The following is a 113,170-nucleotide window of genomic DNA, read 5'->3' on the forward strand; positions in this document are numbered from 1 at the left end:
GCGGGCGCCCAGCAAAAAGAAAAAAACAAAAACGCGGGCCCGCCGCGGCGCCCCCCCGCTCGGTCGTTTCTGTTTCTGGCGTCGATCAGGCGCCGGTGAAAGCCTGCAGGCCGGTCTGGGCACGGCCGAGGATCAGGGCATGCACATCGTGCGTGCCTTCATAAGTGTTCACCGCCTCCAGATTCACGACGTGGCGGATGACGTGATACTCGTCCGAAACACCGTTGCCGCCATGCATGTCGCGGGCGACGCGGGCGATGTCGAGAGACTTGCCGCAATTGTTCCGCTTCATCAGGGAAATGGATTCCGGCGCGCAGGTACCTTCGTCCATCATCCGGCCGAGACGCAGGCTGCCATGCAGGCCGAGGGTGATCTCGGTCTGCATGTCGGCCAGCTTCTTCTGGATCAGCTGATTGGCGGCGAGCGGCCGGCCGAACTGCTTGCGGTCGAGGGTATACTGACGCGCCTGGTGCCAGCAGAATTCGGCGGCACCGATCGCGCCCCAGGAAATGCCGAAGCGGGCCTTGTTGAGACAACCGAAGGGACCCTTCAGTCCGGCGACGTTCGGCAGCATGTTCTCTTCCGGGATTTCGACATTGTCCATGACGATTTCGCCGGTGATGGAGGCGCGGAGGGAGAATTTACCCTCGATCTTCGGCGCGCTCAGACCCTTCATGCCCTTCTCGAGGATGAAGCCGCGGATCTGGCCGTCATCGGTCTTCGCCCAGACGACGAAGACGTCGGCGATCGGCGAATTGGTGATCCACATCTTCGCGCCATTGACCAGGTAGCCGCCCTGGACGCTTTTCGCGCGGGTGACCATGCTTCCCGGGTCGGAGCCGTGGTCCGGCTCGGTCAGGCCGAAACAGCCGACCCATTCGCCGGTCGCGAGCTTCGGTAGGTACTTCTGCTTCTGCTCTTCGCTGCCATAGGCATAGATCGGATGCATCACAAGACTGGACTGCACGCTCATGGCGGAGCGGTAGCCGCTGTCGACGCGCTCGACCTCACGGGCGATCAGGCCGTAGCAAACATGGTTCACGCCGGCGCAGCCATAGCCATCGATGGTGCAGCCGAGGAAGCCGAGCTCGCCCATCTCGTTCATGATCTCGCGATGGAAGACTTCGTCACGGAAGGCTTCCTGTACCCGCGGCATGAGTTTGTCCTGACAATAGGCGCGTGCCGCATCGCGGATCATGCGCTCTTCCTCTGTCAGTTCCTGTTCGATGAGAAGGGGATCCTCCCAGTCGAATTGAGGCCGCGACGAACTTGCCGCTTTGGCGGAACTGACGGCAGGTTGGACAGACATTGGGTGGCTCCCGAAGTTGCTGTATTCGATGGATGAGGTATATACGCCGAAGCAATATAGCTTCAAATTTCCGTTGGAGCATTGATGCCGTTCTGCCCTGTCGCTCCGGATGGCCGAACAGCGGGATCTAAACGATGGCGCGCAAACTAGACGAACGCGGCGTGATAATCGAGTTTCTGCCGTCGGGCAGCTACGTGAAGGTCAGCGCCTTCGATCCGGTCACGATGACGGAGGTTTCGATCGTCGGCAATCCGGCGAGCGGCGAAACTGTGTTGCGGCACACCGTGTTGCGAAAGCTCAGATACGTGCTCGAAAAGAACAACCCGTCCAAACCGGCGGCGAGACGCGGAAGACTGGTTTGACATGCAATAAAAAACGCCGGGACAGATTTCCGTCCCGGCGTTTTTTGTTGTTCGGCCGATTAGCTCGCTTTGCGCTTGCGTCCGCCGCGCTTCACTGCGTTGCGGCCAAGGCCAATCTTCTTCGCGAACTCCGAGCGCTGCGCGGCATAGTTCGGCGCAACCATCGGATAATCCGCCGGGAGCCCCCATTTCGCGCGATACTCTTCCGGGGTCATGTTGTAGGTGGTCCGGAGGTGCCGCTTGAGCATCTTGAGGCGCTTGCCGTCCTCGAGACACACAATGTATTCGGGCGTAATCGAACGCCGGATCGGGACAGCCGGTTTCGCCGGCTCCGCTTCCGGTTCGCTTACTTCAGTATTGAGACGCGACAGGGCCTCATGAACGGTGCTGATGATCTCTGAAATCTGGGAAGCGGCCACGGTGTTATTTCCGAGATAGGCCGACACGACGTCCGTCGTCATGCGCAGTAGTTCAGAGGAGCCCAGATTTTCTTCGCGGGATTCTTCGGTCATTTTGCGATCCGATAATGAACTTTAAAGTGATGATCTCGTGTGCGGAACATTGTCCCGACCGAAGTAGTTGTCAAGAAATAAACTTCATTCCGTTTTCCATATGCTGAACATGGATCTCATATTTTCGGCTGATTTCTGGGAAGCTTCATTATCTGGAATTTACGGTCAAAATACGGCCGCGAATATATTGTGGCGTGAATGTCAGTCTATGCGAGCGATGCAGAGGACTTAGGCGCGGAAATAGTGGTGCGCAGGAGTCCGGGTGGCGTATATAGTGGGCTCGCCGCAACGAGGAGCGTTTGGTCGGACGGAAAATGGCAGATAACGCAATCGTGATCGGATCGGATCACGCCGGATATTCTTTGAAGCAAGTATTGATTGCTCATCTCAAAGATAAGGGGTGGGACGTGGTCGATGTCGGCACTCATGGTCCGGATTCCGTCGATTATCCCGATTTCGGCAGCGCTGTGGCCAGGGCCTTGAAAGACGGCAAGGGCGACCGCGGCATCGTGGTTTGCGGTACCGGGATCGGGATTAGCATTGCCGCCAACCGCCACGCGTGGGTGCGTGCGGCACTTTGTCACGATATCACCTCAGCCCGACTTTGCCGGGAGCATAACGATGCGAATGTTCTCGCGCTTGGCGCACGGCTGATTGGGGAAGAAGTCGCGAAAGACTGCGTTGACGTCTTTCTCGGCACAGAATTTGGAGGCGGCAGGCATCAGCGTCGCGTAGACAAACTTGGTTTGACCGAGAGCACATAACCCTTGCGCTTGCGCGACGGCGGAGGACCGGTTAGGCCCATCGCACCGCCGGACCCGAACTGGAGCTGACATGTCCGCTTTTGAGACCACCACGACCGACAATCCGTTCTTCGCCACGCCGCTCGCCGAGAGCGATCCGGAGCTGTTCGGCGCGATCACCGAGGAACTGCACCGTCAGAAGGATCAGATCGAGCTGATCGCTTCGGAAAACATCGTCTCGCGCGCCGTTCTCGAGGCGCAGGGATCGGTCCTGACGAACAAGTATGCCGAAGGGTATCCGGGGCGCCGCTACTATGGCGGCTGCGAATTCGTCGACAAGGCGGAAGCGCTGGCGATTGAGCGGGCGTGCAAGCTTTTCAATTGTGCCTTTGCCAATGTGCAGCCGCATTCAGGCGCGCAGGCAAATCAGGCGGTGATGCTGGCGCTGGTGCAGCCGGGCGATACCGTCATGGGAATGTCGCTCGCGGCCGGCGGGCACCTGACTCACGGGGCGCCGCCGAACCTGTCAGGCAAGTGGTTCAAGGCGGTGCAATATGGTGTGCGGAAAGAGGACGCGCAGATCGATTTCGATCAGGTCCGGGCGCTGGCCGAGGAACACAAGCCGAAGCTGATCATCGCGGGCGGTTCCGCCTATCCGCGTGAGATCGATTTCGCGAAGTTCCGTGAGATCGCTGATTCCGTCGGGGCCTATTTCCATGTCGACATGGCGCATTTCGCGGGATTGGTCGCCGGCGGCGCGCATCCGAGCCCGCTCCAGCATGCCCATGTGGTCACCACGACGACGCACAAGACCCTCCGCGGCCCGCGCGGCGGCATGATCCTCTCGAACGATCCGGAACTCGGCAAGAAGATCAATTCGGCCGTCTTCCCGGGCCTACAGGGCGGTCCGCTGATGCATGTGATCGCCGCGAAGGCGGTCTCGTTCGGCGAGGCGCTGACACCGGAATTCAAGACCTATTCCCGCCGGGTGGTGGAAAACGCGCGCGCGCTTTGCGACGTCCTGAAAGAACGCGGGCTCGATATCGTTTCCGGCGGTACGGACACTCATGTCGTGCTTGTCGACCTTCGCCCGAAAGGGCTGACCGGGAATGTTGCGGAGCAGGCGCTGGAGCGCGCCGGTATAACCTGCAACAAGAACGGTGTTCCGTTCGATCCGGAAAAGCCGATGGTAACCTCCGGGGTTCGGCTCGGCACCCCAGCCGGCACGACCCGCGGTTTCGGGGTCGCCGAATTCAAGCAGATCGGAAATCTGATCGGCGATGTCCTGGACGCCGTCGCACAGAATCCGGACTCTAGTTCACTGACCGAGGATAAGGTGCGCGCTGAGGTCGGCGTGCTTTGCGATCGGTTCCCGATCTACTGAGCGGGACGGCGGTCCGGGGAGACCGCGCTTACAGGATCGATTGAAGGGGGAAAGAGATGCGCTGTCCGTTCTGCGGTCACACCGATACCCAGGTGAAGGATTCCCGTCCGACCGAAGACAGTGCCGCCATCCGGCGGCGCCGGTTCTGCCCGGCATGCGGTGCCCGGTTCACGACGTTTGAGCGGGTTCAGCTCCGTGAACTGACCGTGGTGAAGAAGACCGGCAAGCGTGCCCCCTTCGATCGCGACAAGCTGGTGCGGTCGATCCAGATCGCCATGCGCAAGCGCCCGGTCGATCCGGAGCGCGTGGAACGGATGGTGACCAGTATCGTGCGTCGGCTCGAAAGCATGGGCGAGGCGGAGATCCCGTCCGAGGTGATCGGGCAGATGGTTATGGAATCTCTGGCAAACCTAGATCAGGTTGCCTATGTCCGCTTCGCGTCGGTCTACAAGAACTTCCGCGAAGCCAAGGATTTTGAGGAATTCGTCGAGGAAATCAGTCACGACGGAGACGACTGAGCGGCCCTCGCATCCAAGGATCCACGGCCGGCGGCAAACTGAGGCCGCGTCGCGCGCGGGGACGCGGCAAGGCGGGGACGGAGGCCAATGCAGTCTGACACCACTTTCATGCGGCACGCCCTCGCGCTCGCGCGCAGGGGGCTCGGCAGGGTAGCCCCCAATCCATCTGTCGGCTGCGTCATCGTCAGGAACGGCGAGATCGTCGGGCGCGGGTGGACGCAGGAGGGCGGACGCCCCCATGCCGAAGTGGTCGCACTCGCGGATGCCGGCGCCGACGCGGCGGGCGCGACGGTCTATGTGTCGCTCGAACCATGCGCCCATCATGGGGCTTCCCCGCCGTGCAGTGATGCACTCATCGCCGCCGGAGTCGCCCGCGTCGTCTATGCGCTGAGGGACCCCGACCCCCGTGTCGACGGTGCGGGCCACGGCAAACTCGCGGCGGCCGGCATCGAGATCGTCGCCGGTGTGCTGGAGAAGGAAGCCGAGGAGCTCAATATCGGTTTCCTCACCCGGATCCGGAAGAACCGTCCCGCCGTAACCCTGAAACTGGCGACATCCCTCGACGGCAAGGTAGCGCTCGCGAACGGACGCAGCCAGTGGATCACAGGGACCGGCGCGCGCGCCGTTTCGCATCAGATCCGGGCGACGCACGACGCGATCCTCACCGGTATCGGCACGGTCCTCGCGGATGATCCGGCGCTGACCTGCCGTCTGCCGGGATTGACCGCACGCTCACCGCTGCGGGTCGTTCTTGACGGAGGATTGAGACTGACACCGGATCGCGAGGTCGCGGAAACTGCGCATGAGGTGCCGACCCTGGCAATCACGGCGGTCTCGGAGGATGATCCTCGAGCGACAACTCTGAAGGCCGTCGGAGTCGAGGTCGCCGGAGACATGCCTGTCGTGGACGGCCGGCTTGACCTCGAAGCAGTGCTTAAGCTTCTCGCGGAACGCGGGATCACCCGGCTGATGGTCGAGTCCGGCGGCGAACTCGCGACGGCTTTTCTGCGCCGGGAACTGGTCGACGAACTCGTCTGGTTCCGGGCGCCGGCCATCATCGGAGAGGACGGGGTCGGCGCAGTGCGCGATCTCGGTCTCGAACTGCTCGAATTCATGCCGCGTTTCGAACGGCGTGATGTCAGAAGCGTGGGCGAAGATCTGGTGGAAACCTACCGCCCGCGAAACTAGGTTACGGCCATGTTCACAGGAATTATCACGCATATCGGTACGGTCTCCCGTATCGAGAAGACTGGGGATACGCGTATGACGGTATCGGCCGGTTTCGATATGGACAGCGTCGCGATCGGCGCCTCGATCGCCTGTTCCGGATGCTGCCTGACCGTGGTCGACAAGGGACCCGGCTGGTTTGCCGTCGATGTCTCCGCCGAGACGCTCTCCAAGACCAATCTGTCGTCCTGGAAAGAAGGGACGAAAATCAATCTGGAGCGGGCCCTGAAGGTCGGTGACGAGCTCGGCGGCCATATCGTCAGTGGACATGTCGACGGCCTCGCCGAGCTCGTTTCGATCGCTCCGGAAGGCGACAGCCACCGTCTGACCCTGCGTCCGTCGCCGGAGCTCGTCGCTTTCGTCGCTCAGAAAGGATCCGTCACGCTCGACGGTATCTCGTTGACGGTAAACGAGGTTTCCGCAGAGACCTTCGGCGTGAACATCATCGAGCACACCTGGAACGAGACCACTCTCAGCGACCGCGGGCCGGGCGACCAATTGAACATGGAAGTCGACATGCTTGCCCGCTATGTTGCGCGCCTGATTGATGTCCGGGATCTACGGAATGTCTGAAACCGCTGAATCGCTCGGCGAAGTCTTTCGCACTGCTCTCTCCTCCATCGAGGAGGTGGTCGAGGAGGCGCGTCAGGGCCGCATGTTCATCCTTGTCGATGACGAGGACCGTGAGAACGAGGGCGACCTCTGCATTCCGGCGCAGATGGCGACGCCCGAAGTGATCAACTTCATGGCCAAGCACGGCCGCGGGCTGATCTGCCTCTCGATGGAACGCGAGCGGATCGAGAAGCTCGGTCTGCCGCTTATGTCGGCCAACAACGGCACGCGGCACGAAACCGCCTTCACCGTCTCTATCGAGGCGCGGGAAGGAGTGACGACCGGAATTTCGGCACATGACCGGGCGCGCACGATCCAGGTCGCGATCGACCCGCGCGCGGCACGTGACGATATCGTCACGCCGGGTCACGTCTTCCCGCTTATGGCGCGAGATGGCGGCACGCTGGTCCGCGCCGGGCATACCGAGGCGGTCGTTGATATCGCCCGCATGGCGGGGCTCAACCCGTCGGGCGTGATCTGCGAGATCATGAACGACGACGGCACCATGGCGCGACTGCCGGATCTGGTGCAGTTCGCGCAGTTTCACGGCCTCAAGGTCGCGACCATCGCCGATCTGATCGAATATCGCCGGCGCACCGAGTCGGTCGTCCAGCGCTCCGTCGAGACCACGCTGGACAGCGCCCATGGCGGCGACTGGCGCATGATCGTCTACGTCAACAAGATCACCTATGCCGAGCACGTCGCTCTGGTGAAGGGCGATATCACCACGGCGGACCCGGTTCTGGTGCGTATGCACGCGCTCAGCATCATGGAAGACGTGCTCGGCGACCGGACCGGCGCCCGCGCCGGCGGCGAGCTGCAGAACGCCATGCGTCAGATCGGTGAGGAGGGGCGAGGCGTCGTCGTCCTCATCCGTGAACCCTCCGCGACCGCACTCTCGGACCGGGTGCGCCGGAAGTTGCGCGCCGAGGCCGAGGGCAAGGGCAGCGAGAACGAACTCAGGGATTACGGTGTCGGCGCCCAGATTTTGGTCGATCTCGGGGTCAGCGACATGATTCTTCTCAGCAATCACGACCGGAATATTGTCGGGCTCGAGGGCTACGGACTGACCGTGGCGGAGCGTCGCGGCGTAAAGACAGGAACCGAAGGAGCGGGCGAATGAGCCGCATTCTGATCGTCGAGGCACGCTTCTACGAAGATATCGCCGACGAATTGGTGAAAGGCGCCTCGGCGGCGCTCGAGGCGGCGGGCGCAGAATTCGAGCGGCTCGAGGTGCCCGGAGCGCTCGAGATCCCGGCGGCGATCTCATTCGCCGCGCAGCGGAACGACGGTCCGGCCTTTGACGGCTATGTCGCGCTCGGCTGCGTCATCCGGGGCGAGACGACGCATTACGATTATGTCTGCGGTGAGAGCGCACGTGGCCTGCAGGATCTGGCGCTCTGGGAGGGCCTTGCCATCGGCAACGGGATCCTGACCGTCGAGAACGGAGAGCAGGCCTGGGCGAGGGCCTCGGTCGGGCAGAAGAACAAGGGGCGGGACGCTGCGGAGGCGGCTCTTGCGATGGCTGCCATCAAGCGCCGTTTCGGAATCGAGTGAGTCCAGGATGAGCAAATCGAGCCAGAAGGCATTGGACCGCAAGCGCCGCACCGCGGCGCGTCTTGCCGCGGTGCAGACGCTTTACCAGATGGCGATTACAGGCACGCCGGCACCGCGTGTGATTGCGGAGTTCAAGGAACTGCGGCTCGAGGGCGGCGCCGACGACGAGAGCTTCGGTCCGGCGGATCCGGTATTCTACGAGAAGCTCGCGGCCGGCGTGGCCTCCAATCTCGACGCGGTTGATCAGCTCATTGCCGGGGCGCTCTCCGAGGATTGGGCGCTCGACCGGCTCGAGACCATTGTCCGCAACATCCTGCAATGCGGCGCGCACGAATTGCTGGCCCATGGCGACATTCCGGCGCCGGTCGTGATCTCGGAATATGTCGATGTGGCCCACGCTTTCTTTGCGGAGAAGGAGCCGGGTTTCATCAATGGGGTGCTAGACCGGATCGCGCGCACCGTTCGTGAAGATGAGCCCGGAGCTGCGGCTCTCGGTTCCGAAAGTGCCTGAGTGGTGAAACGCCTTGGCGAGTTCGAACGGATCGCGCGGTACTTCGCGCCGCTCGTGAAAGGGCAAAGCGAGGCCCTCGGGCTTGCCGATGATGCGGCGATCGTTACGCCGCCGGCAGGAATGCGGATGGCGGTGACCGCGGACGCGCTGGTCGCCGGGGTACATTTCCTCGAGAGCGATCCGCCGGACCGGATCGCGCGCAAGGCGCTCCGCGTCAATATTTCCGATCTCGCGGCGATGGGCGCCGAGCCTTACGGCTATACCGTCACACTCGCCCTGCCGTCAGGAATGGCGGATCCGGAGGGGTGGCTGGAGCGGTTCGTCACGGGCCAGCGCAGCGACCACATCACCTTCGGGCTGAAGCTGCTCGGCGGCGATACCGTATCCACACCCGGACCGCTCACCATCTCCGTGACGGCGTTCGGCTGGTTACCGGAAGACCGGGCCCTGCTGCGCAGCGGTGCCCGTCCCGGAGACGATATCTATGTCTCTGGGACAATTGGAGATTCGGGGCTCGGACTGGCCGTGCTCAGGGGCCGGATCTCTGGCCTCGATGACGATGCGGAGCAATTCCTGATCGACCGCTATCAGGTTCCGGAGCCGCGTCCGATGTTGGGACGGGCCTTGCTGCGGGTGGCAAGCTCGGCGCTCGACATCTCGGACGGCCTGGCCCAGGACCTCGGACATATCGCCAAGTGTTCTTCCGTCGCCGCGGAAGTCTCCTTGTTTGCAATCCCGGTTTCTCAAGCTGCTGCGGCCGTGATGCGGAGTGGCCAGGCCAAAGCTGCGGATCTGGTTTCGTCCGGCGACGACTACGAATTACTCTTCACCGCCCCGAAGGAGGGTAGGGAAGAGGTCATGTTGCGAGCCGAGGAAGCCAGCGTACCGGTGACCCGGATCGGGACGGTCCGCGCCGGTTCCGGCGTCGATTTGCTCGACGCCGACGGAAAGCCTCTCATACTTGAGCGCCGGGGCTATACCCACGCCTAGCGCGTGAGTTAAATAAGTGCATGAAGATTATTGTCATCCTCGTCGTCCTGCTCGCGCTTGTCGGCGGAGGCGTCTACGGCGTCTCGATGTTTGCGCCGGGGCTGCTTCCGCCGCAGGTCCTCTCCTTGCTCGGTCAGGAGGTGCCGCCGGAAGACGAGAACAAGGTCGAGGAGCGGCCGGCGGTGACCCAGCTCATCGATCTGGAGCCGCTCAGTATCCCGATCTTCCGCGACGGGCAGGTCGAGCGCTTTCTGGTCCTGCACATCTTCATCGAGGTCGAACCAGGGCCGGATTTCGAGCTGGTGAACCGGGAAAAGGTCCGCATCATTGATGCCTATCTCGCGTATGTGCATGCGCTTTCCTCGCTCGATATCAAACCCGGCATCAATGACCGGGCCTTTCTGAAACAGCGTCTGATGGCGAAAACCGAGGAAATCGTTGGCAAGGGCGTCGTCGTCGATCTTCTGTTCCAGAACGTTTTCGAACGGCCGTTGCAGGGCTAGACACGTGCTCAGGTGCTTGCGGAACTGGCGGGTTCCCGGCAGCCGTGCTACCAGACGGTCCTCATTTCGAATGACCCGCGATTATCCATGACCACTTCCACGATCGAAGACCGCGATCCGACGGTTCGCAATGTCGTTCTTCTGGCGATCTGTCAGGCGCTCGCCATGACCGGCATGTCAGTTAACATGACCGTGACTGCGCTGGTCGGGCAGCAGCTTGCCTCGGATCCGGCCTGGTCGACGGTCCCGCTCGCGCTTCAGTTCACGGCGACGATGGCGACGACCTTGCCGGCGTCCTTTCTGATGCGGAAGGTCGGACGGCGCGCCGGTTTCGCGGTCGGGATCACGATCGGGATCCTGGGGGCCCTGCTTGCCTATCACGGCATCTTCGAGCGCAGCTTCGCGATCTTCGCCTCTGGCTCGATGATGATCGGATGTTTCCAGGGCTTCGCCGTGTTCTACCGCCATGCGGCGGCCGACACGGCCAGCGCGACCTTCCGCAGCAAGGCGATCTCTCTGGTCCTTGCCGGCGGTGTCTTCGCCGCGATCGTCGGTCCGGAACTCTCGAAATGGTCGTACGATCTCTTTACGCCTGTGCTCTATGCTGGCTGCTTCATTGTTGTCGCTTGCGTCCAGGCGCTTTCCTTCGCTTTCCTCTATTTCGTTCATATTCCGCCGGCGCGCCATGCTCCGGACAGCCCGAACATCCGCCCGCTGTCGGTGATCGTTCGGCAGCCGACCTTCATCGTCGCGGCCATTGGGGCGATGATCGGATACGGGGTGATGAGCTTCGTAATGACTGCAACGCCGCTGGCAATCGTGGGGTGTGGCTACGAGTTCCGGGACGCCGCCTTCGTCATCCAGTGGCACGTGCTGGCAATGTACGCACCGTCCTTCTTCACCGGCTCTCTGATCCAGCGATTCGGGGTCCGGCAGGTCATGATGACCGGTGCAGTGATCCTTGTCGGCGCCGCCTCGGTAAACATCAGCGGGCTCGAAATAGAACGCTTCTGGCTGGGTCTCGTCATGCTCGGGATTGGCTGGAATTTCATGTTCGTCGGCGGAACCTCTCTGCTCGCCGAATGCCACAGTCCGGAAGAGCGTGCGAAGGTGCAGGGCCTGAACGATTTCCTAGTCTTTGGAACGGTTACGGTCTCTTCCTTCGCCTCCGGTGCGCTGCTCAACGCGTTCGGCTGGAACGCGGTCAATTATGGAGTTTTACCGCTCCTTGCCATCGCGGGCTCAGTCATTGCCGTTGCTTTGTGGCGCCAGCGTTCGCCCGTATAAAGACCGTAAATGTAATTGCGGATTCAGTTAGATACGCTTTACAGGACCCAAATTTTTGCTAGGTTTTCCCCCACTTGGAGTGGTGGGGCGGAGACCGGCAAAAATCTTTTCGCTGTCTGCTAATTTCACCCTTCGATTTGAAATGCCAGTCGGAGTCCGGCGCAAAGACCGGACCCGGCGGCGAGGAAACGTGTTCAGAAGATAGAAGGGTTTCGGATATGAGCGGAACTTTGGCTTTCGTCCTCCTTTGCGGAGTGGCGGCCTTGCTCTACGGACTATGGGCGATCCGGTCGGTTCTTGCAGCCGACGCGGGATCTGCGCGGATGCAGGAAATCGCGGGCGCCATCCAGGAAGGCGCAGCGGCGTATCTCAATCGCCAATATACGACGATCGGCATCGTCGGCGTCGTGGTTGCGATCATCCTAGCGGTTACGTTGGGGATGACGGTCGCGATCGGCTTCGTCATTGGGGCCGTTCTGTCCGGCGTCGCGGGCTATATCGGCATGCACGTCTCCGTGCGGGCCAATGTCCGTACCACCCAGGCGGCGACTGTCGGCATGGTCCCGGCGCTCGACATCGCCTTCAAGTCCGGTGCGATCACCGGCATGCTCGTCGTCGGTCTCGGCCTGCTTGGGGTGGCCGGATATTACGGCATCCTGCTGGGCATGTATGACGCCTCTACCGACGCGGGCCTGCGTCACATCCTCGAGGCGCTCGTTGCCCTCAGCTTCGGCGCGTCTCTGATTTCGATCTTTGCCCGTCTCGGCGGCGGCATCTTTACCAAGGGCGCCGACGTCGGCGCCGACCTCGTCGGTAAGGTCGAGGCCGGGATTCCCGAGGACGATCCCCGCAACCCGGCGGTGATCGCGGACAATGTCGGCGACAATGTCGGCGACTGCGCGGGCATGGCGGCGGATCTCTTCGAGACCTACGCGGTGACCGTGGTCGCGACCATGCTCCTCGCGGCGATCTTCTTTACCGGCGAGAGCATGACCTTGATGCTGACCTTCCCGCTGCTCATCGGCGCGGTCTGCATCCTTGCCTCCGTCGTCGGCGCCTTCTTCGTGCGGCTCGGTCCGGACAAGAAGATCATGAAGGCGCTCTACAAGGGCTTCATCGTAAGTGCGGTACTTTCCGCCATTCTCATCGGCGGTGTCGTCAGCCAGGTCATCGGCTGGGATACGGTGATGGCGATGAAGAACGGTATTGAGGTCACCGGCACGACGCTCTTCGGCTGCGCGCTGGTCGGTCTGGTTGTGACCGGCCTGATCGTCTGGGTGACCGAATATTACACCTCGACTGAATTCCGTCCGGTGCGATCCATCGCGAAATCCTCCGAAACCGGCCACGGCACCAACGTGATCCAGGGGCTCGCCGTTTCGATGGAGGCGACCGCGCTGCCGGCGCTGATCATCTCCGGCGGCATCATCGCGGCTCACCTGCTTGCGGGCGTGTTCGGCATCGGCATCGCGGCAACCACGATGCTGGCGCTTGCCGGCATGGTCGTCGCGCTCGACGCCTACGGACCGGTCACGGACAATGCGGGCGGTATCGCCGAGATGGCGGAACTGCCGGAATCGGTGCGTGAGACCACCGACGCGCTGGACGCGGTCGGCAACACCACCAAGGCGGTGACCAAGGGCTATGCCATCGGATCCGCCGGCCTGGCGGCGCTGGTGCTGTTCGCGGCCTTCACCGAGGACCTCAACCACTACTTCCCGGAGCTCAACGTCAAGTTCGAGCTGCAGAACCCGTATGTCGTGGTCGGTCTCTTCATCGGCGGTCTTCTGCCCTATCTCTTCGGCGCTCTCGGCATGCAGGCCGTGGGCCGTGCCGGTGGCGCGGTCGTCGAGGAGGTGCGGCGGCAGTTCCGTGAGCATCCTGGCATCATGCAGGGGACCGAGAAGCCGGAATACGGCCGTGCGGTCGATATGCTGACCAAGGCGGCGATCAAGGAAATGATCGTGCCGTCGATGCTGCCCGTGCTGGCCCCGATCGTGGTCTATTTCGTGATCAGCCTGATCGGCGGACAGGGCGCTGGCTTCACCGCGCTCGGCGCGATGCTGCTCGGCACCATCGTGACCGGTATCTTCGTTGCGATTTCCATGACCGCCGGCGGCGGCGCGTGGGATAACGCGAAGAAATACATCGAGGATGGTCATCACGGCGGCAAGGGCTCGGAAGCCCACAAGGCCGCGGTGACCGGCGATACGGTCGGCGATCCCTACAAGGACACGGCCGGCCCGGCGGTGAACCCGATGATCAAGATCGCCAACATCGTGGCGCTCCTGCTTCTGGCGGCGCTCGCCGCCTGATCGGGCACAAAGATCAAAGAGGAAAGGCCCCGCGAATGCGGGGCCTTTTCGTTCTGACGATGAAATCTACTGGCTGCTGAAGGCGCCGTCCTGGTTGAAGCGGCCGATATTCCCGAACAGCTGCTGCAGGAACGAAATCCGCTGGCCCGCGGTCTGGGTCTCGCGGCCGACATACTCGATCCGCTTGCCGTCTTCCTTGTTCAGGCGGCCAATGCTATCGACGATCCCGTTCTGGTCGAAAGCGATATAGATCACCCGCTGGTCGAGCACGTCCTCCGCGAAGAAGGCGGTCTGCTCCGTGCGGCGCGCGATATACATCCAGGTTTCCTGGCCAAACTGGCTTTCCGTCGAGGGGGAGCCGAGCAGGGCGAGCACGCGTCCCTTGTCGCTTTCGCCAGGTTCGATGGCTGCGAGGGTCTCGATATCGACCATGTTGCCGTGGATCGCGACCCGCGGTGAGCAGGCGGCCAGTCCGAGGGCGATGATCGCGATTGCGAGGCCGGTACGCTGGAACCGTTTGCGGCTCACTCGTTCTCTCCGTGACGTCCTGTCAATAATTGATAGCCACCTTGCCCGGGGGGCAGGCGGGTTGCCGCCAATTTGGGGACCGACCGGCCCGAGGTCAACAATCCTGTTGCCGGTCGTTGACGCGGGGCGGCCCCGACGCCATTTTGCGCGCAACTCAAACCGGAAGCGGGATCGCGCGGTGTTCAGCAAGTTCTTCAGGCGCAATGCGTCCGCCGATGCGGCGGCGAAGGCCTATCAGGAAATCGTCAGGCAGTCCCGCCTGCCTGTCTTCTATACCCGCTTTGGAGTGCCGGACACGCTCGATGGCCGCTTCGACCTTCTGGTGCTGCACACGGCGCTGGTGCTTATCCGGCTGAAGGGGGAGAAAGGCGAATCGGAAGCCTTCTCGCAGGCCCTTTTCGATACGCTCTTCACCGATATGGACCAGTCGCTCCGGGAAATCGGCGTGAGCGATATCTCCATCGGCAAGAAGGTCAAGGAGATGGGGAGGGCTTTCTACGGCCGCCTCGAAGCGTATGAAGCGGCCCTGCAGGCTCCGGAGACGGACCGCGGGGAGGAACTGGGCGGAGCGTTGTTGCGCAATCTCTATCGCGGAGAAAGCGCGGCCGAGGCGCATTCGGGAGCAATGGCCGCATACGTGATTGCCCTGGCCGCTCACCTGGGCGAGCAGACGCAAGAGCGGATCACTGGCGGCGACATCGGTTTTCTCGCTCCATGAGCCCGTTTCCCACGCTTGCCGCTTGAGAGCGGGGCACGCTGCGCATATTGTGCGCTTCCCATGGAAACGACAGCCAAGACCGAATTCTCGCGCCCGTTGCGGATCAAGGATCTGAAGAAGCGGGTCACCCATCTGGAGGTGGAAGCCACGCCCGCAGAGTGCCGCGCGCTCGCGGAACGCTTCGGGCTTCCGGCCCTTGCTTCCCTTAAGGCGACCGTCTCGATCGAGCGTCTCGCCAAGGACAGGGCGGTGCGGATCGCGGGTACCATCGTGGCGCACCTGAATTACCTGTCGGTGGTTTCGCTCGAGCCGTTCGAGGCGGATATCGCCGAGGAATTCAGCGAGGTTCTGACAGGCGCGGCGGATAGCGGTCATCAGGTCGAGGTGGACCTGCCGCCGGATGATGAAAATATGGGGCTGATAGAGGATGGCGGGTTTGACCTCGGTGAGGTCATATCCCAGAATCTGTCGCTGCTGCTCGACGAGCATCCGCGCAAGCCGGGAGAAGAGGAAGCTCCGGACGGAATCGTCTGGACGGACAGTGACGCAGAAGACGAAGACGAGAACCCGTTTTCGGTTCTGGCAGAGATGCGGGACCGACTTCGAAATGGGGACTAAATTTATTGAACTTTTGTGAAGCTTTGCCTATGACCCTCGTGCATCCTCCTTCCTGCATTCCGTATCTGTGGAAGGTTAACTGTCGAGGGTTTTCGAAACGCGCCGCTGTGGCCGCGTCTTCAACCTGGATGATGTCGAACACATGGTAGACGGTCCAACACTGGCCCTGGACGCTATGGGCGGCGATCACGCGCCCGATATCGTGATTCGCGGGGCGGATATCGCGCTTGCGCGGATGCCCGATCTCAAGCTGATTCTGGTCGGTGACGAGGCGCAGTTGCGCCCGCTGATCGAAAAGACGAAACGGCTCGCGACCAGCAACTTCACGCTGATTCACACGGACAAGGCGGTCGGGGCAGCTGAAAAGCCGTCCGTGGCGCTGCGCTCCGGACGCAATTCCAGCATGCGACTTGCCATCAATCAGGTGGCGGAAGGCGCGGCGGACGGTGTCGTATCGGCCGGCAATACCGGCGCCCTGATGGCGATGTCGAAGTTCGTACTGCGGATGTGTCCGGGGATCGAGCGCCCGGCGATCGCCAGTTTCTTCCCGACCCGTCGTGGCGAGACCTGCATGCTGGATCTCGGCGCGAACGTGGACTGCGACTCCCAGAATCTTGTCCAGTTCGCGCTGATGGGGGAAATCTTCTCTCGCCTGGTGCTCGGCCTCAGCCGCCCGACGGTCGGTCTGCTGAATGTCGGCAGCGAGGAGCAGAAAGGCAGCGACGCGGTGCGCGGCGCCGCCGCCATCCTGCGCGAGATCAAGTCGGAGAGTTTCGAATATATCGGTTTCGTCGAGGGCGACGACATCACCGCCGGGACGGTCGACGTGATCGTCACCGACGGGTTTTCCGGCAATATCGCCCTCAAGACCGCCGAAGGCACCTCGCGGATGATCACTCAGTTCCTGCGCGATGCCTTCAAATCGTCCTGGGCGGCCCGCATCGGCTATCTACTGTGCCGCGGCGCGCTGGAACAGATGCGCAAGCGCCTCGACCCGCGCCGCTACAACGGCGCCGTCTTCCTCGGCCTCAACGGTATCAGCGTGAAGAGCCATGGCGGAACCGACGCGCTCGGGTTCGCCAATGCTGTTTGCGTCGCCGCCGATATGTGTCGTTACGGTTTCCTGAACAAAGTCAAAGAAGAGATCGCACTCTACGGTGATTACGAGGGTGCGGCCCTGACACGCCAGACATCGGTAGCTTCATGACCCTGAAGAAGTCTCTGCTGGTCGGCTGCGGCTCCTACTTGCCGCAGCGGATCGTCACGAATGACGAGTTGGCGAAGAAAGTCGACACGTCGGACGAATGGATCTCGAAGCGGACCGGTATCCGGCAGCGCCATGTCGCCGCAGACGGCGAGATGACGTCGGACCTCGCCGTCGCTGCGGCACAGGCCGCGCTCGAAAATGCCGGGATGGAGATCGCCGATATCGATCTCATTGTCGTCGCAACCACGACGCCGGACGATACCTTTCCGTCCACCGCGACCAAGGTGCAGGCGAAGCTCGCAATGGATCACGGCGCGGCGTTCGATATCCAGGCGGTTTGTGCCGGGTTCATCTATGCGCTGGCGACAGCCGATAATTTCATCAAGGCCGGGCAGGCGCGCGCGGCGCTGGTGATCGGCGCCGAAACCTTCAGCCGCATTCTCGACTGGGAAGACCGATCTACCTGCGTGCTGTTCGGCGACGGAGCCGGTGCGGTCGTGCTGCGCGCGGCGCGTGACGACGAGGATGCCGACGATTTCGGCGTGCTCTCGACCCATCTCCATTCGGATGGCAGGCACAGGGATATTCTCTATGTCGACGGCGGTCCGTCCTCGACCAAGACCGTCGGTCATGTGCGCATGGCCGGGCAGGAGGTGTTCCGCCACGCCGTCTCCAAACTATCCGGCGTGATCGACGAGGCGCTGGCCGCCAACGGACTTGAATCCACCGCCATCGACTGGCTGATCCCGCACCAGGCAAACGCACGGATCATCAAGAGCATGGCGCAGAAGATGAAGCTGCCGGACGAAAAGGTTGTTTCGACCATCGCCCGGCATGCCAATACCTCGGCTGCGTCGGTGCCGCTCGCGCTCTCCGAGGCGATGGCGGACGGCCGGGTCAAGAGAGGCGATCTGGTGCTCTTCGAAGCGATCGGCGGCGGTCTCGTCTGGGGTGCGGGACTGGTCCGAATCGGCGCTCCCTGAATAGGATCTGGCGCGTGCCTTTTTTCCGCCATATTGTGGCTTAGATTCCGGCGCAATCGCGCTAATTTCCCTCTGTTTCAGTAGGTTAAGTGCTGTGCCCGAAAGCCGCAGAAATCTCCCGTCAATTGGCGCCGGGCGGTCCGATATTAGGTCAGAAAACGCCTCCAAATTCCTGTAATAAGTCGATTAATTGACGGTGCCGATTTTCCGCGATACTTTAGGCTCCTAAGGATGGGGGTGGCTATGACTGGTAAGACGGTTACACGGGCTCAATTGAGCGAGGCAGTGTACCAAGAAGTCGGTCTTTCTCGTAACGAGTCCGCCGAATTGGTTGAAGCTGTTCTCGAAGAAATTGCGCAATCCTTGTCTCGCGACGAGGTGGTCAAGATCTCTTCTTTCGGAAGTTTCCTGGTACGCCAGAAGGGGGAGCGCATCGGTCGCAATCCCAAGACCGGCGAGGAAGTTCCGATTTTGCCGCGTAAAGTGCTGGTCTTCAGGCCTTCCCATGTCCTCAAGAACCGGATCAACGAAGGGCTTGGCGGCGACGCCGGGTGAGTACGGAGGCATGACGCCTAATGGCTATGCAAACCGACCATCAGAGCACTGGGACGCGTAGGAACGGCAAGTCCGCGTCGGCTTTCCGCACGATCAGCGAAGTTGCAGACGATCTTGAGGTTCCGCCGCACGTTCTCCGTTTCTGGGAAACCAAGTTCTCTCAGGTGCGGCCGCTGAAACGCGGCGGCGGGCGGCGTTATTACCGTCCGGAGGATGTGGCGCTGCTGCGCCGGATCCGGACGCTGCTCTATCAGGATGGCTACACCATCAAGGGCGTGCAGAAGCTGTTGAAAGACGGCGGCGCGCGCGCGGCCATGCGCAATGACGGCGGCGAGTACGATCCGGAAATTCCGGGGCCGAACAGCGCCGCGAAGTCCGACGACGCGCAGCCGGGCCTTCCGTTCGAGGCTGACGGGTCCCAGGCATCGGTTGACGGCAATGGCCAGGACGGTCTTGCCACCGACGCGATGGAAGAGGTCAGGACCGCGCTCGGCGAGCTGGAATCCCTGAAAAAAGCTCTGGACCGGGTCCGGCGCTGAGCGGATTTCCGATTACAATCAAGAAAATGAACGATGCAGGCGCTTCAAGGCGCTTGCTTCGGCATTGGTGACGGGCTAGAGAGACCGTCTCAATCGGTCGGAGCGTAGCGCAGCCTGGTAGCGCACTTCACTGGGGGTGAAGGGGTCGTGGGTTCGAATCCCGCCGCTCCGACCATTGATTTCCCTCGTATATCTCGAAGTTTCTCAGGGCCATGGCACCTTTGCCGGGACCATGCCGAGACGCTTGAAATAGGCGCCGAAGCTGGAATCCGGGCCGACCAGACCGTGCACCAGGCGGGCGATCTGCATGCGCCGTTCCTGCACCCGGAAGGGAGCATTTTCGGTATTCATCGGTTGTGGCAGGATGCAGCGCCAGTTATCCACGGCGATGAGCACGTCGCGGTAGACGAGGGCGCCGTTAAAAAGGAAATCGAGGATCACCGCGTCGCCGCGCTTGTTCGGCAGCTTCTCCAGCCAGGGTTCGGCATAGTTCCGGTCGGCGACCAGGCCCCAGGCCATGGAGAAGCGGATGTCCGGCATGTAGTTCATCAGGACATTGTGCTCTTGCAGCTCGAAATCCGAGCCGGGCGTGCGCGAGGGGACGATCCTGTGCATGAAGGTGGGAACGTTGGAGGTACGCCAGTCGTCGGCTTTGCTGTCGACGATGACGCTCAGATACTCTTCAAGAGTCATTCAACGCTTCCAATGTCATGAAATCGGACCGGGCCCGACTGACGGCAGGCCTCGTCATTGCGATCCGCCGATTGCCGCACGGCCGCGCTCGGTGAGCTTGCAGACCAGCCAGTTCGGCTTCAGAGGGTTTTCAAACCAGGGCTCCGCCCACCCGTGATCGAGGCAGGATTGGACCATGCGGTCGTTCACGCGCTGTCCCTGTTCGTTGAAGAGCGGCAGCTTGCCGCCAGGTTCGCCAAGGCCGCGCCGCAGCCATGCGGCCTGCGTCTTCGTCGGGCGCTTCGCCGCCTTCATATCGGTTGCAGGTGTTTCGGACATCCTGGCTTTCCCGGAACCCCCGTGGCGAAAAGCAGTTCGTAAGGTATGGTAATGGCGCGCGGGAATGAGTCAAATGCACAAAGGCGAGTTGTGAGCACGTGCAAGTGCTGCGACGATTACTGGAACCTCTTCTGACGGAAATTCGGCAATGAATCCTTTGTCCGACCGCCTTTCGCTCGGGTTTTCCAGCATCGGGCATTTCTATTCGCATTTCTTCATGCTGCTCTATCCGACGGCGGTGATCGCGCTCGAATCCGTCTTTTCCGCGCCCTATCACGAGCTGATCGGGCTCATGTTCCTCGGCAACCTGATGTTCGGCCTCTGCGCCATTCCGGCGGGCTATCTCGGCGACCGCTGGAGCGCGACCGGCATGATGGTGGTGTTCTTTCTCGGCACGGGTGCGATGTCGATCCTCACCGGCTTCGCGAACTCGCTGTTCCAGATCGCGGCCGGGCTGACGGCGATCGGCTTCTTCGCCGCGATCTATCACCCGGTCGGTATCGCGTGGGTGGTTCGGCATGTGGCGAACCGCGGCAAGGCGCTCGGCATCAATGGTGTGTTCGGCAGCCTCGGCGTCGGCTCGGCGCCGCTGATCGCGGCTCTGCTGGCCGATTTCGGCTCGTGGCGGCTGGCCTTCATTCTTCCGGGCATCATCTGCGTCGCAACCGGCCTCCTGCTGGCGTTCGGTGTCTGGCGGGGCTGGATCGAGAAGGACACGAAAAAGGCCGCGGCCGCGCCTGCGGAGACCTCGCGAAAGGACATGCAACGCGGCGCTCTGGCGCTTGCCATCACGGTTTGTTGTTCCGGACTGATCTACCAGGCAACGTCCTTCGCGCTGCCGAAGCTCTTCGAAAACCGTCTCGGTAGCGGCGATGCGCTGTTCGGCGTCGGGCTGCTGGTCTCGGCGATCTATTTCTGCTCCGGCGGCGCTCAGATCGCCGGCGGGTGGCTGGCCGACCGGTTCAACAAGAAGCGGGTCTACGTGACCGCTTGGATCATTCAGATCCCGTTCCTGATCATCGTCGCCTCGATCGACAGCTGGCTGCTGTTCCCGGTCTCCGTCGTGATGGTGCTCTCGAACACCATCGCCGTGCCGACCGAGAACGCGCTCTTCGCGCGCTTCACGCCGCCGGCCTGGCGGGGCACCGCTTTCGGGGTGAAGTTCCTGCTGACCCTCGGCGTCTCGGCGGGCGCGGTTCCGCTGCTCGCCTGGGTCTATAGCGCGACGGGGGACTTCACCTGGCTGTTCCTGATCCTCGGCGGCCTTGCGGCAACCGCGTTCGCAGCTGCCCTTCTGCTGCCGGCAGGAGAGGGAGAGCCGGCGCCGGAGCTTGCGCCGGAGCCGGCCGAATAAAAAAAAGTGCGCGACTGTAACCGAGTCGCGCACTTCCTTGTTTCACGTATCTATTTTCAGTGTTTCACGGCCAGCGTTCCGGCCGGTCAGCTGCTCCGCGCGGAGAATTTTACCGCTTCCTCGGCCGCCCGGAAGAGAGCGCGGGCCTTGTTGACCGACTCCTGATATTCGCCTTCCGGATCGCTGTCGGCGACCACGCCGCCGCCGGCCTGGACATACATCGTTCCGTCCTTCACCACGGCGGTGCGGAGCGCGATACAGGTATCCATCGATCCGTTGGCGCTGAAATAGCCGACCGCGCCGGCATAGACGCCGCGCCGGGACTTCTCCAGCTCGTCGATGATCTCCATCGCCCGGACCTTCGGTGCGCCCGAAACGGTTCCCGCCGGGAAGCCGCCCCAGAGTGCGTCGAGTGCGTCCAACTCGTCGCGCAGCTTGCCTTCGACATGGGAGGCGATGTGCATGACGTGGGAGTAATACTCGATCACGAACTGCTCGATCACCTTCACGGTGCCGATCTTCGCCACCCGCCCGACATCGTTACGGCCAAGGTCGAGCAACATCAGGTGCTCCGCCCGTTCCTTCGGATCGGAGAGCAGATCCTCGGCCAGCGCCCTGTCTTCCTCGGCATTGGCGCCGCGCTTGCGGGTGCCGGCGAGCGGACGGAGCGTGACGTCGCCGTCGCGCACGCGCACCAGGATTTCCGGGCTCGAGCCGACGATCGAGAAATCGCCGAAATCGAAATAGAACAGGAACGGCGAGGGGTTCAGGCGGCGCAGCGAGCGGTAGAGCGCGAGCGGCGGCAGCTTGAACGGGACCGAGAAACGCTGCGAGGGCACGACCTGGAAGGCGTCGCCGGCCGCGATATAGTCCTTCGCCTTCTCCACCATACGGTGGAACTCTTCGCGTGTGGTGTTCGAGCTCGGATCCGGCAGTTTGGTCGGCTCTCCGACGCCTTGGCGAGTCAGCGGCAGGTTGCGGTCGAAATCCTGCAGCACGTCCGAGAGCAGGGCCCTTGCGGCGTCATAGGCCGCATCGGCGGACATGCCGGGATCGGGCCGGACCGGCGTGACGATGGTCACGACGTCTTCCAGACGGTCGAAGATGCAGATCACCGTCGGCCTCAGGAAGAGGCCGTCCGGGATCTGCAGATCGTCCGGATTGCTGTCCGGGATCGTTTCGGCCAGCCGGACCGCGTCGTAGCCCATATAGCCAAAGAGACCCGAGGCCATTGGCGGCAGGCCGTCCGGCAGCTCGATCTCGGATTCCGCGAGCAGCTTGCGGAACGAGGCGAGGGGGGCATCCGCGCAGGTCTCGAAAGCATGCGGATCGATCCGTGCCTGCCTGTTGATTTCCGCCTTTTCCTTCTTGAAGCGCCAGATCACGTCCGGGCGAAGGCCGATGATCGAGAAGCGGCCACGCACGCTGCCGCCTTCGACCGATTCAAGCAGAAAGGCATTCGCCTTGCGCTCGGCCAGTTTCATCATCGCGGAAACCGGCGTCTCCAGATCGGCGACCAGCGTGGTCCACACGACCTGGGCCTTCCCGTCGGCATAGGCGGCTGCAAACGGGGCGCGTTCGGGAGAGACCAGCATCAGAACAGACCGCCGCTCTGCTGCGGGACCCCGCCGCCGGTATTGCCGCCTTGAATGACGGAAAGCGGCAGGCCCGCATTGATCGAGACATTGTGGGTGTCGCGCAGGGCCGCGACCAGCAGCTCGACGGCGTCCGCCGCCATTCCGCCCTGAACCTGGCGCGCGAGGGTGTCGACAGCGTCTTTCACAGCGGCCGGGTCGGCCTGCTTGATTGCCGTGAGCTCGGCGATGTGGATCTGTGTCAGGTCCTCCGACATGCCGATATCGCCGATCTTCAGGTCGAAGGCGATTTCCGCGACGTCCGCCGGCAGACCGTCGGGCAGGCCGTCACCGGTACGGGTGAAGGGCGCGAGGTCGCGGATCTCATAGCCGGCTTTTTCCGCCGCGGCGGTAAGGCCGCCGGAGGCGGCTTCCTGCACGAGAATTTGCGCGCGCTTCAGGTTCGCGTCCGCACGGCGCTCCGCGATCATGTCGGCGACAACCTGATCCTTCACGTCGGCCAGCGGGCGGACCGTCGCTTCGGTGATGCCGTCGACGCGCAGGATGAAGTAACCGCCGCCGCGGGTCTCCTCGAGATGGCTCTGTTCCTTCAAGGGGGTCGCGAAGAGGGTCGTGCGGAAGCCCGCGTCGGCAGCGATGCCGCCCGCTTCCGCACCGTCGATACGCTTGCCCTGCCGGTCGATGTCCTGAAGCTTGACGACCTCCAGCTCGACCGCCTTGGCGGCTTCCTCGATCGTATCGCCGGCGGCGAGCGAGTCCTCGATCTGGTTGGCGATCTCGAAGATCCGGTCCAGCGCATCGTTATGGGCGACGTCGCGCTTGAGCGTGTCCTTCACCTCATCGAACGACTTGGTGGTCTCGGGGACGATTTCGGTCACGCGGAAGATATGCCAGCCGAGATCGCTCTCGACGGGGGCGGTCGGCACGTTGAGTTCCGCATTGAAAACGGCATCGGCTAGGGCGGTGCCTTCGAGGTCGGCGCGGGTCACGGCGCCGAGCGACAGGGCCTCTGGCGCCATCTCCGCCACGTCTGCGGCGACTTTCTCGAAGGACTGGCCTTCGCCGAGCGCGGCCGCGGCCTTGTCGGCGGTGTCCTTGTCGGCGAGGAAGATCTGGTCGACGGTGCGCCGGCCAGGGGTCTGGAATTCCCCGAGACGCGAGTCATAGGCTTCGCGGAGCTTGAAGTCCGAGACCTCGATATCTTCCGCGAGAGCGTCGGCGGTCAGGGACAGCACGGTCGCGGAGCGGTATTCGGGCGCCCGGTAGCGTTCCTTGTTGTCGTTATAGAAGGCGTCGACCTCGCCGTCGGTCGGCGCGGCCGGCTCCGCCAGCGTGGCGGCATCGAGGGTGACGAGCTTCGCTTCGCGTTCCTCGTTGCGGTAACGGTAGTAGGTATTCGCCTGAACCTCCGGCGCCGAGAGACCTGCAGTGATCGCATTGATGATCTGGTCGCGGCGGATTTCCTCGCGCAGCAGCGTGACGAAGCCGGCCTCGCTCAACTGATTGCGGAACAGGACCTGCCGGAACATGTCCGGATTGAACTTGCCGGTCTGATCGCGGAAGGCGGGCATATCGGCAATGCGCTGCTTCACCTGATCTTCGCCGACGGCGAGCCCGAGATCGCCCGCTTCGGCGACGAAGAGGGCGCGGTTGGCGAGATCGTTCATGACCTGCTCCAGGAGGCCGAACTGGGCGGCCTGCTCGGCAGTCAACTGCGCCCCCATGGTCCGGCGCACGCGCTCGAACTCGTCGAGCACCTCGGCGGTCGTGATCTCGACATCGCCAACCTCGATGGCGGCCTTGCCGGTCGGGGAGCCGAGGAAAATATCGCCGATCCCCCAGACCGCGAAGGAGGCGATCAGCAGAACGAACAGTCCCTTGACGAAGATCGAGGTGACGCGGGAGCGGATCATTTGAAGCATGGGGTACGTCGCGGCTTTCTCGGGTTACGGGGCCCCTCACGGGGAGGCGCATAATAGAAGCGGGCCGATCCGTGCTGCAACTCGCAATTCCGAGTGAAATCCAGCCTCCCCACCTTATGATCCAATGTGCTAAGGCCATGCCGCCTTTTCAATCAGCGCCGAGGGAAGAACCGAGATGACACGCCGCGTCCTGATCGCCGGAAACTGGAAGATGAACCTGCTGCGCGCCGAGGGCGAGGCCCTGGCGGCCGCGCTGGCGGAGAATTTTGCCGCGGATGGCGCTGCGGACATGCTGGTTTGCCCTCCGGCGACCTTGATCGCTCCCGTCGCGGCCGTGCTGCACGGAAGCGCGGTCTCGGTCGGCGGACAGGACTGTCACATGAAGCCGAGCGGCGCCCATACCGGCGACGTCGCGGCGGCGATGATCAAGGATCTCGGCGGGTCCTATGTGATCGTCGGGCATTCGGAGCGCCGTGCGGACCATGACGAGAGTGATGCGACCGTAAAGGCGAAAGCGGAAGCGGCGCTCTCCGCCGGCCTGGTTCCGATCGTCTGTGTCGGCGAAACCGAAGCGGAACGCGATGCGGGCAAGGCGGAAGCCGTGGTCGAATCCCAGATTCGCGGCTCTCTTCCGGACGGCGCGACGGAAACCGGGATCGTGATCGCCTACGAGCCGGTCTGGGCCATCGGAACCGGCCGCACGCCGACGATCGATGACATCGCCTCCATGCATGCCCATATGCGCAAGGTCGCGGCATCGATGCTCGGTGGAGCGGATGCCCTCCGGTTGCTCTACGGCGGCTCCGTTAAGCCCGGAAACGCCGTCGAGATCCTTGGGCTTGCCGACGTCGACGGCGCTCTGGTCGGCGGTGCGAGCCTGAAGGCCGAGGATTTCCTCGCCATTGCCACCGCTGCTGGTTGACGGCAGCGGTATCAATTCGCTCTAGCCAAGTCGCGGCGGGGAAGCTACAACCCCGCGAGATTCATTCTACCGTCCTCGGCGCGATTTCTATTTTGCGCCGGACGAGAGCCGGGAAAGACCGATGATCGAAGTCCTGCTTGCCATTCACCTGATGATCGCGCTCGCGCTTGTCATTGTCGTTCTGCTGCAGCGGAGCGAAGGCGGCGGGCTCGGCATCGGCGGCGGAGGCGGCGGCGGAATGGGCGGCTTCATGTCGGCCCGCGGCACGGCCAACCTGCTCACCCGCAGCACCGCGATTCTCGCAGCGGCTTTCTTCGCCACCAGCATTCTGCTCGCGATTCTCGCCGAGACGAACAAGACCGGCTCGATCGCGGACCAGGTTCAGGAGAGTTCCGAACCGGCCGCTCCGACCGGTCCGCAGGCGCCTCTCTCGCAGTAACTCTAAGGTTTTCGGCGTACCTTGCGCCCCGCTCGAAATCGGGCGGGCGAAGGGGTGCGTTTTGATTAGGTCAGCTTCATCAATTCGGATATAACGCAGGTCCATGTCTCGCTTTATTTTCATCACCGGCGGCGTGGTTTCATCTCTCGGTAAAGGCCTCGCTTCTGCGGCCCTTGGCTCGTTGCTTCAGGCGCGTGGCTACAAGGTGCGTCTTCGTAAACTCGATCCCTATCTGAACGTGGATCCGGGCACCATGAGTCCGTATCAGCACGGCGAGGTCTTCGTGACCGATGATGGGGCGGAGACTGATCTCGACCTCGGCCATTACGAGCGTTTCACGGGCGTCTCGGCGACCAAGAACGACAGTGTGACCACCGGTCAGATTTATATGGACGTGATTTCGAGGGAGCGCCGCGGCGACTATCTCGGCGCCACGATCCAGGTCATTCCGCACGTCACCGACGCGATCAAGGAATTCTGCCGCTCGAATCTCGGGGACGAGGATTTCGTGCTCTGCGAGATCGGCGGCACGGTTGGCGACATCGAAAGCCTGCCGTTCCTGGAAGCGATCCGCCAGCTCGGCAACGAACTCGGCCGCGAACGCTCGCTCTTCGTGCACCTGACGCTGGTCCCGTGGATCGCCTCGGCGGGCGAACTCAAGACCAAGCCGACGCAGCATTCGGTCAAGGAACTGCAGAGTGTCGGTATCCAGCCCGACATCCTGCTATGCCGTTCGGAGCACGAGATTCCTGCCGATCAGAAGCGCAAGATCGCGCTCTTCTGCAACATCCGTCCGGAAGCGGTGATCCCGGCGCTCGACGTGGATTCGATCTATCACGTCCCGGTCGCCTACCATAACGAGGGTTTCGACGTCGAAGTTTGCCGCCATTTCGGGCTGCTGGACGAGACGACGCCCGAACCGGATCTCTCGCGCTGGACCGACATCACCCACACGGTGCGCAACCCGGAAGGCACGGTGAAGATCGCCGTGGTCGGCAAGTACACGAGCCTGCTCGACAGCTACAAGTCGCTCGCGGAATCCCTCGCCCATGGCGGTATCGCCAACAAGGTGAAGGTCGAGCTCGACTGGATCGACAGCGAGATCTTCGAGCGCGACGACACCATTCACCGCCTCGAGGACGTGCATGGCATCCTGGTGCCGGGCGGCTTCGGCGAACGCGGTGCGGAAGGCAAGATCAAGGCCGTCACCTTCGCGCGTGAGCACAAGATTCCCTATTTCGGCATCTGTTTCGGCATGCAGATGGCGGTGATCGAGGCGGCGCGCGCTCTTGCCGGGATGGAAGGCGCGGGCTCGACCGAGTTCGGCCCCTGCGACCTGCCCGTCGTCGGTCTCCTGACCGAGTGGGTGCGCGGCAACGAGATGGAAAAGCGCGCGGCGGACGGCGATCTCGGCGGCACCATGCGGCTCGGCGCTTACGATTGCGACCTGGTTGCGAACACCAAGGTGCGTGAGATTTACGGCAAGGACCGGATCAGCGAACGCCACCGGCACCGCTACGAGGTCAATATCAACCACAAGGCGGCGCTGGAAGCGGCGGGTCTCCACTTCTCCGGCCTCTCGCCGGACGGCGAACTGCCGGAAATCGTCGAGCTGCCGAGCCATCCCTGGTTCATCGGTGTGCAGTTCCACCCGGAACTGAAGTCGAAGCCGTTCGATCCGCATCCGCTTTTCACCAGCTTCATCGAGGCCGCGGTTACCCAGTCGCGCCTCGTCTAACCTTGCCCGGAGCAGCGTGAGATGATCGCGAAGACCGTCACCGTCGGACCCGTTTCCTTCTCCAACGACACGCCCTTCGTGCTGATCGCCGGCCCCTGCGCCATGGAGAGCCGCGAGCACACGATGGAGATGGCCGAGGCGCTTGCCGCGATCACGAAGGATCTCGGCATCGGCTTCGTCTACAAGAGTTCCTACGACAAGGCGAACCGCACCAGCGCCAGTGCTGGGCGCGGCATCGGGATGGAGAAGGGGCTGCCGATCCTCGCCGAGGTGCGCGAGCGTTTCGGCTGTCCGGTTCTGACCGACGTGCACGATGCCTCGCAATGCGCGCCGGCAGCCGAATATGTCGACATCCTGCAGATCCCGGCCTTCCTCTGCCGCCAGACCGACCTGCTGCTCGCTGCCGCCGAGACCGGCAAGGCGGTGAACGTCAAGAAGGGCCAGTTCCTCGCGCCCTGGGACATGGCGCCTGCCGTCGGAAAGATTGCGGGGGCAGGCAACCAGAATATTCTGCTGACCGAGCGCGGCACGAGCTTCGGCTACAATACCCTGGTCACAGATATGCGCGGCCTGCCGACGATGGCGCAGACCGGCTATCCGGTGATCTTCGACGCGACTCATTCCGTGCAGCAGCCGGGCGGGCGCGGCAACAGCTCCGGCGGTCAGCGGGAGTTCGTCCCCGTGCTGGCGCGGGCCGCGGCCTCGGTCGGGGTCGCCGGCCTCTTCATCGAGACCCATCAGGACCCGGATACCGCGCCGAGCGACGGGCCGAACATGGTCCCCCTTGCAGAAATGCGCGCGCTGCTCGAAACTCTCCTCGCCTTCGATCGTCTCGCCAAGGCGAACCCGATCAGTCTCACATAGCGCGCTGCAGGGAGCAGAAATATGCCGGTATTCTCGGACGGTCTTGGACTCGATGTCACTGCAGCCTCCGGAGAGGCCGCGGCATCTTTCGGCTCGACCGTCGAGGGCTATGTGCGTTTCACCCGCGACGTCGGTGACCGCCTGAAGGACACGCTGACCGCGGATCCGGATATGCCGCTGGCGCATGTGACCAAGGGCTACTTCATGAAGCTCTTCGGCACAGGCGCAATGTCCGTGCGGGCGGAAAAGGCGTTGGGGACGGCGACCGAGCTCTTCGCCCGCATGGACACGACCGATCGGGAGAAGGGCCACCTGGCCGCGCTCGGCGCCTGGTGTGCCGGCGACATCGAGGGCGCTGCCGATGCCTGGGAGCGGATTCTGCTCGACGCGCCGCGCGACATGCTCGCGCTTCGGCTGGCGCATTTCGCCCACTTTTATGCCGGTAGCGGCGCCCGCATGCGGGATAGCGTCGCCCGGGTCATGTATGCTTGGGACAAGTCGCATCCGCTCTATGGCAATCTGATCGGGATGTACGGTTTCGGTCTGGAAGAGGCTGGCGATTACCGCAAGGGCGAGCGCTACGCCCGCGAAGCCGTCGAGATCGATCCGAAGGATGCCTGGTCCGTCCATGCCGTCGCCCATGTGATGGAGATGGAAGGCCGGCATCGCGAGGGGATCGACTGGATCAAGGGGCTCGAGCCGCACTGGAACACGGTGCACAACTTCCGCTTTCACGTCTGGTGGCACCGGGCGCTCTTTCATCTCGAGCGCTACGAGCTGGACGAGGTGATGGCGCTCTACGATGCCCAGGTCGCGAGCGATCTGGAGGCGGACCAGTATCTCGACGTGGTGAATGCGGCGGCGCTGCTCTGGCGGCTCGAGCTTTATGGCATGCGGGTCGGTCCGGAGCGCTGGGCGCAGCTCGCCGATCTCGCCAAGAGGCATCTCGACGATCACGAACTGGTCTTCGTCTCCCTACATTACCTGATGGCGCTGCTCGGCGCGGGCCGCATGAGTGAGGCCGCCGAGATGATCGAGAAACTGCGTGCCTATGCCGAGAGCGAGGCGACCCGGGATCAGAATCAGGCGGAAATCACACGCAAGGTTGGCCTCGCGCTTGCTGAGGCGATGTCCGCGATCCGTTCCGGCAATCCGGCACGGGCCGTGAACCTGATCTGGCCGGTGCGCTACGATATACAGTCGATCGGCGGCAGCCACGCCCAGCGGGACGTGTTCGAGGAAATGCTGGTGGATGCCAGCCTGAAAGGCGGCGAGACCGCAAAGGCGCGCGCGCTGCTCTCTGAGCGGACGGCAAAGAAGCCGAACAGCGCCTGGAGCTGGGAGCGCTACGGCGAGGCGCTGACCGGGTCGGGGCTGGATGCGTCCAAGGCCAGCGCCAAAGCGGCAGAACTTCGCGCAGCTCACTGACCTCTCATCGTCACTAGTGGATCCCGATTTTCATCGGGATGACGACGGATAGTTCGTCCGCGCGCACACTCCCCGTCATCCCGACGCACGTCGGGATCCACTGTCGGAGAGCGCTGGGCTCCTCCTCTCAAATCACCCGATGCACCGGCTCCTTGCCTTCCGACACATCGAGGATCGACTGCAGAGCCGTGCGGGCGATGTCGTCGAAGCACTCGTCGGTCCAGCAGAGCGCGTGCGGGGTGATGATCGTGTTGTCCATCGCGAGCAGAGGGCTGTCCGGCGAGATCGGCTCCTGTTCGGTGACGTCGAGGCCCGCCGCCGCGATTTCGCCAGAGGCGAGGGCTTCGGCGAGCGCCGCCTCGTCATGGATCGGACCGCGGGCGACATTGACGAAACAGGCGGTCGGCTTCATCCGGCGGAAGGCGTCGGCATTGATCATGTGCCGGGTCTCGTCATTCAGCGGGCAGGCGACCAGCAGGAAGTCCGCTGCGGCGAGCACATCCTCGAACCCAACCTTGCGCGCGCCGATGCACTGGAAGACATCCGCCTCGACATAGGGGTCGTAGACCTGGATTTCCTTGAAGAAGGGACGGGCGAGCGGAATCAGTTCCTGGCCGATACCGCCGGCGCCGATCATGCCGAGGGTGCGGCCGGTGAGGCCGATCCCCATATGGTCGACCCTTGCGTTCCACCGGCCCTCCCGGACGATCTCGTCCTTTTTGAAGAGCTTGCCCGAAAGCGCGAAGATCAGGGTGAGGGCGGCGACCGCGACCGGACGTCGGATCGCGATCGGCGTGTTGGTGACAGCGATTCCTTTGGCCTTACAGGCCTCGAGATCGACGGTGTCAAAGCCGACCCCGTTCCGGGCGAAGATCTTGACCCTGCAATCGTCCCCGCCGACGGAGGCCGCGGTGACGCGCGGCAGGTTGATGTGAATGGCATCGTAGCGCGCTGCGATGTCCGGCGTGATCTCCGTGACATCCTCCGGCAACCACTCCCATTCGATCTCGGGGTTGGCTTTCAGCAGATCGAAGAGCGCCGGATCGAAAATCGGCTCGCCGGCCGCATTCATCAGATCCCGCGTGGTCGCGACCTTGAAGGTCATCGCATTTCACTCCCTGGCTATTTGTTTGTTCTTATTTTCTGTCCGCCTGGCGCGCAGCATCGATCACGGAGGCGACGCCGCGCATCAGCAGGCCCTGGTCGGTGCCGACAGCGACCATGTTGAAGCCCATTTCGCGGGCCCGCGCCGCCCAGCTCTCGTCGGTCGCGAGGAAACCGAGGCCCTTGCCGTTCTTCCGCGCCGTGGTCACCGTCCACGCCACGGCGTCATGGAAGGCGGGATGATCGAAATCGCCCGGAATGCCGAGGAAGTTGGTGAGGTCGAACTGGCCGACCCAGAGTACGTCGATCCCGTCGACGGCGGCGATCTCCTCGACATTCTCCAGCCCGCGTTCGGTCTCGATCTGAGCGATCACCGTGATCTCGGAATTCGCCGCCGCGATCTTGTCCGCCGGCGCGCCGCCGCTGTAGCCGTCATGGGCGAACCCGAAGGCCGCGCCGCGGCGTCCGACGGGGGGATAGCGTGTCGCCTCGGCGATGGCGCGGGCCTGCTCGCCGCTTTCCACCATCGGCACCATGACGCCGCGCATGCCGATATCGAGGGCGCGGGCGAGAAAATGGTAGGCGCTTGCCGGAACCCGGGCCATCGGCACGATCGGCTGTCCCCGGCAGATCGCGGCCTGGCTCTTCAGGGTCTCGAAGCCGGCGCCGTTATGCTCCATGTCGTAGATCAGGTATTCGCAGCCGGCATTTGCGAAGATCTCCGGAACGCCTGAGCTGAAAAACTCGAACACCATGGCGCCGTAGATTGGCTCGCCCGCCATTGCCCGTTGCCTGATCCCCGACATCGTTCGTCCTCCCGTTTTCGCGGCCTGCGGGACCGCAATCAGTCATGCTCGCTGATTTTACAGCTGAGACGGTAGCGCTGGCGGGTTCCGAGAGTCACTAGAGCGGTCCCCTTGCGCGCCCGCCGACTGTCGTTCCGACGGGGACATAGCAGAGGCTGAACTCAGTCGAGCACGAGGTGCGGCTCCCCGTTCGAGGTCTTCTGTGCCGTCCGGCCGTCCGCGTTCAGTGTGCAGCTGACCCGCTGGCGCAGAGAGGAGAAGCTGGAAAACGTCACGACGTCGACCGGTTCGTCGAAATGGAAGGTCACCCGAAACCGACCGGGCATTTCCAGAAATTGGACATCCTTGACCGTGGCCATGAAGCGTTGGCCGAGATACCGGCCAGAAACCCGATCCCCCTGCGAGACAGGACACGCGGGTTCGGTACGGCGGGCGGAAGCGGAAAGTGCGTTCCAGTCCTTGAAACCCTGGTCGCGGGCAATCCGCTCCAGCGCTTCGCTATGGGAAATCTCTGTGCCCATCGCGCTCAGGTCGTTGCGCAACTCGCGTGCACTGAGTTTCAGGTCGTCAATCGAGGGAGCGGATATAGCGCTGTTCATGGCAAACCTTTCATCGCCACGACATGCGGAATGTGAATGGTGCTCGCCTTGCCATTCCCGCATGCCAGAGGCATCGGTTCTGTCATTTCAACGCAGGAGGCTGTTCACCGTGACAGTGCCGCGAGCGGCGGGTAAGCCCGACCCGGGCCGGACCATAGCCGATGCCGCATTGTTGTCAACAGCCCCTCGAGGCGTGTTCAGTAGGGCGTTCCATTCTTGCTGGTGAAGACATACGTGCCGGTCTTTCCGTCCGCGACGAGATCCACATCCGGGTAGTGACCGACATCGCCCGGCGTCCGGTCGCCGATCTCGAGATAGCTTGCCGGCGCGCCGGAGCGATTCACCAGGCAATGGCCGTCGGGCACGTTCTTCGGGAAGGCGGCGCACATTCCGGCGGTCAGGACCTGCTCGCCGTCATCCGTGATCAGGGTCAGTTCGCCGGACACCACGTAGACGAACTCGTCCTGCATGGTGTGCCAGTGACGGATGGCGGAGCCCTGTCCCGGCGGCAGGGTGGTCAGGTTGACGCCGAAATTAACCAACCCGCCATGATCGCCGAGCCGGCGTTTCTCGCGCGCCTCGCAGCCTTTTTGGAACTGTTCCGGATAGCCGCTGCCGATCCGCGGTTTGACGTCCATCGGATCAAAGGCCGGGCCGGTGAGTTTCGACATTGCTCTCTCCCTCGTCGCGTGTGTCCGGAGCATATGAGACTGGGCACCGGGACACAAAAGTTCCGCGACGGCATTGCAACCTTTCCCCGCCGCGAGTATGCCTGTGCGCGCCGGCTCAACCGCCGTTTCCGAACCGTTTATCGTCTATCTGGAGAGCGAACCCATGAGCGCCATCGTCGATATCACCGGGCGTGAAATTCTCGACAGCCGCGGCAATCCGACCGTGGAAGTCGATGTGACCCTGGAGACCGGCGCGCAGGGCCGTGCCGCGGTTCCGTCCGGCGCCTCCACCGGCGCCTATGAGGCGCTCGAGCTGCGCGACGGCGACAAGAGCCGCTACGGCGGCAAGGGCGTGCTGAAGGCGGTCGAGGCGGTGAACGGCGAGATCTTCGACGCGCTGCTCGACCAGGAGGCTTCTGAGCAGATCGCCATTGACCAGATTCTTCTCGATCTCGACGGGACCGACAAGAAGGAGCGCCTCGGCGCCAATGCCATGCTCGGCGTCAGCCTCGCCGTCGCCCATGCGGCCGCCGCCGATTTCGACATGCCGCTCTACCGCTATATCGGCGGCGCCTTCGCGCACATCCTGCCGACGCCGATGATGAACATCATCAATGGCGGCGCCCATGCTGACAACCCGATCGACTTCCAGGAATTCATGATCATGCCGGTCTCCGCCGAGACCCTGGCGGACGGCGTGCGGGTCGGTGCGGAAGTGTTCCACGCCCTGAAGAAGAAGCTCTCCGAAGCCGGCCACAGCACCAATGTCGGCGACGAAGGCGGCTTCGCGCCGAACCTGAAGAGCGAGGAAGAGGCGCTCGGCTTCGTCATGTCCGCGATCGAGGCCGCTGGCTACCGCCCGGGCGAGGATGTCGCCATCGCGCTGGACCCGGCTTCTACCGAGTTCTTCAAGGATGGCATGTATGTGCTTTCGGGGCAGGGCAAGACCCTGGACAGCGGCGGTATGATCGATCTCTACGAGGATCTCTGCAACCGCTACCCGATCGTCTCCATCGAGGATGCGCTCTCCGAGGACGACTGGGACGGCTTCAAGGCGCTGACCGACCGCATCGGCCGCAAGGTCCAGATCGTCGGCGACGACCTCTTCGTGACCAATCCGAAGCGCCTGCGTGAAGGCATCGCCAAAGGCGCGGCCAATTCCATCCTGGTGAAGGTGAACCAGATCGGCACCCTGACCGAGACGCTGGAGACCTGCGAGACGGCACACAAGGCCGGCTACACCACCGTCATGTCGCACCGTTCCGGCGAGACCGAGGACGCGACCATCGCGGACCTCGCCGTCGCGGTGAATGCGGGCCAGATCAAGACCGGTTCGCTCTCCCGCTCCGACCGTATGGCGAAGTACAACCAGCTTATCCGGATCGAGGAAGATCTCGGCCCGGCGGCGCGCTATGCGGGCCGCGCAGGTCTCGGCGCCCGCGCCTGACACTTTTTACGTGACAAACCCGCCCGGAGGCTTCGTGCAAGCCTCCGGGTGAGTCTTTTTCGCAACATATTGTTCCGATTGGGAACCTTAAATTCAAGGTTCTCATTTCGTTCACGTTGACCGCCCGATTCGCCGGTGATTCACTCCTGCGTAACGGAGGAGCTGATGACTCTCGCATTCGAGATCAAACGTCGCGCAAAGCATATCGTAGGGCCGGTCATCGGCTGCCTGCTCCTCGGCTATTTCGTCTTTCATGCCGTCGAGGGCGACCGGGGCGTTCACGCCTGGCGCGCGCTTGACAGCAAGATCGAGGCCGCCGAGGCCCGTCTCGCGGTCCTGCGGGAGCGCCGTGAGGCACTCGAGAAGAAGGTGGCCATGCTGCATCCGGAAAGCATCGACCGGGATCTCCTGACGGAACAGGCCCGCATCGTCCTGAACTATCAGGGGCGGGACGAGTTCGTGCTCCAGGACCTTGCCGGTTATCAGGATGCCATTTCGCTCGATGGGCTGACCGCGCCGGTCGAAACGCAGGCGATTTCAATAGCTTCACATATGAATTAACCGTAATAAGGTTAATTATCATAATTACCTTATTTTTCAATAAGTTAACTCTGTTGAAAATCAGGTTAATTTGAAGTATTTCTCTTTTGACACCAAGTGAGGCGGAGATCGTTTCGTCAAAGCGACGCCTCGTTCCGGTTGAAAGGGAGAGAGATGGCTCAAGCGAAGTCAGCCGCTGGCGGCAGCCGCGGCGCATCCACGCGGACTCGTAAATCCCGCACCAGCAGCCCGCCGAAAAACAATGTCGCGGAACTTCTTCCGTATTACCGCGACATGCTGCTCATCCGCCGTTTCGAAGAGAAGGCAGGGCAGATGTACGGCATGGGGCTGATCGGCGGGTTCTGCCATCTCTATATCGGCCAGGAAGCGGTCGTGGTCGGCATGCAGGCGGCGATCGGCAAGGGCGACAAGGTCGTGACCAGCTACCGCGATCACGGTCACATGCTGGCCTGCGGGATGGATGCCAAAGGCGTCATGGCGGAGCTGACCGGCCGGATCGGCGGTTACTCCAAGGGCAAGGGCGGCTCGATGCACATGTTCAGCCGCGAGAAGGATTTCTACGGCGGCCACGGTATCGTCGCGGCGCAGGTTCCGATCGGCACCGGCCTGGCCTTCGCGAACAAGTACAACGGCTCGACAGAGGTGAGCCTGACCTATCTCGGAGACGGCGCCCTCAATCAGGGGCAGGTCTACGAGAGTTTCAACATGGCGTCCCTCTGGAAGCTGCCGGTCATCTACATCATCGAGAACAACAAATACGCCATGGGCACCTCCGTGACCCGTGCGGCGGCCGGCACCTCGCTCTTCCAGCGCGGCGCGGCCTATGGCATCCCGGGCGCGGAAGTGGACGGCATGGACGTCGTTGCCGTGCACGAGGCGGCGGAGAAGGCGGTGAAGCACTGCCGCGCCGGCAAGGGCCCCTACATCCTCGAAATGAAAACCTACCGCTATCGTGGCCATTCCATGTCCGATCCGGCGAAGTACCGGACCAAGGAAGAGGTCAATAAGATGCGGCAGGAGCACGATCCGATCGACCATCTGCGCGCGACGCTGTTGGAGATGGGTGTCGACGAGGACGAGCTGAAAGGCATCGACAAGGAGATCAAGGCGATCGTCACCGACGCCGCCGATTTCGCGCAATCGAGCCCGGAGCCGGATCCGTCCGAGCTCTATACGGACATCCTGGTCGAAGCATAAGTCAGCGCGTGGGCGCCGCGCCGCATCGCGCGCGGACCGCGGGAGGGAAAGAGAATGAGCGTACAGATCCTGATGCCGGCCCTGTCGCCGACCATGACGGAAGGCAAGCTGGCGACCTGGATGGTCAAGGAGGGCGACACGGTCTCCGCTGGAGACGTCATCGCTGAGATCGAGACCGACAAGGCGACCATGGAGGTCGAGGCGGTCGACGAGGGCGTCATCGGCAAGATCCTGGTCGAGGCGGGCACTGAGAACGTCGCGGTGAACACGCCGATCGCGGTGCTGCTGGAAGAGGGCGAGGACGCTAGCGCGCCCGAGGCTGCCCCTGCCGCAGCGCCGGCCGCGGAACCGGCGCCGGCTCCGGCTGCAGAGGCCCCTGCCGCGGCACCGTCAGCGCCCGCCGCCAAGGCGCCGGCGAGCGACGAGGACAAATATTTCGACAAGGTCCAGACCCAGACCATCCGCGAGGCCCTGCGCGACGCGATGGCGGAGGAGATGCGCTCCGACGAGCGCGTCTTCGTGATGGGCGAGGAAGTGGCCGAGTACCAGGGCGCCTACAAGGTGACCCAGGGGCTGCTGCAGGAATTCGGCGACAAGCGCGTGATCGACACGCCGATCACCGAGCACGGTTTTGCCGGTCTCGCCGTCGGCGCCGCCTTCGGCGGACTGAAGCCGGTCGTCGAGTTCATGACTTTCAACTTCGCCATGCAGGCGATCGACCACATCATCAACTCGGCGGCCAAGACTCTCTACATGTCCGGCGGCCAGATGGGCTGCCCGATCGTCTTCCGCGGCCCGAACGGTGCCGCCGCCCGCGTCGCGGCGCAGCACTCCCAGTGTTATGCCAGTTGGTACGCCCATTGCCCGGGCCTGAAGGTGGTTGCGCCCTATTCGGCTTCCGACGCCAAGGGCCTGCTCAAATCCGCCATCCGTGACCCGAACCCGGTGATCTTCCTCGAGAACGAGGTGCTCTACGGCCAGTCCTTCGAGGTGCCGGAGAGCGAGGATTTCACCGTGCCGATCGGCAAGGCCAAGGTCGTGCGCGAAGGCACGGACGTCACCATCACCGCCTTCTCGATCATGGTCGGCAAGGCGCTGCAGGCGGCGGAGAAGCTGGCGGAAGAGGGGATCAGCGCCGAGGTCATCGACCTGCGGACGATCCGCCCGCTTGATACCGAGACCATCGTCGATTCGCTGAGGAAGACCAACCGCCTTGTCACCTGCGAGGAGGGCTGGGCGACCTGCGGCATCGGCTCGGAGATCGCGGCGCTCATGATGGAGCAGGCCTTCGACTATCTGGACGCGCCGGTCGCGCGGGTTTCGGGCGCGGACGTGCCGATGCCCTACGCGGCCAATCTCGAGGCGCTTGCCGTACCGCAAGCCGCCAATATCGTCGAGGCGGCGAAATCCGTCTGCTACCGCGCCTGAGGGAGAGAGACGCCATGGCCATTTCCGTTCTGATGCCGGCCCTGTCGCCGACCATGACCGAAGGCAAGCTTGCCACCTGGCTGGTCGCCGAGGGCGATACCATTTCCGCCGGCGACGTGATCGCCGAAATCGAGACCGACAAGGCGACCATGGAGGTCGAGGCCGTCGACGAGGGCGTGCTCGGCAAGATCATCGTGCCCGCCGGGACCGAAAATGTCGCGGTCAACCAGCCGATCGCGGTGATCCTGGAAGAGGGCGAAGATGCCGGCAGCGTCGATATGGACGCTGTTGCCGGCGGTGCGCCGAAAGCCGCGCCTGCGCCTAAGCCTGAAGCTGCTCCGGCTCCGGCCAAACCGGCCGAGCCCGCGAAGGCGGAGCCCGCTCCGGCCCCGGCCCCGGCTCCTGCGGCCTCCACCGGCGACCGCGTCTTCGCCAGTCCGCTCGCCCGCCGCATGGCGGAGCAGGCGGGGCTCGATCTCAGCCAGATCCAGGGCACCGGTCCGAGTGGCCGGATCGTGAAACACGATGTGGAACAGGCCATTGCGGGTGGAACCGGCAAGGCCGCTCCTGCCGCTGCTCCGGCCCCGGCGGCCGCCGCTCCGGCCACCGCGCCGTCCCTCGGCAAGGCGCCGGGCGCCGACGTTCCGGGGCTGCCGGAATACGAGGAAATCCCGAACTCCTCCATGCGCAAGGTCATTGCCAAGCGCCTGACGGAGTCGAAGCAGTTCGCGCCGCATTTCTATCTTACCGTGGATTGCGAGATCGACGCGCTGCTCGAGGTCCGCAAACAGCTCAACGGCAAGCTCGACGGCGAGAAGGTCTCGGTCAACGATCTCGTCATCAAGGCGGCTGCGCAGGCGCTGAAGAAGGTTCCGGCTGCGAACGCGAGCTGGACCGACGCCGCGATCCGCGTCTTCAAGTCGGTCGACATCTCGGTTGCCGTCGCGATCGAGGGCGGTCTCATTACCCCGGTGATCAAGGGCGCGCAGACCAAGGGCGTGCTCGATATCGCCCGGGAGATGAAGGATCTCGCCGCACGTGCCCGGGCCGGCAAGCTGATGCCGGAAGAATTCCAGGGTGGCACCTTCTCGATCTCCAATCTCGGCATGTTCGGGATCAAGGATTTCGCCGCGGTGATCAACCCGCCGCAGGGAGCGATCCTCGCCGTCGGAGCGGGTGAACAGCGCCCGGTCGTGAAGGACGGCGCCCTTGCGGTCGCCACGGTGATGAGCTGCACGCTCTCGGTTGACCACCGGGTGGTGGACGGTGCAGTCGGGGCCGAGTTCCTCGCCGCTTTCAAGAAGCTGATCGAAGATCCGCTGACGATGCTGCTCTAGGGCTGCTGCGAGGGCCGGGCGGCAGTGCCGTGCGGTCCGAATTCGAGCGAATTGACTGGCTCGGCCCCGAGATCCCGCGGGTGAGGGCGCCGGCACCGGAGGAAAAAGATGGCTGATACCCAGTTCGACATCCTTGTCATCGGCGGCGGCCCGGGCGGCTATGTCGCAGCGATCCGCGCGGCCCAGCTCGGCATGAAGACCGCGCTCGTCGAACGCGAGCATCTCGGCGGCATCTGTCTCAACTGGGGCTGCATCCCGACCAAGGCGCTGCTGCGCTCGGCCGAGATCTACGACCACATGAAGCATGCCGAGAGCTTCGGGCTCACGGCCGGCAATTTCGGCTTCGACCTCGACAAGGTGGTGCAGCGCTCCCGCGGCGTCGCAAAGCAGCTGAACCAGGGCGTCGGTCACCTGCTGAAGAAGAACAAGGTCACGGTCTTCATGGCGCATGCCAAGCTTGCCGGGAAGGGCAAGGTGGAGATCGACGAGAAGGGCAAGAAGCAGACCCTCGCCGCCAAACACATCATCCTCGCGACCGGCGCCCGCGCCCGCGACCTGCCGGGCCTCGAGGCCGACGGGAAGCTGGTCTGGAACTACAAGCACGCCATGGTCGCCGACACCATGCCGAAGCGTCTCCTGGTCATCGGATCCGGTGCGATCGGAATCGAATTCGCGAGCTTTTTCAACAGCCTCGGATCCGACGTTACAGTGGTTGAAGTGATGGACCGCGTGCTCCCGGTCGAGGATGCGGAGATCTCCGCCTTCGCCGAGAAGGCATTCACCAAGAAGGGCATGAAAATCATGTCCAAGACGACGGTGAAAGCCCTGAAGCGCGGCGCCAAGGAGGTGACCGCGACCATCGAGAAGGACGGCAAGTCCTCCGAGATGAGTTTCGACCGGGTGATCTCGGCCGTCGGCATCGTCGGCAATGTCGAGGATCTCGGGCTCGAGAACACGAAGGTGAAGGTAGACCGCACCCATATCGAGATCGACGAATGGTGCCGCACCGGCGAGCCGGGCGTCTATGCCATCGGCGATATCGCGGGCGCGCCTTGGCTGGCCCACAAGGCGAGCCATGAAGGTGTCATCTGCGTCGAGAAGATCGCCGGTCTGAAAGACGTGCATCCGCTCGACACCAGCCGCATTCCGGGCTGCACCTACTGCCAGCCGCAGGTCGCCAGCGTCGGCCTGACCGAGGCGAAGGCGAAGGAAGCCGGCTACGAGGTCAAGGTCGGCCGCTTCCCCTTCATCGGCAACGGAAAGGCGATCGCCCTCGGCGAGCCGGAGGGGCTGGTAAAGACCGTGTTCGACGCCAAGACCGGCGAGTTGCTCGGCGCGCACATGATCGGCGCCGAGGTGACCGAGTTGATCCAGGGCTACGGCGTTGCCAAGACGCTGGAGACCACGGAGGCCGAGCTGATGCACACGGTCTTCCCACATCCGACCTTGAGCGAGATGATGCACGAGTCCGTGCTTGACGCTTACGGGCGCGCGATCCACTTCTGACGAACAGCCGCCGGCTTCCGGCGGCGCATGGCGGGTATGAGCGAATGGATCTGGATCTGAAGAAGATCAAGGCGTTGGATGGCGTAACGGCCATTCTGGTCCGGAGTAGCGCGGAGCCTGAAGGCGATGTTTCGCAGGAACTCGTCATCAAGGTGGATTTCCCGCTCGACGGGCCGGATGGTGGCAAGCACCGGAAGAAGGCCGATGCCGTGATCGAGACGGCGGAGGATGTGATCTCCGAAAGCGACTATTTTGACCGCGTTACCATCGAACAGGTACTCTGGACGCGCGAAAGAGAGCTGCAATGAGCATTGAGCAGACCAAGGCGCCGCGCCTCGGCGCCGCCCGGCATCCGGAGAAGGCGCATCGCCCCGATAACGAGGTAAAGCGCAAGCCCGCCTGGATCCGCGTCAAGGCGCCGACCTCGAAGACCTATCTCGAGACCCGCCAGCTAATGCGCGACCACAAGCTGGTCACGGTCTGCGAGGAAGCGGCCTGCCCGAATATCGGCGAATGCTGGTCGAAGAAGCACGCCACGATGATGATCCTCGGCTCGGTCTGCACCCGGGCCTGCGCCTTCTGCAACGTCGCGACCGGGCGGCCGGACAAACTCGATCCGCACGAACCGGACGAGGTCGCCGAGGCCGTCGCCAAGATGGGCCTCCGCCACGTCGTCATCACTTCCGTGGACCGCGACGATCTCGACGATGGCGGGGCAGGGCATTTCGCTCAGGTGATCACCAAGATCCGTGCGATGTCGCCGGATACGACGATTGAGGTGTTGACGCCGGACTTCATGCGCAAGGACGGCGCGCTCGAAATCGTCATCGACGCACGGCCGGACGTCTTCAACCACAATCTGGAAACCGTGCCGCGGCTCTATCCGGGGATCCGTCCCGGTGCGCGCTATTTCCACTCGTTGAAGATCCTCGACCGGGCGAAGGAGCTCGATCCGACGATCTTCACCAAGTCCGGCCTGATGGTTGGGCTCGGGGAGAGCAAGGAAGAGATCTACCAGGTGATGGACGACATGCGCTCCGCCGAGGTCGATTTCATCACCATCGGACAGTATCTGCAGCCGACGGCCAAACACGCGGTGATCGACCGTTTCGTCACTCCCGACGAGTTCGAGGCCTATAAGAAGATCGCCTACGGCAAGGGCTTCCTCATGGTTGCCTCCTCGCCGCTGACCCGCTCCTCCTACCACGCGGACGAGGATTTCGCCCGGATGCGGGCCGAGCGCGACCGCCGGCTCGGCGTCGAGCGCGGGCTGGTGCGCAAGGAACTTTCGCTGACCGATCTGGCGGAAATGGCGGTATCGGCCTCCGACTGACCTGTGCTAAGGCAAATCCATGCCGACCCATGCCGAGAAGCGAGCTGTACCCTTCAGCCCGCAACAGCTTTTCGACCTTGTTGCGGACGTCCAGCGGTACCCGGAGTTCCTGCCGTGGTGCGTCGGTGCGCGCATCCGAAAGCGCGAGGGTAATCTCGTCGTCGCCGATCTGATCATCGGTTACAAGATGATCCGCGAGCGCTTCACCTCGCGCGTCACGCTCAGCCCGGAGAAGAACCGGATCGACGTCGAATATGCCGACGGTCCGTTCAAGTACCTGAATAACCACTGGGTCTTCGAGCCCCATGAGGGCGGCTGCATGATCGACTTCTATGTCGATTTCGAGTTCAAATCCCGTGTGCTGCAGAAGATCATCGAGGTCTTCTTCAATGAAGCCGTCCGCAGGATGGTGACGGCCTTCGAGAGCCGGGCACATGACCTCTATGGAGGTGAGCTCGGAAAATCTCCGCAAATGTCTGCTAAAAATAAGTAAAATAATTTTGAAGTTGCGGAACTGCAAAATGGATTACTCGGTCTGATTTCCGAGCTTCCCGTTACGTATCCGGAACGAATTCCTCTCCGGAACGGTAAAGCGGATGGTACGTCCGCGTCGCATCAAGCTCCTCCTCGAAAGCCGCAATGCAATCCCGGATGATCAGGGAAGGGGGCATCGCCGGCGGCCGTATGAGGAGGGTCCGGAAGGAGGCCGGCGGTGCAAAGGCACGGAGCACCAGTCCCTTACCGAGGAACGGCTCGGCACAGATAGGGTTGATGTAGCCGATTCCCATGCCGGCTTGGACCATCGCGCAGACGGTGTTGGCGAAGGGCGTCTCCAGCACCATGCGCGGCCGGCTCCCGCGTTCCGCCAGCAATCGCTCCAGTTCCTGCCGCGTCGTGTCCTCGGGCGAGAGCGCGATGAAATCCTCTCCGTCGAGATCTTCCGGGCCGAGCTCAGCCTTCGCCGTCAGCGGATGACCGTCCGGCAGCGCGATGGCACCGCGGAAGGTCGAGAAAGGCTGTGCATCGACACCGGTCACGTCTATCTCGTCGGCGGCGAGCCCGAGGTCGAACTGGCGGGCCGCTACCAGATCCTTCACCGTTGCCGAGAGATGCGCCTGGAGTGTGATCGAGACGTCAGGATGGCGCTTGCGGAAACGCACAAGGGCGCGTGGCACGATATTGGTGCTTAAGGCGGAAAGAGTGGCGATGCGGATCTGCCCCGAGCCGAAATCCCGGATCCGCGCACCGGCACTCCGGAGACGCGAGAGCGCGGCGAAGGACTCCTCGACCTCGCGGAAATAGAAATGCGCTTCGGCCGTCGGCACCAGCCGCCGGCGGCTGCGATGAAAGAGGGCGAAACCGAGTTGGCGTTCCAGTTCCTGGATCGCTTTGCTGACGCCGGGCTGGGAGATGTTGAGCATCTCCGCCGCGCGCTGGGTAGTGCCGTGCACCATCACCGCGTGGAAGATCTCGACCTGCCTCAGATTCAGAGGGTTATTCAGCATCTCATAACTAAAATGTATCAATTTGTCAGATATATGTATTTCACATCATAGGTCGATTTTGTCTAGCTTCGTCGCATCAGCTTCAGGAGAACCCGATGAGAGACGAGACGAAATGCGTTCTGACGCCCATGGTGAACGAGGCCGGCTATAAATCCCTTGCCCCGGCTGTGCACCGCGCCTCGACCATTGTGTTCGAGGATGCAAAGGCCTACGCGACCCGCAGCCGGCGTGGTCCGGACGGCTATTCCTACGGTCTCTACGGCACGCCGACGACACGCCAGCTCGAGGCGAAGCTGCAGGCGCTCTCCGGGGCCGCGCGCACGATGCTGGTGCCTTCCGGTCAGGCGTCCAACGCGGTTGCGGCGCTGGCTCTGCTTTCGGCCGGCGACCATGTGCTGATCACGGATAATGCCTATCCGGCGATGCGCTCCCTCGCCGACGATGACCTGAGGCGCTTCGGTATCCTCGTCGACTATTACGACCCGACCTCGCTCGAGGATCTTCGGAGCCGTATCCGGCCGGAGACGAAACTCGTCTGGTGCGAGTCGCCGGGGTCGACGACGCTTGAGGTGCAGGACATTCCGGCCATCGTCGCCATCGCACGTGAGGCCGGTGCCATGGTCGGCTGCGACAATACCTGGGCGACCTCGCTCGCCTTCAAGGCGCATGCGTTCGGCGTCGATATCGTCTCGGAAGCGTTGACGAAATATGCCTCCGGCCATTCCGACCTGCTGATGGGCGCGATGTCCTTCACGGACGAGGGGACCGCGCTGAAGGTTCGCGCCTTCATGGGGCGGACCGGGATCGGCGTCTCGCCGGACGATGCTGCGCTGGTGCTGCGCGGGATGGAAACCATGGCGCTCCGGTTCGCCCATGCCGAAGCGGGGGCGCACCGTTTGACCGCCCGGCTGAAAGCCCATCCGGCGGTCGCGGATATCTATTGGCCGCCGCTCGAGGACAGTCCGGGGTACGATCTCTGGAAGCGAGATTTCACCGGGGCTGCCGGCGTCTTCACCGTGGTGCTTGCGGAGGGGGCCTCGAGCGGGCTGGACGATGCGCTAGGCGCATTGAAGACCTTCGCCATCGGTGCGTCCTGGGGCGGCACCCGCAGTCTCGTCGCGCCGATGTCGATCGGAACGGCGCGGTCAGCCACGGAGGTTAAGGGCGAAGACCTCTTCATCCGCTTCAGTGTCGGCCTCGAGGCGATCGAGGAACTGGAAGCGGATATCGACGCCTTCCTCGCCTGTCTGAAGTAAGGCTCAGCCTTTCGCCAGCGCCCGGAGCATGCCGAGCGCGTGCAGCACTGTTTGATGCCGCACGCTGCCGCGGTCTCCCTCGAAGATGATGTGTTCCGCGACGGTCTTGTCGGCCGTAGATGCAGCGAAATGGACAAGGCCTACCGGTTTCTCGGCGGAGCCGCCGGACGGCCCTGCAACGCCGGTCACGGCGACGCTCACATCTGCACGGGACTTGGAGAGCGCGCCGTCCGCCATCTCGCGCGCCGTCGGCTCGGACACCGCGCCATGGGCGGCGAGGGTCGCCTCGGCGACACCGAGCATCTCCATCTTCGCTTCGTTGGAATAGGTGACGAATCCCCGGTCGACAACGTCGGACGATCCGGCGATCTCCGTCAGCGCGCCCGCGATGAGGCCGCCGGTGCAGCTTTCCGCCGTCGCCGCGAGCCATCCGCGCGCACGGCAGGCCTCAAGAACCTCTATGGCGAGGGCACGGATCCCGGAATCGAAATTGTCCATGATTTCAGATCCTTCAGAAGAAATGCTGATAGGCGAGAACGACCAGCGCCGCATAAATTCCGGCGAAAAGATCGTCGAGCATGATGCCTGCCGCGCCGTCGAGATTCGAGTCCGCCCACCCCGCCGGAAACGGTTTGGTGATGTCGATTACACGGAAGGCGGCAAAGCCGACAGCGAAGCTGACCGGATCGAGGGCGGCGGGGAGAAGGGCGATCCACTGCCCTGCGACCTCGTCGATGACGACCTCGCCCGGATCCTTCCAGCCAAGCGCCCGGGAATAGAGCCCCGATGCCCAGAAACCGATGAGCGTGGCGCATCCCGCAGCGATCGCCAACAAGGGCCAGCCGCCAAATGAAAGCATCAGCCAGGCAAACGGCACAGCGGCAAGCGAGCCCCAGGTGCCGGGCGCCTTCGGAGCGTGGCCGATCCAGAAGAAGGTCGCGGCGATGCGGGCAGGATGGAGGAGCGGCAGCGGGGCGGTCACAGATCGTCCGCCGGCAGTAGGACGGTCGCGGCGGCCTGGGCGGCGATGCCTTCGCCACGGCCGGTGAACCCGAGTTTTTCCGAGGTGGTCGCCTTTACGCTGACCCGGCCTTCGGCGATCTCGAGGATCTCCGCGATCCGTTTGCGCATCGCCGGACGGTGCGGACCGATCTTTGGGCGCTCGCAGATCAGCGTGACATCGACGTGGGAAATGCGTCCGCCGCGCTGCCGCACCAGGTCCGCCGCATGGACAAGGAATTGATCGGAGGCGGCGCCCTTCCACTGCGGGTCGCTCGGTGGAAAATGGCTGCCGATATCTCCGTCGGCAATGGCGCCGAGCAGCGCGTCGGTGATGGCATGCAGGCCGACATCCGCGTCGGAATGACCGATCAGGGTGCGATCATGGGCGATCTCGAGGCCGCAGAGCGTGATCTTTTCCCCTGGCCCCAGACGGTGCACGTCGAAACCCGTGCCGACCCGCGGCTCGAACGCGCCTTCGATGATCTGTTTCGCGCGGATCAAGTCGTCCTCCGTCGTGATCTTAAAAAGCTGTTCTTCGCCCTGGACGAGCCGGACGGCGAGCCCGAGTTCTTCCAGAAGAGCTGCATCGTCGGTCGCAAGCTTTTGAGTCTTTTCATGGGCTTCCAGCAAGGTCTTGAAGTGAAACCCCTGTGGAGTCTGCGCCCGAAAAAGAGTCCTGCGATCCTCCGTTCCGGTGATTTCACCCCCGAGCCCGCCTGCACGCTTTAGCGTATCCGTGACCGGCAGGGCGGGAATGGCGCCCGGTACGTCCTCGATGGCGTCCAGAACCCGGTCGATCACCTGGGGCGAGACGAAGGGTCGGGCGGCATCGTGCACCAGCACTTGATCGGGGGCGTCTTCGGCGAGGGCGCGCAGGCCGTTCAGCACGGATTGGCCGCGTTCGGCGCCGCCGGGGACAGGCAGCGGAAGATCGAGGCCGGAGACGGCCTCCTCATAGAGCGTCCGATGGTCCGGATCGATCACGATACGGACCGGACCGATGGCATCGTGCGCGAGGAACCGGTCCAGCGCATGCCGCAGCACCGGTTTGCCCGCAAGCTTCAGATACTGTTTCGGAATCTCGCTGCCGAGGCGGGTTCCGCGACCGGCGGCGACGATCAGGAGAGCGGTCTTGGACCGGGGCACACATCACCTCAATTTGCTCTGGCACTTCGGAGCGGGCGGCATGATATAGTGACGTCATGCCAATGTCTTTGCTCTTGAACCTCTCGGCTCTCCTGGCGCTGATCCCGGTCGGTCTGTTCTCGCTCCGCGCTCCGGCGCGCGAGGGCGGAGCGTTCTGGGCGCTGCTCGCGGTCGCGACCGCGGGGCCGCTGCTCTATGTCGTCGTGACGCTCGGTGCGAGCTGGCGGTCGGATCTTGCGATGGCGCTCTGGCTGGCGGTCTGCGCGAGCCTGCTGGTATTCCTGCCGCTCTGCTGGTTGCGGCCGGCGGCGCGCGGTTTGACGGCGCTTCTGGTTCCCTACCTCTTCCTGATGGCGCTCGGCGCCACTGTCGCGGGATCGGTCGAGCCCTCGATCCGGCTTGCCGAACAGCTTCCGGGCGGATGGTTCTCCGCCCATATCGCGATCGCGCTTGCGACCTATGCGCTCCTGACCCTGGCGGCGATCACAGCGCTTGCGATCTTCCTCAAAGAGCGGGCACTCAAGCGCAAGCAGATGTCGTCCGGCATCGCTGCGGTCTTGCCGTCGGTTGCGGACAGCGAAAAGCTCCAGGACCAGCTTCTCGGCGGAGCGGTGATCGTACTGCTTGGCGGGCTCGCGACTGGTATCGCGCTGCAGATTTACCGTTCCGGACATGTGCTCGAATTCGACCACAAGACCGTGCTTTCTCTTGTGACCTTCGCGGTTCTCGCGGTCCTCTGGATCGTGCATAGCCGCTTCGGAATGCGCGGTCGGACGGTCTCGCGTTTGGTACTCCTTGCATATCTTTTGCTGACGCTTGCCTATCCGGGCGTCAAGTTTGTCGCCGAAATTCTGGCTTGAGCGGCATAAAGCCCGCACTTTCGGATAAAATCCTATTTTGACAATTTTGCGAGCAGTTGCTTAATTCGTGAGCAACGCTTCACAGGTGCACAGTTAATGACCATCAAGATCGGCGAAATCGCACTGGAGAGTCCGGTTTTCCTCGCCCCTATGTCGGGGGTGACGGATCGTCCGTTCCGCCGGCTCGTGCGCGAGTTCGGATGCGGTCTCGTCGTCTCCGAGATGATCGCGAGCGCCGCCGTGCTCCGCGAAGAACGCGAGGAGATGTTCAAGATCCCGCAGGACATGGATCTGGAGCGTCCGATGGCGGTCCAGCTTGCCGGCTGGGATCCGGAGATCATGGCGGAGGCCGCGAAACTCAATGTCGATCGCGGCGCCGAGATCATCGACATCAACATGGGCTGTCCGGTGAAGAAGGTGGTCAACAAGCTCGCCGGGTCCGCGCTGATGCGCGACGAGGCCCTGGCGGGACGGATCATGGAAGCGGTGGTCGAGGCGGTCCCGGTTCCGGTGACCCTCAAGATGCGGACCGGCTGGGACCAGAGCGACCGCAACGCGCCGCGCCTGGCGAAGATCGCCGAGGAAGCGGGCATCCGGTTGTTGACGGTGCACGGACGTACGCGCTGCCAGATGTACAAGGGCGAAGCCGACTGGAGGTTCATCCGCAAGGTGAAACAGGCGGTATCCCTTCCGGTCGTCGCGAACGGGGATATCGCAACCCTCGAAGATGTCGATGCCTGTCTCGAGCAGTCGGGCGCGGACGGCGTGATGATCGGGCGCGGCGTCTATGGCCGACCCTGGTTCCCGGCGCAGGTTGCCGCCCATCTTGGGGGCGATCCCGTGCCTGCGGACCCGACATTCCGAGAACGCGCCGACATCATGCGGCGCCATGTCGCCGAGATGTTGTCCCACTACGGCAGCAAACTGGGGCTGAAACTGGCGCGCAAGCATATCGGCTGGTATGCGGCCGGTGTCCCGGGCTCGGCCGAGTTCCGGCAGATCGTCAACAACACCATGGATCGTCAGATCGTCGAGGAGGCGATCGAGAGGTTCTTCGGCATGGCACTGGAGAGGCAGGCGGCATGAGCATGGTCATCAATCCCGAGCCGCGCACCGCGCCGGCCGGACTGGACCCGACAGGTGTCCTGCATGCCGTTCCGACGCCGGTCATCGGTCTCGATGAGAAGAACCGGATCGTCTATGTGAACATGGCGGCGGAACATTTCCTGCAGGGCAGCGCCGCGATCCTCGAAGGTTGCGAGCTGTCCGATCTGATCCCGGCCGACAGCCCCGTTCTCAGCATGATCGATCAGTGCCGGCGGCAATCCTCGGTCCTGTTCGACTACGATCTCATTCTCGAGGGCCCCCGGATCGGCTCGCATATCGTCAGCGTCCAGGTCTCGCCGTTGCCCGAAAAGCCGGGTGCCGTCGTGCTGACGCTGCAGATGCGCTCGATCGCGAACCAGCTTTACCGTCAGTTCAACTTCAAGGGCGCCGCCCGCTCCGTCTCCGCGATGGCGGCAATGCTGGCGCACGAGGTGAAGAATCCGCTTTCCGGCATCAAGGGCGCGGCACAGCTCCTGGAACAGAATGCGATCGAGGCCGACCGTCCGCTGACCAAGCTGATCTGCGACGAGACCGACCGGATCTGCAGCCTCGTCGACCGCATGGAAGTGTTCTCGGATGACCGCCCGATAGAACGCAGTCCGGTGAACATCCACGAAGTCCTTGACCATTGCCAGAAGATCGCGGAGTCCGGTTTCGGCAGCCGCATCAAATATTTCGAGCGCTACGATCCCTCTCTGCCGCCTGTGCTCGGCAACCGCGACATTCTGGTGCAGATCTTTCTGAATCTGCTGAAGAACGCGGCCGAGGCCATCGGCGACGAGGACGGAGAGATCCACATGTCGACGGCCTACAGGCACGGCATGCGGGTCTCGGTCCCGGGCTCCGCCCGACGCGTCAACCTGCCGCTGCAGGTCACCATTCGCGACAACGGCCCCGGAATTCCGGACGATATGAAGGCGACGATCTTCGATCCGTTTGTCACCTCCAAGCGGAACGGGTCGGGCCTCGGTCTTGCGTTCGTGGCAAAAGCGGTCGCCGACCATGGCGGTGTGATCGAGGTCGATTCCCAGCCGCGCAGGACCGAGTTCCGGCTCTCGCTGCCGATCGCCGATATTTCCGAGGCCTTTGCACAGGCATGACTATGGACAGCGCTTCGATCCTGATCGCGGATGACGATCAGGCCATCCGTACCGTTTTGACGCAGGCCCTGACCCGGATCGGCATGGATGTCCGTTCGACCGGCAATGCCGCAAATCTCTGGCAGTGGGTCGAGCGCGGGGACGGCGATCTGGTGATCACCGACGTGGTGATGCCGGACGAAAACGGCCTCGACCTGCTCACACGGATCCGCAAGGTCCGGCCCGATCTCCGCGTCATCGTGATGAGTGCTCAGAACACGCTGCTGACCGCTGTAAAGGCGAGCGAGCGCGGAGCCTTCGAGTATCTGCCAAAACCGTTCGATCTCTCGGAACTGGTGAAGGTCGTGCGCAAGGCGCTGACCACGCGCGTCGAGGGGGCCGCACCGGCGGCAAAAGAACCGGAGGTTTCGGACGAAGAGCTGCCGCTCATCGGCAGGTCTCCGGCCATGCAGGAGATCTATCGCGTTCTGGCTCGCCTTATGGCCACGGATCTGACCGTCATGATCGCAGGCGAATCCGGGACCGGCAAGGAACTGGTGGCGCGGGCCCTGCACGACTACGGCAAGCGCCGTGATGGTCCGTTCGTGGCGGTCAACATGGCGGCGATTCCGCGCGAGCTCATCGAAAGCGAGCTTTTCGGGCACGAGAAGGGCGCCTTCACCGGCGCTACGGCACGGTCGAGCGGGCGTTTCGAACAGGCACGGGGAGGGACGCTCTTCCTCGACGAGATTGGTGACATGCCGATCGAGGCCCAGACCCGTTTGCTCCGGGTCCTGCAGGAAGGCGAATACACGACTGTCGGCGGACGTTCCGCCATCCAGGCCGACGTGCGCATCGTGGCGGCGACTCACCGTGATCTCCGGCAGCTGATCCGCCAGGGCATGTTCCGCGAGGATCTGTTCTATCGGCTCAACGTCGTTCCGCTCCGTCTGCCGCCGCTCCGGGAGCGCAAGGAGGATATTCCGGACCTTGCGCGGCATTTCCTTACCCTCGCGCAGAAGGAAGGGTTGCCGGAGAAGACCATAGACGGTGCCGCTCTGCAGCGTCTCAGCGCCTATAACTGGCCAGGCAATATCCGCGAACTCGAGAATCTGGTGAAGCGCTTGGTCGCGCTCTATTCCGAAGAGGTGATCGGCGCAGCGGCCATCGAACAGGAACTGGCGGAAGCGCCGGCGGGCGCGGGAGAGGAAGCCGGTGAGCGGAGCGAGAACCTCTCGGACGCGGTCGAGCGGCATCTGAGGGCTTATTTCGCGGCACATGGTGACAATTTGCCGCCCGCAGGTCTGCACGACCGCATTCTGCGCGAGGTGGAGCGCCCGCTCATTCTGCTCTCGCTCGATGCCACCAAGGGCAACCAGTTGAAAGCGGCATCCATGCTCGGCCTCAACCGCAATACGCTGCGCAAGAAAATCCGCGATCTCGGCATTCCCGTGGTGCGGGGCGCGCGTTAGGCGGCCCGCGGCAGAGCCAGTGCACCGCATAGGCGATTGCGCTAGATTGATCCTCCAATCGAGTCCCAGCAGGTGAGGCATGCCGGCGGAAGCAAGTACCGACGCCCATACTCCTGAAAGCACCCCGTCGGGGTCAGCGCGCCGTTTCGCAAACTTTACCCGCCGGTTCCGCCTCTGGGCGCAGCGTGTAGGTTTCGAGCGCAGGGCGGCCTATGTGCTTGCCGCGGCCGCGATCCTCGCCGGTCTCGGCACCTATGCGGTCTTCACGCGCGCCGGACCGGCCGGGCCCAATCCGGATGTGGTGCTCGGCATCCTTTATCTCGATTTCTCCCTGCTCCTGCTGCTCGGTGTCCTGGTGGCCTGGCGGATGGCCCGGCTCTGGGTCGAACGGCGGCAGGGGCTCGCCGGTTCGCGGCTGCATGTGCGCCTTGTGGTGATGTTCTCGGTGCTGACAGTAGCGCCGACGATCCTGGTCTCGGTCTTTTCCCTGGTGATGTTCGATTTCGGGATACGGTCCTGGTTCAGCGAACGGGTTTCCACGGCGGTCACCGGGTCCGTGGCCGTCGCCGAACGCTATCTGGAAGAGCACCGCCAGGTGATCCGCGGCGATGTGCTGGCGATGGCCAACGACATCAACCGGGAGGCGCCATTCCTGGTAAACAATCCGGCGCGGTTTTCCCAGGTCCTGCGGGCCCAGGCAGCCCTCAGAAATCTCACCGAGGCGGTTGTCTTCGATAATACGGGGCGGGTTCTGGCGCGGACCAGCCTGGCGCTCTCGTTCGACTACGAACCTCTGCCGGAAGCGGCGATGTCCAAGGCGCAGCTCGGCGACGTCGTCGTTCTGACCACGGATTCCGAGGATAGGCTGCGTGCGGTCGTCAGGCTCGACCGATTCGTCGATGCCTATCTTTTCGTCGGCCGCTTCGTCGATGCGGAAATTCTCAGCTACATCGAGCGTACGAAGGAGGCGGTGAACCAGTTCACCGAACTCGAGGGCCGGCGGTTCGATATCCAGGTATCCTTCATCATGATCTTCGCCATGGTGGCGTTGCTGCTGCTGCTTGCGGCGGTCTGGATCGGTCTGAACCTTGCGACCCGTATGGTGCATCCGATCAGTGACCTGATCGGCGCGGCTGAACGGATCAGCGCGGGAGATCTCTCCGCGCGGGTCGCGGGTCCGGTCGAAGCGGATGAAATGGGACTGCTCGCCCGCGCCTTCAACAGAATGACGCGGCAGCTCGAAATGCAGCGCGGCGAGTTGATGAGCGCGAACCGGCAGATCGACGCGCGACGGCGCTTCACCGAAGCGGTTCTGGGCGGTGTTTCCGCAGGCGTGATCGGCCTCGATGCGGAGGCACGGATAAATTTGCCGAACAGGTCGGCGGCCAGCCTGCTCGGAGTTGAGGGCGATTCGCTCGTCGGGCGCACGCTGTCAGAACAAATTCCAGAAATGTCGGAACTTCTGGAAGTGGCACGGCGGAATCCCTACCGGCAGTCGGAGAAACAGATCGAGCTCAATCGCGGAGACCGCAAGATCACCCTTCTCGCCCGGATCAAGGCGGAAATCACGGAAGGTGAGGTCTCGGGATATGTTCTGACCTTCGACGACATTTCGGAGCTTCTGTCGGCGCAGCGGATGGCGGCCTGGGCCGATATTGCGCGCCGTATCGCCCATGAGATCAAGAATCCTCTGACCCCGATCCAGCTATCGGCGGAACGGCTTAAACGTAAATATCTGAAGCAGATAGAGACCGATCCTGAGACTTTTGTTGAGTGCACCGACACAATTGTGAGACAAGTAGGAGATATTGGCCGCATGGTCGATGAGTTCTCCGCCTTTGCGCGAATGCCGGCGCCGGTCATGCGGAAAGAGAATCTCATTGAGCTCATCCGCGGGCAGGTGGTGCTCCAGCGCTCCGCGCAATCGGGGATCGACTTCGTATTCGACGACGCGCAGGAGCCAGTCGAGTTTGAGTGTGACCAAAGGCAGATTAGACAGGTTTTGACGAACTTGCTGCAGAACGCGATCGACGCAATCCAGGCATCGGGCCCAGTCGGGATCGACGGCGAGGGCGGAACAGCCGCGCACCGGGTCTTGGTAACAGTCGGCCGCGAGGATCAGCGGATCATTGTCGATGTCGAGGACACCGGACGCGGGCTGCCGGAGAAGGACCGCGACCGGCTGACGGAACCTTACGTGACGACCCGCGAGAAAGGCACAGGCCTCGGTCTGGCAATTGTCAAAAGAATCATGGAAGATCATGCAGGATCTATTACGCTCATGGATCGCGAAGGCGGGGGCACCAAGGTACGTCTTGCCTTCCGCGATCCGGCCGATGCACGCGGTGAAGATGCATTTTCTGAGTCAGATCAAAGCGTTTCCGGACTGAGTTCTCATGGCGCATGACATTCTGATTGTAGATGACGAAGCCGATATCCGTAACCTGCTCGCCGGGATCCTCGAGGACGAAGGATTCGAGACCCGTCAGGCAGGCAACAGCGACGAGGCGCTCGAGGCGGCAAATACCCGCCGCCCGGGGCTGGTCGTACTGGATATCTGGCTCGAGAACAGTGCGCTCGATGGTTTGCGGATCCTTGAGCGGCTGAGCGTCGAACACCCGGATGTCCCGGTCATCATGATCAGCGGACACGGCACGATCGAAACCGCGGTCTCGGCGATCAAGATGGGGGCCTACGATTTCATCGAGAAACCTTTCGAGACCGAGCGCCTGCTGCTGCAGGTCGGCCGTGCCCTCGAAGCCGCGCGGCTGCGGCGCGAGGTTGCGGATCTGAAAGCCCGGACCGACACGGACGATCGGCTGATCGGAATCTCCTCCGGCATCGCACAGGTCTCGCAGGCGGTCGAAAAGGTCGCGCCGACCAACAGCCGCGTGCTAATCACCGGCCCGGCCGGCGCCGGAAAGGAAGTCGTCGCCCGCATGATTCATGCGCAGTCGAACCGGGCAAACGGCCCGTTCACGGTCCTCAACTGCGCGACGCTGAGCCCGGAACGTCTCGAGATCGAACTGTTCGGTGCCGAGCGCCGCGACAACGAGAGCGAGGATGTCGGACGCAGTGTCGGAATGCTTGAACAGGCGCATAAAGGCACTCTGTTCCTCGATGAAGTCGCCGATATGCCGCGGGAAACCCAGGGCAAGATCGTCCGCGTCCTCCAGGAACAGCGCTTCCGCCGGGTCGGCGGCGAGCGGGAGGTCTCGGTCGATGTCCGGGTGGTCGCCTCGACGAACCGTGACCTACAGCAGGAAATCTCAACCGGCCGCTTCCGCGAGGATCTCTATTACCGGTTGAATGTTGTGCCGATTTCGGTCCCGGCGCTGTCGCAAAGGCGAGAAGACATTCCTTTGCTGAGCCGGCACTTCATCGAGCGCTCGGCCCGCACCTCCGGCATGCCGCACCGTGTCCTGGCCGAGGATGCCATCGCCGCGCTCCAGTCCTATGACTGGCCGGGTAATGTCAGACAGCTTCGCAATGTCATCGACTGGCTGCTGATCATGGCACCAGGTTCGGCGAACGATCCGGTCAAGGCGGACATGCTGCCACCTGAAATCGGCTCTGCGGCGCCTGTCAGCCTCAACTTCGACAAGGGCGTCGAGATCATGGGCATGCCGCTTCGCGAGGCGCGGGAAATGTTCGAACGGGAATATCTGCTTGCCCAGGTGAACCGTTTTGGCGGCAATATCTCCCGCACGGCCAGCTTTGTCGGGATGGAGCGCTCGGCGCTGCACCGCAAGCTGAAATCTCTCGGGGTCAGTGCCGAACGCTCCGCTTAACCCTTCTGGGAACAGGATCGCAGAATGAAAGTCGTTATTTGCGGCGCCGGTCAGGTCGGCACCAGCATTGCGCAGCATCTGGCGGGCGAGAACAACGACGTCACTGTCATCGATCAGGACGCGGCTCTGGTTCGCAAGATCGCCGAGACGCTCGACGTGCGCGGGGTGCACGGCCTCGCGTCGCTGCCCTCTATCCTCGAGGATGCGGGAACCCGAGACGCCGACATGCTGATCGCCGTGACCTATTCCGACGAGGTCAATATGGTGGCCTGTCAGGTTGCGCATTCGCTGTTCAACGTGCCGTCGCGCATCGCGCGGATCCGTCAGCAGGACTATCTGCAGCCGATCTGGGCCGACTTGTTCAGCCGCGAGAACATGCCGATCGACCACATCATCTCGCCGGAACGGGAGGTGGCGAAGGCGATCGGCCGCCGCCTTCAGGTGCCTGGCGCCTTCGATGTTGCGCCGATGGCGGACGGAGCGGTACGGGTGGTCGGCGTGCGCTGCGACGAGGATTGCCCGATCGTCAACACGCCGCTGCGCCAGCTCACCAGCCTGTTTTCGGATCTCAACATCGTCGTCGTTGGGATCATTCGCGACGACCGCGGCATCGTGCCGAAACCGGACGATCACATGCTGCCGGGCGATGATGTCTATTTCGTCTGCGATGCCGACCACCTCACGCGCGCGATGGCGGCCTTCGGGCACGAAGAGGAGGAGGGGCGCAGCGTCATTATCGCCGGCGGGGGAAATATCGGCCTGATGCTGGCCGAAGAGATCGAGTCGAAGCATTCCGGCGTCAGCGTGAAGGTGATCGAGTACGACAGAGAGCGGGCCAAGCTCGTGGCGCAGACTCTGGACCATACTATGGTGCTCAATGGCGATGCGCTCGATGTCGAGATCCTCGAGGAAGCCAACGTTGCCCAGACCGAGACCTTTGTCGCCGTCTCGAACGACGAGGAAGTGAATATCATTGGGTCGCTTCTGGCCAAGCGCGCCGGTGCGGCCCGTACCGTCGCTCTGATCAACAAAGGCACCTATGCGTCGCTGATCTCCACGCTCGGCGTTGATGCCGTGGTGAACCCGAAGGCAATCACGGTTTCGACCATTCTGCAGCACGTCCGGCGCGGACGTATTCGGGGTGTCTATTCCCTGCGCGGCGATTTCGGCGAGGTGATCGAGGCCGAGGCGCTGGAGACCTCGCAACTGGTCGGGAGTCCCCTGCGCGACGCCAAGCTGCCGGCCGGCGTCATAGTCGGCGCGATCTACCGCGACGGCGAGGTTCTCGTGCCGCGCGGCGATACGGTGATCCAGGCGCAGGACCGGGTCATTCTCTTCGCCACCTACGAGGTGGTGAAGAAGGTCGAGAAACTGTTCGCCGTCCGGCTCGATTTCTTCTGATCATGGTCGAGCAACCGCGCGCGATTCTCTTCGATTGGGACAGTACTCTGGTCGACAATTGGCCGGGTGTGACAACGGCCATGAACGCGGCCCTCGGCGCGTTCGATCTTCCGCATTGGAGCGAGCAGGAAATGCGTCTGCGCGCGAAGCGCTCCATGAGGGACAATTTCCCGACGATCTTCGGTGAGCGCTGGGAAGAGGCGCGCGATATTTTCTATACGGCTTTCGAGGAGCGTCACCTGTCCGCATTGCACGCTCTTGCCGGAGCCGAAGAACTGCTGTCGTCCCTGCGGGAGCGTTCTGTCCTGATGGGCGTGGTGAGCAACAAGAATGGGAACTTCCTGCGCGCCGAAGCAGAAACCCTGGGCTGGACAGGCTTTTTCCACAGGATCGTGGGCGCCACCGACGCGGAGAAGGACAAGCCCGCGCGCGAGCCCGTCGATCTGGCGCTCTCGGAATCGGGACATGCGCCGGGCAACGAGGTCTGGTTCGTCGGAGATTCTCTGGTGGATCTGCAGTGCGGAGTGGCGAGCGGATGCGTTCCGGTCCTGATCGGAGACGAGCCGATTGCTGCGGCCGATCTGGAAAAATGGACACCGAGACATCATTTCACCGATTGCGATGCCATGCGGCGTGCGCTGACAGATTGAGTCGGGCGAAGAAATAGTTATATAAAGGGGATACCTATCTCGCATTTGCGAGATGGGGGCGGTGCCAAGCTTGTTCCGGCACGCGCCTGATACACAACGAACAAAAGGTCCGTGCAATGGCCACCGATAAGAACCAGAACGTTCAGGAAGTGTTTCTCAACACGATCCGGAAGAACAAGACTGCGGTTACGATCTTTCTCATCAACGGTGTGAAACTCCAGGGCATTGTGACCTGGTTCGACAATTTCTCGCTGCTCTTGCGGCGTGATGCGCACTCGCAGTTGGTCTACAAGCACGCGATCTCAACCATTATGCCGTCCCAGCCCGTTCAGCTGTTTGAACCGGCGCGGGAAGAAGAGGCCAGTTGAGCCTGAGAAAGCGGGGCGTGCGTGGATAGCGCGTCGGACGTAAAGAGCGGTCGGGCACTCGTTGTCCATCCCTTCGAAAAGAGATCTGTGGCTCAGGAGCCCGCGGGAACGCGGGATCCTGAAGCGCGTTTGGCCGAAGCTGTCGGACTGACGGCTGCGATCGAGCTTGACGTCGTACACAGCGAAGTCGTCTCGCTCAGCCGTGTCCGCCCGGCGACCTATATCGGCGGCGGCGCGGTCGAGCGTCTGGCCGGCATCGTGCAGGCGCTGGAGATCGAGGTCGCCATCGTCGACGCGTCGCTGTCTCCGGTCCAGCAGCGCAACCTCGAGAAAGCGCTCGACTGCAAGGTCATCGATAGGACGGCGCTGATCCTGGAGATCTTCGGCGCCCGGGCGCGCACGCATGAAGGGCGGCTCCAGGTCGAACTTGCGGCCCTGACTTTCCAACGCAGCCGTCTCGTGCGCTCCTGGACCCACCTTGAACGCCAGCGCGGCGGCCTCGGCTTCGTCGGCGGCCCGGGCGAAAGCCAGCTCGAAATCGACCGCCGTCTGATCGGCGAGCGGATCACCCGGATCCGCAAGGAACTCGAGGATGTCAAACGGACGCGCGAACTGCACCGGGAGTCCCGGCGTAAGGTTCCCTATCCGATCGTCGCGCTCGTCGGTTATACGAACGCGGGCAAGTCGACCCTGTTCAACCGGCTGACCGAGTCTGCGGTTTTTGCCCAGGATCTGCTGTTCGCCACGCTCGATCCGACAATGCGCCGGTTGGAGCTGCCGTCGGGCCGGACCATCATTCTCTCAGACACGGTCGGGTTTATTTCCGACCTGCCGACCCACCTCGTTGCGGCTTTCCGGGCAACCCTCGAGGAGGTGAGGGAGGCGGACATCCTGCTCCATGTGCGTGATTTCTCGCATCCGGATACCGAGGCGCAGAGAAACGACGTGATCGCCGTTCTGCGCGATCTCGGCCTGGACGAGCGGAAACTGACGGAACAGACCATCGAGGTGCTCAACAAGATCGATCTGCTCGGTTTGCCGGAGCGCGGGGAAGCACTCGCAAAGGGCATGAGCCGGAAGATCGCGGTGTCAGCCCTCGACGGTACCGGTTGTGAGGATCTGCTCGCGTTGCTGGACGAGATGCTCGGAGTCGGGGATGTCACGCGTACTTTCGAACTGGATGCGGCGAACGGAGCGGCGGTTGCCTGGCTCTATCAGCACGGACAGGTGATGGACCGGGAGGACAGGGACTCCGAAATCCACATGAAAGTTCGCATGACTCCGGTCGACGCCGAACGTTTCGACGCCAGATTTAACGCGTGATTTCAATCGGGTGCGGAAGCTCACTTCCAAAACCGGCTGCTCCGGTTAAATTGTATTTTCCGAAGCTCGGCACTCGCCGGCAAATCATTTACTGGCGCGAATGAACAGATATCCAGATCCCTCTGCCGTCATGGGCATCATGCGGGAAACCGCGAATTCGGTGATACTGCCACGTTACAGGTCGCTGCAGAGGGGAGAAATCCAGGAAAAGACCGGCCCGGACGATCTCGTCACCATTGCCGATATCGAATCCGAGCGGCGGATGACGCCACTTCTCCAGGATCTGCTGCCGGGCTCCGCGGTGGTCGGTGAGGAGGCCGTCGCCGCCGACAAGTTGGTCCTGAACGCTCTGACAGGCGATGACCCGGTCTGGATCGTCGACCCGGTCGACGGAACCCGGAATTTTGCCCGGGGCGACAGCAAGTTCTGCGTGATGGTCTCGCTCGTGCACCGGCGCCAGTCCGTGCTCGGCCTCATCCTCGACCCGCTCGGCGAACGCTGTGCCGTGGCCGCCCGCGGGGAAGGGGCGTGGATGTGCCATTACAATGGACGGGAAGAGCGGCTTTCGGTTCTTGCCGGTCGCCCCAGTACGGAAATGCGCGGCGCGTTGAACTTCCGTTTCTTGTCGTCTCCGCTCAAGGAAGAAATGAAGGAGCGGGCGAAGGACGCGGTCGAGGAGCATTTCCGCTATGGCTGTGCCGGCCACGAATATCTGACGCTGTTGACCGGCAAGGCGCATTTCGCGATGTATCCGAAGAATATGCCGTGGGATCACGTGGCGGGCACGCTGCTGCATCAGGAAGCCGGCGGTTTCCATGCCCGCTTCAACAAGATGCCCTACCTCCCGGACCAGCTGGACGGCGGTTTGCTGATCGCACCGGACGAAGCTGCCTGGGATGATTTGCGGGACAGGCTCTGGCCCTGATGCCCGGGCGTTCCGGAAAACAGAAAAAGCCCCGGTATCCACCGGGGCTTTTCCTTTTTCCGTTCGCTTCAATCAGGCGGCGCGTTCGAGGGTCAGTCCGAGACCTTCCTCGAGGCCGAGCATGAGATTCATGTTCTGCACCGCGGCGCCCGATGCGCCCTTGCCGAGATTGTCGAGGGTCGCCGCCAGCACGCACTGGCCGTTCTTCTCGTTCGCGAAGACGTAGAAGCGGATCCGGTTGCTGTCGTTCTGCTCCTCAGGATCGAGCCGGGCGAGGGCGAGGGATTCCTCGAGCGGCGCCACCTCGGTGAAGAGATGGCCGCTGTAATGGTCGCTGAGGCACTCGTGGATCCGCTTGGCGCCGACGCCGCCGGGAAGCGCCCAGAGATGCAGCGGCACATAGACCGCCATCCCCTTGTAGTAACGCGCGACGCTCGGCTGGAAGATCGGCTTGTGCTCCAGCATGGAGTACTGCTGCATCTCGGGCAGGTGCTTGTGCTGCAGCTGCAGGCCGTAGGAGAAGATGGCCGAGCCGATATGGTCTTCGGCCTTGCCGTCCTCCATCTGATTGATCAGCGCCTTGCCGCCGCCGGAATAGCCGGAGACCGCGTTCACCGTGACCGGATAGGTCGCCGGCAGCAGGGAATTCTCCACCAGCGGGCGGATCAGCCCGATCGCGCCGGTCGGATAGCAGCCCGGATTGCCGACGAAGCGCGCATGGCGCACGGCATTCTCATGCCCGGCCGTCATCTCCGGAAAGCCGTACACCCAGCCCTCGGCGACCCGGTGCGCGGTCGAGGCGTCGATCACCTTGGTCTCCGGGTTTTCGATCATCGAGACCGCTTCCACCGCCGCCGCATCGGGCAGGCAGAGGATGGAGAGATCCGCCTCATTCAGCGCACGGCGTCGGGCTTCGGTATCCTTGCGTTCCTCCGCGCCGAGGCTGATCAGCGAGACATCGTCCCGGCCTATCAGCCGCTCGCGGATCTGCAGGCCCGTGGTCCCAACTTCTCCGTCGATGAAAATGCGTACCGCCATGGCGGATCTCCTGAAATGCGCGATCCCTTACCGCGCCTATTTCCGCACAATATTGAATGGCGAGAAGGCTTGGCAACCCGCCATCATCTCGATCCGATTGATATTCACGTTCGCCGGACGCGAGGCCGCCCAGAAAATGGCATCCGCGATATCTTCGGCTCTGAGCGGATCGATACCGCTATAGAAATCGTCCGCCTTGTCCTTGTCGCCCTTGAAACGGACGGTCGAGAACTCGGTATTGGCGAGACCAGGCTCGATATCCGTCGCGCGGATGTTTTTGGCCACGAGGTCCGCCCGGAGGTTCAGTGTGAACTGCCGCACGAAAGCCTTGGTCGCGCCGTAGACATTGCCGCCGGGATAAGGCCAGTTGCCGGCAACCGAGCCGAGATTGACGACATGACCGTGCCCGGCCTCGACCATATGCGGGAGCAGGGCGCGGGTGCAGTAGAGCAGTCCCTTGATGTTGGTGTCGATCATGGTCTCCCAGTCCTCGATCGAGACCTGGTCGGCGCCTTCGAGGCCGAGGGCGAGCCCCGCATTGTTCACCAGCACGTCGACCGGCTTGAAGGCGTCGGGAATACCGGCGACGGCGGCATCGACAGCGGCCTTGTCCTGCACGTCGAGGGTGATGGTGTGGCAGGGCGTCGGCAGCTCGTTCTTGAGGGCTTCCAGGCGTTCGGAGCGGCGGCCGGAGATGATGGTCTGCCAGCCTTCGGCGGCGAAGCGGCGTGCCGTAGCCTCGCCGAAACCCGACGTCGCGCCGGTGATGAATACGGTCTTGGCCATGGAGTGTCTCCCTTCGGCAAAAATGAGTCTCGGCAGGGTGTTGTCGCAGTGTCTTAAAGTGAGATCAGGATTTTTCGAACTGCTTGGCGCGCTGCCAGAGCGCTTCCATTTCGTCCAGTTCCGACTCTTCGAGCGTCCGCCCGTGTTCGTCCTGCATCATGGTTTCGACGGCACGGAAGCGACGCTCGAATTTCCGGTTACAGCGTCGGAGCGCGCTTTCCGGATCGACCCCTAGTTTTCGGGCGAGATTGACGCAGACGAAAAGCAGATCACCGACCTCGTCCTCCAGCCGGTCCATGTCCTGGTCGGCCGGGTCGGGCCTCATCTCGGCCCGGACCTCGGCGATCTCCTCGTCGATCTTGTCCAGCACCCGATCGGCATCCGGCCAGTCGAAACCGACGCGGCTGGCGCGCTTCTGCAGCTTGAGAGCGCGCATCAGGGCGGGGAAGGCGGCGGAGATCCCGTCGAGGGCGCTCGGCCGGATGCCGCTCTCGGCGGCCTTGCGGGCACGCTCCTCGGCCTTCTGGGCTTCCCAGTTCCGGGTCTGGGCGTCGGCATCCGCCACGTTCTCGCCGCCGAAGACATGAGGGTGGCGTCGGATCATCTTCTCGGTGATCCCTTCAGCCACGCTGTCGAAATCGAAATGCCCGGCCTCGCTGCCCATCTGCGTGTAGTAGATCACCTGCAAAAGCAGGTCTCCGAGCTCCTCCTCGAGGTGCGGCATGTCGCCTTGCTCGATCGCATCGGCGACTTCGTAGGCCTCCTCGATGGTATAGGGGGCAATGGTCTCGAAAGTCTGTTCGATATCCCAGGGGCAGCCTTTCTGCGGATCGCGCAACGCGGCCATGACCTGGCGGAGGCGCTCTATCGGGGAAAGATCGGCTGACGGTGCGGGCAGGGGGGACGGTGTCGGCGTGCGGGTGCTCATGATGGCCGCACCTTACTGCCGGGGGGAATGGTGCAAAAGACCGAAACGCTCCCAGTGTAGAAATTACCTGTCCGAAAGAGGCTCGTACGAAAAGACTCTGTTCCGGTCCTGCTGGCGGGAGAAGGCGGATCGTTGAGCGTTTATTCCATGCCGTTAGACTTGGATTGCCGGCCCTGTTGGCGCATATATTTTTACGACAGAGAGGTATGCTCTCCGGCATCGATGTGCGTCGTAAAAACAAACTGGTATTTTAACGAAATGTTTATTCCGACGCTGCATCGTTGCGTCCAGATTCGCCATCGGCAGAGCGCGGGACGTCGGCCAGGCATCGGGGTGGGCAGTACCCGCCGTTTGCGTCAGGAGAGCAGTTGAAATGCGCGATAACGGACCGGTAACCAATCGAGAAGTGACGTTCGGTGCGGATGAAGTCTTGGTATCGAGGACCGCACCGGACAGCAGGATCGAATTTGCCAACGACGCGTTCGTGAAGATCAGCGGCTTTACCGAAGAAGAGCTGATGCGCCAGCCGCACAATCTGGTGCGCCACCGCGACATGCCCAAGGAGGCCTTCGCCGATCTTTGGGCCACGATCAAGGCGGGGAAGTGCTGGGAAGGGTTCGTCAAGAACCGCACAAAATCCGGCGACCATTACTGGGTCCGCGCGAATGTCACTCCGACGATGGAAGACGGTAACGTCACCGGGTATATCTCGATCAGAACGCGGCCGACCGAAAGCGAGAAGAAGCATTACGAGGCGCTTTATCGCGATCTCCGCGAAGGCAAGGCCAAGAATGTCGCGGTCGAGGGCGGCGATGTCTTCTCGACGACGCCGATGGCCAAGCTGTCGCGCTTCTTCGGCAGCATAAAGGGGGCGATTGGAACCGGTTACGCCATCGTTCTGCTCCTGATGCTGACGCTCTCCGGAATCGGGTTTTACATCGACAAGACGGCAGTCGGAATTTTCGACGAGATGCGCGAGGAAGTGCTCACCGAAATGGCGATTCTCAAGACAGTCTCGGACGCCTATGCCGTCCAGATCGTCGACGCGTCTCACAAAATGAGGGGCGGCAGCTTCACGTGGGAGGAGACCGAGGCGTCCGTGAAGGATGCGCTCGCCGTTATTGACGCGAAGTGGAACATCTACGCGAACAAAGACCATCCCGCAGAAGAGGCCGCGCTTCTGGCAGACGCCAAGGCCAAGAAAAAAGTGACCGATGCCGCCGCCGCGCGCCTGCTCGAAATCATCCGGGCGCAATCCATGGAGGATCTCGTTGTCTTCATCGAGAAAGACCTCTATCCCTCCGTCGATCCGCTGACGGACCAGATCTCCGTCATGGCAGCCAAGCTGCAGGAAACGGCGGAGCAGATTACCAGTGACGCCGGGGAGACGCTCACCAGCGCGCTGATCGTCATGATCGTGGCGACGATCGTCGCGATTGTCGTGGCCATGCTCTTCGCTGTTCGCATCTTTGCGGTCCTGCGTTCCGGGTTCGGCAAACTGGAGCAGGATTTCGTGGCGATCTCGAAAGACCCGAAATCGGCCCGTATCCTCTCGCCGAAGGTCTCTGAATTCCGCTCCGTCACGGCGCAGGTCCGCGCCTTGCAGGCCAGGATCAATTATTCCGAATTCGAACGGCTGGCCAACGAGGCGAAAGCGCAGGAAATCCGGCGCAAGGCCATCCGGGAGATGGCCGATACGGTCGAGCAGGAAGCCCGCAGCGCGGTTGACGGTGTGGCCCGACTGACGCGGAAGATGGCCGAAGATGCCGCAACGATGGCGAAGTCCGCCGAGTTGGTTTCGGAGAACTCGAGCTCTGTCGCCTCGGCGGCCACGCAGTCGATGCAGAACGCCCAGTCGGTCGCGTCGGCGACGGAAGAGCTGTCCAGCTCGATCCACGAGATCACCGAGCAGGTCGGCCTCGCGCGCTCCGCGACCAGCGGTGCCGTGGAAATCGGAAACCGGACCCGGCAGACGATCCAGTCGCTTGCGGAGAGCGTGCAGAAGATCGGCGAGGTCTCGGAACTGATCCGCGGGATCGCCGAGCAGACCAATCTCCTTGCGCTGAATGCCACCATCGAGGCGGCGCGCGCGGGCGAGGCGGGCAAGGGTTTTGCCGTCGTGGCGAGCGAGGTGAAGAGCCTCGCGACCCAGACCGCCAAGGCGACCGAAGAAATCGCCACGCAGATTTCCGCAGTTCAGGCGGTGACGGGCAATGCGGTTTCCGAGGTCGGGGAAATGAGTGAAAAAATCTCCGACATCGACGCAATTTCCGCCTCCGTTTCCGCTGCAATGGAAGAACAGGCTGCTGCGACGTCCGAGATCAGCCGCAATGTGGCCGAAACGACGGATGCGACGAACGAAGTTTCTCTGCGCATCACGACCGTCTCGGACGAGGCGGCAAGCACGCGTGAAGCGACGCGAAGCGTTCGGGCGGCGGCCGGCGATGTCGAAGGGGCGATCGTGGAGCTCAGTTCCGCCATTGTCCGCGCGGTTCGTACAGCGACGCAGGATTCAAACCGCCGCGAGACCGAGCGTCCGAAATTGAACCTGCCGGCCGAGCTCAGCGTTGGAAACAAGCGGGTGCGGTGCGTCCTGCGCGACGAATCCGGGGGGACGGCCTTCTTCACCGATACGAAGGACGCGAGACTTGAGGAAGGGGAGCGTGTCCAGATCGTCGTTCAAGGCCGCTCGAACGCCTCGGGTGTCGTGGTGAGCTGCCATCGCGAGGGTATTCGGATCAGGCTGGCAGCATAACGCGGATTGCTGGAAAACGCGGGACGGCCGAGGAATGCCTCGTGGTATTCCTCGGCCGTCGGTCTTGAGAGCTCGCTCTTCGGCCCGTGGTGACGGCTACGGCGCGCCGCGGCGGATCGGCGGCGTCTATGGCAGGATCTCGTCATAAAGATTTATGAGCCGATGGATTTCCTTGTCCATGCCTCGATCTCTGTTGAAGCGCTTGATGTTCTCGAAAGCCGCGGCGCGATCGAAGCTGCGGATCTTTTCACCGGCGTGGGGAATCTCGTCGTGACTGAGCGTGAGGCCCATTCCTTCACGCTCGAGCAATTCGGCCATGTATTTGTATTCTGAGTTGATGATGACCGGGAGTCCCGCTTCCAGGTACGAGTAGAGCTTGGTCGACACGCTTGTTTCGAGCTGTTCCTGATAGCTCCAAGTCCCTTCGGATGGCATCAGGGAGAGAATGATGCCGAAATCATTCGTGCAGATCGTTCTCGAGAGTTCGTTTTGCGGAACGCCTTCGTGCAGCTTCAGACCGGGATAGGTCGCGGCGAGCTCCAGGAAATGCTCAAGACCGCGTTCTCCGTAACTGCGTAATACACTCAGATAAACGTTGATCTCGAAACCCTGCTCAAGAAGCAGGGCCCAGGTCTCCGGATTGTACTGCTCCGCGAAGAGGCGCCCGGGATGCGTGTCCGTCCGGGGCATCAGGCCGCCGCAGAATACAAGCTTGATCGGGTCCTCCGGGGCGGCCGGCTCGGTTCTGTAGTGGATGTATTCCGCGCAGGCGGATTGCTGAATCTCCAGCTGCCGAGGCGTGGTGGCCCCATAGTTCCTGGCGAGCCGGTCAATGAAGGGCGGATAGAAGCGATGGATGACCGCGTCCGCGTGGTTGAAAATATAACGCTCCATCTCGACATCCAGATCGATGCCGGCGGGCCAGTAAATCTTCTTCAGAATGTCGGTCGGCGCGAAGACCGAGGTGATGTCATAGAACTCGCAGACAAGCTTTCCGGTCGTCTTGTTCTCATTGATGAAGCGCGCCATGAAGTACTCGTGCATCAGGCATTGGACATGGAAGATGTCGGGCTTCAGGAGCGGAAGAAGTTTTCCGAGCGTATGATAGGATCCGATACTGTCGAAGACGATGTGGAACGCTTCGTTGAAGAACGGTTTGAGGCTATCTCCGATCGGATTGAGGTTCAGCAGCGTGACCTTGTAGCCGTTGCGCCGCAGGTACAATGCTTCGCGCTGTATCACATTGAAACTGTTACGAGCGACAAAGACGACGGAACCCTTGAACTGGGTCCCATTTGCGGATTTGTCGACTGACGCCGCAAAAGCCTGAAAAGCATCCTTATAGGCTTTGTCGATAAACCGGTCGAAGGTCGCCCTGATAAAGGCGATATCGACTTTCGGTTTCACTGCCTCGAAGAGTTCCTGAAGATATGCACCGAGCTGGTCGCCCGCGGGTACGGATTGCGCTCCGAATTTCTTTGCGTCTTCGGGACTCAAGAGGGTGAGGGCTTGCTCCACGAAGGCCTGCACCTGCAGCTCGTTCTGCAGATAGATTTTCGGTTGGTATTGCTCATAGGCCGCATCGTTGGTCGGGACGTAGGGGATATTGGACTGGGTCAGATCGAGATAGAGTTTGTCGAGGTCCGCGCGCGGAGTGCTGATTTCCGGCATCATGACGTCGGACCGGCGTCCGATGAACTCGATCATAGAATACACTCCGTCCGGATGCGGTGCGGTCCGATTGGATCAGATTGAAATAGCTCTAAGAATTTCCCCTTGATGCGTCAAGCCGTGCACGGGGCGCAGAGGGCAGAGCCTTGAGGGATGGCTTCAGGTCCACAAGTAATTATCGCATAATGTATATTATGGGAAATATCGTCTATGGCTGAGAACGCTATCCCTTGATCGCGATCTTCGCCGCCGGGACGCTTCCCGACTGATCCAGCGCCGCCTTGAACGTGGTGCGGGTCTCTGAGTTATCGAAACCTTTGGAGAAGCGGATCATTCCGTCAGACGTTCTCAGCAGTACGTTGTGCTTCCGGCAGAGCGCCGCGAGGTCGCCCAGAAAGGCAGCGGCCTCTTCCTTGTTCAGAAGCAGTTTTTTATGATCTTTCTGCAACTCGCCGATCAGGTTCAGGTCTATCATGGCTTCTGTCCTTCGGTTGCAGCGGTCTGGATGGCGATGTGCGCAGGATAGCACTCGAAGAAGCCCTGAAGAAGCCGGGCCGGGTTATTACGTGGCATGCGGGGCAACACAACCGCTCGCACAAGACCTCCAGTCGTGAGGATTATATCACTGTGGTTCCGAAGGAACTCGCGGGGATGCTGCACGCAATCGGCTCGACCACGACTCTCTACGAGTTTCTCGAGTTGTTCATCGAGGAACTGCTCTACGAGCGCCTCGAGGCGGAACGGGCGAATCCCGATGCGGTCCTTCAGGACGCGCCGCCGATCCTGGAATTGCGCGGCTATTTCGAGCGCTGGATGGAATTCTATGTGCGTGAGGTCATTCCCCCGTTGCCGGATCCGTCCGGGCCTGGCGGCACTGCCGGTTTTGTCGATGCGCTGCAGCGAAGCCAGCCGCGCTGGCTGATCCTTGCCAATCAGAATGCACGAAGCGAGCCGCTTTGCCTTCAGGGCTTCGAGACGCTGCTGAATGTCGCGGAAACCGTGGCCAAAAGATTCGACCTCAGGCTGGATCTGGAAATGGCACGGAACGGCTTCCGGAGTATGCTCCGGCATCGGGCGGAAGCTGAAGGACGCTCACCGGACTGGGCTCTTCTGGATCTGCAGGATCCACCTTTATGGGGTGGATAAGTATCTGGTGAGAGCTCTCTAAATTTCAGCTCGCATCCTTCATCGCCCGGCGTTCCAGGGCTGAGAATACAATAGTACACAAAAAAATTGTTGCTTCCAACGCGGCGGGCAAGGTGGTTAATTTGCGCTCAACCGGTTTCCGCACCGCCTCGCTCAAAATCACCATTCCGGGAGTTTACCCGTGTCAAATCCTGCAAGCGTTCTTGCCACCCGCATGCGCGGTTTCGGTTATACAGACAAAACCGATCAGGGCGCGTTCGATGCTTGGCTCAACGAGCGTCCGGCTCGCCGGCTCGAATGGGCCCAGTACCAAGCATATCTCGACAAAGGTCCGCGGCAGTCTCCGTTCGACCCGAACAGCATGAACACGCCCTGGGTTCATTCGCCGTTCTTCGGCCGCCTTCTGGCCGAGAAGGCACTTTCCGAAGAACAGGCCGCAATGGTGCGGGCGTTCCATGAGGACGGTCTGGTGAAGATCGATCTCCGCGATGCGATTTGCGACGGAACCGCCGAGCAGGTCATCGAGGAACTGGCGGACAAGTACACCGATCCGGTGCGCATCCAGGATGCCTGGCGCAACAACGAGGACGTCAAGCAGATCGCGTTGAATCCGAAAGTGATCGAAACGCTCGAGCTGCTCTATGGCCGCGATGTCGTGCCGTTCCAGACGCTGAATTTCCGTGTCGGCACCGAGCAGGCCGGGCACACGGACACGGTGCATTTCGACTCAATGCCCCACCGTTTCATGTGCGGTGTCTGGGTCGGTCTCGAGGATATCGATGCCAATAACGGCCCCCTCTTCTACTATCCGGGCAGCCAGCTTCTACCGGTGTATGATTTCTTCGATGCAGGTCTCGAAGGCAGCCGCAAGGAGGAAGAGTTCTCGCCGCGCTACGCGACCTATGTCGATTTTCTCGACCAGCTCATGGAGGCGCACGGTCTCGAGAAGCAGACATTGACCGTCAACAAGGGCGAGGCCGTCATTTGGTCCGCCAACGTGATCCACGGCGGCAGTCCGATCGTCGAGCCGGGCCGCAGCCGACACAGTCAGGTAACGCATTATTATTTCAAGGGCTGCAGTTATTACACCCCGCTGCTTTCGAACTGGCACAAGGGCGATGTCTTCTTCCGTGACATCACGGATATCCGGACCGGCGAGCTCGTGCCTAATGCCTATCTGTTCGATGATACCCCGGCGCCGCCGCAGCAGCGGATCGGCAAGCGGCGGGCACTGAAGGTACTGCTTGGTCTCGAATAGCTGCCAACAGTCCTTCAGCTTACCTCAATAGCTCGTCTTGCCCTTCAGGTCCTGGAACGGGATCATCACATGTTCCCGATAAGCCGGGCGTTCCTGCAGTCGTTCGTACCAGGCCTCGACATGCGGGAGCGCCGGCCGGTCCAGATCCATGCCGAAATACCGGTATAGGTGCGTACCGGCCGGAATGTCGCCGAGACCGAGGCGCGTGCCGCCGAGATAGTCCCTGCCCTTCAGAGCCTCGTCGAGCCGCTCGAAGTATTGGTTGCTAAGCTCTTGTTTTTCGCGGATTAGCGGCCAGTCGCGCTGCGCTTCCGGGGTGCGGAAATAGCCCCAGAAAATGCCATTGAGAAAGGTCGGCTGCAGGCTGCTCTGCGCCCAGTCCATCCACCGGTCAGCCTCTGACCGCACCGCCGGATCGTCCGGCCAGAGGGCGTCGTCGCCGTAGACGGCAGCCAGGTAGCGGAGGATGGCATGAGATTCCCAGACAATCGTCCCATTGTCGTCGATCACCGGAACGCGGCCGTGCGGGTTCATTTTCCGGAAGGCCGGATCGTCGAGGCCTCCGGCATCGCCGCCGAGAGTGGTGTGCACGTGCTCCAGGCCGAGTTCGCCGATGAGCCACATGACTTTCTGGACGTTGAACGCGCTGCGTCTGCCCCAAACCTTCAGCATTGCCGGTCCCTTTCCTCCGTCAGATCTCGATCACCAGACCATCATATCCCGGTTCGACGCCCGGTGGACATTTCGCGAGCGTTGTTTCGTAGTCGAGCGAGGCCGCCATATGGGTGAAGTAGGTCTTCCCGGCTTTCACGTGATTCGCCCATGAAAGCGCCGTCTCAAGGTTCGCATGGCTGCGCGCCGCATCGATACGCAGGCAATCGACGATCCAGACGTCGATCCCTTTGAGCCGGTCGAGCTCGGCCGTCGTATGGACCGCGACATCGGTCGAATACGCGAACTTGCCATTGAAGAGGAGACCCAGGCTGGTCCCGCTCGGTCCGTGATCCTGTTCGGAGATCTCGATCGAGAGCGGACCGATCTCCAACGTCTGGCCGGCCGCGATCTCGTGCATGGAGAGCGGCGAACGGAAATGCGGAGGGCTCTCCGGCGTCTTTTCGAACATGTAGCCGAAGCGCTGGTTGATGTCCTTCCAGGTCTTGGCGTCCATATAGGCCGGGATCTGCTTTCCGGTGCCCCAGCAAAGCGGGCGGACATCGTCGATCCCGTGCACATGGTCGGCATGGCTGTGGGTGTAGATGATGGCGTCGAGATCGGTGACGCCGGCATCCACGAGCTGGTCATGCAGGTCCGGTGTGGTGTCGACCAGGACAGAGATGCCGTCCTCCTCGACAAGCACCGACGGCCGGCGCCGCCGGTTCTTCGGATTGCACGGGTCGCAGGCATCCCAGCCGTCACCGACGACGGGAACACCCGAGGACGGACCGCAGCCGAGCATGGTGATCTTCATGTGCGCGCTTCAGGCCGCTTTGCCGAGATCGAGATCCGCCGGCGGCGGAACCTTGGAAAAGAGCCGGAAGAAGTTCCGCGTTGTGGCGGCCGCCATCTCCGCCTCGGAAACGCCGCGAAGCTCCGCCAGCGCGGCATGGGTATAGGCGACATAGGCCGGCTCGTTCCGCTTGCCGCGCTTCGGCACCGGCGCGAGATAAGGGGCGTCGGTCTCGACCAGCAGACGCTCCTCTGGAACGTCGCGCACCGTCGCGCGGATATCCTCGGCGTTCCTGAAGGTGATGATGCCGCTCAGCGAGATATAGAACCCGATATCGAGCGCCCGCATTGCGAGGCCCCGCCCGCTGCTGAAGCAGTGCAGCACGCCCGTATAGGGCTTGCGGGCATATTCTTCTTCCAGCAGCGCCGCCGTGTCCTCGTCCGCGTCGCGGGCATGGACGATCAACGGCAGACCGGTTTCCTGGGCCGCCCGGATATGGGTCGTGAAACTGCGGCGCTGGGCGTCGCGCGGGGCGCTGTCGTAGTAATAGTCGAAACCGGACTCGCCGATCCCGACGACCTTCGGATGCGCGGCAAGCTCCACCAGTTCCTCGACCGAGACCGGAGCCTCCTCCCCCGCCTGGTGCGGGTGGATGCCGACCGAGCAGAAGACGTCGTCATACTGCTCCGCGATGGCGCGGATACGGGGAAAGGTCGAGATCCTTGTGCTGATCGTCACCATGCGGCAGACGCCGGCACGGCGCGCCCGGGCGATCACCTCGTCCCGTTCCTCCTCGAAGGCCTCGAAATCGAGATGACAGTGGGAGTCGACGATCGCCGGAACGCTCACTCAGGCCCCCGCTTCTTCCGGTTCGACATAGCGCGGAAAGACCCCGCTCGGCTTCGGCAGAGGCGTGCCCGGAACCAGGCGGGTGCCGAGCGCGGCGAAGCTTCGCCCCTCTTCCCCGACGGCGAGCTGGTCCAGCATCTTCGCGGCGCTCTCCGGCACCACGGGCTGCATCAGCACCGCGAGCACGCGGATCACGTCGGCCAGCACGTAGAGCACCGTCGCCATGCGGTCGGGATCAGTCTTCTTCAGGGCCCACGGCGCCATCTCGTCGACATAGCGGTTCGCGTCGCCGATAACCTGCCAGATCTGCTCCAGCGCCTTGTGGAAGGCCTGGGCGTCATAGGAGGTCCGCAGCTCGCCGAGCAGGCCGGCCGCGGCGTCCAGCAGCTTCCGGTCGGCCTCGGTGAAGTCGCCATGGACCGGCAACGCGGCGCCGCAATTCTTCGCGATCATCGAGAGCACGCGCTGCGACAGGTTGCCGAAATCGTTGGCCAGTTCGCTGTTCATCCGATTGACCATCGCCTGGTGCGAGAAGTCGCCGTCATTGCCGAACGGCACCTCGCGCAGCAGGAAGTACCGCACCTGGTCGAGGCCGTATTTCTCAACGAGTTCCAGCGGATCGATCACGTTGCCGAGCGACTTGGAGATCTTCTGGCCCTCGTTGGTCCACCAGCCATGGGCATAGACGCGCTTCGGCAGCGGCAGGCCGGCGGCCATCAGGAAGGCCGGCCAGTAGACCGCATGGAAGCGCAGGATGTCCTTGCCGACCATGTGCAGGTCGGCCGGCCAGAAGGCCTTGTACTCGGGGCTGTCGGTGTCCGGATAGCCGGCGGCGGTGATGTAGTTGGTCAGCGCATCCAGCCAGACATACATGATATGCGCGTCGTCGCCCGGCACGGGGATCCCCCATTTGAAGCTGGTCCGGGAGACAGAGAGATCGCGGAGGCCGGATTTCACGAAGCTTATGACCTCGTTGCGCCGCGCCTGGGGCGCGACGAAGTCGGGGTTTTCCTCGTAATGCTTCAGCAGCGGTTCCTGCCATTTCGAGAGATCGAAGAAATAGCTCGGCTCCTCGACCCATTCGACCGGCGCGCCGGTCGGCGCCTTGCCGTCGACCACCTCGGTCTCGGTGAAGAAGGCCTCGTCGCGCACCGAATACCAGCCCGCATAAGCGCCGAGATAGATATGTCCCTTCTCCAGAAGCTTGTTCCAGATCTCCTGGCAAGCCTTCTTGTGACGTTCCTCCGTGGTGCGGATGAAATCGTCGTTCGAATAGTTCATCGCCGTCGCGAGGTCGCGGAAATTCTGCGAGACGCTGTCGGTGAAGCTCTGCGGATCGACGCCGGCATTGGCGGCCGCGGTCTCGACTTTCTGGCCGTGCTCGTCGGTGCCGGTCAGGAATTTCACGTCATAGCCGTCCAGCCGCTTGAATCGCGCCAGCGCGTCGCAGGCCAGCGTCGTATAGGCGTGACCGATATGGGGCTTGTCGTTGACGTAGTAGATCGGCGTCGTCAGGTAGTAATGCGCGCTCATGGAAACTGTCCGATCGGCGGTCGCTGCCCGATCATGCGGGCAGCCTGTGAATTGGGTGTCTTGAGGTACCTCTCGCACCCCTCAGTTTCAAGACGAAACGTCAGGAACCGGCGTGATCCGGGGCGAGCAACTGGAAGGCATCCATCAGCATCTGCCGCTTGTCGAGGCTGAGACGGCTGCCGCGCCCGAGCATGGCGGAGATGACGGCGCGGCGTTCCGCGATCCCGGCCGGTCCGAGCGCTGCGGCAAGTTTCTCGGCGGCGGCGCCCATCCCGGGCACTCGGTCGACAGGGCGGTCGCCGGACGCCGCGTCCCGCGCGATCCGGCCGAGCCACCAGTCGAGCAAGGCGGTGCCGGTCTCGAACGGGTCCGTTTCCTCGGCCTTCGTCGCCCGGGTCCACTTATCCGCCAGCTCAAGCACGGCAAGGTCTTTGATCTGCGGATAGCTCTCAAGGGCTCGAAACAGCTCGCGGAGGGCGTCGATGCCGCCTTCCGCAGCGAGAGACAGGGCCCGACCGATGCTCCCTTCCGAGAGAGCGACCAGGGTTTCGGAGGTTGCTTGATCGAGTTCCGGCAGATGCTTCGCCAGCAATTCGGCGACCTGTGCATCCGACAACGGCCCGAGACGCACGGCGCGGCAGCGTGAGCGGATCGTCGGCAACAGGCGCCCGGGCGCGTGGCTCACCAGTAGCAACAATGCCTGGCGCGGCGGCTCCTCAAGCAGCTTCAGGACGGCGTTGGCCGCATTGCGGTTCATCTCGTCGGCGCTATCCAGCACGACGACCCGCCAACCGCCAAGCGAGGGCGTCAGACGCAGGAAGCTCCCGATCTGCCGGACGTCGTCGATCACGATCTCGCCGCGCATCTTCTTCCGCTTCTCGTCGTAGCCGCGCTCAACGACCAGCATGTCCGGGTGGCTGCCGGCTGCAATCTGAGAGAAGACCGGATTGTCGCGCGGGACGTGAAGCCCGGCGGGCGTTGCGGGAAGCGCATCGCCGAACAGACCGGGCCCTTCGTCCTCAGCCGCGCCGGCGCCCGAGAGAATATGGCGGGCGAACCGGTAGGCGAGTGTCGCCTTGCCGATCCCGGACGGGCCCGTAATCAGCCAGGCATGCGGGATCTTGCCGGAGGCGACCGCCTCGGCCATGGCGCTTTCCGCCGCCTGATGACCGACAAGCTCCCCTGTTTCGCGCGGCAGGGGGATAGTTTGCGCTTCGCTCATACCGCTGCTCCGAGGCGTGCACGGACAAGGGACGCTACCTCCGCTGTCACGGCGTCCGTATCGCGCGCCGCATTCACCAGAGCGACTCGCTCCGGTTCGGCTTTCGCGATCGCATGGAATCCTTCGCGCATGCGTTCGTGAAACGCGAGTTCCATCCGCTCGAAACGGTCTTCTCCGCCACGCCGCTCGGCCTCGCCGCCGGCCCGTGTACGGGCAAGGCCGATTTCGGGGGCAAGGTCGAGCACCAGGGTCAGGTCGGGTTTCAACGCGCCGAGCACAATGCGGTGCAGGTCCCTGATCTTCTCAAGTTCCAGGCCGTGTCCGTAGCCCTGATAGGCCATGGTGGAATCGGCAAAGCGGTCGCACAGGACCCAGCAGCCGCGCGCCAGAGCGGGTTCGATCAGGCGCTGCACATGGTCGCGGCGCGCCGCGTAAAGCAGCAGGAGTTCGGTCAGAGCGTCCCAGCGGCCGGTCTCGCCTGTCACAAGCAATTCGCGGATCTGTTCGGCCCCCGGCGAGCCGCCGGGCTCGCGCGTCAGGCAGACCTCGATACCGGACGCTGCGAGAGCATCCGCTAGCAAGCGGATCTGGGTGCTTTTGCCGGCCCCTTCCCCGCCTTCGAATGTGATGAAACGTCCGCGTGCGCGGCCCGGCCGGTCAGCCACCGCTGCCCCAGACGAGATATTGGACCGCGGCGCCGACCTTGCCGAACACTCCGAGCTGCGCGACATCCGCCGCCGCATAAAGCGGTATGTTGACGTCCTCCATCTCGGGCGCCGTCACCTTCAGGGTCGCCAGCTGTGTGCCGGCCGTAATCGGCGCCGGGACCGGGCCTTCATAGACCACGCTGACCTTCATTTTCGGACGCGAGGTGCGCGGGATCGTCAGCAGGACGTCGCGATCGGTGGTCAGGGCGACGGTCTTTGCGTTGCCGAGCCAGACATCGGCTTCCGCGACGGTCTGCCCGGCGGCGAAGAGCTGATAATTCTCGAACTCGCGGAAGCCCCAGTCCAGCAGCGCTTCCGACTCGCGCGACCGGTCCTTGACGCTATCGAGCCCGTTGACCACGAGCACCAGCCGCCGTCCGTTGCGGATCGCGGAGGCCGTCAGGCCGTATCCGGCCGCTTCGGTATGGCCGGTCTTAAGGCCGTCGGCGCCCATGTTCTTGTAGAGCAGCGGGTTCCGGTTCCCCTGCTTGATGTTGTTGTAGGTAAAAGTGGTCTCGGAATAGATCGGATAGTATTCCGGGAACCTTCGGATGATCTCCATCGCCAGAAACGCAAGATCGCGCGCGGTGGAGCGGTGATCCGGATCCGGCCAGCCGGTCGCGTTCTTGAAGGTGCTGTTGAGCAGACCGATCTCACGCCCGCGCCGGGTCATTTCCTCGGCGAAAGCCTCTTCCGTTCCCGCGAGCGCCTCGGCCAGGGCGATCGAGGCATCGTTTCCGCTCTGCACGATGATCCCGCGCAGGATCTCCCTGATGGGGACCCGTGTATTCACCTTCACGAACATCTTGGAGCCGCCCTTGCGCCAGGCTTTCTCACTGATCGCGATGGTGTCGTCCATCGATAGCCGTCCGTCCTTGAGGCGCTCGAAGGCCATGAACGCCGTCATGATCTTGGTCATGGATGCCGGCGGCATTGGCTTTTCCGAATCCTTTTCGAACAGCACCGCTCCCGTATCGAAATCGATAAGGAATGCCTCTCGCGCACTGGTATCGAGTGCGTGGGAAACCGAAATCTGGACCGTCAGCAACAGGAGAGCGGCCGGTAGCACCCGGACCGCGCGTCTGATTGCTGTGTTCAGATTGCTGGCGAAAGTCATAATGATTTCCCTATCCGTCACTCGTCCGAAAGATAGCTACCCGTGAAACCTGCGGTTTCTATAGCCCCGCCCGTTGGGAAAGGTAACGGGCAAATTTGAACTAAATGAGACATACCGACCCGGATATCCGCTTTCCTTGTCCCGCGTCGGCTCACTCGACTATCACGCGGGCCGCCGGATAACCGCGGTCGATCACCGCCTCGAGAATTCTGTCCGCTTCCTCGACGGTTTCGAGCGGGCCGAGACGGACGCGGTAAAAGTACTTTCCCTTCACCTCGCGCGGAGAAATCATCACCGGCCCGACGGAGGCCAGAATCTGGGTCAGCTTGTCCGCATTGGTCGCATTGGTGAACGCGCCGGCCTGAACGAAAATCTCGGTCTGTTCCGGCAAGGTCTGGATCACCGCCGAAATGTCCGTGGATTTCGCAGCCAGATCGACTGCGCTGCCTTGCGCGGCAGGACTGGTGGACACAGCGGCAGGGCTAACTGGTGCCGGAGGAGGTGTCAACGTCACCGCTCCCGGGATCGCAGAGACAGAGCCCTTTGAAACCGGAACGCTCGGGGCGGCGTTCGGCGCCGGCACGGGGACCTTTGCGGCCGGAATATTGAGGCTCGCAAGTTGGATCGGACGTCCGTTGCTGTAGGCCTCGGCCATGATCCGGCTCTCCTCCGGCAGGATCTCGACCCGGACCTTGGCTGTTCCCTGCCGTTCGAAACCGAGCAGCTGGGCGGATCGCCTGGACATATCGATGATGCGTCCATGCGCGAACGGGCCGCGATCATTGACGCGGACCACCAGCGCGCGGCCATTCTCAAGATTGGTCACCCGCACCACGCTCGGCAGCGGAAGGGTCCGGTGCGCGGCCGTGACGTCGTTCTGGTCGAAGATCTCGCCGTTGGCCGTCGTCTTGTTATGGAAATTGGGGCCGTACCACGAGGCGATGCCGGTTTCCTCGTAGCCGTAATCTACCTGCGGATAATACCAGACGCCGTTGATCTGGTATGGCGAGCCGACCTTGTAGCGTCCGAGCGGCTGCCCATCCGAGGTGGCGTTGTTGATCTGTTTGGCCGTGTGGACGACGAATTTGGTCTCCGCGCAGGCGGAAAGCAGAACGGCAAGCATCACCAATGAAAGCGTGGCGAGAGATTTCATAAGTGTCCCTTTGATCCGTCCTGGTTGCGGAAGACTACAGATGCCTCGGCTTAAGCTCAACACTACCATATTTTGTGGCCATCTGGATCGATAACTGGATCGCTACCTATGGCCGTCCGATCGCGTCCGCCAGCGTGCCGACCGCTGTCGCGAAATAACTCGACCGGTTCCACTTCAGGATCACGTCATAGTTGGCATAGGCGAGATAGGCCGGTGCGAGTTCCCCGTCCCCGGGCACGACCAGGTGACTGGTCAGATTGCGTTCGGGCAGTGCGCCCCCGTCGCGCCGGGTGACGCCGAGCGCTTCCCACTCGCGCATCGTTTTGCTGACCTTCGCATCGATCAGCGACTTGTCGAACCCGGCCGGAAGCGTAATTGCGCGACCCCAGTTGATATCGTTGTTCCAGCCCGAACGGGACAGGTAATTGGCGATCGAGGCGAAGACATCTTCCTTCGTGCCCCAGATGTCCTTATGGCCATCGCCGTTATGGTCCACGGCGAAATTATCGAAGCTGGACGGCATGAACTGGCTCTGTCCCATCGCGCCGGCCCAGGAGCCTTTCATATCGCCGGGGGAGATATGCCCCTCGTTCAGGATCTTCAGGGCGAGGAGCAATTCCTTGCGGAAGAACGCGCTGCGGCGGCCGTCATAGGCCAGCGTCGCCAGGGAGGCGACGACGGGGAAGCCGCCTGTAATGCGGCCAAAATCCGTCTCCACACCCCAGAGAGCGACGATGAAACGCGGCTGCACGCCGTATTTCGCGGAAACCTCTTCCAGCAGAGCCTTGTTCTCCGCGAGCAGCTGACGGCCCTTCTGGATCCTAGCGTCCGGGACGACGCGGGTCAGGTACTGCTCGAAGGTCAGCGTGAATTCTGGCTGCTTGCGATCCAGCTCGATCACCCGCGGGATCGGCGCAACGCCGGCAAAAGCCTGATCAAGGATGTCTTGTTTGATCCCCTGTGACGCCGCTTCGGCTTTCAGGTCGGCGACCCACGCATCGAAAGGTTGCTCGGAGGCAGAGGCCGGACCGAAGGAAACGGCTGCGAGAAGCCCTGCTGCCAGTATTGATCGTCTCATCATGTTGCGCGCGTCCAATGCCAAGCTCTGTGATTCCTGCCAGTTCATGAAGTTGTGGCACAGGGTCGGAAAGCTCGCAAGATAGGTCAAAACCAGCTCACAAGTCGTTGATTACAAGGAATCCATGCCAAAGCCGGCACGGCACTACCGGTACGGAATCGGAGAATCCGCCGGGACTCGGAACGCGCCTCCTCTGCCGACCGGTAGCCGCGGCGGGCGACAAATAATGCTCTGGACAGATAAGTCATATTACGTAAGCTTAATGCATAAATTAATCATATCAATGTGAGTTTTGATGAGACGTGTTCTGCTGACCGGGGCGGCGGGCGGGATCGGCCGCCGGATGCGCCAAGCACTCGCGAATGTCTATCCGATCCTGCGCGTGAGCGACATTTCCGACCTCGGCCCGGCAGCCGAGGGAGAGGAGATCGCGATTGGCGATTTCACCGATCCCGACGACCTGAAGCGGCTGGTTGCCGGCGTCGACGGGATCATTCATCTCGGCGGACTCTCGGTCGAGCATGAATGGGACGATATCCTGCGCGTCAATATCGACGGCACCTACCGGCTCTACGAGGCGGCCTATGAGGCCGGCGTGAAGCGCATCGTGTTCGCCAGCTCCAACCATGCGATCGGCTTCTATCCCCGCACCCAGCATCTCGACGGTTCCGAGCGTCCCCGGCCCGACTGCCGATACGGTCTCAGCAAGGTGTTCGGCGAGGGGCTGTCACAGTATTTCGCCGATAATTACGGGCTCGGTATCCTGACGATACGGATCGGCTGGTGCTTCGAAAAACCGAACACACCGCGCACCCTGGCCTCCTGGGTGAGCATCGGAGATCTCACGCGGCTTTGCCGGGTCGGTCTCGAGACGCCGGAGCTGCATCACGAGATCGTCTGGGGCGTTTCCGACAATTCGCGCACCCTCTGGGACAACACCACCGCCCGCAGGCTCGGCTTTGTGCCTCAGGACTCATCCGATATCTGGGCCGCCGAGGTCGATGCCGGCCCGCCGGAACCCGGAAACGACGTCGCCCTCGCGGTCCAGGGCGGTCCTTTCGCCAGTACCGGATACGAGGGCGACCCTGAACGGGTCACCAGACAGAAACCTCTCGCCTAAACCAAGGAGCAGAACAGTGCCTCTCTCTCCCCAGGATCTGAAAACAAAGATGGGAAGCGGTCTGCTGTCGTTCCCCGTAACGCATTTCGACGCCGAGCTGAAATTCGCCCCCGCCCCCTATCAGGAGCATGTCGACTGGCTTTCCTCCTTCGACGCCGCGACCCTGTTCGCGGCAGGCGGGACCGGCGAGTATTTTTCCATCGGACAGGAGGAATATCCGTCGATCATCCGTGCCGCGGTCGAGGCGGCGGACGGTCGTTGTCCTGTTGTCGCAGGCTGCGGCGTGAACACTGTCCGGGCGATCGCCGATGCCCGCGCGGCCGAGGCTGCCGGCGCGGATGGACTGCTCCTGTTGCCGAGCTATCTGATGGCCGGTACGCAGGATGGTCAGTTCGCTCATGTGAAAGCGGTTTGCGACGCGGTTTCCATCGGTGTGGTGGTCTATAACCGGGGAACCTGCCGGCTTTCCGCGGGCACCATCGCGCGCCTTGCCGAAGTCTGTCCGAACCTCATCGGCTTCAAGGACGGCATCGGCGAGATCGATCTGATCACCCGGATCCGGGCCGAGCTCGCCGATCGGCTTGTCTATGTCGGCGGCATGCCGACGCACGAACTCTTCGCCGCCGCCTATGACGGGATCGGTTTCAGCACCTATTCCTCGGCGGTGTTCAATTTCGTGCCGGAACTGGCGCTGGATTTCTATCGCGCCCTGCGCGCGGGCGACCGCGCCACCACGGACCGGATCCTCAGGGAGTTCTTCTATCCTTTCGCGGAAATCCGCGACCGGGTGCCGGGATATGCGGTGAGCCTGATCAAGGGCGGCCTGCGTGCTGTCGGCCGCGATCCGGGACCGGTCCGTCCGCCGCTGAGCACGGCGCGGGACAGCGACGTGGCCGAGCTGCTTAACGTGATCGAGGGAATGCGGAAGGCGGCATGAAAAAATAAGTAAGATGTATTGCCCAATAGATTGACCAATTTGGGAAACAGGGCATACTTCTTTTTAACGAGGAGCGGCGCCACGTACGCCGTTTCCCCGGAACCGGGCACCCAATCAGATAAATCAATAAAAGGTGCCCCCGCTCCGGCCTACGAGCCGGACCAAAAGGGAGGAAAACCAAAATGTCACTTATTCGGAGTATCGGTTCCGCGGCTATTGCCGTGACCCTGGCAGTCAGTCTCTCGGGCGCCGTCGACGCGGCCGAATGGAAAGGCTGGAACATCCACAAGCCCGGCTACCCGAACACGGTTGCCATGGACAAGTTCGCCGAGCTTCTCGCCGCGAAGACCGACGGGCGCTACACGCTCAAGATGTTCCATTCCGGCGTTCTCGGAAACCAGCCGGACGCCATCGAGCAGCTCCGCATTGGCGCGGTCGAGATCGGCAACTTCAACCTAGGCCCGATCGGACCGATCGCGCCGGAGGCCAACGTCGTGTCGCTGCCCTTCATCTTCAAGGATGAAGGCCATATGCACCGGGCCCTCGATGGGGCGCCGGGAGACCAGATCAGCGCCGGTATGGCGAAGAAGGGCATGATCGCGCTGGCCTGGTACGATGCCGGTGCGCGCTCCTTCTACAATTCCAAGCGCCCGATCATGAACCCAGATGACGTGAAAGGCATGAAGGTCCGCGTGATGAACAACGACCTTTATTCCGGCATGATTTCCGCGCTCGGCGGCAACCCGTCGCCGATGGCCTTCTCCGAAGTCTATCAGTCGCTAAAGACCGGCGTGGTCGACGGTGCCGAGAACAACTGGCCGTCCTATGAATCGACCGGTCATTTCGAGGTCGCGGGGTACTATTCGGACTCCCAGCACCTGATCATCCCGGAATGCGTCTGCATCAACGCCGATGTCTATAGCGGCCTCTCGGATGCCGACAAGGCGGCGGTCAAAGCGGCTGCGCGTGAGTCGGCGGATCTGCAGCGCAAGCTCTGGGCGGAACGCGCCGAAGCGAGCCGCGCGATGGTCATGAAGGCCGGCGTGAAGTTCAATGACGTCGCCGACAAGCAGGCATTCCAGGACGCCATGAAGCCGGTCTATGAGAAATTCCTCGCCAGCAACGAGGATCTGAAGCCGCTCGTCGCGGCGATCCAGGCCACTCAGTAAGCTCCTGTCCCGTGGCCGCCGGGGTGTCGCTCGTGCGACCGCTCCGGCGGCACCTTTTTCTCGTCTGATCAGTGTGCTGCCGCCTTCGGGCGGCCACGACCCGGGATGTGCAGATGAACTCCATGCATTCGACGCGCGCCGATAGCGGTGCCCATGGCGGCAGGCGCGGCGCGGCCGACATATTCGGGCTATTCGACCGGCTGCTCGACCGTCTCTCCAGTCTCAGTCTATGGGTGTCGGGAATCGGAATGGTCGTCCTGACGGTGATCTTCGGCTGGCTGGTGTTCGGCCGCTACGTCCTGAACGCCACGCCCACCTGGGTGGAGCAGATCGCCTTGCTGCTGGTCTCGCTGATCGGCTTCGTCGGAGCCTCCTCCGGTGTGCATGAACGCTCTCATCTCGGCGTCTCCTTCTTCCGCGACATAGCGCCCCGACCGGTGCAGCGTTTCATGGAACTGCTCACCTATCTCATCATGGGCGTCTTCGGCCTCGTGATGATGGTGCAGACCTACAAGCTCGTGCTCTTCAAGTGGAGCGCCCAGATCCCCCTGATCGACCTTCCGGAAGGGTTGCGGGCGGTCCCGCTCACCTTCTGCGGCGCGGCCTGTCTGCTCTATTCGATCGGCCATCTGATCAGATTTTTCCGGGAGAAGACCCCGGACCCGCGTAACCAGAGCTCATAGGGGCGCCGTCATGGGTCTTCTCATTCTGCTCGGCGTCTTCGCCGTCTGCGTCGTCATCGGCGTGCCCGTCGCCTTCGCGCTGGCCGTTGCAGCTGTAACCGCCTTTTTCGTCGAGGGACTGCCGCTGGTCGTCGCCTTCCAGCGTATCATTTCCGGGATCAACGTTTTCTCGCTGATGGCGATCCCCTTCTTCATCTTCGCCGGCGAGCTCATGTTCCATGGCGGCATTGCGATCCGGCTGGTGCGCTTCGCCTCGGCGGCGGTCGGCAAGGTTCGCGGCGGGCTCGGCGTGGTGAACGTGCTCTCCTCGATGCTGTTCGGCGGCATCTCCGGCTCGGCGGTCGCGGACATCTCCGCGCTCGGCTCGATCCTGATCCCGGTGATGAAGGAGAAAGGCTATGACGACGATTACGCGGTCAACGTGACCGTGACCTCGTCGATCGCCGGCATCCTGGTGCCGCCGAGCCATAACATGATCCTGTTCGCCATCGCCGCGGGCGGCGGGATCTCGATCTCGCAGCTCTTCCTGGCCGGCGTCGTGCCTGGCGTGCTGATGTGCATCTGTCTCGCTGTCGCGGCCTATCTGATCGCCGTCCGCCGCAACTATCCGGTCGAGGTCTTCCCCGGCTTCACTGCCCTCTTCCTCAGCTTCGTGGCCGCCCTGCCGGGGCTCTTCACGGCCGTGATCATCGTCGGCGGCGTGCTCTCCGGCATCTTCACGGTGACCGAGTCCGGCGCCTTCGGCACGCTCTATGCTTTTCTCGTGACCCTCATCGTCTATCGCTCGCTCAGCTGGGAGGCGTTCAGAACCGCGGTGGTCAACTCGGTCCGGACGACCTCGATGGTTCTGATCCTGGTCGCCTCGGCGACGGCATTCGCCTACATGCTGACCTTCTACCAGGTGCCGTCTCGGATGATCGATTTCATGACCGGCGTGACGGAAAACCCGATCGGCATGCTGCTGATGATCAACGCCATGCTGCTGATCCTCGGCATGATCATGGACATGGCGGCACTGATCCTGATCTGCACGCCGATCTTTCTGCCGGTCGTCATTTCCATCGGAATGGATCCCGTGCAGTTCGGCATGATCCTGATGATGAATCTCGGGCTCGGGCTTTGCACGCCGCCGGTCGGGGCATGCCTCTTCCTCGGCTGCGCGGTCGGAAAAGTACCGATCGAGCGGGCGGTGAAGACGATCTGGCCGTTCTATGCGGCGATCCTTGTCGCGCTGATGCTGACGACCTTCATTCCGGAGATATCGCTGACCCTGCCGCGCCTGATTGAAGGATAAGCGTCAGGCAGCAGCAGCCGGCGGCGCATAGCCGTCGATCCCCGGACGGCAGACGAAGAGGCAGCCCGCCTTTGGCTGGCGCTCTTCGGTGCCGGGAGTGATCAGTCCGGGGCCCATGCAGGTGATGTAGAGGTCCTTGAGATCCTTGCCGCCGAACGCGAGACAGGTCGGCTTTTCAACCGGAACGGCGATGGTGCGGTCGACCTTGCCTTGCGGCGTGATGCGGAGGATCTGCCAGCCCTCGATGCCGGCCATCCAGTAGCAGCCGTCGGCATCCATCGTCGCGCCGTCGGGGCGCCCCGCGACCTCTCTCGTGTCGAAGAAGAGGCGCCGGTTCGTGGGGGTGCCGCTCTTCAGCTCGTAGTCGAATTGCCAGATCGTGCGCACGGCGGGATGGCTGTCGGAGAGATACATGCGCGTGCCATCGGGCGAAAACGCGAGACCGTTTTGGGTGTAGAGCCCGTCGATCACCATGCGGCAGGAACCGTCGGCTTCGAGGCAAAAGAGCTCTCCGTCACCCTCCTCGCCCGCCGCCGCGTTCCGCGGGCCGGCTTTCGGCATTGTCCCCGCCCAGAAGCGTCCGGCCGGATCGACGGAGCCGTCATTGAAACGGTGACCGGGGCGGGCTGGCGCCCGATCATTGATCATAGAAATTGCGCCGTTCGACGGATCGAACCCGGACCAGCCCTGCTCGAGCCCGAGAATGGCGCCGCCGGAACGGCGCGGGGCGACGCAGCCGATCGCCGACGGCATCGCCCATTGCTCCACGCGGCCGGTGCCGGGCGTGTAGCGATGGAGCGCCGGTGCCGCGATATCGACCCACCAGAGCGCGCCCGTGCCGCCGTCCCAGACCGCGCCCTCACCCAGCGTCGCGTGGACGTCCAGCGCGCAGTCTACCGTCACGTTCATGAATGGGCTCTCCTCAGCTCTCGGCGCGTCCGCGTCAGGCGGAAAGAGATGTCCGGTAGCGTGTGATGCTGCCGCTCAAATGGTCGCGCATCGCGACGCGCGCGCCGTCCGCATCTCCGGCGGAGATGGCATCGACGATCGCACGATGCTCTTTGTTGACCCGTTCGAGATAGGAACGGTCGATCAGCCGGGCGCGGTCCTCGTCGGAGAGGGACCTGCGCGGAATGGCGTTGCTTCCGAGCGACTCTAGAAAGGAGGTGAAGAGACTGTTGTTCGTGCCCTGGGCTATGGCGAGATGAAATGCCGCATCCCGCTCGACCGCCGAGGCACCGGCATCGATGTCGCGTTCGAACAGCGCCTGGCATTCGCGGATCCGGGCGTCCTGGGACAGGCTCCGCCGCGTGGCCGCAAGTCCGGCCGCCTCGATCTCGACCGCCATCCTCAGTTCAAGCAGGTCGAGCGCTTCGTGTACCCCCGACGGCACGAAGGTCGGCAGGTTCTTGCGTCTGGTGCCCTCGGGATCGCGTACGAAAATTCCCGCACCGCGCCGCGGCTCCACCAGTCCGTCGGCCTTGAGCACGGCAACGGCCTCGCGGATCACGGTCCGGCTGACACCGAATTCGGCTTCCAGTTCCTTCTCGGTCGGGAGCCGGTCGCCGGCCTTCATTGGGCCCGCGGCGATCTTGGCGCGCAGGGCATCGGTGGTTTCCTGGGTTAGATTCCGGCCGGCGGCCGCTGTTGGGGACTTTCGGATCACAGGAAGTACAATCCTTCAGGTATGATTATTCAGGTTCATATGTAGTACTAATTCTGCAAATTGATCAATGCCCTTCCGGCTCTCTTGGCGGTTGCGGGAAGCACCGTCGTTGCGTATAGACACCCGGCTTCGTCTCTTGCGGCGAACGGATGGGTGGCCGAGTGGTTGAAGGCACCGGTCTTGAAAACCGGCAGGCGGGTGACCGTCTCGTGGGTTCGAATCCCACCCCATCCGCCACAACTCCTCTGCTGCACCTGATTGCGTCGACATCAGGCGATATCAGACGGAGTGAGAAATTTGCCGCGGTTATTCGCTGCCGTTTCTCATTTGTTTAGGTCTCTCTGATAAGAGTCGGTTTGAATCACCTGCGGCTCATGCGGTGGACACCCTGCACGATACGGACTTCAGCTAGGCTATGAACTTCAACGAAGAGGAACGGGTTCCGATCGCGGAGCTCGCCCCACACGACGGAGCACGTCTCCACCTCAGATTTCTCGACTACTGGCTCAGGCTGCGCGGGAGGCATGCGATGCCGTCCTACGCAGACCTCGATCCCGTCGACTTTCCGTGGGCGCTGCCGAATATCTTCGTCGTCGAGATCCTGCCTGGCGGGGATTTCGTCTATCGGATCGCCGGTGAGGAACACACCCAGCGCTACCGCCGCAACCTCAAGGGCTTGCGGCTGTCGGATATCATGCAGTCCGATGCTGCGGAGGCGATCACGGAACGCTGGCGGCTGATCCTGGACATGCCTGCGGCCTTCTTCATCCTGACCGACCACCATTCGGAACAGGGGGCGAGCGTGCTCGGCGAGCGCCTTGTTCTTCCGCTCGGAAATGACAGAGCCACCCCGACGCATCTGGTCGGAATCACGAATTTCCTGAGCACGTCCAGCTTTGCCGGGTCGCTGACCGGAGATCAGAAGGTCAAATATTTCCGCTGGAGCCGCGTGGAACCGGATGCGGCCTTCGCCGAGCCGGACTTGACCGCGGGTGCGCAGGCGCCGTTAAGTTGATGGTCCGGGGCGATCGTCTCCGGAACACTTCTTCCTGCGGAGCCCGTTTCCATGCCCCTCGCCTGCCAGCGCGACAAGTTCGACCTGCCCGATGGCGTTTCCTATCTCAACACGGCCAGCCAGTCGCCGTGCCTCAGGAGCAGCTTCGAGGCGGGTGAGCGAGGATTGCGGCGAAAGCTGCATCCCTGGACACCGGAGCGGGGCAATCTCGGCCCGGAGATGGAGCGCTGCCGTACCCTCTTCGGCGGGCTCATCGGCGCAGGCTCCGACGATATCGCTATCTGCTTCACCACCAGCTACGGCATCGCGACCGCGGCCGCCAATCTCCGCCTCGAGCCGGGCAAGGACGTGCTGATGCTCGGCGGCCAGTTTCCGTCAAACGTCTATGCCTGGATACGTCTCGCGCGTATCGCCGGCGGCGACGTGCGTCTGGTGCGGCGCGGGGAGGATTTTGATTGGACCGGACCGGTGCTGGAATCGCTCGACGACGGGGTCGGGATCGTCGCCCTGCCGAACTGTCACTGGTCCGACGGTGCGCTGGTCGATCTGGAGGCGGTCAGCGCCGAATGCCGCCGACGCGGCATCCCGCTGGTGGTCGACGCGACCCAGTCTATCGCGGCGCGGCCCTTCGATCTGAAGACGGTGCAGGCGGATTTCGTCATCGCCTCCGGCTATAAGTGGCTGCTCTGCCCCGATACGATGGGCTTCATGTATGTCGCGCCGAAACACCAGCGCGGCATGCCTCTGGAACTGAACCAGCAGGCCCGCACCGGCGCGCCCTCGATGGAGACCGGCGACGGCCTCGGCGGAGAGCTGAAACCGAGCGCGCGGCGCTACGACATGGGCGCCGCCGACAGCATGGTGCACATGCCGATGTCGCTCACGGCGCTGGAGCAGATCGAGGAATGGACGCCGGCGGCGATCCACGAGTATCTGACGCGGCTGGTCGATGCGGTTGCGGACAAGGCGGCAGAGCGCGGGCTGAAGCATCCGCCGAAGGAGCGCCGGATCGGGCATTTCATCGGCCTCTACCGCGATACCCCTTGGCCGGACGGTCTGGAGCAGAAGATGGCCGCGCGTGGCGTCCATATCTGCTTCCGGAACAATGCGTTGCGGATAAGTCCTTACCTTTTCAACGACATGGGCGACATCGATCGCCTGTTCGCGGCGCTGGACGCTGAGCTCGCCTAGCCGCGCCGGAAATCAACCTTGTGGCTTTCGCCGCCGATTGAGACGGTACTCATCTGCGGCGGCGCCTCGGCGATTACCTTGCCGCGGCGGAGGACGAAGAGGCGGTTGGGCTTCAGGCGGATCGCCTCCATCGGGTCGCCGGCCTGGAGAATGACGAGATCGGCGTTGCAGCCCTTGGCGATGCCGTAGCCTTCGAGGCCCATCGCCCTCGCGGAATTTTCCGTGACGGCGGCGAACATCGCCTTCATTTCCTCGACACCGGTCATCTGCCCGACATGGACCGCCATATGCGCGACCTCCAGCATGTCGTGGCTGCCGAGGCTGTACCAGGGATCCATGACGCAGTCGTGCCCGAGGGCGACATTGATGCCCTCTGCCGTCATTTCCTTCACCCGGGTCATGCCGCGGCGCTTCGGGTAGGTGTCGTGGCGGCCCTGCAGGGTGATGTTGATGAGCGGGTTCGGGATCGCGTGGATCCGGCTCTCCGCCATCAGCGGCAGGAGCTTGGAGACGTAGTAATTGTCCATGGAATGCATCGAGGTCAGGTGCGAGCCGGCCACCCTGCCCTCGAGCCCGAGGCGCTTGGTCTCCGCCGTCAGGGTCTCGATATGGCGCGACATCGGATCGTCGGTCTCGTCGCAATGCATGTCGACCCTGAGGCCGCGCTCCGCCGCAAGCTCGCAGAGCGCGCGCACCGAGCGGGCGCCGTCTTCCATCGTGCGTTCGAAATGCGGGATGCCGCCGACCACGTCGACGCCCTTGTCCAGCGCTCGCGCGACGTTCTCGACATTCCCTGCGGAGCGGAAATAGCCGTCCTGCGGAAAGGCGACGAGCTGAATATCTATGTATGGCTTCAGCTCCTCGCGCACCTCGATCAGCGCGTCGACATTGATCATCCGCGGATCGGAGGTGTCGACATGGCTGCGGATCGCGAGCGTGCCCTTGGCGACGGACCAGCGGGCGAGCTCGCGCACGCGGTTCTTGATCGCGTCACCGGTCAGATGCGGCTTCAGTTCGCTCCAGAGCTGGATGCCCTCGAGCAGCGTGCCTGACTGGTTGAGGCGCGGTTCCCCGAGACTGAGGGTGGAATCGAGATGAAAATGCGGGTCGATGAAGGGCGGCGTCACGAGGCAGCCGCCCGCATCGATGGTCCGCCCCGCCTCGCCGGTCACGTTCGGGCCGACATCAAGGATCTTCCCGCCCTCGATGGCGATGGATTGGCCCGTGCGGCCGTCGGGAAGCGTCGCGTTGGAGATCAGGATATCGAGCATCGTTGAAACCTTTTGATCAGACCCGGTCGCCGCGCCGGAACGGCACCAGCAACGCCTTCGGATAACGAGCCCGCCGCGCCATGACCACCATGGCGGCGATGGAGAGCAGATAGGGGGCCATGAGGAAGAACTGGTAGGGGATCTGCGCGCCCGCAAGCTGCTGCGCGCGGACCTGCAGGGCGTCGAGCCCGGCGAAGAGTAGTGCCCCGAGAAGTGCCTTGCCCGGACGCCAGGAGGCGAAGATCACCAGCGCGACGCAGATCCAGCCGCGGCCGTTGATCATCCCGAAATAGAAGGCGTCGAAGGCACTCATGGTGATGAAAGCTCCGCCCACGGCCATGAAGGCGCTGCCGACCATCACGGCGCCGGTGCGGACCGCCAGCACGTCGATGCCCTGACTCTCGACCGCGACCGGGTTCTCCCCCGCCATGCGGACAGCGAGGCCGAGCGGCGTGCGCTCCAGCACGTACCAGACGGCGGGAACGGAGAGCAGAGCCAGGTAGGTCAGCGGCGTCTGGGTGAAGAGCGCCTCCCCGATCACAGGGATGTCGGAGAGGATGGGAACGGCGAAGGGCTGGAAGGGCGTGATCTTCGGCGGGGTCGTCGCATTCGGCAGCAGCATGCGGAAGACATAGTAGCTGAGCGAGGAGGCGAAGAGCGTGATCCCGATGCCGGTCACATGCTGGGAGAGGCCGAGATAGACCGTGAAACCCGCGTGAAACATGCCGAACAGCGCACCGATGAAGGCAGCGAAGACAATCCCGCCCCAGAGATCTCCACCTTGGTAGACCCACATCCATCCGGCCATCGCGCCCATCGTCATGATGCCCTCGATGCCGAGATTGAGCACCCCTGCCCGCTCGCAGATCAGCTCCCCGAGGGTGCCGAGGATGAGCGGGCTGACGATGCGGATGGTCGCGGCCCAGAAGCCGGCGGTGAGGAGGATTTCGAGCAGGTCGCCGATCATCGCCTCAGCTCCAGCGGATGCGGTAGCGGGTCAGCATGACGCTGACCAGGATGGTCAGGACCGAGAGGCCGACCAGCACGTCCGCGATATAGGTCGGGATGTCCGTCGTCCGGCTCATCGCGTCGGCGCCAACATAGACCGCCGAGATGAAGAAGGCCGAGAGGATGACGCCGAGCGGATGGAGCTGCGCCAGCATGGCGACGGCAATGCCCGCATAGCCGAAGCCGGGCGACAGATCGAGCGTGAGATACCCCTTCAGCCCCGCCACCTCGCTGACGCCTGCGATCCCGGCGAGACCGCCGGAGATCAGCGCGGTGCGGATCACCGTCGCATTGACGCCGATGCCGGCGAACCCGGCGGCGGAGGCATTGAGACCTACGGCGCGGATCTCGTAGCCCCAGACGGTGAAGCGCATCAGTGCCCAAGCGAGAACCGCAGCGACCAGCGCGAAGATGAAACCGAGATGCAGACGCCCCTTGGCCAGCAGCGGCGGCCAGACCCCCTCGTCCACGATCGGCGCGGCCTGCGGCCAGCCGAGAGACATCGGATCCTTCCACGGACCTTCGAGAAGGTAGCCGACCAGCAGCAGGATGACGAAGTTCAGCAGCAGCGTCGTCACCACCTCGTCGACCTTCATGTGGGTCTTCAGCAGCACCGGCACGATCAGGATCGCGCCGCCCGCGATGGCGCCGACCAGCATCAGGAAGGGGATCATCAGGAAAGGCGGCAGGCCGACCAGGCCTGTGCCGAAGAAGGTGGCGGCGAGCGCGCCGCAATAGAGCTGCCCTTCGGCGCCGATATTGTAGAACTTCGCCCGGAAAGCGACGGCGGCGGCGAGGCCGGTGAAGATCAGTGGCGTGGTGCGGGTAAGAGTTTCGTTGATCGCAAAGGCGGAGCCGAGGGCGCCTCTCAACAACGCCCAGTAAGAGGCGAGCACCGCCTCACCCGCCCAGAGAATCAGTCCGGCACCGAGTACCAGGGCCGCCAGGACAGCGAGAACGGGCGCCAGAATGACGCGCCAGACCTCGACCTGTTGACGTGCCTCGATACGCATCAGGCGGCCTCCGCGCCGTGTCCGGACATCATCAGGCCGACCTCACCCACTGTAAGCTCCGAAACCGGCCGCGCCGGCGTCAGGTGACCGTGATACATGACGGCGATGCGGTCGCTGAGCGCGAAGAGCTCATCCAGGTCCTCGGAGATCAGCAGGATGCCGGCGCCATCTTTGCGGGCCTCAAGCAGGCGGCGCTGCACATAAGCGATCGCACCCTCGTCGAGGCCGCGCACCGGCTGGTTCGCGAGAATAAAGCGCGGTCCGCGCGACAGCACCCGGGCAAGGATGAGCTTCTGCATGTTACCGCCTGAAAGCAAACGGGTTTCAGCTTCCGGGCCTTCGCAGCGGATGTCGAATTCCTGGATCAACTCGCGGGTGCGTTCAAGTGCCTTTCCCTTGTCGATGACGATCCCGGCGCGGGCGATCTCCCGACTGCGACGCTCCTCGCTGATGATGTTTTCCCAGAGCGGCATCTCGCCGACCACGCCCGTCGCATGACGATCCTCCGGGATGCGGGCAACGCCGCGCGCCACCAGTTCCGTCGGATCGTCTGTTCCGGGGGCGCCGAGAATTTGGACATCGCCGCTGTTGGCGAGGGCAAGACCGGAGAGCAGGCTGGCGAGCGTGCGCTGGCCGTTGCCGGCAACCCCGGCGAGGCCGACGATCTCGTGGGCCCGGATATCCAAGCTGACGGATTTGAGGCTTTGCGCCTCGGAGACTGCCTTGCAGGAGACGCCGGCGAGCCGCACGACGGGTGCGCCCGGCGCCATCGCCTCGGCGGTCGGTCGCCTCACCTCCTCGCCCACCATCATGCGCGCCAGGCCGGCGCGGTCTGCCTCGAAGGTCTTCACGGTCCCGGCGACAGCGCCTCGGCGAAGTACCACGACACGGTCTGTATGGTTCAGGATCTCGTTCAGCTTGTGGGAAATGAAGATCACCGCGAGGCCGCGCGCGGTCAGCTTCTTCAGGGTCTGGAAGAGACTGTCGGATTCCTGCGGCGTCAGCACCGCGGTCGGCTCGTCCAGAATCAGGATGCGGGCATCGCGATAGAGCGCCTTCAGGATCTCGACCCGCTGGCGCTCGCCGACGGAAAGCTCGCCGACCGGTTTGTCCGGATCCGCATCAAGACCGTACTCGACGGCCATGGAGGCGATCTTCTTGCGTGCCGATCGGATGTTCCGGCGCCAGGCGAAAAGCGGTTCGGTCCCGAGCGTGATGTTCTCCAGGACCGTCAGGTTCTCGGCCAGCGTGAAATGCTGGTGCACCATGCCGATCCCGGCATGGATCGCGGCATCGGTCGAGCCCGGCGGCAGCGGCGCGCCGTCGATCAGGATCTCCCCCTCGTCCGCCACATAATGGCCGAAGAGGATGTTCATCAGCGTGGTCTTGCCGGCGCCGTTTTCGCCGAGCAGCGCCAGGACCTCGCCCGCCCTCAGGTCGAGCGAGATCGCATCGTTCGCCGTCAGCGGGCCGAAGCGCTTGGTGACGCCCCTGAAGGAAAGCAGGGGCGTCACGGTTTCAGATGTTCGCGTCACGGGGAATGCCCCGGTCCGGATCAGAAGGTGGATTTCGGCTCTTCGTCGTTGATCTCGACCACGAATTCGCCGGAAAGGATCTTCGCCTTCAGATCCTCGACCTTGGCCTTCGCTTCCGCCGGGATCTTGTCCTCGAACTCATAATACGGGGCAAGGCTGGCGCCGCCCTTCTGCATCATGGTCCATTCCTTGTAGTCCTCGGCCTTGAAGTTGCCGGCCTTCACAAGGTCGATCGCATGGGCGATGGCCGCTTCCATGTGCCAGAGCGCGGAGGTCACCACGACATTGGTGCCGTTCTCTTCCTTGTTCATGTCGTTCACGTTGCCGAAGGCGATGATGCCCTTCTCGCGCGCCGCATCGACCACGCCGGCGCGCTCCGCATAAAGCACGTCGACGCCGGCCTCGATCTGCGCGAAGGCGGCTTCCTTGGCTTTCGGCGGGTCGTACCAGGAACCGATGAAGGTCACCTTGAACTGAATGTCCGGATCGACCGAGCGGGCGCCGTTCATGAATGCGTGGAACAGCCGGTTCACCTCGCCGATCGGATAGCCGCCGACCATGCCGATCTTCTTGGACTTGGTCATGTGACCGGCGATGATGCCCATCAGGTAGCAGGGCTCGTGGATATAGTTGTCGAAGACCGAGAAGTTGCTGCCGTGCGGCTTGAACGGATCGCCCATCAGGAAGGCGACATTCGGATACTCGTCCGCAACCTTGCGCGCCTCGCGGCTGATGCCGAAAGCCTCGCCGACAATGAGTTGGACACCGCTCTCGGCATACTCGCGCAGCACACGGATATAGTCGGTGTTGGAGACCTTCTCCGAATAGGAATACTCGATCTTGCCTGCGGCCTTGGCGGCCTCGAGGCCCTGGTGCAGCCGCGCATCCCACTTCTGCTGGATCGGCTGGGTGTAGATACCCGCGACCTTGATCTTGTCGGCAGCGTTGGCGGCCACCGGCAGCATGGAAACGGCGCTGAGAGCGGCCAGCGTGGTTAGTGCCTGGCGGCGCGAAATGAAAGTCATATCAGTCCCCCGAAAAGCGAAACGGCCTGTGCTCCGGACCCCTCCGGACACATTGAGCTCGATTTCTTTTTGCCAAATCCTCCCGCCGCACCCGTGGCATTCTTCTGCGCATTGCCCCTTTCTGCGGGGAGCCCGGACCGGGCCGGGCCAGCGATGCCATCGTGTGTGACAGTTCGATTTCAGCTTTTTGACTTTGGATTGTCAATGGAACCCGGAGAGGCGCTGAGCCTCCGCCGAGGACATTTGTTACGGCATTGTAGGAGATGTGCAGCCCCAGTCCCGTTCCGCCCTGACCCAACTTCGTGGTGAAGAACGGGTTGAAGATCTGATCGACGATGCCTTGCGTCATGCCGATTCCGTCGTCCTCGATAGTGATGGATATCGACGTCGCATCCGGCTCGGATATTGTCAGACGAACGGTTCCGGTTCCTTCCGGAAAAGCATGCTTTACCGCGTTGTCGACGAGGTTTGTTATGACCTGTCCGATTTCGCCCGGATAGCTGTCCAGCTGGATCTCTGCCGGAATCTCTCCGACAACGACGTTAATGGACCTGCTTATCGACGGCTGCAGGGTGAGCACGATACCGCCGATCAGGTCGTTGAGCTTGAAGACACGTCTGTAGGAGGCCGTGCGGTCCACAGCGACCTGCTTGAAATTGCTCACGAGATTGCAGGCACGCTCGACATTCATCTCGGCGACGGATGTCCCTCATCGCATCCGGTAAGCGAAAACAGGCTGACAAGGATCGCAAAGCCGGATTTCACAGGCCGCATGGGGATCTCCGCCAAGGTTGAGCGGCAAATTTTTCTCACTTTTGAGATAATGACTCGTAAACGCGTGACTCGGGCATGCCCCGATCTTTCCCGCGAGGCACTGCACTGACGATCCGAATCAGGTATCAAGGGCCGATCATTTAGGAGGAGGAAGCAATGGCGGAGTTGGAAGTTTATCTGTCGGGCGAGATCCATACCGATTGGCGCAAGGAGATCGAGGACGCGGCGAAGAGCGCTTCTCTCGATATCGCCTTCACCGCTCCCGTGACGGTGCACGAGAACAGCGACGATTGCGGCGTGACGATCCTCGGCGCCGAGGAGAACAATTTCTGGGCCGATCACAAGGGGGCCAAGATCAATGCGATCCGGACACGCACCCTGATCGAGCGCGCCGACGTGGTCGTGGTCCGCTTCGGCGACAAATACAAGCAATGGAACGCGGCGTTCGATGCCGGTTATGCGGCGGCGCTCGGCAAGCCCTTGATCGTGCAGCACGACCCCTCGCTGACCCACCCTCTGAAAGAGGTCGACGGTGCGGCCCTTGCCGTCGCCGAAACGCCGGCGCAGGTCGCGGCGATCCTGCGCTACGTGATGACGGGCGAACTCCAGTCGGCGGTATAAGCAGATGAAGCATATCGGCATCGTCGGGTGTTCGGCCGAGGGCGCGGCCTTGTGCTACCGCACGATCTGTTCGGAGGGTGCGGAGCGACTCGGCGCACACGTCCATCCGGATATCTCGATGCATACGCCCTCGCTGTCGCGCTATGTCGCCTGCCTGGAAGCCGGTGACATCAACGGCGTGGCCGATCTCATGCTGGATTCGGCCAGGCGGCTGGAGCATGCCGGAGCCGATTTCCTGATCTGCCCCGACAATACGATTCACCAGGCTTTTCCGCTCCTTACGGGGCGATCTCCGCTTCCCTGGGTGCATATCGCGGAAGCGGTGACAGCCGCGGCGGTCGAGAGCGGTTACACAAAGCTCGGCATCACAGGGACACGCTGGCTGGTGGAAAGCGACGTTTATCCGGAAAAGCTGGAGGCAGAGGGTATCGCCTGGCAGCGCCCCTCGCCCGAGGAGATCGAGGAAGCGGCAAGAATCATCATGGACGAGCTTGTCCCGGGGATTATCCGCCCCTCTTCCGTGGCCTACTTCCGGAACGTCATAGAGGGTTTGAAGGGCGCTGGATGCGACGCCGTCATTCTCGGGTGTACGGAAATTCCACTGATCGTCAATGACGCGAACAGCGCGCTGCCGGTTCTGGATTCGACCCGGCTGCTGGCGCGCGCTGCTCTCGACGCCGCTTGCGCATAAAAAACGCGCCGCAGAAGCGGCGCGCTTAGGGAGCCTCGGGGGTGGGGCTTAGCCGAAAGTTATGTATTCGGCCCAGATTTGATCGAGCTGACGCAAGGTCGCGGTCGCGGCTTCCATCTCTTTCGCGAGATCGGCACGGCCGTTGGTGAATTCCATATGGCGCTGTTCGAGATCCCGAAGCCGGGCAACGACATCGCGCCCTTTGGGAGACAGCCGCAGGCGCACCGACCGGCGGTCATGCGCGGCCCGCTCCTGCTCGAGATAGCCGTATTCGGACAGCTTCTTGACGTTATAGGAGACCGTCGAAGCCTGGTACCCCTTGCGGTGGATCAGGTCGCGGACAGGAATGTCCTCGTCGCCGATCCCGACCAGCATGAGTGCCTGGGACGGATTGATGTTGTTGATGCCCATGCTTTCCAGCTCGACGCGAACCACGTCGAGATAGCGCCGGTGGAGCCGGTCGAGCATGGCTGTCAGCTCCATGTAGCTCGCCCGCACGTCCTCTGCGTTTCCGCCGACAGCAATATCGGCCGTATCGATCTTGAGAGCAGAGCGTCGAAGTGTCTGGACGGTCATAGGAGGCCTCCGCGTCGGATGTTCCGTTGCTTACGAACTAATACCATTCCATCAAAATGGTTTCGAATTGTAAAGTTTAAAGAGCGATCGACATTACGAACGGTTGTCAGTGCATGGTATGTATCTATTTCCATAGGCTAATCCCCTGTTTTCTAAATAAAAATTTAGATGAAATTCGTGGAGAAAATCTTAATCGGGGGCCCAAACCGGGTCGCCGTTGCAGGATCTTACCGCTTGCGCCCGACAGCACTGTGAGACTCCTCACAGTTTGACCTCTCCCTCCCCGAACCGGCTATAAGCCAACACCGGATCTCGCAGCAGAATGGAGCCGACAATGAACCCAGCGACGGACAGCGGCGCGCGCTATGTCGACAGTTACTATAGCCGTAGCGTCAAGGCACCCGAGGCGCGCCCGGTCCTGGAGGCGGATACGGACTGCGATATCTGTGTCGTCGGCGGCGGGATGGCGGGCCTCGCCACGGCGCTCGGACTGGCCGAACGCGGGCGCGACGTCGTCCTGCTCGAAGCGAACCGGATCGGCTGGGGTGCTTCCGGCCGCAATGGCGGCTTTGTCAGCGGCGGATACAGCCTTGGCCTTGGCGATATAGAAGCCAGGGTCGGGCGGACGGATGCGGACGCGCTCTTCCGGCTCACCCTCGACGCGATGGACCTCATCAAGAAACGTATTGAACTCTACGGAATCGATGCTGGCCCGATGCGGTCCGGTATCATGAAGGCTTCCTGGTTCGCCAACGCCGACGGTATGAAGGCGAATGCGGACATGATGAACGAGAAGTACGGCCTGGGTCTCGAGTTTCAAAGCCGCGAGCAGATGCGGGAGCTCTATCGCACGACGCGCTATCATGAAGGGGTGTTGAACCCGACGGCGTTCCAGTTCCACTCGCTCAATTTCACCAACGGCATTGCCGACGCGGCCAAGTCACACGGCACGCGGATCTTCGAGAATTCCGCCGTCACCCATATGGATCTGACGGACGACCGGAAGCGGATCGATACGGCGCGAGGCAGCGTCTTTGCCAATCAGGTCGTGATCTGCTGCTCCGGCTATATCGGCTATCTGCATCCGAAACTGTCGCGCGCGACCTTGCCGGTCGGCACCTACGTGGTTCTGACCGAGCCGCTCGGGGATCGACTGCAGGACGCGATCCGCGCGCCTTACGGCACCTCCGACAGCCGGATCGCGAACGACTATTACCGGGTTCTGCCGGATACCCGCCTGCTCTGGGGCGGCCGTGTCAGCTCAAATCTTTCTCCGCGCGATCTCGACAGAAAGATGATCGGCGACATCCTGCGTATCTATCCCCAGCTCGAGGGGATCAGGGCGGAAGTCGCCTGGCCGGGAACCATGGGCTATTCGGTACACAAGATGCCCCAGATCGGGCGGCTTTCGGACGGCGTCTGGTTCAACCAGGGTTACGGCGGCCACGGCATGTGCGCGACCACGGCCGGCGGAGAGGTCGTGGCGAAGGCGATCGCTGACGGCGACGAGACCTACAAACTGTTCGCGCCGTTCGGGCTCAATTTCGCCGGAGGTCAGCTGGGTCCGCTGATTGCGCAATGCGCCTATTGGGGATTTCAGCTCCAGGACCTCTGGCAAGCCTGGCGCTCGAAATAGAAATAGGGCGCAAGGGACGGATATCGCCGCGTTGTCCGCTCATCGAGGATCGGCTCCATCAGACACTCGAAACGGAACCGAACCATGAACGACAAACGCTATATCGCACTCCCGACCGATGTCGCCCGGCACTATCAGGCGGGCGGCGCGGACGCCAATGGGCAGATACCCGAACGGAAAATCTCCGAGGGTGGTTCAATGCCGTGCCGGCACTGCCTGTCGGAAATCGCCGCGGGTGACGAATATCTCGTTCTCGCCCACCGCCCCTTTCCTGCTGCACAGCCTTATGCGGAACTTGGCCCGATCTTCCTGCACGCGAAGGACTGCGCGCGCTATGCGGAAGAACAATCGGTCCCCGCGATGTTCCGGGGATGGGACAATATCATGCTGCGTGGCTACGGAGCCGACGACCGGATCGTCTACGGCACCGGCACGGTGATCGGAACCGGGGAAATCGAGGCGGCTGCGGATGCGATCCTCGCCAACCCGGACGTGCGCTACGTCCATGCACGCTCGGCGAAGAACAATTGCTACCAGTGCCGGATCGAACGTGCGGGCTGAGGAACAACCGTAACGGTCGGCGTTCCTCCGGCGCGAGAGCGCGCTTCACGACATCTGGTTGGACAGATGGCCCGCTCAGGCCATCTGCTCCTTCACCTTGAGGAACTTCACCTTCGGCCAGTTCTCGGCGGTGTGCTGAAGGTGCCAGCCGTTGCGGGCCATGAAGACCGGCATGTCGTCATGGTCGTCGGCGAGATCGCCCTGATTGGCGTCCATGAACTTCTTCAGCTCCGCCGGGTCGTCCGCCTCGAGCCAGCGTGCCGTGTGAAGCGCCGCAGGTTCGAAAGTGACGGGAACGTCGTATTCCGTGCGGATGCGGTCCGCCAGAACGTCGAACTGAAGGGCGCCGACGACACCGACGATCCAGCTTCCGCCGATCCGGGTTTTGAAGGCCTTCGCCGCGCCTTCTTCCGCAAGCTGGACGATCGCCTTCTCGAGATGCTTGGCGCGGAGCGGGTCGGTCGGCCGGACCCGCTGCAGCAGTTCCGGCGCGAAGCTCGGGATGCCGTTGAACTGCAGATCCTCGCCCTCGGTCAGCGCATCGCCGATCCGCAGGTTGCCATGGTTCGGAATGCCGATGATGTCGCCGGGCCAGGCCTCGTCGGCGATTTCGCGATCCTGCGCCAGGAACATCACCGGATTGTGGATGTTCATGATCTTGCCGCTGCGGACATGCTTCAGCTTGGCGCCGCGCTTGAAATGTCCGGAGCAGATTCGCGCGAAGGCGATACGGTCCCGGTGCTTCGGATCCATATTCGCCTGGATCTTGAAGACGAAGGCCGCGACCTTCTTCTCGTCCGGATTGACCTTGCGGGTCTTGGTCGGGTGCGGGCGCGGCGACGGCGCATAGCGTGCGACACCGTCGAGCAACTCGCGGACGCCGAAATTGTTCACCGCGCTGCCGAAATAGACCGGGGTCATGTGGCCGCCGAGAAAGGCCTCCGGATCGAATTCCGGACAGAGCCCGCGCGCCATCTCGACTTCCTCGCGCAGCTGGTTGACGGCGGAGGCCGGCAGCAGCTGATCCAGCTTCGGATCGTCGAGACCCTTGCAGGTCTGACCCTCATCCGGTGCGTCGTGGCTGCCGCGCTCCATCAGGATCAGCTTGTCGTTCAGGAGATCGTAGCAGCCGCGGAAGCTCTTCCCCATGCCGATCGGCCAACTCGCCGGCGTCACGTCGAGCGCGAGGCTCTGCTCGATCTCGTCGATCAGCTCGAAACTGTCGCGCGCCTCTCGGTCCATCTTGTTGACGAAGGTGATGATCGGCACGTCGCGCAGGCGGCAGACCTCGAACAGCTTCAGGGTCTGTTCCTCGATGCCTTTCGCGCCATCGATCACCATGATCGCACTGTCGACCGCGGTCAGCGTCCGGTAGGTGTCCTCGGAAAAGTCCTCGTGGCCCGGCGTGTCGAGCAGGTTGAAGGTGTTGTTCCCGTAGTCGAAGGTCATGACCGACGAGGCGACCGAAATGCCGCGCTCGCGTTCGACCTTCATCCAGTCGGAATGCGCACGCCGCTGCTGACCGCGCGCCTTGACCGCGCCCGCCATCTGGATGGCGCCGCCGAACAGCAGCAGTTTTTCCGTGAGCGTGGTCTTACCGGCGTCCGGGTGCGCGATGATCGCGAAGGTGCGCCGGCGCTCGACCGCTTGGTGCAGGGAACTCATCAAACCGTCCTTGTTGGAGAACGCCGTGTATATAAAGATTTTGTGCGATCAGTCCAATAGACGATCCTTAGAGGCGGGTATGCCTCGTTTGGGGAGGAAAGATGCAGCCGCGGCAGGGCGAAATGAACCTGATCACCGACGTACCGGGATTGCTGGTCGGCAACGCACATGACGAGCGGGTCCGAAGCGGGGTCACGGTGCTCATACCGGAAAGCGGAGAGATGGTCGCCTCGGTCGATGCACGGGGTGGAGGTACCGGCAGCCGGGAGCTCGACCTGCTGCGCCCGGAAGCGACTGTGGCCGCGGTCAATGCACTGGTCCTGAGCGGCGGCTCCGCCTTCGGGCTCGATGCAGCAGGCGGGGTGATGGCCCATCTCCGCGCCAGGGAGATCGGATTCAAGGTCGGGCCTTCCGTCGTCCCCATCGTGCCGGAAGCGATTCTCTTCGACCTGAACAATGGCGGCGACAAGGACTGGGGTGAGGAAAGCCCCTACCCTGCGCTCGGACGTGCTGCGGCGGAAAGCGCGGCGGCGGATTTCGCACTCGGAAACTCAGGCGCTGGCTTCGGTGCACAGGCGAGCGGTTTCAAGGGCGGGCTCGGGAGCGCCTCGATCAGGTTCGAGAATGGTACGACGGTCGGTGCGCTGGTTGCGGTGAACGCGGTCGGGGCCGCGACCTTTCCGGTCTCCGGCGCGTTCTTCGCCTGGGATTTAGAGATCGACGGAGAATTCGGCGGTAGGACGCCTGTGCCGGAAGACAGGGCAAGCGGCATCCGTCTGCCGAAACTCGCCCGCGCGGGAGAGAACACCACGATCGCCATCGTTGCGACGGACGCGCGGCTTTCGAAGGCGGAGTGCCGGCAGTTCGCGCTCATGGCCCAGCAGGGCCTGACGCATGCGATCCGCCCCGCCCACACGCCGTTCGACGGCGATACGGTGTTCGGCGTTTCGACCGGACGAAGAGCGCTCGCCGATCCGGCCTTAGACCTTGCACGATTGGGGGCTTATGCGGCCAACTGTCTTGCACGGGCGATTGCCCGCGGGATCTATGAGGCTGAAAGTCTGGGAGATGCGACAGGCTACCGCGCGCATTTCGGAATGACATGAAGATCGACATGAACAGCCTCACACCGGAAAGCAGGATCACCATCCGTACCCTGCTGTTGCGCGATATCGGCGGGTTGTTTCTGGTCGCCCTTGCCGCCCTTATGGCGGTCACGATGTATTTCGGGACCCAGGGGGCGCTTGTCATACTGCGTGAGAATGCCGGAAACGTGATCCACACCACGGTCCGGTTTCTCTCCACGCATATGGAACCGGCGATCAGAACGGCCGAGGTCATCGGACGAAAGGTCCTTCCCGAGGGCCCCAACGTCAGTCCCACTAACATCGAAATGGCCCGGACCGCCATGCAGCTCGATCCGCAGATCCGGGGAATGGCGTTCTTCTGGACCGATGGAAGATATGAGACCGTGCAGGCGGACGGCACGGCCAGATTGCACAATTATGCGCCGGGTTCGGAGGCGGATCGGGCGGTCAAGGAAGCCCGTCTGGTGGCCGAACCCTATGTCGCCGAACCGATCTTCTCCCGGCTGGTCGGCCGGACTCTCGTGACAGCGCGAAATCCGATCTTCGACGATTCCGGCACCTATCTCGGGTTCGCCGCCAGTGCGATTTCGCTCTACGACCTGTCCGTCTTCGCCAGTCAGGTCGACCTGGTCGGCGGTCTGGTCTTCGTCGTGGACAATGACGGTTATGTCATCGCGCATCCAACCCTCACCGATCCAGAGATCGCGAAACGCATGACGGCCGAGAAACCGCTGCTGCACGGATCGGAAATAGGTGACCCGGTGCTCGCCGCCTTTCTCGATCCTGCGCAGCACAAGGTGGACGACCTCGAGGATGGTGACGGCATCAAGATTCGAAGAGCGAGGATCAATGACAAACGCTATTTTTCCCTGACGCTCGATGTGCCGGTGAGCCAGGACGGAGCTTTCACCGTCGGAATATATGTCGACGAGGATTCCTCCAGCTACACGGACATGATTCGTTATTTGGCTTATGGCGCCCTTGCGGGCCTAGGGGTGATGGCACTCGCCATGCTGCGCCTCTGGCAGCTTGCGGAACGGATCCGACAGCCGGTCAGCGAACTGGCGACGGCGTCCAATGCCGTTGCCAAGTTCGATCTCGACCACGTTGTTCCCATCGGCGGAAACTCGGTGCAGGAATTCAACGACGCGGCGATGGCCTTCAACCGGATGGTGAAGGGGCTCGCCCAGTTCGGCATCTATGTGCCACGCTCGCTCGTGCGGGCTATTCTGGACAAGTCGGAGCCGACCGGCATTTCCTCCGTTGATCGTGAAGTCACGGTGCTGTTCTCCGACATCGTCGGCTTCACCACCCTCTCGCAGAGCGCTCCCGCGGAAGAAATCGTCGCGCTGCTGAACGATCACTTCACTTTGATGAACGAGGCGATCGAGGCCGAAGGCGGCAATATCGATAAATATGTCGGCGACAGCGTGATGGCATTCTGGGGCGCGCCCGCGGAACGCGAGGATCACGCCGCGGCCTGTCTGCGCTCTGTCCGGCGGATCGCGGATTTGCTGCGCGCGGATAATGAGCGCCGAGAACGGACCGGGCAGCGGGTCCTGCATATCCGCCTCGGCATCGCGACCGGGCGGGCGGTTGTCGGAAATATCGGTGCGCCGGGGCGTATCAACTACACCATGATCGGCGACACGGTGAATGTCGCGAACCGGCTGGAGCAGCTCGGCAAGCAGGTCGCCCCCGGAACGGATCTCTGCGTCCTCGTGTCAGAGGAAACAGCCGTTGCGGCCGGAAATCCCCCCGATCTCGAGGATGTCGGAGAATTCGAGCTGCGCGGGCGCAGCGGTGCGGTCAAGGTCTACCGTCTCAATCTCGACCGGAAATAAGAAACAAACGAGGGCACGCCGGAACGTGCCTGGAGGAAGCAATCACATGAAGATCAAGAGCGTCGACGTCATCCCCCTGCAGATCCCGTTCGAGGACGGAAGTCCCGGCGTCGGGCTGATGCCGACGAAATGGACCAAGCTCGACATAGCGCTGGTGCGGATCGAGACCGAGGACGGCCTCGTCGGTTGGGGCGACGGATTCGCCTATTCCTGCCGCAGGGCCACGGTCGCGGCCATCGAGGACATGGTCGCTCCGCTGCTCATCGGGCGCGAGATCAACGATCTCGCAGCTCTCAATCTAGAGCTCCAGCAACGTCTGCATCTGCACGGGCGCTATGGCATCACCATCTTCGCCATCTCCGCCGTCGATATCGCGCTCTGGGATCTGAAGGCGAAGACGGAAGGTGTTTCCCTGGCAAAGCTGCTCGCGGACAAGCCGAAGACTTCCCTGCCCGCCTATGCGAGCCTGGTGCGCTACGGGGAGCCGGATCTGGTCCGCTCTTTCAGCGCAAAGGTCGTGGATGAGGGGTACAGCACCGTCAAGCTGCACGAGATCGCGCTTGAGGCCATCGAGGCCGGACGCGACGGCGCCGGTGCGGCGACGAAGATCTCCACCGACGTGAACTGCAACTGGTCGCTGGAATTCGCACGAAAGATCATGCCGGAGATGAAACGGCTCGATCTCTACTGGGTCGAGGAGCCGGTCTTTCCGCCGGACGACGCCGAGGTTTTGGGGGCGCTGCAGACGGAATACGGCGTGCCGATCGCGAGTGGAGAAAATGCCTGCACTTCGGTCGAATTCGCCCGCACGGCGCCGGCCATCCATTACCTGCAGCCGAGCGTGACCAAGGTCGGCGGCGTCACCGAGTTCCTCAAGGTCTGCGATCTCGCGGAACGGCACGGCGCGAAGATCATGCCGCACGCGCCCTATTTCGGTCCCGGCTACTGGGCGACGCTCCAGCTCATGGCCGCCCGCGGGATCTGCGAGCAGTTCGAGCATCTTTATGTCACGCCGGACGCCTATCTGGATCCTTCAATCCCGTTGCCGGAAAAAGGCGTGGTGGCCGTGCCGGACCGCCCCGGGATCGGTTTCGAACCGAATCCGTCGACGTTGGATCGCTACCGGATCTGACCCGGCGCCCTACAGTTCCTTTGCGCGTTCCCTGAGCACGAATTTCTGGATCTTGCCGGTTGAGGTCTTGGGCAGTTCGCCGAAGACGATGGTGCGCGGGGTCTTGAAGGTGGCCATGTGCTGTCGGCACCAGGCAGTGATCTCCTCGGCATCGATCTCGCCGGCGCCGGGCGCAGCGGTGACGAAGGCGCAGGGCGTCTCGCCCCACTTTTCGTCAGGCTTGGCGACCACGGCGGCTTCCATGATCTTCGGATGCTTGTAGAGCACCTCCTCGATCTCCAGCGAGGAGATGTTCTCGCCGCCGGAGATGATGATGTCCTTGGACCGGTCCTTCACCTCGGCATAGCCGTCCGGATGCAGAACCGCGAGGTCGCCTGTGCGGAACCAGCCGTCGCCGAGCGCTTCGGCGGTCGCCTTCGGGTTCTTGAGGTACCCTTTCATGATCGTGTTGCCACGCAGGCAAAGCTCGCCGATGGTCGTGCCATCGCGCGGCACCTCCTGTCCGGTCTCCGGATCGGCGACCTTCATGCCTTCCAGCGTCGGATACCAGACGCCCTGCCGCGCCATCCGCTCCGCCTTCGTCTCCAGATCGAGCTCGTCCCATTCCGGCGGCCAGGCGCAGATCGTCGAGGGGCCATAGGTCTCCGTCAGGCCGTAGAGATGCGTAACGGCGAATCCCATCTTTCCCATGGCGGAAATGACCGCGCTCGGCGGCGCCGCGCCGCCTGTCGCGATGTTCACCGTCTGCGGAAACGCGGTCTTCTGATCCGCCGGGGCGTGAATCAGCATGGTGAGGACGATCGGCGCGCCGCACATATGGGTGACGCCGTGGCGGGCGATCAGATCAAAGATCTGCGTGGGATCGACCTTGCGCAGGCAGACATGGGTCCCGCCGACGGCGGTCACGCCCCAGGTATAGGTCCAGCCGTTGCAATGGAACATCGGCAGGGTCCAGAGATAACGGCAGGAAGAGGTCAGTCCGAAGGCGATGGCGTTGCCCATTGCGTTCACGTATGCGCCGCGATGGTGATAGACGACGCCTTTCGGATTGCCCGTGGTGCCGGACGTGTAGTTGAGCGACATCGACTGCCACTCATCGGTCGGCCGCGGCCAGTCAGGCGACGGCTCGCCCTCGGCCAGAAAATCCTCGTATTCCTTTTCGCCGAGAGGCTTGCCGCCCTCGGCCAGCGGGTCGTCGATCCAGATCACCGGCGGCTTATTGGAGGTTTGGCCAAGCGCTTCTTCCATCAGGGGCGCGAGTTCGCGGTCGACAAGGACCAGTTTCGACTCGGCGTGATCGATGATGAAGGCGATGGTCGCCGCATCGAGTCGTGTATTGATCGCGTTCAGCACTGCTCCCGCCATGGGAATTCCGTAATGCGCTTCCAGCATCGCCGGTGTATTCGGGGCGAGGATGGACACGGCGTCTCCAGGACCGATATTCCGTTTCCGGAGGGCGTCCGCTAAACGACGGCTGCGGCTCAGAAAATCGCCGTATGTACGGGTCAACTCACCGTGAATAATGGCGACCTTGTCCGGAAAGGTTGAACCGGCCCGCTCCAAGAAATCGGATGGAGTGAGCGGCGCGTAGTTGGCCGCATTTCTCTCCAGGCCCGTTTCAAATATCGACATCTCCGTCCCCAGATGTTTCCCTGTGCTGATTGCGGGACATCGTTTCTTCGTTTTAAGAAAGCGTCAAGCGCGCCAGACGGTTGTTGCGCACGTACCGCAAGCCGACACAATAACGGCCCAGGGAGCCGGACCTGAATGACCCAGATCGACATTTTCTCAGACGTAATCTGCCCCTGGTGTTTCATCGGCAAGCGTCGCCTCGAGCGGGCGCTGAAGTTGCGGCCGGTGCCCGACCTGACGATCCAGTGGCGTGCTTTCCAGCTCAATCCGGACATGCCGGTCGAGGGAATGTCGCGGCAGGCCTATCTGGAGAACAAGTTCGGCGGTCCTGAGCGCGCGAGCCAGATTTACGACAATATTCGCCGCATGGGCGATGGCGAGGGCATCGACTTCCGCTTCGACCTGATCCAGCGCACCCCGAACACCGTGCTCGCGCACCGCACGATCAATCTTGCAACAGCAAAGGGCACCTCGGACGCCCTGGTGGAAAATCTGTTCAACGCCTATTTCATCGAAGGCGTGGATATCGGGGATCTCGACAACCTCGTCACGCTTGCCGAGGCCTCCGGCATGGACGCGGAAGAGACCCGCACCTGGCTCGAAGGCAAGGGCGGCGCGACCGAGGTGATGGCGGAGACCCGCTTCGCCTACGAGAACGGCATCAACGGCGTGCCCTGCTTCATCTTCAACCGGCAATACGCGGTCTCGGGCGCCCAGGAGCCGGAAGCCTTCTTCCCGCTCTTCGATCTAGATGCCTCGCAGAAATCGCCGGTCGCCAATCAGGCCTGACCGCCCAGATGGTCGCCCTCGAACTCAGGCCGAACTGCGAACTCTGCGACCGCGATCTGCCGGCGGAGTCCCGCGACGCCCGTATCTGTTCCTATGAATGCACCTACTGCGCGGAGTGCGTCGAGACAGTGCTGCTCGGCGTCTGCCCGACCTGCGGCGGCAATTTCGTGCCGCGGCCCATCCGGCCGCTCCGATCGTGGCGACCGGAGAAGAAACTCGGACGCGATCATCGGCCGCCGTCGGAGGTCAGGGTCCATTCGCCCTATAGCCGCGAGGATATCGACGCGCACGTCGCGAGGATCAAGGACATCGCCCCGGAAGACCGCTAGGTCGCAATCGCCACCAACTCCTGCATCAGGCTCGTCAGACCACGCACGCGGACATCCTGCTTCTCCCAGGCGCGCCGGTAGACCAGCTTGTGGTCCGGGCGGAGCTGCACGCTGCCGGCCTGTTTGGCAATGAAACCGACGAGGCCGCGTGGATTGACGAAATCGTTGTTCCGGAAACTGATGACCGCGCCCTTAGGCCCGGCATCGACCCGCTCCACACCGGCAAGCTTACAGAGTTGCTTGATGGCGATGACCTTCAGCAGGTTTTCGACCTCAGCCGGCAACGTGCCGAACCGATCAGCCAGCTCGGCCGCGAAACTGTCGATCTCGGCCTCATCGACCAGATTGGCGATGCGGCGATAGAGGCTGAGGCGCACGGTCAGATCCTGAACGTAGTTTTCCGGAATCAATACCGGCGTGCCGAGAGAGATCTGCGGCGTCCACTGCTCTTCCGGCTCATGATCCTCGGCGAATCCGCCGTCCCGCGCTGCCTGGACGGCTTCCTGCAGCAGGGTCTGGTAGAGCTCGATGCCGACCTCCCTCACCTGGCCCGACTGCTCCTCGCCCAAGAGGTTGCCGGCGCCGCGGATATCCATGTCGTGGCTGGCGAGGCTGAAGCCCGCGCCGAGACTGTCCAGCGTCTGCATCACTTCGAGCCGGCGTTTTGCGTCCGCCGTCAGGATCTTGGTCGGATGGGTTGTCAGGTACGCATAGGCCCGGGTCTTCGAGCGTCCGACGCGGCCGCGCAGCTGGTAGAGCTGCGCTAGGCCAAACATGTCCGCCCTGTGGATGACGATCGTGTTCGCGTTCGGAATGTCGAGGCCGGACTCGACGATATTGGTGCTGAGCAGGATGTCGTAATGCCCGTCGCAGAACTGGGTCATGACCTTCTCCAGCTCTGCCGGGCTCATCCGCCCGTGCGCCGTCGCAACACGGACTTCCGGTACCAGCTGGGTCAGGCGGTCATGCACGCGCGGCAGATCCTCCAGGCGCGGACAGACATAGAAGGTCTGACCGCCGCGATAATGCTCGCGCATGATCGCCTCGCGGATAACGAGGCCGTCATAAGGCATGACGAATGTACGGACGGCCAGCCGGTCGACCGGCGGCGTGGTGATCAGGCTCATCTGCCGAACGCCGCTCAGCGCCATCTGCAGCGTGCGCGGAATCGGCGTGGCGGTCAGGGTCAGCACGTGGATCGAGGATCGCAGTTCCTTCAGGCGCTCCTTTTGGGCGACGCCGAAATGCTGTTCTTCGTCGACGATCACCATTCCGAGGTTCGAGAAGCGGATGTTCTTCGCCAGCACGGCGTGGGTCCCGATGACGATGCCGCAATCGCCGCTCGCCAGTTCCTCCTTCACCGCCGTCTGCTCCTTCGCGGGAACCATGCGGGAAAGCTGACGGACCTTCACCGGCAGGCCCTTGAAGCGCTCGACGAACTGGTTGTAGTGCTGGCGCGCAAGCAGCGTGGTGGGCACCACGACGGCGACCTGGAAGCCCTGCATGGCAACGACGAGCGCGGCGCGCAGCGCGACTTCGGTCTTCCCGAACCCGACATCGCCGCAAACCAGGCGGTCCATCGGACGGCCACGATTGAGATCGTCCAGCGTGTCCTCGATTGCCTTCAGCTGGTCGTCCGTTTCCGTATAGGGGAAACGGGCACAGAACTCGTCGAACACGCCCGGCGGCGGAGCGACAGGCTCTGCCTCGCGGATTTCGCGCTCTGCGGCCAGCCGAATTAGCTGCTCCGCCATGTCACGCAGGCGCTTCTTGACTCGCGCCTTGCGCGCCTGCCAGGCGGCCCCGCCGAGCTTGTCGAGCTGAGCCCCGCTTTCCGCCGAACCGTAGCGCGACAGGACCTCGATATTCTCGACCGGGACGAACAGTTTATCGCCGCCGAGATAGATCAGCCGCAGGCAGTCATGCGGCGCGGCGCCGATCTCAAGTGTCTCGAGGCCGTCATATTGCCCGATCCCGTGCTCCACATGGACGACATAGTCGCCTTCGTGCAGAGCGGAGACTTCCTGCAGGAATTCCTCGCCGCGCCGTTTGCGCCGCACCGTCGGACGCGCAAGGCGTTCGCCGAGAATGTCCTGTTCGGCAACGCAGAGCAGATCGTCGCTGGCGAAGCCCTGCTCCAGCGGCAGAATGACGCCGGCGGCTGTCCCCTCAGGGAGAGCGTCCGCCTCTTTCCACGAGGTAACCGGTTCAAGTCGTTCGAGGCCATGTTCGTGCAGCAGTGTGACCAGCCGGTCGCGCGAGCCGGAGGTATATCCGGCGATCAGCACGCGGCGGGTGTTCGCCTCTTTCAGGACCGTGTCCCGAACCACGCCATAAAGATCGGTATCGGGCATGGCGCGGGCCTCGGCAAAGCCGGTGCCGCCGTGGCCGCCGCAATCGACGACCGTCTGCCCGGCTCCGCCCTCCGGCAGTGCAAATGGCGTGAAGCGCCCGACCGGATGACTGGCGAGCAGGCTCTCCAGGTCCCTTGGCGTCAGATAGAGGCTGTCCGGCGGCAAGGGCCGGTAGATCACGCCGCCGTCCGGCGTGCCCCGGTCGTGGAAGCTCTTGCGGGCTTCGTAATACTCCTCGATCAGCTCGAATCGCCCGGCGATGGCCGCGTCGTCCTGATGATCGAAAGTGAGCGGCGCGGCGCCGGTATAATCCAGCAGGGTCTCGAGATCGTCGTGGAAGAGCGGCAGCCAGTGCTCCATGCCGACATGGCGGCGCCCTTCGCTGACCGCGTCATAGAGAGGATCCTTCGAAATCTCCCCGCCGAAGTGGGTTCGGTAACCGGCCCGGAAGCGCCGGATGCTCTCCTCGTCGAGGCGAAATTCTCCGACCGGGAAGATCTCGAAGGCATCGAGCTTGCCCGAGGTGCGCTGGCTGACCGGATCGAAGGAGCGGATGGTCTCAAGCTCGTCACCGAAGAAATCCAGCCGCAGCGGCTCTTCCGCACCGGGCGGATAGACATCGACGATACCGCCGCGCATCGCATATTCGCCCGCCTCGCGCACAGTGGCGGCACGGTGGTAGCCGTTGGCCTCGAAGAAAGCGGCCAGTTCCTCGACGGGCCTGCTGGCGCCGGGCGTCAGGGACAGTCCCACATCGGTGAAAAAGCGTCTCGGCGGAACGCGTTGCAGCAAGGCGTTCACGGTCGTCAGCAGAACAGTCCCGCCCCGCAATCCGGATGAAGCAATGCGGGCAAGTGCCTCAACGCGCTGGCTGATCAGGTCTCCATGCGGGGAGACGCGGTCATAGGGCAGGCAGTCCCATGCGGGAAGCGTGATAACCGGTCGTTCCGGCGCGAAAAAGCCGAGCGACTGGCGCAGTACGGCAAGACGCGAATCGTCGCGCGCGATATGTACGACGCCGCCATGGCTCGCGGCGATCTGCAGCAGAATTCTGGAATCATGGCCTTCCGGCGCCGCGGAGAAAGCGACCTTGGCGGAACCATCGAGGAGAGTTTTGTCGTATTTCAATAGACTAGTCGACGAGTTTGAAGTTGCGGATCATGTCCAGGATCGGGGTTTCGTATTCCTCCGGCGCTTCTTCCTGGCCGGTGATCCACTTGTAGAGCCGTGGATCGGGAATTTCGAGCAGCGCTTCGTAGGTGTCGAGGCCTTCTTCATCAAGCTCAGCAATATGCGCGCGTGCGAAAGCCCCGAGCAGCAGGTCGGTTTCTTTGGTGCCCGTATAGGCGCTTCGGTAAATCAGTTTCTTGCGGCGATCGTCGAGCCCGCTCATCGGTCTCACTCCCGGTTTGTCTGAAGCATCGGCTAGGATATAAATCAAAGCCTTGGCGTGTCAGCCCTCGGCCCGCGTCCTGGAGCCGCGCACTTAATAGCATCGGCGGATAACTTGCGACCGGAAATTCTCTATTCCCTCTTTGCCGATACGACGCGCCTTCCCGGCGTCGGTCCGCGCATAGCCAAGCTGCTGGAGACTCTCGCCGGCCGTTCCGTGATCGACCTGCTCTGGCACCTGCCGAGCGGGATCATCGACCGGCGATTCAATCCGAAGATCGCGGATGCGCCGGACGATACGATTGCGACACTCGTCGTCACCGTCGGCGAACACCGGCCGGGACGCAGCCGCAAGCAGCCGTATCGGGTCAGCGCCTGGGACGAGACCGGTGAGATGGAGATCGTCTTCTTCAACGCCAAGGCGGACTATATCGGCCAGATGCTGCCGACCGGCACGCGCTGCGCGATCAGCGGCAAGGTCGAACATTTCAACGGCCGCCTGCAGATGACCCATCCGGACCACATGGTCCCGGAAGCGAAGATCAAGGAGATCATGCAGGTCGAGCCGACCTATCCGCTGACCCACGGGCTGACGCAGAAGACCCTGCGCAAGGCGATCGGCGCCGCCCTGCCCGAGGTGCCGGAACTGCCCGAATGGGGCAACAAACCGTTCCTCGCCATGCGGCATTTCCCGGATTGGCGCACCGCTTTGCTGGCCGCGCACGCGCCCGGATCGATGGAGGATATCGATCCGTCGGCCCTGCCGCGGCAGAGGCTGGCCTATGACGAGCTTCTGGCGAATCAGCTCGCGCTCGCCCTCGTTCGCGCGCACCAGAAGCGCCGGAAAGGACGCGTTTTCAAGGGGGACGGCAGGCTGCGGAAGAAGGCCGAAGACGCCCTTCCCTTCAAGCTCACCAACGCCCAGGCCGTGGCGCTCGCCGATATTTACGGCGACATGGCGGCGCCGGAGCGGATGCTGCGGATGATCCAGGGCGATGTCGGTAGCGGCAAGACGGTCGTCGCCCTGCTCGCCATGCTGAACGCGGTCGAATGCGGCGCGCAGGCGGCCATGATGGCGCCGACCGAAATCCTGGCGCGCCAGCATCTCGCCTCCATGCAGCCGCTGGCAGACGCCGCCGGTGTACGCATGGCGGTGCTGACCGGACGCGACAAGGGCAAGAGCCGCGCGGAGATTCAGGAGCGCATCGCCGCCGGCGAGGTCGATATCGTCGTCGGAACGCATGCGCTCTTCCAGGAGAGCGTTGCCTTCAAGGACCTCGCACTCGCGGTGATCGACGAGCAGCACCGCTTCGGCGTGCATCAGCGGATGAGCCTTGGCGAAAAAGGCGCTGCCGTCGATACCCTGGTGATGACCGCGACGCCGATCCCGCGCACTCTCACCATGACCGCATACGGCGACCTCGACGTCTCGCGCCTGACCGAGAAGCCGCCAGGACGCCAGCCGATCGACACCCGCACGATCCCGCTCGGCCGTCTCTCGGAAGTAGCCGAGGCGATCGGTCGTTCGGCAGCATCGGGAAACAAGGCCTATTGGGTCTGTCCGCTGGTCGAGGAATCCGAGAAGATCGACGTCGCCGCTGCCGAAGAGCGCTTCCAGCATCTGCGCCGGCTCTATCCGGACCGGGTCGGCCTCGTGCATGGCAGGATGAAGGCGGCGGAGAAGGACGCAGTCATGGACCGCTTCAAGAACGGTCCGCTCGATATCCTCGTCGCCACCACGGTGATCGAGGTCGGGGTCGACGTACCCGACGCGACGGTCATCGTGATCGAGCATGCCGAACGCTTCGGTCTCGCCCAGCTGCACCAGCTTCGCGGCCGCGTCGGGCGCGGAAGCAAGGCCTCGACCTGCTTGCTGCTCTACAACACGCCGCTCTCGGAAACAGGCCACGCCCGGCTCGCAGTGATGCGGGAGACCGAGGATGGTTTCAGGATCGCCGAGGAGGATCTGAAGTTGCGCGGCGCGGGGGAAATCCTCGGCACCAAGCAGAGCGGCCTGCCGACGTTCCGGCTTGCCGATCTCGCGGTGCATGACGATCTTCTGGCAGCGGCCCGGGACGATGCGCGCCTCGTGCTGAACAACGACCCGGAGCTGAAGGGCGAGCGCGGCGCGGCCTTGCGCACCCTGCTCTATCTCTTCGAGCGCGACGCCGCGATCCGCTATCTGCGGGGCGGCTAGCCTTTCGGCTGACAGACCGCGTCGACCTCGAGCTCGACCAGCCAGTCCGGATCGACAAAGCCGGTAACCTCGACCACGGTGGTCACAGGGCGGATGTCTGCGAATACCTCTCCATGGGCGCGCGCCGCCTCTTTCCAGGTCTTGGCATC

The 113,170-nt window shown here is 62.8% G+C and carries 109 protein-coding genes and 2 tRNA genes (1 of these 111 cut by a window edge); 68 read left to right on the forward strand and 43 right to left on the reverse strand.

All coding sequences use genetic code 11. From position 1 onward, the window contains the following. Nucleotides 1-85: 85 nt before the first annotated feature. Nucleotides 86-1,309, reverse strand: coding sequence for an acyl-CoA dehydrogenase (locus tag IG122_RS03460; protein WP_193180510.1), 1,224 nt, complete (start codon nt 1,307-1,309; stop codon nt 86-88). A 134-nt stretch (nt 1,310-1,443) separates the two neighbouring features. On the opposite strand from IG122_RS03460, the gene IG122_RS03465 reads away from it, so the two are divergent. After that, the gene (locus IG122_RS03465) at nt 1,444-1,671 is read left to right on the forward strand and encodes a DUF6898 family protein (RefSeq protein WP_193180511.1); all 228 of its coding nucleotides are present in this window, start codon (nt 1,444-1,446) and stop codon (nt 1,669-1,671) included. Nucleotides 1,672-1,730: 59 nt separating this feature from the next. On the opposite strand, the gene IG122_RS03470 is transcribed toward IG122_RS03465, so the two are convergent. Continuing rightward, the gene (locus IG122_RS03470; RefSeq protein ID WP_193180512.1) at nt 1,731-2,183 is read right to left on the reverse strand and encodes a MucR family transcriptional regulator; all 453 of its coding nucleotides are present in this window, start codon (nt 2,181-2,183) and stop codon (nt 1,731-1,733) included. 314 nt (nt 2,184-2,497) lie between these two features. Between IG122_RS03470 and rpiB the strand changes: the two genes are divergently transcribed. The 12 genes from rpiB (at nt 2,498) to IG122_RS03530 (ending at nt 13,830) form a co-directional block, all read left to right on the forward strand. After that, nucleotides 2,498-2,947: a ribose 5-phosphate isomerase B gene (gene rpiB, locus IG122_RS03475; protein WP_193180514.1), complete on the forward strand. Its 450-nt coding sequence runs from the start codon at nt 2,498-2,500 to the stop codon at nt 2,945-2,947. Nucleotides 2,948-3,017: 70 nt separating this feature from the next. Further along, nucleotides 3,018-4,310, forward strand: a complete 1,293-nt coding sequence (gene glyA, locus IG122_RS03480; RefSeq protein ID WP_193180516.1) for a serine hydroxymethyltransferase — start codon at nt 3,018-3,020, stop codon at nt 4,308-4,310. Between the two features lie 56 nt (nt 4,311-4,366). Next, the gene (gene nrdR, locus IG122_RS03485) at nt 4,367-4,828 is read left to right on the forward strand and encodes a transcriptional regulator NrdR (protein ID WP_193180518.1); all 462 of its coding nucleotides are present in this window, start codon (nt 4,367-4,369) and stop codon (nt 4,826-4,828) included. Nucleotides 4,829-4,915: 87 nt separating this feature from the next. Next, nucleotides 4,916-6,016, forward strand: coding sequence for a bifunctional diaminohydroxyphosphoribosylaminopyrimidine deaminase/5-amino-6-(5-phosphoribosylamino)uracil reductase RibD (ribD, locus tag IG122_RS03490; RefSeq protein ID WP_193180520.1), 1,101 nt, complete (start codon nt 4,916-4,918; stop codon nt 6,014-6,016). A gap of 9 nt (nt 6,017-6,025) precedes the next feature. Continuing rightward, nucleotides 6,026-6,628, forward strand: coding sequence for a riboflavin synthase (locus IG122_RS03495; protein WP_193180522.1), 603 nt, complete (start codon nt 6,026-6,028; stop codon nt 6,626-6,628). After that, complete coding sequence (ribB, locus tag IG122_RS03500) at nt 6,621-7,790, forward strand: 3,4-dihydroxy-2-butanone-4-phosphate synthase (protein WP_193180524.1); 1,170 nt, start codon at nt 6,621-6,623, stop codon at nt 7,788-7,790. The genes IG122_RS03495 and ribB overlap by 8 nt, the downstream gene beginning before the upstream one ends. Continuing rightward, entirely contained in the window at nt 7,787-8,224 is a 438-nt protein-coding gene (locus tag IG122_RS03505; RefSeq protein WP_193180526.1) for a 6,7-dimethyl-8-ribityllumazine synthase, read from the forward strand. Before ribB ends, IG122_RS03505 begins: the two co-directional genes overlap by 4 nt. A 7-nt stretch (nt 8,225-8,231) precedes the next feature. Further along, on the forward strand, nt 8,232-8,735 hold the full coding sequence (nusB, locus tag IG122_RS03510; protein ID WP_193180528.1) for a transcription antitermination factor NusB: 504 nt from the start codon (nt 8,232-8,234) through the stop codon (nt 8,733-8,735). Next, entirely contained in the window at nt 8,736-9,725 is a 990-nt protein-coding gene (gene thiL, locus IG122_RS03515; protein ID WP_319024802.1) for a thiamine-phosphate kinase, read from the forward strand. 20 nt (nt 9,726-9,745) lie between these two features. Continuing rightward, nucleotides 9,746-10,228, forward strand: coding sequence for a flagellar basal body-associated FliL family protein (locus IG122_RS03520; RefSeq protein WP_193180530.1), 483 nt, complete (start codon nt 9,746-9,748; stop codon nt 10,226-10,228). A gap of 87 nt (nt 10,229-10,315) precedes the next feature. Continuing rightward, the gene (locus IG122_RS03525) at nt 10,316-11,515 is read left to right on the forward strand and encodes an MFS transporter (protein WP_226893314.1); all 1,200 of its coding nucleotides are present in this window, start codon (nt 10,316-10,318) and stop codon (nt 11,513-11,515) included. Between the two features lie 218 nt (nt 11,516-11,733). Continuing rightward, complete coding sequence (locus IG122_RS03530) at nt 11,734-13,830, forward strand: sodium-translocating pyrophosphatase (protein ID WP_193180531.1); 2,097 nt, start codon at nt 11,734-11,736, stop codon at nt 13,828-13,830. Nucleotides 13,831-13,896: 66 nt separating this feature from the next. Here the strand turns inward: IG122_RS03530 and IG122_RS03535 are convergent, their stop codons facing one another. Further along, the gene (locus tag IG122_RS03535; RefSeq protein ID WP_319024803.1) at nt 13,897-14,358 is read right to left on the reverse strand and encodes an outer membrane protein assembly factor BamE; all 462 of its coding nucleotides are present in this window, start codon (nt 14,356-14,358) and stop codon (nt 13,897-13,899) included. A 178-nt stretch (nt 14,359-14,536) separates the two neighbouring features. Here IG122_RS03535 and IG122_RS03540 point away from each other — a divergent pair, with 178 nt between their 5' ends. From IG122_RS03540 to IG122_RS03570, 7 genes are all read left to right on the forward strand, one after another. After that, on the forward strand, nt 14,537-15,076 hold the full coding sequence (locus IG122_RS03540) for a ubiquinol-cytochrome C chaperone family protein (protein ID WP_319024804.1): 540 nt from the start codon (nt 14,537-14,539) through the stop codon (nt 15,074-15,076). A 60-nt stretch (nt 15,077-15,136) separates the two neighbouring features. Next, on the forward strand, nt 15,137-15,694 hold the full coding sequence (locus IG122_RS03545; protein ID WP_193180535.1) for a YceD family protein: 558 nt from the start codon (nt 15,137-15,139) through the stop codon (nt 15,692-15,694). A gap of 142 nt (nt 15,695-15,836) precedes the next feature. Continuing rightward, the gene (gene plsX / locus IG122_RS03550) at nt 15,837-16,901 is read left to right on the forward strand and encodes a phosphate acyltransferase PlsX (protein WP_193180536.1); all 1,065 of its coding nucleotides are present in this window, start codon (nt 15,837-15,839) and stop codon (nt 16,899-16,901) included. Next, nucleotides 16,898-17,884: a beta-ketoacyl-ACP synthase III gene (locus IG122_RS03555; RefSeq protein WP_193180538.1), complete on the forward strand. Its 987-nt coding sequence runs from the start codon at nt 16,898-16,900 to the stop codon at nt 17,882-17,884. The genes plsX and IG122_RS03555 overlap by 4 nt, the downstream gene beginning before the upstream one ends. Before the next feature lie 243 nt (nt 17,885-18,127). Then, on the forward strand, nt 18,128-18,439 hold the full coding sequence (locus IG122_RS03560; protein ID WP_193180539.1) for an integration host factor subunit alpha: 312 nt from the start codon (nt 18,128-18,130) through the stop codon (nt 18,437-18,439). Nucleotides 18,440-18,459: 20 nt separating this feature from the next. Next, on the forward strand, nt 18,460-18,978 hold the full coding sequence (locus IG122_RS03565) for a MerR family transcriptional regulator (protein WP_226893315.1): 519 nt from the start codon (nt 18,460-18,462) through the stop codon (nt 18,976-18,978). 98 nt (nt 18,979-19,076) lie between these two features. After that, nucleotides 19,077-19,153: transfer RNA gene (locus tag IG122_RS03570), tRNA-Pro, on the forward strand. Between the two features lie 29 nt (nt 19,154-19,182). On the opposite strand, the gene IG122_RS03575 is transcribed toward IG122_RS03570, so the two are convergent. Next, a complete protein-coding gene (locus tag IG122_RS03575; protein WP_193180540.1) occupies nt 19,183-19,671 on the reverse strand; it encodes a hypothetical protein in 489 nt (162 codons plus the stop codon). 54 nt (nt 19,672-19,725) lie between these two features. Continuing rightward, nucleotides 19,726-19,989: a hypothetical protein gene (locus IG122_RS03580; RefSeq protein WP_226893316.1), complete on the reverse strand. Its 264-nt coding sequence runs from the start codon at nt 19,987-19,989 to the stop codon at nt 19,726-19,728. A gap of 148 nt (nt 19,990-20,137) precedes the next feature. Here IG122_RS03580 and IG122_RS03585 point away from each other — a divergent pair, with 148 nt between their 5' ends. After that, nucleotides 20,138-21,343 (forward strand): MFS transporter, encoded by a 1,206-nt coding sequence (locus IG122_RS03585; protein ID WP_193180541.1) that lies wholly within the window; start codon nt 20,138-20,140, stop codon nt 21,341-21,343. An 86-nt stretch (nt 21,344-21,429) separates the two neighbouring features. On the opposite strand, the gene trpE is transcribed toward IG122_RS03585, so the two are convergent. Next, on the reverse strand, nt 21,430-22,938 hold the full coding sequence (gene trpE / locus IG122_RS03590; protein WP_193180542.1) for an anthranilate synthase component I: 1,509 nt from the start codon (nt 22,936-22,938) through the stop codon (nt 21,430-21,432). Next, entirely contained in the window at nt 22,938-24,860 is a 1,923-nt protein-coding gene (locus IG122_RS03595) for a SurA N-terminal domain-containing protein (protein WP_193180543.1), read from the reverse strand. Before IG122_RS03595 ends, trpE begins: the two co-directional genes overlap by 1 nt. A gap of 175 nt (nt 24,861-25,035) precedes the next feature. On the opposite strand from IG122_RS03595, the gene tpiA reads away from it, so the two are divergent. From tpiA to IG122_RS03620, 5 genes are all read left to right on the forward strand, one after another. Then, on the forward strand, nt 25,036-25,782 hold the full coding sequence (gene tpiA, locus IG122_RS03600) for a triose-phosphate isomerase (RefSeq protein ID WP_193180544.1): 747 nt from the start codon (nt 25,036-25,038) through the stop codon (nt 25,780-25,782). A 121-nt stretch (nt 25,783-25,903) separates the two neighbouring features. After that, complete coding sequence (gene secG / locus IG122_RS03605; protein ID WP_193180546.1) at nt 25,904-26,221, forward strand: preprotein translocase subunit SecG; 318 nt, start codon at nt 25,904-25,906, stop codon at nt 26,219-26,221. A gap of 103 nt (nt 26,222-26,324) precedes the next feature. Continuing rightward, nucleotides 26,325-27,959, forward strand: a complete 1,635-nt coding sequence (locus IG122_RS03610; protein WP_193180548.1) for a CTP synthase — start codon at nt 26,325-26,327, stop codon at nt 27,957-27,959. A 21-nt stretch (nt 27,960-27,980) separates the two neighbouring features. After that, nucleotides 27,981-28,823, forward strand: a complete 843-nt coding sequence (kdsA, locus tag IG122_RS03615) for a 3-deoxy-8-phosphooctulonate synthase (RefSeq protein WP_193180549.1) — start codon at nt 27,981-27,983, stop codon at nt 28,821-28,823. A 21-nt stretch (nt 28,824-28,844) separates the two neighbouring features. Then, the gene (locus tag IG122_RS03620; RefSeq protein ID WP_193180550.1) at nt 28,845-30,251 is read left to right on the forward strand and encodes a tetratricopeptide repeat protein; all 1,407 of its coding nucleotides are present in this window, start codon (nt 28,845-28,847) and stop codon (nt 30,249-30,251) included. A 127-nt stretch (nt 30,252-30,378) separates the two neighbouring features. Here IG122_RS03620 and IG122_RS03625 read toward each other — a convergent pair whose 3' ends face one another. The 4 genes from IG122_RS03625 to IG122_RS03640 all read right to left on the reverse strand — a co-directional run bounded on the left by IG122_RS03625 (nt 30,379) and on the right by IG122_RS03640 (nt 33,431). Continuing rightward, nucleotides 30,379-31,356, reverse strand: coding sequence for a 2-hydroxyacid dehydrogenase (locus tag IG122_RS03625; protein ID WP_193180551.1), 978 nt, complete (start codon nt 31,354-31,356; stop codon nt 30,379-30,381). Between the two features lie 31 nt (nt 31,357-31,387). After that, nucleotides 31,388-32,161: an HpcH/HpaI aldolase family protein gene (locus IG122_RS03630; protein WP_193180552.1), complete on the reverse strand. Its 774-nt coding sequence runs from the start codon at nt 32,159-32,161 to the stop codon at nt 31,388-31,390. A gap of 161 nt (nt 32,162-32,322) precedes the next feature. Further along, nucleotides 32,323-32,760 (reverse strand): glyoxalase superfamily protein, encoded by a 438-nt coding sequence (locus IG122_RS03635; RefSeq protein WP_193180553.1) that lies wholly within the window; start codon nt 32,758-32,760, stop codon nt 32,323-32,325. Between the two features lie 197 nt (nt 32,761-32,957). Beyond that, a complete protein-coding gene (locus IG122_RS03640; protein WP_193180554.1) occupies nt 32,958-33,431 on the reverse strand; it encodes a cupin domain-containing protein in 474 nt (157 codons plus the stop codon). 163 nt (nt 33,432-33,594) lie between these two features. Here IG122_RS03640 and eno point away from each other — a divergent pair, with 163 nt between their 5' ends. The 9 genes from eno to IG122_RS03685 all read left to right on the forward strand — a co-directional run bounded on the left by eno (nt 33,595) and on the right by IG122_RS03685 (nt 42,733). Next, complete coding sequence (gene eno, locus IG122_RS03645; RefSeq protein WP_193180556.1) at nt 33,595-34,878, forward strand: phosphopyruvate hydratase; 1,284 nt, start codon at nt 33,595-33,597, stop codon at nt 34,876-34,878. Between the two features lie 165 nt (nt 34,879-35,043). After that, the gene (locus IG122_RS03650) at nt 35,044-35,439 is read left to right on the forward strand and encodes an FtsB family cell division protein (RefSeq protein WP_193180558.1); all 396 of its coding nucleotides are present in this window, start codon (nt 35,044-35,046) and stop codon (nt 35,437-35,439) included. A 153-nt stretch (nt 35,440-35,592) separates the two neighbouring features. Continuing rightward, nucleotides 35,593-36,636: a pyruvate dehydrogenase (acetyl-transferring) E1 component subunit alpha gene (pdhA, locus tag IG122_RS03655; protein ID WP_193180560.1), complete on the forward strand. Its 1,044-nt coding sequence runs from the start codon at nt 35,593-35,595 to the stop codon at nt 36,634-36,636. Nucleotides 36,637-36,690: 54 nt separating this feature from the next. Beyond that, nucleotides 36,691-38,064, forward strand: coding sequence for a pyruvate dehydrogenase complex E1 component subunit beta (locus tag IG122_RS03660; protein WP_193180562.1), 1,374 nt, complete (start codon nt 36,691-36,693; stop codon nt 38,062-38,064). Between the two features lie 14 nt (nt 38,065-38,078). Further along, on the forward strand, nt 38,079-39,401 hold the full coding sequence (locus IG122_RS03665) for a pyruvate dehydrogenase complex dihydrolipoamide acetyltransferase (protein ID WP_193180563.1): 1,323 nt from the start codon (nt 38,079-38,081) through the stop codon (nt 39,399-39,401). Nucleotides 39,402-39,509: 108 nt separating this feature from the next. Beyond that, nucleotides 39,510-40,907, forward strand: coding sequence for a dihydrolipoyl dehydrogenase (lpdA, locus tag IG122_RS03670; protein WP_193180564.1), 1,398 nt, complete (start codon nt 39,510-39,512; stop codon nt 40,905-40,907). A 44-nt stretch (nt 40,908-40,951) separates the two neighbouring features. Continuing rightward, the gene (locus IG122_RS03675; protein WP_193180565.1) at nt 40,952-41,215 is read left to right on the forward strand and encodes a hypothetical protein; all 264 of its coding nucleotides are present in this window, start codon (nt 40,952-40,954) and stop codon (nt 41,213-41,215) included. Then, the gene (gene lipA, locus IG122_RS03680; RefSeq protein ID WP_193180566.1) at nt 41,212-42,240 is read left to right on the forward strand and encodes a lipoyl synthase; all 1,029 of its coding nucleotides are present in this window, start codon (nt 41,212-41,214) and stop codon (nt 42,238-42,240) included. The genes IG122_RS03675 and lipA overlap by 4 nt, the downstream gene beginning before the upstream one ends. Nucleotides 42,241-42,259: 19 nt before the next feature. After that, nucleotides 42,260-42,733, forward strand: coding sequence for a type II toxin-antitoxin system RatA family toxin (locus IG122_RS03685; RefSeq protein ID WP_193180567.1), 474 nt, complete (start codon nt 42,260-42,262; stop codon nt 42,731-42,733). 61 nt (nt 42,734-42,794) lie between these two features. Here the strand turns inward: IG122_RS03685 and IG122_RS03690 are convergent, their stop codons facing one another. After that, a complete protein-coding gene (locus IG122_RS03690) occupies nt 42,795-43,745 on the reverse strand; it encodes a LysR substrate-binding domain-containing protein (protein ID WP_193180568.1) in 951 nt (316 codons plus the stop codon). 95 nt (nt 43,746-43,840) lie between these two features. On the opposite strand from IG122_RS03690, the gene IG122_RS03695 reads away from it, so the two are divergent. Beyond that, complete coding sequence (locus tag IG122_RS03695) at nt 43,841-45,001, forward strand: trans-sulfuration enzyme family protein (RefSeq protein ID WP_193180569.1); 1,161 nt, start codon at nt 43,841-43,843, stop codon at nt 44,999-45,001. A 3-nt stretch (nt 45,002-45,004) separates the two neighbouring features. Here the strand turns inward: IG122_RS03695 and IG122_RS03700 are convergent, their stop codons facing one another. From IG122_RS03700 to IG122_RS03710, 3 genes are read right to left on the reverse strand one after another with little or no spacing between them, the layout of a single operon-like run. Beyond that, entirely contained in the window at nt 45,005-45,499 is a 495-nt protein-coding gene (locus IG122_RS03700; protein ID WP_193180571.1) for a CinA family protein, read from the reverse strand. A gap of 13 nt (nt 45,500-45,512) precedes the next feature. Continuing rightward, on the reverse strand, nt 45,513-45,983 hold the full coding sequence (locus IG122_RS03705) for a phosphatidylglycerophosphatase A family protein (RefSeq protein ID WP_319024805.1): 471 nt from the start codon (nt 45,981-45,983) through the stop codon (nt 45,513-45,515). Then, nucleotides 45,980-47,149, reverse strand: a complete 1,170-nt coding sequence (locus IG122_RS03710) for a bifunctional 2-C-methyl-D-erythritol 4-phosphate cytidylyltransferase/2-C-methyl-D-erythritol 2,4-cyclodiphosphate synthase (RefSeq protein ID WP_319024806.1) — start codon at nt 47,147-47,149, stop codon at nt 45,980-45,982. Before IG122_RS03710 ends, IG122_RS03705 begins: the two co-directional genes overlap by 4 nt. Nucleotides 47,150-47,211: 62 nt before the next feature. Here IG122_RS03710 and ccsA point away from each other — a divergent pair, with 62 nt between their 5' ends. The 11 genes from ccsA (at nt 47,212) to IG122_RS03765 (ending at nt 60,125) form a co-directional block, all read left to right on the forward strand. Then, complete coding sequence (gene ccsA / locus IG122_RS03715) at nt 47,212-48,009, forward strand: cytochrome c biogenesis protein CcsA (RefSeq protein WP_193180579.1); 798 nt, start codon at nt 47,212-47,214, stop codon at nt 48,007-48,009. A 96-nt stretch (nt 48,010-48,105) separates the two neighbouring features. Then, entirely contained in the window at nt 48,106-49,095 is a 990-nt protein-coding gene (dusB, locus tag IG122_RS03720) for a tRNA dihydrouridine synthase DusB (protein ID WP_193180581.1), read from the forward strand. After that, on the forward strand, nt 49,092-50,216 hold the full coding sequence (locus IG122_RS03725; protein WP_193180583.1) for a two-component system sensor histidine kinase NtrB: 1,125 nt from the start codon (nt 49,092-49,094) through the stop codon (nt 50,214-50,216). The genes dusB and IG122_RS03725 overlap by 4 nt, the downstream gene beginning before the upstream one ends. A gap of 2 nt (nt 50,217-50,218) precedes the next feature. Next, the gene (ntrC, locus tag IG122_RS03730; protein WP_193181047.1) at nt 50,219-51,667 is read left to right on the forward strand and encodes a nitrogen regulation protein NR(I); all 1,449 of its coding nucleotides are present in this window, start codon (nt 50,219-50,221) and stop codon (nt 51,665-51,667) included. Between the two features lie 79 nt (nt 51,668-51,746). Further along, nucleotides 51,747-54,074, forward strand: a complete 2,328-nt coding sequence (locus IG122_RS03735; RefSeq protein ID WP_193180585.1) for a sensor histidine kinase NtrY-like — start codon at nt 51,747-51,749, stop codon at nt 54,072-54,074. After that, nucleotides 54,064-55,458 carry a nitrogen assimilation response regulator NtrX gene (gene ntrX, locus IG122_RS03740; protein WP_193180587.1) on the forward strand — a complete coding sequence of 465 codons (1,395 nt, stop codon included), beginning with the start codon at nt 54,064-54,066 and terminating at the stop codon, nt 55,456-55,458. The genes IG122_RS03735 and ntrX overlap by 11 nt, the downstream gene beginning before the upstream one ends. Before the next feature lie 24 nt (nt 55,459-55,482). After that, nucleotides 55,483-56,859: a Trk system potassium transporter TrkA gene (trkA, locus tag IG122_RS03745; RefSeq protein ID WP_193180589.1), complete on the forward strand. Its 1,377-nt coding sequence runs from the start codon at nt 55,483-55,485 to the stop codon at nt 56,857-56,859. A 2-nt stretch (nt 56,860-56,861) separates the two neighbouring features. Further along, nucleotides 56,862-57,509: an HAD family hydrolase gene (locus IG122_RS03750; RefSeq protein WP_193180590.1), complete on the forward strand. Its 648-nt coding sequence runs from the start codon at nt 56,862-56,864 to the stop codon at nt 57,507-57,509. A 116-nt stretch (nt 57,510-57,625) separates the two neighbouring features. After that, on the forward strand, nt 57,626-57,877 hold the full coding sequence (gene hfq / locus IG122_RS03755) for an RNA chaperone Hfq (protein ID WP_193180604.1): 252 nt from the start codon (nt 57,626-57,628) through the stop codon (nt 57,875-57,877). A 21-nt stretch (nt 57,878-57,898) separates the two neighbouring features. Further along, nucleotides 57,899-59,200, forward strand: a complete 1,302-nt coding sequence (hflX, locus tag IG122_RS03760) for a GTPase HflX (RefSeq protein WP_193180606.1) — start codon at nt 57,899-57,901, stop codon at nt 59,198-59,200. A 100-nt stretch (nt 59,201-59,300) separates the two neighbouring features. Then, the gene (locus tag IG122_RS03765; RefSeq protein ID WP_193180608.1) at nt 59,301-60,125 is read left to right on the forward strand and encodes an inositol monophosphatase family protein; all 825 of its coding nucleotides are present in this window, start codon (nt 59,301-59,303) and stop codon (nt 60,123-60,125) included. 72 nt (nt 60,126-60,197) lie between these two features. Here the strand turns inward: IG122_RS03765 and argC are convergent, their stop codons facing one another. The 3 genes from argC to mazG form a co-directional block, all read right to left on the reverse strand. Further along, nucleotides 60,198-61,163, reverse strand: a complete 966-nt coding sequence (argC, locus tag IG122_RS03770; RefSeq protein WP_193180610.1) for an N-acetyl-gamma-glutamyl-phosphate reductase — start codon at nt 61,161-61,163, stop codon at nt 60,198-60,200. Between the two features lie 36 nt (nt 61,164-61,199). Next, a complete protein-coding gene (locus IG122_RS03775; protein WP_193180612.1) occupies nt 61,200-61,949 on the reverse strand; it encodes an SDR family oxidoreductase in 750 nt (249 codons plus the stop codon). A gap of 64 nt (nt 61,950-62,013) precedes the next feature. Beyond that, nucleotides 62,014-62,877 carry a nucleoside triphosphate pyrophosphohydrolase gene (gene mazG, locus IG122_RS03780; protein WP_193180614.1) on the reverse strand — a complete coding sequence of 288 codons (864 nt, stop codon included), beginning with the start codon at nt 62,875-62,877 and terminating at the stop codon, nt 62,014-62,016. Nucleotides 62,878-63,250: 373 nt separating this feature from the next. On the opposite strand from mazG, the gene IG122_RS24385 reads away from it, so the two are divergent. Beyond that, nucleotides 63,251-65,632, forward strand: coding sequence for a methyl-accepting chemotaxis protein (locus IG122_RS24385; protein WP_193180622.1), 2,382 nt, complete (start codon nt 63,251-63,253; stop codon nt 65,630-65,632). Nucleotides 65,633-65,758: 126 nt separating this feature from the next. Here the strand turns inward: IG122_RS24385 and IG122_RS03790 are convergent, their stop codons facing one another. Together IG122_RS03790 and IG122_RS03795 are read right to left on the reverse strand one after the other, a co-directional pair. Then, nucleotides 65,759-67,339, reverse strand: coding sequence for a hypothetical protein (locus tag IG122_RS03790; RefSeq protein WP_193180625.1), 1,581 nt, complete (start codon nt 67,337-67,339; stop codon nt 65,759-65,761). A gap of 187 nt (nt 67,340-67,526) precedes the next feature. Continuing rightward, entirely contained in the window at nt 67,527-67,778 is a 252-nt protein-coding gene (locus tag IG122_RS03795) for a hypothetical protein (protein WP_193180626.1), read from the reverse strand. A gap of 38 nt (nt 67,779-67,816) precedes the next feature. Between IG122_RS03795 and IG122_RS03800 the strand changes: the two genes are divergently transcribed. Both IG122_RS03800 and IG122_RS03805 read left to right on the forward strand, forming a co-directional pair. After that, nucleotides 67,817-68,449, forward strand: coding sequence for a hypothetical protein (locus IG122_RS03800; RefSeq protein WP_193180628.1), 633 nt, complete (start codon nt 67,817-67,819; stop codon nt 68,447-68,449). 181 nt (nt 68,450-68,630) lie between these two features. Beyond that, a complete protein-coding gene (locus IG122_RS03805; protein ID WP_193180630.1) occupies nt 68,631-69,707 on the forward strand; it encodes a phytanoyl-CoA dioxygenase family protein in 1,077 nt (358 codons plus the stop codon). A 24-nt stretch (nt 69,708-69,731) separates the two neighbouring features. On the opposite strand, the gene IG122_RS03810 is transcribed toward IG122_RS03805, so the two are convergent. From IG122_RS03810 to IG122_RS03850, 9 genes are all read right to left on the reverse strand, one after another. Then, nucleotides 69,732-70,379 carry a glutathione S-transferase family protein gene (locus IG122_RS03810; protein ID WP_193180633.1) on the reverse strand — a complete coding sequence of 216 codons (648 nt, stop codon included), beginning with the start codon at nt 70,377-70,379 and terminating at the stop codon, nt 69,732-69,734. A gap of 19 nt (nt 70,380-70,398) precedes the next feature. Further along, entirely contained in the window at nt 70,399-71,175 is a 777-nt protein-coding gene (locus IG122_RS03815; RefSeq protein WP_193180634.1) for an MBL fold metallo-hydrolase, read from the reverse strand. Nucleotides 71,176-71,184: 9 nt separating this feature from the next. After that, nucleotides 71,185-72,003, reverse strand: a complete 819-nt coding sequence (locus IG122_RS03820) for a TatD family hydrolase (protein WP_193180635.1) — start codon at nt 72,001-72,003, stop codon at nt 71,185-71,187. Then, a complete protein-coding gene (gene metG, locus IG122_RS03825) occupies nt 72,004-73,536 on the reverse strand; it encodes a methionine--tRNA ligase (protein WP_193180636.1) in 1,533 nt (510 codons plus the stop codon). It lies immediately after the preceding gene. 100 nt (nt 73,537-73,636) lie between these two features. Next, nucleotides 73,637-74,758, reverse strand: a complete 1,122-nt coding sequence (locus IG122_RS03830; protein ID WP_193180637.1) for a DNA polymerase III subunit delta' — start codon at nt 74,756-74,758, stop codon at nt 73,637-73,639. Continuing rightward, entirely contained in the window at nt 74,755-75,423 is a 669-nt protein-coding gene (gene tmk / locus IG122_RS03835) for a dTMP kinase (protein WP_319024808.1), read from the reverse strand. The genes IG122_RS03830 and tmk overlap by 4 nt, the downstream gene beginning before the upstream one ends. Next, nucleotides 75,416-76,582, reverse strand: a complete 1,167-nt coding sequence (locus tag IG122_RS03840) for a D-alanyl-D-alanine carboxypeptidase family protein (protein ID WP_193180639.1) — start codon at nt 76,580-76,582, stop codon at nt 75,416-75,418. Before IG122_RS03840 ends, tmk begins: the two co-directional genes overlap by 8 nt. 151 nt (nt 76,583-76,733) lie before the next feature. Next, complete coding sequence (locus tag IG122_RS24390) at nt 76,734-77,735, reverse strand: septal ring lytic transglycosylase RlpA family protein (RefSeq protein WP_193180640.1); 1,002 nt, start codon at nt 77,733-77,735, stop codon at nt 76,734-76,736. A 106-nt stretch (nt 77,736-77,841) separates the two neighbouring features. Next, nucleotides 77,842-78,816 (reverse strand): lytic murein transglycosylase, encoded by a 975-nt coding sequence (locus tag IG122_RS03850; protein ID WP_226893318.1) that lies wholly within the window; start codon nt 78,814-78,816, stop codon nt 77,842-77,844. 292 nt (nt 78,817-79,108) lie between these two features. Between IG122_RS03850 and IG122_RS03855 the strand changes: the two genes are divergently transcribed. From IG122_RS03855 to IG122_RS03875, 5 genes are all read left to right on the forward strand, one after another. Then, nucleotides 79,109-79,933: an NAD-dependent epimerase/dehydratase family protein gene (locus IG122_RS03855; RefSeq protein WP_193180642.1), complete on the forward strand. Its 825-nt coding sequence runs from the start codon at nt 79,109-79,111 to the stop codon at nt 79,931-79,933. Nucleotides 79,934-79,949: 16 nt separating this feature from the next. Further along, nucleotides 79,950-80,870 (forward strand): 5-dehydro-4-deoxyglucarate dehydratase, encoded by a 921-nt coding sequence (kdgD, locus tag IG122_RS03860; RefSeq protein WP_319024809.1) that lies wholly within the window; start codon nt 79,950-79,952, stop codon nt 80,868-80,870. A 182-nt stretch (nt 80,871-81,052) separates the two neighbouring features. Further along, entirely contained in the window at nt 81,053-82,039 is a 987-nt protein-coding gene (locus IG122_RS03865) for a TRAP transporter substrate-binding protein (RefSeq protein WP_193180646.1), read from the forward strand. Nucleotides 82,040-82,152: 113 nt separating this feature from the next. Further along, complete coding sequence (locus tag IG122_RS03870; RefSeq protein WP_226893319.1) at nt 82,153-82,722, forward strand: TRAP transporter small permease; 570 nt, start codon at nt 82,153-82,155, stop codon at nt 82,720-82,722. A gap of 10 nt (nt 82,723-82,732) precedes the next feature. Next, nucleotides 82,733-84,016, forward strand: a complete 1,284-nt coding sequence (locus tag IG122_RS03875; RefSeq protein WP_193180648.1) for a TRAP transporter large permease — start codon at nt 82,733-82,735, stop codon at nt 84,014-84,016. Between the two features lie 3 nt (nt 84,017-84,019). Here IG122_RS03875 and IG122_RS03880 read toward each other — a convergent pair whose 3' ends face one another. Together IG122_RS03880 and IG122_RS03885 are read right to left on the reverse strand one after the other, a co-directional pair. Then, the gene (locus tag IG122_RS03880) at nt 84,020-84,925 is read right to left on the reverse strand and encodes an SMP-30/gluconolactonase/LRE family protein (RefSeq protein ID WP_193180650.1); all 906 of its coding nucleotides are present in this window, start codon (nt 84,923-84,925) and stop codon (nt 84,020-84,022) included. A gap of 34 nt (nt 84,926-84,959) precedes the next feature. Next, nucleotides 84,960-85,682 (reverse strand): FadR/GntR family transcriptional regulator, encoded by a 723-nt coding sequence (locus IG122_RS03885; RefSeq protein ID WP_193180652.1) that lies wholly within the window; start codon nt 85,680-85,682, stop codon nt 84,960-84,962. Between the two features lie 147 nt (nt 85,683-85,829). Between IG122_RS03885 and IG122_RS03890 the strand changes: the two genes are divergently transcribed. From IG122_RS03890 to IG122_RS03900, 3 genes are all read left to right on the forward strand, one after another. Beyond that, nucleotides 85,830-85,919: transfer RNA gene (locus tag IG122_RS03890), tRNA-Ser, on the forward strand. A 178-nt stretch (nt 85,920-86,097) separates the two neighbouring features. Further along, entirely contained in the window at nt 86,098-86,697 is a 600-nt protein-coding gene (locus IG122_RS03895) for a PAS domain-containing protein (protein WP_193180654.1), read from the forward strand. Nucleotides 86,698-86,748: 51 nt separating this feature from the next. Further along, nucleotides 86,749-87,888, forward strand: a complete 1,140-nt coding sequence (locus IG122_RS03900) for an aminotransferase class V-fold PLP-dependent enzyme (RefSeq protein ID WP_193180656.1) — start codon at nt 86,749-86,751, stop codon at nt 87,886-87,888. On the opposite strand, the gene IG122_RS03905 is transcribed toward IG122_RS03900, so the two are convergent. The 6 genes from IG122_RS03905 to IG122_RS03930 are packed head-to-tail and all read right to left on the reverse strand — an operon-like array spanning nt 87,885 to nt 94,431. Continuing rightward, on the reverse strand, nt 87,885-89,159 hold the full coding sequence (locus IG122_RS03905) for an amidohydrolase family protein (protein WP_193180658.1): 1,275 nt from the start codon (nt 89,157-89,159) through the stop codon (nt 87,885-87,887). The two genes, IG122_RS03900 and IG122_RS03905, sit on opposite strands and share 4 nt — an antisense overlap. 16 nt (nt 89,160-89,175) lie before the next feature. Then, nucleotides 89,176-90,126: an ABC transporter permease gene (locus tag IG122_RS03910; RefSeq protein ID WP_193180660.1), complete on the reverse strand. Its 951-nt coding sequence runs from the start codon at nt 90,124-90,126 to the stop codon at nt 89,176-89,178. 4 nt (nt 90,127-90,130) lie between these two features. After that, the gene (locus IG122_RS03915; protein WP_193180662.1) at nt 90,131-91,180 is read right to left on the reverse strand and encodes an ABC transporter permease; all 1,050 of its coding nucleotides are present in this window, start codon (nt 91,178-91,180) and stop codon (nt 90,131-90,133) included. After that, nucleotides 91,180-92,715 carry an ABC transporter ATP-binding protein gene (locus IG122_RS03920; RefSeq protein WP_319024810.1) on the reverse strand — a complete coding sequence of 512 codons (1,536 nt, stop codon included), beginning with the start codon at nt 92,713-92,715 and terminating at the stop codon, nt 91,180-91,182. Before IG122_RS03920 ends, IG122_RS03915 begins: the two co-directional genes overlap by 1 nt. A gap of 20 nt (nt 92,716-92,735) precedes the next feature. Beyond that, nucleotides 92,736-93,740 (reverse strand): BMP family protein, encoded by a 1,005-nt coding sequence (locus IG122_RS03925; RefSeq protein WP_193180664.1) that lies wholly within the window; start codon nt 93,738-93,740, stop codon nt 92,736-92,738. A 1-nt stretch (nt 93,741) separates the two neighbouring features. Further along, nucleotides 93,742-94,431, reverse strand: a complete 690-nt coding sequence (locus IG122_RS03930) for an ATP-binding protein (protein WP_193180666.1) — start codon at nt 94,429-94,431, stop codon at nt 93,742-93,744. A 239-nt stretch (nt 94,432-94,670) separates the two neighbouring features. On the opposite strand from IG122_RS03930, the gene IG122_RS03935 reads away from it, so the two are divergent. Both IG122_RS03935 and IG122_RS03940 read left to right on the forward strand, forming a co-directional pair. After that, a complete protein-coding gene (locus tag IG122_RS03935; protein WP_193180668.1) occupies nt 94,671-95,135 on the forward strand; it encodes a YtoQ family protein in 465 nt (154 codons plus the stop codon). Nucleotides 95,136-95,139: 4 nt separating this feature from the next. Beyond that, complete coding sequence (locus IG122_RS03940; protein WP_193180670.1) at nt 95,140-95,826, forward strand: aspartate/glutamate racemase family protein; 687 nt, start codon at nt 95,140-95,142, stop codon at nt 95,824-95,826. A 48-nt stretch (nt 95,827-95,874) separates the two neighbouring features. Here the strand turns inward: IG122_RS03940 and IG122_RS03945 are convergent, their stop codons facing one another. Beyond that, nucleotides 95,875-96,402 carry a MarR family winged helix-turn-helix transcriptional regulator gene (locus tag IG122_RS03945; protein ID WP_193180672.1) on the reverse strand — a complete coding sequence of 176 codons (528 nt, stop codon included), beginning with the start codon at nt 96,400-96,402 and terminating at the stop codon, nt 95,875-95,877. Between the two features lie 334 nt (nt 96,403-96,736). Here IG122_RS03945 and IG122_RS03950 point away from each other — a divergent pair, with 334 nt between their 5' ends. Together IG122_RS03950 and IG122_RS03955 are read left to right on the forward strand one after the other, a co-directional pair. Continuing rightward, the gene (locus IG122_RS03950; RefSeq protein ID WP_193180675.1) at nt 96,737-98,038 is read left to right on the forward strand and encodes an NAD(P)/FAD-dependent oxidoreductase; all 1,302 of its coding nucleotides are present in this window, start codon (nt 96,737-96,739) and stop codon (nt 98,036-98,038) included. 84 nt (nt 98,039-98,122) lie between these two features. After that, nucleotides 98,123-98,599: a DUF1203 domain-containing protein gene (locus IG122_RS03955; RefSeq protein ID WP_193180677.1), complete on the forward strand. Its 477-nt coding sequence runs from the start codon at nt 98,123-98,125 to the stop codon at nt 98,597-98,599. Nucleotides 98,600-98,674: 75 nt separating this feature from the next. On the opposite strand, the gene IG122_RS03960 is transcribed toward IG122_RS03955, so the two are convergent. Then, entirely contained in the window at nt 98,675-100,264 is a 1,590-nt protein-coding gene (locus tag IG122_RS03960) for a peptide chain release factor 3 (RefSeq protein ID WP_193180679.1), read from the reverse strand. A gap of 101 nt (nt 100,265-100,365) precedes the next feature. Here IG122_RS03960 and IG122_RS03965 point away from each other — a divergent pair, with 101 nt between their 5' ends. From IG122_RS03965 to IG122_RS03975, 3 genes are read left to right on the forward strand one after another with little or no spacing between them, the layout of a single operon-like run. Then, nucleotides 100,366-101,370, forward strand: a complete 1,005-nt coding sequence (locus IG122_RS03965) for a P1 family peptidase (protein ID WP_193180687.1) — start codon at nt 100,366-100,368, stop codon at nt 101,368-101,370. Nucleotides 101,371-101,378: 8 nt separating this feature from the next. Then, a complete protein-coding gene (locus IG122_RS03970; RefSeq protein ID WP_193180689.1) occupies nt 101,379-103,196 on the forward strand; it encodes an adenylate/guanylate cyclase domain-containing protein in 1,818 nt (605 codons plus the stop codon). 46 nt (nt 103,197-103,242) lie between these two features. Beyond that, complete coding sequence (locus IG122_RS03975; RefSeq protein WP_193180691.1) at nt 103,243-104,328, forward strand: mandelate racemase/muconate lactonizing enzyme family protein; 1,086 nt, start codon at nt 103,243-103,245, stop codon at nt 104,326-104,328. A 9-nt stretch (nt 104,329-104,337) separates the two neighbouring features. Here IG122_RS03975 and IG122_RS03980 read toward each other — a convergent pair whose 3' ends face one another. Beyond that, on the reverse strand, nt 104,338-105,960 hold the full coding sequence (locus IG122_RS03980; RefSeq protein WP_193180693.1) for an acyl-CoA synthetase: 1,623 nt from the start codon (nt 105,958-105,960) through the stop codon (nt 104,338-104,340). Between the two features lie 135 nt (nt 105,961-106,095). On the opposite strand from IG122_RS03980, the gene IG122_RS03985 reads away from it, so the two are divergent. Further along, nucleotides 106,096-106,749, forward strand: coding sequence for a DsbA family oxidoreductase (locus tag IG122_RS03985; protein WP_193180696.1), 654 nt, complete (start codon nt 106,096-106,098; stop codon nt 106,747-106,749). An 8-nt stretch (nt 106,750-106,757) separates the two neighbouring features. Next, nucleotides 106,758-107,078: a DUF1272 domain-containing protein gene (locus tag IG122_RS03990; protein ID WP_193180698.1), complete on the forward strand. Its 321-nt coding sequence runs from the start codon at nt 106,758-106,760 to the stop codon at nt 107,076-107,078. On the opposite strand, the gene mfd is transcribed toward IG122_RS03990, so the two are convergent. Further along, nucleotides 107,075-110,560 carry a transcription-repair coupling factor gene (gene mfd, locus IG122_RS03995; protein WP_193180699.1) on the reverse strand — a complete coding sequence of 1,162 codons (3,486 nt, stop codon included), beginning with the start codon at nt 110,558-110,560 and terminating at the stop codon, nt 107,075-107,077. The genes IG122_RS03990 and mfd overlap by 4 nt on opposite strands. A 4-nt stretch (nt 110,561-110,564) precedes the next feature. Continuing rightward, nucleotides 110,565-110,825: an FAD assembly factor SdhE gene (locus IG122_RS04000; protein WP_193180701.1), complete on the reverse strand. Its 261-nt coding sequence runs from the start codon at nt 110,823-110,825 to the stop codon at nt 110,565-110,567. Between the two features lie 114 nt (nt 110,826-110,939). On the opposite strand from IG122_RS04000, the gene recG reads away from it, so the two are divergent. Further along, nucleotides 110,940-113,021 carry an ATP-dependent DNA helicase RecG gene (recG, locus tag IG122_RS04005; protein ID WP_193180703.1) on the forward strand — a complete coding sequence of 694 codons (2,082 nt, stop codon included), beginning with the start codon at nt 110,940-110,942 and terminating at the stop codon, nt 113,019-113,021. On the opposite strand, the gene IG122_RS04010 is transcribed toward recG, so the two are convergent. After that, nucleotides 113,018-113,170: the 3' end of a RidA family protein gene (locus tag IG122_RS04010; RefSeq protein ID WP_193180705.1), read on the reverse strand. Its footprint extends 243 nt past the window's final position; 153 of the gene's 396 nt are visible here — the last part of the coding sequence; the start codon falls outside the window, past its right edge — the gene reads right to left on this strand; its stop codon occupies nt 113,018-113,020. The two genes, recG and IG122_RS04010, sit on opposite strands and share 4 nt — an antisense overlap.

Source organism: Nisaea sediminum, assembly GCF_014904705.1.
Classification (GTDB): Bacteria; Pseudomonadota; Alphaproteobacteria; order Thalassobaculales; family Thalassobaculaceae; genus Nisaea; species Nisaea sediminum.

Excerpts from the sequence above, each read along its gene's own strand:
- IG122_RS03625 (WP_193180551.1), bottom strand. The coding sequence starts at position 31,356 with ATGACCTTCAAGGTCGCGACCACGCGGGATCTGATGAATGCGGCCGGC.
- IG122_RS03520 (WP_193180530.1), top strand. The coding sequence starts at position 9,746 with ATGAAGATTATTGTCATCCTCGTCGTCCTGCTCGCGCTTGTCGGCGGA.
- IG122_RS03530 (WP_193180531.1), top strand. The coding sequence starts at position 11,734 with ATGAGCGGAACTTTGGCTTTCGTCCTCCTTTGCGGAGTGGCGGCCTTG.
- IG122_RS03495 (WP_193180522.1), top strand. The coding sequence starts at position 6,026 with ATGTTCACAGGAATTATCACGCATATCGGTACGGTCTCCCGTATCGAG.
- IG122_RS03650 (WP_193180558.1), top strand. The coding sequence starts at position 35,044 with ATGACTCTCGCATTCGAGATCAAACGTCGCGCAAAGCATATCGTAGGG.
- IG122_RS03840 (WP_193180639.1), bottom strand. The coding sequence starts at position 76,582 with ATGACTTTCGCCAGCAATCTGAACACAGCAATCAGACGCGCGGTCCGG.
- IG122_RS03465 (WP_193180511.1), top strand. The coding sequence starts at position 1,444 with ATGGCGCGCAAACTAGACGAACGCGGCGTGATAATCGAGTTTCTGCCG.
- IG122_RS03865 (WP_193180646.1), top strand. The coding sequence starts at position 81,053 with ATGTCACTTATTCGGAGTATCGGTTCCGCGGCTATTGCCGTGACCCTG.
- IG122_RS03560 (WP_193180539.1), top strand. The coding sequence starts at position 18,128 with ATGACTGGTAAGACGGTTACACGGGCTCAATTGAGCGAGGCAGTGTAC.
- IG122_RS03945 (WP_193180672.1), bottom strand. The coding sequence starts at position 96,402 with ATGACCGTCCAGACACTTCGACGCTCTGCTCTCAAGATCGATACGGCC.
- IG122_RS03965 (WP_193180687.1), top strand. The coding sequence starts at position 100,366 with ATGCAGCCGCGGCAGGGCGAAATGAACCTGATCACCGACGTACCGGGA.
- IG122_RS24385 (WP_193180622.1), top strand. The coding sequence starts at position 63,251 with ATGCGCGATAACGGACCGGTAACCAATCGAGAAGTGACGTTCGGTGCG.
- IG122_RS03955 (WP_193180677.1), top strand. The coding sequence starts at position 98,123 with ATGAACGACAAACGCTATATCGCACTCCCGACCGATGTCGCCCGGCAC.
- IG122_RS03810 (WP_193180633.1), bottom strand. The coding sequence starts at position 70,379 with ATGCTGAAGGTTTGGGGCAGACGCAGCGCGTTCAACGTCCAGAAAGTC.
- trpE (WP_193180542.1), bottom strand. The coding sequence starts at position 22,938 with ATGCTGGTCTCTCCCGAACGCGCCCCGTTTGCAGCCGCCTATGCCGAC.
- IG122_RS03460 (WP_193180510.1), bottom strand. The coding sequence starts at position 1,309 with ATGTCTGTCCAACCTGCCGTCAGTTCCGCCAAAGCGGCAAGTTCGTCG.
- tpiA (WP_193180544.1), top strand. The coding sequence starts at position 25,036 with ATGACACGCCGCGTCCTGATCGCCGGAAACTGGAAGATGAACCTGCTG.
- IG122_RS03695 (WP_193180569.1), top strand. The coding sequence starts at position 43,841 with ATGAGAGACGAGACGAAATGCGTTCTGACGCCCATGGTGAACGAGGCC.
- IG122_RS24390 (WP_193180640.1), bottom strand. The coding sequence starts at position 77,735 with ATGAAATCTCTCGCCACGCTTTCATTGGTGATGCTTGCCGTTCTGCTT.
- ntrC (WP_193181047.1), top strand. The coding sequence starts at position 50,219 with ATGGACAGCGCTTCGATCCTGATCGCGGATGACGATCAGGCCATCCGT.
- IG122_RS03700 (WP_193180571.1), bottom strand. The coding sequence starts at position 45,499 with ATGGACAATTTCGATTCCGGGATCCGTGCCCTCGCCATAGAGGTTCTT.
- pdhA (WP_193180560.1), top strand. The coding sequence starts at position 35,593 with ATGGCTCAAGCGAAGTCAGCCGCTGGCGGCAGCCGCGGCGCATCCACG.
- IG122_RS03685 (WP_193180567.1), top strand. The coding sequence starts at position 42,260 with ATGCCGACCCATGCCGAGAAGCGAGCTGTACCCTTCAGCCCGCAACAG.
- IG122_RS03950 (WP_193180675.1), top strand. The coding sequence starts at position 96,737 with ATGAACCCAGCGACGGACAGCGGCGCGCGCTATGTCGACAGTTACTAT.
- IG122_RS03610 (WP_193180548.1), top strand. The coding sequence starts at position 26,325 with ATGTCTCGCTTTATTTTCATCACCGGCGGCGTGGTTTCATCTCTCGGT.
- IG122_RS03555 (WP_193180538.1), top strand. The coding sequence starts at position 16,898 with ATGACCCTGAAGAAGTCTCTGCTGGTCGGCTGCGGCTCCTACTTGCCG.
- IG122_RS03880 (WP_193180650.1), bottom strand. The coding sequence starts at position 84,925 with ATGAACGTGACGGTAGACTGCGCGCTGGACGTCCACGCGACGCTGGGT.
- IG122_RS03580 (WP_226893316.1), bottom strand. The coding sequence starts at position 19,989 with ATGTCCGAAACACCTGCAACCGATATGAAGGCGGCGAAGCGCCCGACG.
- IG122_RS04000 (WP_193180701.1), bottom strand. The coding sequence starts at position 110,825 with ATGAGCGGGCTCGACGATCGCCGCAAGAAACTGATTTACCGAAGCGCC.
- IG122_RS03870 (WP_226893319.1), top strand. The coding sequence starts at position 82,153 with ATGAACTCCATGCATTCGACGCGCGCCGATAGCGGTGCCCATGGCGGC.
- IG122_RS03690 (WP_193180568.1), bottom strand. The coding sequence starts at position 43,745 with ATGCTGAATAACCCTCTGAATCTGAGGCAGGTCGAGATCTTCCACGCG.
- IG122_RS03970 (WP_193180689.1), top strand. The coding sequence starts at position 101,379 with ATGAACAGCCTCACACCGGAAAGCAGGATCACCATCCGTACCCTGCTG.
- kdsA (WP_193180549.1), top strand. The coding sequence starts at position 27,981 with ATGATCGCGAAGACCGTCACCGTCGGACCCGTTTCCTTCTCCAACGAC.
- ntrX (WP_193180587.1), top strand. The coding sequence starts at position 54,064 with ATGGCGCATGACATTCTGATTGTAGATGACGAAGCCGATATCCGTAAC.
- ccsA (WP_193180579.1), top strand. The coding sequence starts at position 47,212 with ATGTCTTTGCTCTTGAACCTCTCGGCTCTCCTGGCGCTGATCCCGGTC.
- IG122_RS03585 (WP_193180541.1), top strand. The coding sequence starts at position 20,138 with ATGAATCCTTTGTCCGACCGCCTTTCGCTCGGGTTTTCCAGCATCGGG.
- ribD (WP_193180520.1), top strand. The coding sequence starts at position 4,916 with ATGCAGTCTGACACCACTTTCATGCGGCACGCCCTCGCGCTCGCGCGC.
- IG122_RS03985 (WP_193180696.1), top strand. The coding sequence starts at position 106,096 with ATGACCCAGATCGACATTTTCTCAGACGTAATCTGCCCCTGGTGTTTC.
- IG122_RS03990 (WP_193180698.1), top strand. The coding sequence starts at position 106,758 with ATGGTCGCCCTCGAACTCAGGCCGAACTGCGAACTCTGCGACCGCGAT.
- IG122_RS03850 (WP_226893318.1), bottom strand. The coding sequence starts at position 78,816 with ATGATGAGACGATCAATACTGGCAGCAGGGCTTCTCGCAGCCGTTTCC.
- IG122_RS03725 (WP_193180583.1), top strand. The coding sequence starts at position 49,092 with ATGAGCATGGTCATCAATCCCGAGCCGCGCACCGCGCCGGCCGGACTG.
- IG122_RS03595 (WP_193180543.1), bottom strand. The coding sequence starts at position 24,860 with ATGCTTCAAATGATCCGCTCCCGCGTCACCTCGATCTTCGTCAAGGGA.
- IG122_RS03660 (WP_193180562.1), top strand. The coding sequence starts at position 36,691 with ATGAGCGTACAGATCCTGATGCCGGCCCTGTCGCCGACCATGACGGAA.
- IG122_RS03795 (WP_193180626.1), bottom strand. The coding sequence starts at position 67,778 with ATGATAGACCTGAACCTGATCGGCGAGTTGCAGAAAGATCATAAAAAA.
- plsX (WP_193180536.1), top strand. The coding sequence starts at position 15,837 with ATGGTAGACGGTCCAACACTGGCCCTGGACGCTATGGGCGGCGATCAC.
- IG122_RS03925 (WP_193180664.1), bottom strand. The coding sequence starts at position 93,740 with ATGACTTTCATTTCGCGCCGCCAGGCACTAACCACGCTGGCCGCTCTC.
- dusB (WP_193180581.1), top strand. The coding sequence starts at position 48,106 with ATGACCATCAAGATCGGCGAAATCGCACTGGAGAGTCCGGTTTTCCTC.
- IG122_RS03855 (WP_193180642.1), top strand. The coding sequence starts at position 79,109 with ATGAGACGTGTTCTGCTGACCGGGGCGGCGGGCGGGATCGGCCGCCGG.
- IG122_RS03565 (WP_226893315.1), top strand. The coding sequence starts at position 18,460 with ATGGCTATGCAAACCGACCATCAGAGCACTGGGACGCGTAGGAACGGC.
- IG122_RS03975 (WP_193180691.1), top strand. The coding sequence starts at position 103,243 with ATGAAGATCAAGAGCGTCGACGTCATCCCCCTGCAGATCCCGTTCGAG.
- IG122_RS03640 (WP_193180554.1), bottom strand. The coding sequence starts at position 33,431 with ATGTCGAAACTCACCGGCCCGGCCTTTGATCCGATGGACGTCAAACCG.
- IG122_RS03980 (WP_193180693.1), bottom strand. The coding sequence starts at position 105,960 with ATGTCGATATTTGAAACGGGCCTGGAGAGAAATGCGGCCAACTACGCG.
- IG122_RS03900 (WP_193180656.1), top strand. The coding sequence starts at position 86,749 with ATGCCCCTCGCCTGCCAGCGCGACAAGTTCGACCTGCCCGATGGCGTT.
- glyA (WP_193180516.1), top strand. The coding sequence starts at position 3,018 with ATGTCCGCTTTTGAGACCACCACGACCGACAATCCGTTCTTCGCCACG.
- IG122_RS03790 (WP_193180625.1), bottom strand. The coding sequence starts at position 67,339 with ATGATCGAGTTCATCGGACGCCGGTCCGACGTCATGATGCCGGAAATC.
- IG122_RS03675 (WP_193180565.1), top strand. The coding sequence starts at position 40,952 with ATGGATCTGGATCTGAAGAAGATCAAGGCGTTGGATGGCGTAACGGCC.
- IG122_RS03815 (WP_193180634.1), bottom strand. The coding sequence starts at position 71,175 with ATGAAGATCACCATGCTCGGCTGCGGTCCGTCCTCGGGTGTTCCCGTC.
- IG122_RS03895 (WP_193180654.1), top strand. The coding sequence starts at position 86,098 with ATGAACTTCAACGAAGAGGAACGGGTTCCGATCGCGGAGCTCGCCCCA.
- IG122_RS03620 (WP_193180550.1), top strand. The coding sequence starts at position 28,845 with ATGCCGGTATTCTCGGACGGTCTTGGACTCGATGTCACTGCAGCCTCC.
- nusB (WP_193180528.1), top strand. The coding sequence starts at position 8,232 with ATGAGCAAATCGAGCCAGAAGGCATTGGACCGCAAGCGCCGCACCGCG.
- IG122_RS03875 (WP_193180648.1), top strand. The coding sequence starts at position 82,733 with ATGGGTCTTCTCATTCTGCTCGGCGTCTTCGCCGTCTGCGTCGTCATC.
- IG122_RS03765 (WP_193180608.1), top strand. The coding sequence starts at position 59,301 with ATGAACAGATATCCAGATCCCTCTGCCGTCATGGGCATCATGCGGGAA.
- metG (WP_193180636.1), bottom strand. The coding sequence starts at position 73,536 with ATGAGCGCGCATTACTACCTGACGACGCCGATCTACTACGTCAACGAC.
- IG122_RS03665 (WP_193180563.1), top strand. The coding sequence starts at position 38,079 with ATGGCCATTTCCGTTCTGATGCCGGCCCTGTCGCCGACCATGACCGAA.
- hfq (WP_193180604.1), top strand. The coding sequence starts at position 57,626 with ATGGCCACCGATAAGAACCAGAACGTTCAGGAAGTGTTTCTCAACACG.
- mazG (WP_193180614.1), bottom strand. The coding sequence starts at position 62,877 with ATGAGCACCCGCACGCCGACACCGTCCCCCCTGCCCGCACCGTCAGCC.
- argC (WP_193180610.1), bottom strand. The coding sequence starts at position 61,163 with ATGGCGGTACGCATTTTCATCGACGGAGAAGTTGGGACCACGGGCCTG.
- IG122_RS03635 (WP_193180553.1), bottom strand. The coding sequence starts at position 32,760 with ATGAACAGCGCTATATCCGCTCCCTCGATTGACGACCTGAAACTCAGT.
- ribB (WP_193180524.1), top strand. The coding sequence starts at position 6,621 with ATGTCTGAAACCGCTGAATCGCTCGGCGAAGTCTTTCGCACTGCTCTC.
- eno (WP_193180556.1), top strand. The coding sequence starts at position 33,595 with ATGAGCGCCATCGTCGATATCACCGGGCGTGAAATTCTCGACAGCCGC.
- IG122_RS03940 (WP_193180670.1), top strand. The coding sequence starts at position 95,140 with ATGAAGCATATCGGCATCGTCGGGTGTTCGGCCGAGGGCGCGGCCTTG.
- IG122_RS03750 (WP_193180590.1), top strand. The coding sequence starts at position 56,862 with ATGGTCGAGCAACCGCGCGCGATTCTCTTCGATTGGGACAGTACTCTG.
- IG122_RS03505 (WP_193180526.1), top strand. The coding sequence starts at position 7,787 with ATGAGCCGCATTCTGATCGTCGAGGCACGCTTCTACGAAGATATCGCC.
- IG122_RS03910 (WP_193180660.1), bottom strand. The coding sequence starts at position 90,126 with ATGATCGGCGACCTGCTCGAAATCCTCCTCACCGCCGGCTTCTGGGCC.
- IG122_RS03935 (WP_193180668.1), top strand. The coding sequence starts at position 94,671 with ATGGCGGAGTTGGAAGTTTATCTGTCGGGCGAGATCCATACCGATTGG.
- IG122_RS03830 (WP_193180637.1), bottom strand. The coding sequence starts at position 74,758 with ATGAGCGAAGCGCAAACTATCCCCCTGCCGCGCGAAACAGGGGAGCTT.
- IG122_RS03960 (WP_193180679.1), bottom strand. The coding sequence starts at position 100,264 with ATGAGTTCCCTGCACCAAGCGGTCGAGCGCCGGCGCACCTTCGCGATC.
- IG122_RS03545 (WP_193180535.1), top strand. The coding sequence starts at position 15,137 with ATGGAAACGACAGCCAAGACCGAATTCTCGCGCCCGTTGCGGATCAAG.
- IG122_RS03575 (WP_193180540.1), bottom strand. The coding sequence starts at position 19,671 with ATGACTCTTGAAGAGTATCTGAGCGTCATCGTCGACAGCAAAGCCGAC.
- IG122_RS03905 (WP_193180658.1), bottom strand. The coding sequence starts at position 89,159 with ATGCTCGATATCCTGATCTCCAACGCGACGCTTCCCGACGGCCGCACG.
- IG122_RS03735 (WP_193180585.1), top strand. The coding sequence starts at position 51,747 with ATGCCGGCGGAAGCAAGTACCGACGCCCATACTCCTGAAAGCACCCCG.
- IG122_RS03630 (WP_193180552.1), bottom strand. The coding sequence starts at position 32,161 with ATGTCGGGGATCAGGCAACGGGCAATGGCGGGCGAGCCAATCTACGGC.
- rpiB (WP_193180514.1), top strand. The coding sequence starts at position 2,498 with ATGGCAGATAACGCAATCGTGATCGGATCGGATCACGCCGGATATTCT.
- nrdR (WP_193180518.1), top strand. The coding sequence starts at position 4,367 with ATGCGCTGTCCGTTCTGCGGTCACACCGATACCCAGGTGAAGGATTCC.
- IG122_RS03525 (WP_226893314.1), top strand. The coding sequence starts at position 10,316 with ATGACCACTTCCACGATCGAAGACCGCGATCCGACGGTTCGCAATGTC.
- IG122_RS03775 (WP_193180612.1), bottom strand. The coding sequence starts at position 61,949 with ATGGCCAAGACCGTATTCATCACCGGCGCGACGTCGGGTTTCGGCGAG.
- lpdA (WP_193180564.1), top strand. The coding sequence starts at position 39,510 with ATGGCTGATACCCAGTTCGACATCCTTGTCATCGGCGGCGGCCCGGGC.
- lipA (WP_193180566.1), top strand. The coding sequence starts at position 41,212 with ATGAGCATTGAGCAGACCAAGGCGCCGCGCCTCGGCGCCGCCCGGCAT.
- IG122_RS03470 (WP_193180512.1), bottom strand. The coding sequence starts at position 2,183 with ATGACCGAAGAATCCCGCGAAGAAAATCTGGGCTCCTCTGAACTACTG.
- secG (WP_193180546.1), top strand. The coding sequence starts at position 25,904 with ATGATCGAAGTCCTGCTTGCCATTCACCTGATGATCGCGCTCGCGCTT.
- IG122_RS03930 (WP_193180666.1), bottom strand. The coding sequence starts at position 94,431 with ATGAATGTCGAGCGTGCCTGCAATCTCGTGAGCAATTTCAAGCAGGTC.
- IG122_RS03915 (WP_193180662.1), bottom strand. The coding sequence starts at position 91,180 with ATGCGTATCGAGGCACGTCAACAGGTCGAGGTCTGGCGCGTCATTCTG.
- trkA (WP_193180589.1), top strand. The coding sequence starts at position 55,483 with ATGAAAGTCGTTATTTGCGGCGCCGGTCAGGTCGGCACCAGCATTGCG.